Origin of the sequence: Enterobacter sp. 2VL (genome assembly GCF_005503595.1) — a bacterium.
GTDB classification, from domain to species: Bacteria; Pseudomonadota; Gammaproteobacteria; order Enterobacterales; family Enterobacteriaceae; genus Enterobacter; species Enterobacter cancerogenus.
Window position 1 is genome coordinate 342,360 of the sequence record NZ_SCNE01000004.1, and the last position, 114,497, is coordinate 456,856.

General features: G+C 55.7%; 104 protein-coding genes and 1 tRNA gene (2 of these 105 cut by a window edge). 51 read left to right on the forward strand and 54 right to left on the reverse strand.

The genetic code is table 11. The features are described 5' to 3' along the window. From FFS28_RS12450 to FFS28_RS12470, 5 genes are all read left to right on the forward strand, one after another. Positions 1-737 carry the 3' portion of a DUF6361 family protein gene (locus FFS28_RS12450; RefSeq protein WP_137849688.1) on the forward strand. 493 nt of this gene lie to the left of the window's left edge, so only the last 737 of its 1,230 coding nucleotides appear in the window; the start codon falls outside the window, past its left edge; the stop codon is at positions 735-737. Then, the gene (locus tag FFS28_RS12455; protein ID WP_137849689.1) at positions 731-2,527 is read left to right on the forward strand and encodes a phospholipase D family protein; all 1,797 of its coding nucleotides are present in this window, start codon (positions 731-733) and stop codon (positions 2,525-2,527) included. Before FFS28_RS12450 ends, FFS28_RS12455 begins: the two co-directional genes overlap by 7 nt. After that, complete coding sequence (locus tag FFS28_RS12460) at positions 2,517-5,666, forward strand: helicase-related protein (protein WP_137849690.1); 3,150 nt, start codon at positions 2,517-2,519, stop codon at positions 5,664-5,666. The genes FFS28_RS12455 and FFS28_RS12460 overlap by 11 nt, the downstream gene beginning before the upstream one ends. Before the next feature lie 157 nt (positions 5,667-5,823). Then, positions 5,824-7,632, forward strand: coding sequence for a site-specific DNA-methyltransferase (locus FFS28_RS12465; protein ID WP_137849691.1), 1,809 nt, complete (start codon positions 5,824-5,826; stop codon positions 7,630-7,632). A gap of 1 nt (position 7,633) precedes the next feature. Further along, on the forward strand, positions 7,634-10,285 hold the full coding sequence (locus FFS28_RS12470; RefSeq protein WP_137849692.1) for a DEAD/DEAH box helicase: 2,652 nt from the start codon (positions 7,634-7,636) through the stop codon (positions 10,283-10,285). Between the two features lie 480 nt (positions 10,286-10,765). Here FFS28_RS12470 and FFS28_RS12475 read toward each other — a convergent pair whose 3' ends face one another. The 7 genes from FFS28_RS12475 to rraB all read right to left on the reverse strand — a co-directional run bounded on the left by FFS28_RS12475 (position 10,766) and on the right by rraB (position 16,101). Then, positions 10,766-11,524, reverse strand: a complete 759-nt coding sequence (locus tag FFS28_RS12475) for a ComEC/Rec2 family competence protein (protein ID WP_137849693.1) — start codon at positions 11,522-11,524, stop codon at positions 10,766-10,768. 212 nt (positions 11,525-11,736) lie between these two features. Next, positions 11,737-11,973 (reverse strand): hypothetical protein, encoded by a 237-nt coding sequence (locus FFS28_RS12480; protein WP_137849694.1) that lies wholly within the window; start codon positions 11,971-11,973, stop codon positions 11,737-11,739. Positions 11,974-12,464: 491 nt separating this feature from the next. Continuing rightward, positions 12,465-13,724, reverse strand: a complete 1,260-nt coding sequence (locus tag FFS28_RS12485; RefSeq protein WP_137849695.1) for a tyrosine-type recombinase/integrase — start codon at positions 13,722-13,724, stop codon at positions 12,465-12,467. Positions 13,725-13,922: 198 nt separating this feature from the next. Further along, positions 13,923-14,007: transfer RNA gene (locus FFS28_RS12490), tRNA-Leu, on the reverse strand. A gap of 106 nt (positions 14,008-14,113) precedes the next feature. Then, a complete protein-coding gene (locus FFS28_RS12495) occupies positions 14,114-14,839 on the reverse strand; it encodes a topoisomerase II (RefSeq protein WP_137849696.1) in 726 nt (241 codons plus the stop codon). A 30-nt stretch (positions 14,840-14,869) separates the two neighbouring features. Then, entirely contained in the window at positions 14,870-15,628 is a 759-nt protein-coding gene (gene miaE / locus FFS28_RS12500; protein WP_137849697.1) for a tRNA isopentenyl-2-thiomethyl-A-37 hydroxylase MiaE, read from the reverse strand. Between the two features lie 47 nt (positions 15,629-15,675). Continuing rightward, positions 15,676-16,101, reverse strand: a complete 426-nt coding sequence (gene rraB / locus FFS28_RS12505; protein WP_137272908.1) for a ribonuclease E inhibitor RraB — start codon at positions 16,099-16,101, stop codon at positions 15,676-15,678. 99 nt (positions 16,102-16,200) lie between these two features. Between rraB and argL the strand changes: the two genes are divergently transcribed. Continuing rightward, positions 16,201-16,296 (forward strand): putative translational regulatory protein ArgL, encoded by a 96-nt coding sequence (gene argL / locus FFS28_RS21735; RefSeq protein WP_212743975.1) that lies wholly within the window; start codon positions 16,201-16,203, stop codon positions 16,294-16,296. After that, positions 16,266-17,270 (forward strand): ornithine carbamoyltransferase, encoded by a 1,005-nt coding sequence (gene argF, locus FFS28_RS12510; protein ID WP_137849698.1) that lies wholly within the window; start codon positions 16,266-16,268, stop codon positions 17,268-17,270. Before argL ends, argF (FFS28_RS12510) begins: the two co-directional genes overlap by 31 nt. Positions 17,271-17,375: 105 nt before the next feature. On the opposite strand, the gene FFS28_RS12515 is transcribed toward argF (FFS28_RS12510), so the two are convergent. Further along, on the reverse strand, positions 17,376-17,828 hold the full coding sequence (locus FFS28_RS12515; RefSeq protein ID WP_102892093.1) for a YhcH/YjgK/YiaL family protein: 453 nt from the start codon (positions 17,826-17,828) through the stop codon (positions 17,376-17,378). Between the two features lie 676 nt (positions 17,829-18,504). On the opposite strand from FFS28_RS12515, the gene arcA reads away from it, so the two are divergent. The 10 genes from arcA to gbpA all read left to right on the forward strand — a co-directional run bounded on the left by arcA (position 18,505) and on the right by gbpA (position 27,456). Then, positions 18,505-19,725, forward strand: a complete 1,221-nt coding sequence (gene arcA / locus FFS28_RS12520) for an arginine deiminase (protein ID WP_006174237.1) — start codon at positions 18,505-18,507, stop codon at positions 19,723-19,725. 10 nt (positions 19,726-19,735) lie between these two features. Beyond that, complete coding sequence (gene arcC / locus FFS28_RS12525; RefSeq protein WP_137849699.1) at positions 19,736-20,647, forward strand: carbamate kinase; 912 nt, start codon at positions 19,736-19,738, stop codon at positions 20,645-20,647. A gap of 99 nt (positions 20,648-20,746) precedes the next feature. Then, complete coding sequence (gene argF, locus FFS28_RS12530) at positions 20,747-21,751, forward strand: ornithine carbamoyltransferase (RefSeq protein WP_006179093.1); 1,005 nt, start codon at positions 20,747-20,749, stop codon at positions 21,749-21,751. 45 nt (positions 21,752-21,796) lie between these two features. Continuing rightward, positions 21,797-23,200 (forward strand): YfcC family protein, encoded by a 1,404-nt coding sequence (locus tag FFS28_RS12535; RefSeq protein ID WP_058609569.1) that lies wholly within the window; start codon positions 21,797-21,799, stop codon positions 23,198-23,200. 80 nt (positions 23,201-23,280) lie between these two features. Continuing rightward, on the forward strand, positions 23,281-23,760 hold the full coding sequence (locus FFS28_RS12540) for an arginine repressor (protein WP_042322591.1): 480 nt from the start codon (positions 23,281-23,283) through the stop codon (positions 23,758-23,760). A gap of 100 nt (positions 23,761-23,860) precedes the next feature. After that, complete coding sequence (locus FFS28_RS12545; RefSeq protein ID WP_006179090.1) at positions 23,861-23,965, forward strand: pyrBI operon leader peptide; 105 nt, start codon at positions 23,861-23,863, stop codon at positions 23,963-23,965. A gap of 34 nt (positions 23,966-23,999) precedes the next feature. Beyond that, positions 24,000-24,932, forward strand: a complete 933-nt coding sequence (pyrB, locus tag FFS28_RS12550) for an aspartate carbamoyltransferase (RefSeq protein WP_137849700.1) — start codon at positions 24,000-24,002, stop codon at positions 24,930-24,932. Between the two features lie 12 nt (positions 24,933-24,944). Beyond that, a complete protein-coding gene (gene pyrI / locus FFS28_RS12555) occupies positions 24,945-25,406 on the forward strand; it encodes an aspartate carbamoyltransferase regulatory subunit (protein ID WP_003863370.1) in 462 nt (153 codons plus the stop codon). Positions 25,407-25,479: 73 nt separating this feature from the next. Further along, the gene (ridA, locus tag FFS28_RS12560; protein ID WP_006179088.1) at positions 25,480-25,866 is read left to right on the forward strand and encodes a 2-iminobutanoate/2-iminopropanoate deaminase; all 387 of its coding nucleotides are present in this window, start codon (positions 25,480-25,482) and stop codon (positions 25,864-25,866) included. A 138-nt stretch (positions 25,867-26,004) separates the two neighbouring features. Next, the gene (gene gbpA, locus FFS28_RS12565; RefSeq protein WP_101738333.1) at positions 26,005-27,456 is read left to right on the forward strand and encodes an N-acetylglucosamine-binding protein GbpA; all 1,452 of its coding nucleotides are present in this window, start codon (positions 26,005-26,007) and stop codon (positions 27,454-27,456) included. Between the two features lie 99 nt (positions 27,457-27,555). Here gbpA and FFS28_RS12570 read toward each other — a convergent pair whose 3' ends face one another. Beyond that, a complete protein-coding gene (locus FFS28_RS12570; protein ID WP_137849701.1) occupies positions 27,556-29,940 on the reverse strand; it encodes a beta-N-acetylhexosaminidase in 2,385 nt (794 codons plus the stop codon). Positions 29,941-30,140: 200 nt separating this feature from the next. Next, positions 30,141-32,849 carry a magnesium-translocating P-type ATPase gene (gene mgtA / locus FFS28_RS12575; RefSeq protein WP_137849702.1) on the reverse strand — a complete coding sequence of 903 codons (2,709 nt, stop codon included), beginning with the start codon at positions 32,847-32,849 and terminating at the stop codon, positions 30,141-30,143. Between the two features lie 389 nt (positions 32,850-33,238). On the opposite strand from mgtA, the gene treR reads away from it, so the two are divergent. The 4 genes from treR (at position 33,239) to FFS28_RS12595 (ending at position 38,314) form a co-directional block, all read left to right on the forward strand. Next, complete coding sequence (gene treR, locus FFS28_RS12580; RefSeq protein ID WP_137849703.1) at positions 33,239-34,186, forward strand: trehalose operon repressor TreR; 948 nt, start codon at positions 33,239-33,241, stop codon at positions 34,184-34,186. Positions 34,187-34,312: 126 nt separating this feature from the next. After that, positions 34,313-35,731 carry a PTS trehalose transporter subunit IIBC gene (treB, locus tag FFS28_RS12585; RefSeq protein ID WP_088208907.1) on the forward strand — a complete coding sequence of 473 codons (1,419 nt, stop codon included), beginning with the start codon at positions 34,313-34,315 and terminating at the stop codon, positions 35,729-35,731. A gap of 52 nt (positions 35,732-35,783) precedes the next feature. Then, entirely contained in the window at positions 35,784-37,427 is a 1,644-nt protein-coding gene (gene treC, locus FFS28_RS12590) for an alpha,alpha-phosphotrehalase (RefSeq protein ID WP_137849704.1), read from the forward strand. A gap of 140 nt (positions 37,428-37,567) precedes the next feature. Further along, positions 37,568-38,314: an oligogalacturonate-specific porin KdgM family protein gene (locus tag FFS28_RS12595; protein ID WP_137849705.1), complete on the forward strand. Its 747-nt coding sequence runs from the start codon at positions 37,568-37,570 to the stop codon at positions 38,312-38,314. Between the two features lie 8 nt (positions 38,315-38,322). Here the strand turns inward: FFS28_RS12595 and FFS28_RS12600 are convergent, their stop codons facing one another. Beyond that, the gene (locus tag FFS28_RS12600; RefSeq protein WP_006179078.1) at positions 38,323-38,982 is read right to left on the reverse strand and encodes a MurR/RpiR family transcriptional regulator; all 660 of its coding nucleotides are present in this window, start codon (positions 38,980-38,982) and stop codon (positions 38,323-38,325) included. Positions 38,983-39,161: 179 nt separating this feature from the next. Here FFS28_RS12600 and FFS28_RS12605 point away from each other — a divergent pair, with 179 nt between their 5' ends. The 5 genes from FFS28_RS12605 (at position 39,162) to nrdG (ending at position 46,852) form a co-directional block, all read left to right on the forward strand. Beyond that, positions 39,162-40,559 (forward strand): PTS fructose transporter subunit IIC, encoded by a 1,398-nt coding sequence (locus tag FFS28_RS12605; RefSeq protein ID WP_137849706.1) that lies wholly within the window; start codon positions 39,162-39,164, stop codon positions 40,557-40,559. 10 nt (positions 40,560-40,569) lie between these two features. Further along, a complete protein-coding gene (locus tag FFS28_RS12610; protein WP_137849707.1) occupies positions 40,570-43,167 on the forward strand; it encodes a glycoside hydrolase family 38 N-terminal domain-containing protein in 2,598 nt (865 codons plus the stop codon). Position 43,168: 1 nt separating this feature from the next. Beyond that, positions 43,169-43,741 carry a PTS sugar transporter subunit IIA gene (locus tag FFS28_RS12615; RefSeq protein ID WP_137849708.1) on the forward strand — a complete coding sequence of 191 codons (573 nt, stop codon included), beginning with the start codon at positions 43,169-43,171 and terminating at the stop codon, positions 43,739-43,741. A gap of 367 nt (positions 43,742-44,108) precedes the next feature. After that, a complete protein-coding gene (gene nrdD, locus FFS28_RS12620) occupies positions 44,109-46,247 on the forward strand; it encodes an anaerobic ribonucleoside-triphosphate reductase (RefSeq protein ID WP_058609558.1) in 2,139 nt (712 codons plus the stop codon). A 140-nt stretch (positions 46,248-46,387) separates the two neighbouring features. Next, complete coding sequence (gene nrdG, locus FFS28_RS12625; protein ID WP_137849709.1) at positions 46,388-46,852, forward strand: anaerobic ribonucleoside-triphosphate reductase-activating protein; 465 nt, start codon at positions 46,388-46,390, stop codon at positions 46,850-46,852. 3 nt (positions 46,853-46,855) lie between these two features. On the opposite strand, the gene FFS28_RS12630 is transcribed toward nrdG, so the two are convergent. From FFS28_RS12630 to pmbA, 14 genes are all read right to left on the reverse strand, one after another. Then, complete coding sequence (locus FFS28_RS12630) at positions 46,856-47,140, reverse strand: type II toxin-antitoxin system RelE family toxin (RefSeq protein WP_137849710.1); 285 nt, start codon at positions 47,138-47,140, stop codon at positions 46,856-46,858. Further along, positions 47,130-47,372 carry a type II toxin-antitoxin system RelB/DinJ family antitoxin gene (locus tag FFS28_RS12635; protein WP_006179065.1) on the reverse strand — a complete coding sequence of 81 codons (243 nt, stop codon included), beginning with the start codon at positions 47,370-47,372 and terminating at the stop codon, positions 47,130-47,132. The genes FFS28_RS12630 and FFS28_RS12635 overlap by 11 nt, the downstream gene beginning before the upstream one ends. A gap of 77 nt (positions 47,373-47,449) precedes the next feature. Beyond that, positions 47,450-49,360, reverse strand: coding sequence for a BglG family transcription antiterminator (locus tag FFS28_RS12640; protein WP_137849711.1), 1,911 nt, complete (start codon positions 49,358-49,360; stop codon positions 47,450-47,452). Positions 49,361-49,379: 19 nt separating this feature from the next. Continuing rightward, complete coding sequence (locus FFS28_RS12645; RefSeq protein WP_137849712.1) at positions 49,380-50,516, reverse strand: lactonase family protein; 1,137 nt, start codon at positions 50,514-50,516, stop codon at positions 49,380-49,382. Positions 50,517-50,631: 115 nt separating this feature from the next. Next, positions 50,632-51,372, reverse strand: coding sequence for a 2-dehydro-3-deoxy-phosphogluconate aldolase (dagF, locus tag FFS28_RS12650; RefSeq protein ID WP_137849713.1), 741 nt, complete (start codon positions 51,370-51,372; stop codon positions 50,632-50,634). Continuing rightward, on the reverse strand, positions 51,369-52,487 hold the full coding sequence (locus tag FFS28_RS12655) for a DgaE family pyridoxal phosphate-dependent ammonia lyase (RefSeq protein WP_137849714.1): 1,119 nt from the start codon (positions 52,485-52,487) through the stop codon (positions 51,369-51,371). Before FFS28_RS12655 ends, dagF begins: the two co-directional genes overlap by 4 nt. Beyond that, entirely contained in the window at positions 52,471-53,604 is a 1,134-nt protein-coding gene (locus FFS28_RS12660; RefSeq protein ID WP_137849715.1) for an amidohydrolase/deacetylase family metallohydrolase, read from the reverse strand. The genes FFS28_RS12655 and FFS28_RS12660 overlap by 17 nt, the downstream gene beginning before the upstream one ends. A 42-nt stretch (positions 53,605-53,646) precedes the next feature. After that, entirely contained in the window at positions 53,647-54,288 is a 642-nt protein-coding gene (locus FFS28_RS12665) for a DUF4310 family protein (RefSeq protein ID WP_137849716.1), read from the reverse strand. 13 nt (positions 54,289-54,301) lie between these two features. Beyond that, positions 54,302-55,078: a DUF4311 domain-containing protein gene (locus FFS28_RS12670; protein WP_006179055.1), complete on the reverse strand. Its 777-nt coding sequence runs from the start codon at positions 55,076-55,078 to the stop codon at positions 54,302-54,304. Positions 55,079-55,100: 22 nt separating this feature from the next. Continuing rightward, positions 55,101-55,400, reverse strand: a complete 300-nt coding sequence (locus tag FFS28_RS12675; protein ID WP_006179054.1) for a DUF4312 family protein — start codon at positions 55,398-55,400, stop codon at positions 55,101-55,103. A gap of 2 nt (positions 55,401-55,402) precedes the next feature. Then, positions 55,403-55,765: an SFCGS family glycine-rich protein gene (locus tag FFS28_RS12680; RefSeq protein WP_006179053.1), complete on the reverse strand. Its 363-nt coding sequence runs from the start codon at positions 55,763-55,765 to the stop codon at positions 55,403-55,405. Positions 55,766-55,776: 11 nt separating this feature from the next. After that, the gene (locus tag FFS28_RS12685; RefSeq protein WP_088208733.1) at positions 55,777-56,115 is read right to left on the reverse strand and encodes a glycine dehydrogenase; all 339 of its coding nucleotides are present in this window, start codon (positions 56,113-56,115) and stop codon (positions 55,777-55,779) included. 316 nt (positions 56,116-56,431) lie between these two features. After that, positions 56,432-56,818 (reverse strand): cytochrome b562, encoded by a 387-nt coding sequence (gene cybC, locus FFS28_RS12690; RefSeq protein ID WP_006179050.1) that lies wholly within the window; start codon positions 56,816-56,818, stop codon positions 56,432-56,434. Between the two features lie 37 nt (positions 56,819-56,855). Further along, complete coding sequence (gene pmbA / locus FFS28_RS12695; RefSeq protein WP_006179049.1) at positions 56,856-58,208, reverse strand: metalloprotease PmbA; 1,353 nt, start codon at positions 58,206-58,208, stop codon at positions 56,856-56,858. Between the two features lie 95 nt (positions 58,209-58,303). Between pmbA and yjgA the strand changes: the two genes are divergently transcribed. Further along, a complete protein-coding gene (yjgA, locus tag FFS28_RS12700; RefSeq protein ID WP_006179048.1) occupies positions 58,304-58,855 on the forward strand; it encodes a ribosome biogenesis factor YjgA in 552 nt (183 codons plus the stop codon). A 90-nt stretch (positions 58,856-58,945) separates the two neighbouring features. Here yjgA and mpl read toward each other — a convergent pair whose 3' ends face one another. Next, positions 58,946-60,325 (reverse strand): UDP-N-acetylmuramate:L-alanyl-gamma-D-glutamyl-meso-diaminopimelate ligase, encoded by a 1,380-nt coding sequence (gene mpl / locus FFS28_RS12705; RefSeq protein ID WP_006179047.1) that lies wholly within the window; start codon positions 60,323-60,325, stop codon positions 58,946-58,948. Positions 60,326-60,523: 198 nt separating this feature from the next. Between mpl and fbp the strand changes: the two genes are divergently transcribed. Both fbp and FFS28_RS12715 read left to right on the forward strand, forming a co-directional pair. Then, a complete protein-coding gene (gene fbp / locus FFS28_RS12710) occupies positions 60,524-61,522 on the forward strand; it encodes a class 1 fructose-bisphosphatase (protein ID WP_006179046.1) in 999 nt (332 codons plus the stop codon). Between the two features lie 150 nt (positions 61,523-61,672). Continuing rightward, positions 61,673-61,966, forward strand: a complete 294-nt coding sequence (locus FFS28_RS12715; protein ID WP_137849768.1) for a helix-turn-helix domain-containing protein — start codon at positions 61,673-61,675, stop codon at positions 61,964-61,966. 34 nt (positions 61,967-62,000) lie between these two features. Here FFS28_RS12715 and FFS28_RS12720 read toward each other — a convergent pair whose 3' ends face one another. The 5 genes from FFS28_RS12720 to ytfQ all read right to left on the reverse strand — a co-directional run bounded on the left by FFS28_RS12720 (position 62,001) and on the right by ytfQ (position 68,248). After that, the gene (locus tag FFS28_RS12720) at positions 62,001-63,569 is read right to left on the reverse strand and encodes a methyl-accepting chemotaxis protein (RefSeq protein WP_137849717.1); all 1,569 of its coding nucleotides are present in this window, start codon (positions 63,567-63,569) and stop codon (positions 62,001-62,003) included. A gap of 96 nt (positions 63,570-63,665) precedes the next feature. Then, positions 63,666-64,664 (reverse strand): galactofuranose ABC transporter, permease protein YjfF, encoded by a 999-nt coding sequence (gene yjfF, locus FFS28_RS12725; protein WP_042322562.1) that lies wholly within the window; start codon positions 64,662-64,664, stop codon positions 63,666-63,668. Further along, entirely contained in the window at positions 64,651-65,676 is a 1,026-nt protein-coding gene (gene ytfT, locus FFS28_RS12730; protein WP_161975916.1) for a galactofuranose ABC transporter, ATP-binding protein YtfT, read from the reverse strand. The genes yjfF and ytfT overlap by 14 nt, the downstream gene beginning before the upstream one ends. A gap of 10 nt (positions 65,677-65,686) precedes the next feature. Then, positions 65,687-67,189 carry a galactofuranose ABC transporter, ATP-binding protein YtfR gene (ytfR, locus tag FFS28_RS12735; RefSeq protein ID WP_006179041.1) on the reverse strand — a complete coding sequence of 501 codons (1,503 nt, stop codon included), beginning with the start codon at positions 67,187-67,189 and terminating at the stop codon, positions 65,687-65,689. Between the two features lie 102 nt (positions 67,190-67,291). Continuing rightward, positions 67,292-68,248: a galactofuranose ABC transporter substrate-binding protein YtfQ gene (gene ytfQ, locus FFS28_RS12740; RefSeq protein WP_006179039.1), complete on the reverse strand. Its 957-nt coding sequence runs from the start codon at positions 68,246-68,248 to the stop codon at positions 67,292-67,294. A gap of 308 nt (positions 68,249-68,556) precedes the next feature. Between ytfQ and ppa the strand changes: the two genes are divergently transcribed. Continuing rightward, complete coding sequence (gene ppa, locus FFS28_RS12745; RefSeq protein ID WP_042322557.1) at positions 68,557-69,087, forward strand: inorganic diphosphatase; 531 nt, start codon at positions 68,557-68,559, stop codon at positions 69,085-69,087. Between the two features lie 165 nt (positions 69,088-69,252). On the opposite strand, the gene FFS28_RS12750 is transcribed toward ppa, so the two are convergent. The 3 genes from FFS28_RS12750 to tamA are packed head-to-tail and all read right to left on the reverse strand — an operon-like array spanning position 69,253 to position 75,106. Continuing rightward, on the reverse strand, positions 69,253-69,597 hold the full coding sequence (locus tag FFS28_RS12750) for a gamma-glutamylcyclotransferase family protein (RefSeq protein ID WP_137849718.1): 345 nt from the start codon (positions 69,595-69,597) through the stop codon (positions 69,253-69,255). 2 nt (positions 69,598-69,599) lie between these two features. Beyond that, on the reverse strand, positions 69,600-73,376 hold the full coding sequence (tamB, locus tag FFS28_RS12755; RefSeq protein WP_137849719.1) for an autotransporter assembly complex protein TamB: 3,777 nt from the start codon (positions 73,374-73,376) through the stop codon (positions 69,600-69,602). Continuing rightward, complete coding sequence (gene tamA, locus FFS28_RS12760) at positions 73,373-75,106, reverse strand: autotransporter assembly complex protein TamA (protein WP_137849720.1); 1,734 nt, start codon at positions 75,104-75,106, stop codon at positions 73,373-73,375. Before tamA ends, tamB begins: the two co-directional genes overlap by 4 nt. A gap of 226 nt (positions 75,107-75,332) precedes the next feature. Here tamA and msrA point away from each other — a divergent pair, with 226 nt between their 5' ends. Next, entirely contained in the window at positions 75,333-75,974 is a 642-nt protein-coding gene (gene msrA / locus FFS28_RS12765) for a peptide-methionine (S)-S-oxide reductase MsrA (protein ID WP_042322554.1), read from the forward strand. On the opposite strand, the gene FFS28_RS12770 is transcribed toward msrA, so the two are convergent. Further along, on the reverse strand, positions 75,975-77,033 hold the full coding sequence (locus tag FFS28_RS12770; protein WP_137849721.1) for a LacI family DNA-binding transcriptional regulator: 1,059 nt from the start codon (positions 77,031-77,033) through the stop codon (positions 75,975-75,977). Between the two features lie 192 nt (positions 77,034-77,225). On the opposite strand from FFS28_RS12770, the gene FFS28_RS12775 reads away from it, so the two are divergent. From FFS28_RS12775 to paeA, 6 genes are all read left to right on the forward strand, one after another. Then, on the forward strand, positions 77,226-78,377 hold the full coding sequence (locus tag FFS28_RS12775; RefSeq protein ID WP_088208728.1) for a Gfo/Idh/MocA family protein: 1,152 nt from the start codon (positions 77,226-77,228) through the stop codon (positions 78,375-78,377). Between the two features lie 16 nt (positions 78,378-78,393). Then, entirely contained in the window at positions 78,394-79,572 is a 1,179-nt protein-coding gene (locus FFS28_RS12780; RefSeq protein WP_137849722.1) for a Gfo/Idh/MocA family protein, read from the forward strand. Between the two features lie 2 nt (positions 79,573-79,574). After that, positions 79,575-80,642 carry a Gfo/Idh/MocA family protein gene (locus FFS28_RS12785; protein WP_137849723.1) on the forward strand — a complete coding sequence of 356 codons (1,068 nt, stop codon included), beginning with the start codon at positions 79,575-79,577 and terminating at the stop codon, positions 80,640-80,642. A gap of 11 nt (positions 80,643-80,653) precedes the next feature. Then, a complete protein-coding gene (locus FFS28_RS12790) occupies positions 80,654-81,676 on the forward strand; it encodes a Gfo/Idh/MocA family protein (protein WP_137849724.1) in 1,023 nt (340 codons plus the stop codon). A 78-nt stretch (positions 81,677-81,754) separates the two neighbouring features. Then, positions 81,755-83,302, forward strand: coding sequence for an MFS transporter (locus tag FFS28_RS12795; RefSeq protein WP_088208725.1), 1,548 nt, complete (start codon positions 81,755-81,757; stop codon positions 83,300-83,302). Between the two features lie 206 nt (positions 83,303-83,508). Next, entirely contained in the window at positions 83,509-84,846 is a 1,338-nt protein-coding gene (gene paeA / locus FFS28_RS12800) for a polyamine export protein PaeA (protein WP_137849725.1), read from the forward strand. A gap of 88 nt (positions 84,847-84,934) precedes the next feature. On the opposite strand, the gene FFS28_RS12805 is transcribed toward paeA, so the two are convergent. Beyond that, on the reverse strand, positions 84,935-85,141 hold the full coding sequence (locus tag FFS28_RS12805; RefSeq protein WP_006179016.1) for a DUF1107 domain-containing protein: 207 nt from the start codon (positions 85,139-85,141) through the stop codon (positions 84,935-84,937). 324 nt (positions 85,142-85,465) lie between these two features. Here FFS28_RS12805 and FFS28_RS12810 point away from each other — a divergent pair, with 324 nt between their 5' ends. Continuing rightward, complete coding sequence (locus tag FFS28_RS12810) at positions 85,466-86,020, forward strand: YtfJ family protein (protein WP_058609541.1); 555 nt, start codon at positions 85,466-85,468, stop codon at positions 86,018-86,020. On the opposite strand, the gene cysQ is transcribed toward FFS28_RS12810, so the two are convergent. Further along, positions 86,017-86,757: a 3'(2'),5'-bisphosphate nucleotidase CysQ gene (gene cysQ, locus FFS28_RS12815; RefSeq protein ID WP_088208724.1), complete on the reverse strand. Its 741-nt coding sequence runs from the start codon at positions 86,755-86,757 to the stop codon at positions 86,017-86,019. The genes FFS28_RS12810 and cysQ overlap by 4 nt on opposite strands. A 190-nt stretch (positions 86,758-86,947) precedes the next feature. Here cysQ and FFS28_RS12820 point away from each other — a divergent pair, with 190 nt between their 5' ends. Then, positions 86,948-88,891, forward strand: coding sequence for a bifunctional 2',3'-cyclic-nucleotide 2'-phosphodiesterase/3'-nucleotidase (locus tag FFS28_RS12820; RefSeq protein ID WP_137272931.1), 1,944 nt, complete (start codon positions 86,948-86,950; stop codon positions 88,889-88,891). A 73-nt stretch (positions 88,892-88,964) separates the two neighbouring features. On the opposite strand, the gene FFS28_RS12825 is transcribed toward FFS28_RS12820, so the two are convergent. After that, positions 88,965-89,351: a winged helix-turn-helix transcriptional regulator gene (locus FFS28_RS12825; protein WP_006179010.1), complete on the reverse strand. Its 387-nt coding sequence runs from the start codon at positions 89,349-89,351 to the stop codon at positions 88,965-88,967. 84 nt (positions 89,352-89,435) lie between these two features. Here FFS28_RS12825 and FFS28_RS12830 point away from each other — a divergent pair, with 84 nt between their 5' ends. The 3 genes from FFS28_RS12830 (at position 89,436) to FFS28_RS12840 (ending at position 92,230) form a co-directional block, all read left to right on the forward strand. Continuing rightward, the gene (locus tag FFS28_RS12830; RefSeq protein WP_137849726.1) at positions 89,436-90,284 is read left to right on the forward strand and encodes an SDR family oxidoreductase; all 849 of its coding nucleotides are present in this window, start codon (positions 89,436-89,438) and stop codon (positions 90,282-90,284) included. A gap of 80 nt (positions 90,285-90,364) precedes the next feature. Beyond that, positions 90,365-91,189, forward strand: coding sequence for an AraC family transcriptional regulator (locus FFS28_RS12835; RefSeq protein WP_058609539.1), 825 nt, complete (start codon positions 90,365-90,367; stop codon positions 91,187-91,189). Positions 91,190-91,264: 75 nt separating this feature from the next. Continuing rightward, the gene (locus tag FFS28_RS12840; RefSeq protein WP_006179007.1) at positions 91,265-92,230 is read left to right on the forward strand and encodes a DMT family transporter; all 966 of its coding nucleotides are present in this window, start codon (positions 91,265-91,267) and stop codon (positions 92,228-92,230) included. 75 nt (positions 92,231-92,305) lie between these two features. Here FFS28_RS12840 and FFS28_RS12845 read toward each other — a convergent pair whose 3' ends face one another. After that, on the reverse strand, positions 92,306-93,955 hold the full coding sequence (locus tag FFS28_RS12845; RefSeq protein WP_137849727.1) for a methyl-accepting chemotaxis protein: 1,650 nt from the start codon (positions 93,953-93,955) through the stop codon (positions 92,306-92,308). Positions 93,956-94,199: 244 nt separating this feature from the next. Between FFS28_RS12845 and ytfE the strand changes: the two genes are divergently transcribed. Continuing rightward, positions 94,200-94,862 (forward strand): iron-sulfur cluster repair protein YtfE, encoded by a 663-nt coding sequence (ytfE, locus tag FFS28_RS12850; RefSeq protein ID WP_006179004.1) that lies wholly within the window; start codon positions 94,200-94,202, stop codon positions 94,860-94,862. Positions 94,863-94,925: 63 nt separating this feature from the next. Here the strand turns inward: ytfE and cycA are convergent, their stop codons facing one another. Next, complete coding sequence (cycA, locus tag FFS28_RS12855; protein ID WP_006179001.1) at positions 94,926-96,338, reverse strand: D-serine/D-alanine/glycine transporter; 1,413 nt, start codon at positions 96,336-96,338, stop codon at positions 94,926-94,928. A gap of 313 nt (positions 96,339-96,651) precedes the next feature. Beyond that, positions 96,652-97,272: a BamJ family beta-barrel-assembly machinery protein gene (gene bamJ, locus FFS28_RS12860; protein WP_042322538.1), complete on the reverse strand. Its 621-nt coding sequence runs from the start codon at positions 97,270-97,272 to the stop codon at positions 96,652-96,654. 232 nt (positions 97,273-97,504) lie between these two features. Here bamJ and FFS28_RS12865 point away from each other — a divergent pair, with 232 nt between their 5' ends. Then, complete coding sequence (locus FFS28_RS12865) at positions 97,505-98,149, forward strand: OapA family protein (protein WP_137849728.1); 645 nt, start codon at positions 97,505-97,507, stop codon at positions 98,147-98,149. A gap of 45 nt (positions 98,150-98,194) precedes the next feature. On the opposite strand, the gene FFS28_RS12870 is transcribed toward FFS28_RS12865, so the two are convergent. The 5 genes from FFS28_RS12870 to rpsF form a co-directional block, all read right to left on the reverse strand. Next, a complete protein-coding gene (locus tag FFS28_RS12870; protein ID WP_006178998.1) occupies positions 98,195-99,124 on the reverse strand; it encodes a DMT family transporter in 930 nt (309 codons plus the stop codon). A gap of 151 nt (positions 99,125-99,275) precedes the next feature. Then, positions 99,276-99,725 carry a 50S ribosomal protein L9 gene (rplI, locus tag FFS28_RS12875; RefSeq protein ID WP_006178997.1) on the reverse strand — a complete coding sequence of 150 codons (450 nt, stop codon included), beginning with the start codon at positions 99,723-99,725 and terminating at the stop codon, positions 99,276-99,278. Between the two features lie 39 nt (positions 99,726-99,764). Next, a complete protein-coding gene (gene rpsR, locus FFS28_RS12880; protein WP_002210155.1) occupies positions 99,765-99,992 on the reverse strand; it encodes a 30S ribosomal protein S18 in 228 nt (75 codons plus the stop codon). A 4-nt stretch (positions 99,993-99,996) separates the two neighbouring features. Next, a complete protein-coding gene (gene priB, locus FFS28_RS12885) occupies positions 99,997-100,311 on the reverse strand; it encodes a primosomal replication protein N (RefSeq protein ID WP_006178996.1) in 315 nt (104 codons plus the stop codon). A gap of 6 nt (positions 100,312-100,317) precedes the next feature. Beyond that, positions 100,318-100,713, reverse strand: a complete 396-nt coding sequence (gene rpsF, locus FFS28_RS12890) for a 30S ribosomal protein S6 (RefSeq protein ID WP_006178995.1) — start codon at positions 100,711-100,713, stop codon at positions 100,318-100,320. Between the two features lie 342 nt (positions 100,714-101,055). Between rpsF and yjfY the strand changes: the two genes are divergently transcribed. Further along, positions 101,056-101,331, forward strand: coding sequence for a DUF1471 family protein YjfY (gene yjfY / locus FFS28_RS12895; RefSeq protein ID WP_006178994.1), 276 nt, complete (start codon positions 101,056-101,058; stop codon positions 101,329-101,331). Between the two features lie 129 nt (positions 101,332-101,460). On the opposite strand, the gene FFS28_RS12900 is transcribed toward yjfY, so the two are convergent. From FFS28_RS12900 to ulaA, 6 genes are read right to left on the reverse strand one after another with little or no spacing between them, the layout of a single operon-like run. Beyond that, positions 101,461-102,147 carry an L-ribulose-5-phosphate 4-epimerase gene (locus tag FFS28_RS12900; RefSeq protein ID WP_006178993.1) on the reverse strand — a complete coding sequence of 229 codons (687 nt, stop codon included), beginning with the start codon at positions 102,145-102,147 and terminating at the stop codon, positions 101,461-101,463. After that, positions 102,134-103,000, reverse strand: a complete 867-nt coding sequence (locus tag FFS28_RS12905; RefSeq protein ID WP_006178992.1) for an L-ribulose-5-phosphate 3-epimerase — start codon at positions 102,998-103,000, stop codon at positions 102,134-102,136. Before FFS28_RS12905 ends, FFS28_RS12900 begins: the two co-directional genes overlap by 14 nt. Positions 103,001-103,009: 9 nt before the next feature. After that, on the reverse strand, positions 103,010-103,660 hold the full coding sequence (gene ulaD, locus FFS28_RS12910) for a 3-keto-L-gulonate-6-phosphate decarboxylase UlaD (RefSeq protein ID WP_042322516.1): 651 nt from the start codon (positions 103,658-103,660) through the stop codon (positions 103,010-103,012). A gap of 12 nt (positions 103,661-103,672) precedes the next feature. Beyond that, positions 103,673-104,140: a PTS ascorbate transporter subunit IIA gene (gene ulaC / locus FFS28_RS12915; protein WP_006178990.1), complete on the reverse strand. Its 468-nt coding sequence runs from the start codon at positions 104,138-104,140 to the stop codon at positions 103,673-103,675. Between the two features lie 9 nt (positions 104,141-104,149). After that, positions 104,150-104,455: a PTS ascorbate transporter subunit IIB gene (gene ulaB, locus FFS28_RS12920; protein ID WP_006178989.1), complete on the reverse strand. Its 306-nt coding sequence runs from the start codon at positions 104,453-104,455 to the stop codon at positions 104,150-104,152. A gap of 12 nt (positions 104,456-104,467) precedes the next feature. After that, positions 104,468-105,868 (reverse strand): PTS ascorbate transporter subunit IIC, encoded by a 1,401-nt coding sequence (gene ulaA / locus FFS28_RS12925; protein ID WP_088208712.1) that lies wholly within the window; start codon positions 105,866-105,868, stop codon positions 104,468-104,470. Positions 105,869-106,227: 359 nt separating this feature from the next. On the opposite strand from ulaA, the gene ulaG reads away from it, so the two are divergent. Both ulaG and ulaR read left to right on the forward strand, forming a co-directional pair. Beyond that, the gene (gene ulaG / locus FFS28_RS12930; RefSeq protein WP_137849729.1) at positions 106,228-107,292 is read left to right on the forward strand and encodes an L-ascorbate 6-phosphate lactonase; all 1,065 of its coding nucleotides are present in this window, start codon (positions 106,228-106,230) and stop codon (positions 107,290-107,292) included. A 110-nt stretch (positions 107,293-107,402) separates the two neighbouring features. After that, positions 107,403-108,158 (forward strand): HTH-type transcriptional regulator UlaR, encoded by a 756-nt coding sequence (ulaR, locus tag FFS28_RS12935; RefSeq protein ID WP_006178986.1) that lies wholly within the window; start codon positions 107,403-107,405, stop codon positions 108,156-108,158. Here the strand turns inward: ulaR and yjfP are convergent. Continuing rightward, positions 108,155-108,877 carry an esterase gene (yjfP, locus tag FFS28_RS12940; protein ID WP_137849730.1) on the reverse strand — a complete coding sequence of 241 codons (723 nt, stop codon included), beginning with the start codon at positions 108,875-108,877 and terminating at the stop codon, positions 108,155-108,157. The two genes, ulaR and yjfP, sit on opposite strands and share 4 nt — an antisense overlap. A 137-nt stretch (positions 108,878-109,014) precedes the next feature. Between yjfP and bsmA the strand changes: the two genes are divergently transcribed. From bsmA to FFS28_RS12955, 3 genes are all read left to right on the forward strand, one after another. Then, complete coding sequence (bsmA, locus tag FFS28_RS12945) at positions 109,015-109,344, forward strand: biofilm peroxide resistance protein BsmA (RefSeq protein ID WP_006178984.1); 330 nt, start codon at positions 109,015-109,017, stop codon at positions 109,342-109,344. Between the two features lie 148 nt (positions 109,345-109,492). Next, entirely contained in the window at positions 109,493-109,768 is a 276-nt protein-coding gene (gene yjfN, locus FFS28_RS12950; RefSeq protein WP_167519818.1) for a DUF1471 family protease activator YjfN, read from the forward strand. 171 nt (positions 109,769-109,939) lie between these two features. Next, positions 109,940-111,871 carry a methyl-accepting chemotaxis protein gene (locus FFS28_RS12955; protein ID WP_137849731.1) on the forward strand — a complete coding sequence of 644 codons (1,932 nt, stop codon included), beginning with the start codon at positions 109,940-109,942 and terminating at the stop codon, positions 111,869-111,871. On the opposite strand, the gene FFS28_RS12960 is transcribed toward FFS28_RS12955, so the two are convergent. Beyond that, the gene (locus tag FFS28_RS12960; protein WP_137849732.1) at positions 111,868-113,490 is read right to left on the reverse strand and encodes an isovaleryl-CoA dehydrogenase; all 1,623 of its coding nucleotides are present in this window, start codon (positions 113,488-113,490) and stop codon (positions 111,868-111,870) included. The genes FFS28_RS12955 and FFS28_RS12960 overlap by 4 nt on opposite strands. A gap of 193 nt (positions 113,491-113,683) precedes the next feature. Between FFS28_RS12960 and FFS28_RS12965 the strand changes: the two genes are divergently transcribed. Next, positions 113,684-114,497, forward strand: the 5' portion of a protein-coding gene (locus FFS28_RS12965; RefSeq protein ID WP_137849733.1) for an MFS transporter. Its footprint extends 461 nt past the window's final position; the window shows 814 of its 1,275 coding nt (coding positions 1-814); it begins with the start codon at positions 113,684-113,686; the stop codon falls past the right edge of the window.

Genomic DNA, 114,497 nt, shown 5'->3' on the forward strand with positions numbered 1-114,497 from the left:
ATCGTGGTGATATGGGCGACACCAGCTTGTACAAACCAGCCCAGAGCTGGCACTCCAGCCTGCCTGCGCCACCGCCCAATTTTCCTGATGATGCAACGTTTGCACTAACACGCCAGGAAGCCAGCTTTCTTCGCGACCGTATTCAATTGTCCTGCAAAGGCAGTCTGTTGGCTTGGCTGACGCTGCATAGCGAACCAGCAGATGTGAGTTCACCATGGGAACATCCGGATTACGCGAGGTTCCCAGATGAACTCAAGGAACTGCTAACCCACGCGCGGCTTTTTTCTTATACGATGCACGGCGCAGCCCTGCTTTATAACTATTTGCTCGCCAAAGAGCGTTCAGATAACGACCTTCTGTCTCAACACAATGACAACTTCGTCAACTGGTTTACTGCACTCCCACGCAAAGAAATCGGTACCTGGTCGCTCGGCCGTATGTGGGAACTCGCCGCCAAACCGGGCTATAGCATTAGCCTAAAAACCCGCCGCTTTGTGGAACAGTGGATTGCTCTTATCCGACAGTCCCCTGAGACATTACTCACCAGTAAAGAAGCCTGTGCTCTAATCCGTGCCCGCGAAATGACCCTCAAAGGCCCACGTTCGCGCTTCAAAAACAGACGCGCTCTGGAGCAATGGAGTGGATATGCCGGAACCCTGCGGCTGGTCTACCGCTGGCATAACGTCCAGATAATACTTAAGGATCTGGCGCACGGTCTCAGGAGAGAAGAATGCTAAACCCCAATAATCGCAGCTTATATACTTCGGCACTAACCTCTCCGCCCGGCATGGTGTTTGACGAAGCCATCGCCACCAGCTTCTCACTCGACCCGGTATTTTTACTGCAGGCGCCGGTCTATTTGGCGTTCACAGCGACTGACAGCAATCGTGCTCAGGATCCGCTATCCATTTTTGAAGCCATTCGTCGTTATTCCGAACGTATCACGGTGTACGTCCAAAAAGGGCGTATTCAAGTCCCAGCAAAGCTCAAGCCCAACCCCTTATTCGGCCTGCTTGAAGAGATGATTGTTGAATCAAAAGCCAAAGGCCACGGAGTCTTTCACCCAAAAATCTGGGCGATTCGTTTTATCAATCCTGAAACAGACGAAGTGATGTACCGGCTGGTCGTACTGAGTCGAAATTTAACCACCGATTCATCTTGGGACCTCTCTTTGCAACTGGACGGCTACCCCGTAAAACGTAAGCAAAGTGCCAATAAAACGCTGGTGCATTTATTCTCCGTACTGCCCAAACGGGCGACGGGAAAAATGGCGAAACATCGCCGGGCGCAGGCGCAGCGCTTTGCAGATGAACTGTTGTATGTGGAATGGGAATGTCCCGCAGGCTTTGATGAGGTTGCTTTTTTCCTGCCTGGCGAAGGATACGACTGGCAGCCACCCGAAGCGGATCGTGCGGTGGTTATCTCACCGTTTTGCACCGACGAGGCACTGCAACACATCGTGAAGCATTGCCAGCAAGCCGATGCGCTGATTTCACGCCCGGACACTCTGCTTACCTTGAGTGAAGAGACGCGCAGCCTTTTCACGCGTCAGCTTCACCTTGACGATGCCGCAGAAGAGCAAGCATCCGATGAGAGTACCCCTGACGACATCATCGCTTCCGGCCTGCATGCCAAAGCGTATCTGTTTGAAAATGGCCGGGACTGTGAGCTGGTTCTGGGTTCAGCAAATGCCACCAGCGCAGCGCTACTGGGGAAAACGAACTGCGAAATTTTAGTCTCGCTCAAAGGTAAGAAAAAGCACACGGGTACCATTGATGACCTTCTGAGCAGCGATGGAATGGAAAGCTATCTGCAAGATTTCGACCCTGCCCAGCCGTTTGAACCCGATGTCCTGCGTGTAGAAGCCGAGTCCCACGCTGAACAGGCACGTGCGTTGCTCGCCGACGCAGCATTGACTCTTCACTGTCACCCCGGTGAAAACAACCAAAGTTGGGCATTGTGGCTTGTTGGTGAAATTCCTGAGCTACCGGGTATCGTGCAGGCAACTGCGTGGCCCGTGACGGTAGCTGACGGACTTGGCTGTAGCCTGCTGGACCAGGCCGATGGGAATAAAAGAGCACTCGGTGAGTTTTCAGTCCCGGCCATTACCGGGCTTACAGCGTTTTCCCTCAAAACATCGCACCCGGATGTATCGATCAGATTCGTCCTCAATCTGCCGATTGATGCCTTGCCCCCCGATCGCCACGCAATGATTTTACAAAGCAGCATGCAGAAACAGGATTTTCTGCGTTATTTGTTGATGTTGATAGGCGAGGCGGGACAGCAATCCTTCTTTGCCGAAAACGCCTTTGGCGATGGCCATTTCTTTACAGGGCTTGCCAGTGGCGAAGAATTTGCTGTACTGGAAGAGCTGACGCGTATCTATAGCCGTGAGCCTGAACGCTTAAAAGATATCGCCGCGCTGATTGGCAATATGCGCAAAGGACAAAGCGACATGATTCCGCAAGATTTTCTTGCTTTGTGGGCCGTATTTGAATCAGCCATGGGAGGCCGAAATGGCCGATAAGCACCCCAGTATTATTGCCCCGCTCACGGGATTGAAAGATTTTCAGCAACGCACCGTGAATTATGTTTTTCAGCAATTTTATGGTGATAAACAGCAAAATCGCTTTCTGGTAGCCGATGAAGTGGGTCTGGGAAAAACGATGGTTGCGCGCGGCATCATCGCCAAAACCATCGAGCATTTACAGGATAAAGTCGGCAGTATCGACATCATTTATATCTGCTCAAATTCGGCTGTTGCGGCGCAGAATATTAAGCGCCTGAATGTCAGCAATGAGGAACAATTTTCGCACTCAACGCGCCTGACATTCCTGCCAAAACAGGTACGGTCTCTGCGCAAAAACAGAATCAATTTTATCAGCCTGACGCCAAACACCGCCCTCGATCACACCCGCAGCCGTGGCGGTCATAAAGAAGAGCGCGCGATCCTGTATCGTATTTTGTACGATTTGCCGTTGGCAAAAGGCGAGCGTCGTGAACGTTTACGCTTGGGTATGCTTAACCTGCTACAGGCAGCAGCAAGCCGGTCTGGCTGGCATTCCACAGTTGATCAGCTTTCTGTCGACGACATTGACAGGGAACTGGCAAAAGATTTTCGTAGCAAGGTGTTAGACGATGCCACACTGTACGCTCTGCTCAAGGAGGGGTGCGAGTATTTCGCCGACGACGACGAGGACAGCGAGACGCACCATTCTGAACTGCGCTACACCCTGATCAGCAAACTCAGAAGCAAACTGGCCGCAGTGTGCTTATCCGCTCTGCAGCCTGATCTGGTTATCCTTGATGAATTTCAGAGGTTTAAAGCCTTACTCGATGGTGATGATGAAGCCGCATTGCTGGCAAAAGCACTCTTTGAACACCCCGGAGTACGCGTGCTCTTACTCTCTGCAACTCCGTATAAAATGTTCACCCTCGATCAAGAAAGCGAAGAGGATAACCACTACGCCGACTTTATCCGCACATTGCAGTTTTTGTACAACGACGACAGTCAAATCAAGAATATTCAGCAGCATTTGCTCAATCACCGTACCGCTTTGCACGCCTCAGTAAACGCAGCGGAGACGAAAAAAGCTCTGGAAAACGCTTTATTACAGGTTATGTGCCGTACCGAACGGGTAACGATGACAAAAAAGTTAGATGCGATGACGAAGGAAGTCTCACAACCAGCCATGATTACGCCCGCCGATCTTTATCACGCGGCGGCGGTTGAGGGCGTCGCCATGGAAGTACAAGCTCGCGATGTCCTAGAATACTGGAAATCGATGCCTTATCTTTTCAATTTCCTGAAACATTACGAATTACGTACCCGTATGGATAAGGCACTGGAATCGCCTTCAGATGCATTGCGTAAACTCGTCAAATCAGCAAAACCACAGTTGCTGACGAAGGCAAAACTGGAGCGCTACCAGCCGCTTGATGCCGCCAACCCACGTATGAGGATGCTGTTTGAAGACACGCTGGATAAAGGCATGTGGCAGCTTTTGTGGATGCCTCCTTCTCTGCCTTATATGACACCAGACGGGGTGTATGCCAACAAAGACAACCTAACCAAAACGTTGGTTTTTTCCGCCTGGAGTGCAGTACCCAATGCGATTGCCACTGTCTGCTCTTATGAAGCCGAACGACGAATGATTGGCGCTGATCCCAAGATTCTGCACAGCCAGTTCAAGAAAAAAGTAAAACCGCTGCTCAATTTTGCGAAATCATCAAAAGATGGCCGTCTCAACGGGATGCCCGTTATCGCCTGGATGTTGCCGTCACCGACTCTCGCCTGCCATATCGATCCACTTGACATTGCTCGCCAGCATGCTGGCGAGCCGTTGAGTGTAAAGGCAGTAAGGGCGATTGCAACGGCGAAATGTGAAGCGCTGCTTGAGACACTGGGTAACGGTGAGCCGGGTGCGCGTGCGGACGAACGCTGGTACTGGGCAGCCCCGGCGTTACTGGATGCCCAAACTGAAACGCCAAATTGGTGGCATGGCGAACATTACTGGCACAACGGGCCAACGAAAAATGAGCCCGCCGAAAACTTCCAGGAACATATCAACCTGTTTGCCCGGATGGCAAATGGTGAGATCACCCTCGGCCCACGCCCTAACGATTTGGCCGAAGTTATCAGTGACTTAGCTCTTGCCAGCCCCGGTACGTGTGCCCTACGGGCGCTAAGCCGTATCGACACTGGCCTGGCAACCGATTCGGCAGAGATGTTGTCCGCCGCAGCACAGATCGCTTCTGGATTTCGTTCGCTCTACAACCTGGCAGAGAGCATTTCGCTTCTACGCGGCACAGGGGATGACACTTACTGGCGGCTGACGCTGCGTTATGGCATCGATGGCAACATTCAGGCCATGCTGGATGAGTATATTCATACGCTGCTGGAGTCAATGGGGTTGCAATATGAACCCGCCGAAGCGCAACTGGCGGCTATTGCATCCCGTATTCAGGCTGTGGTTTCACTGCGAACCACACAATTGAACGTTGATGAGCTCAAGACGAAAGGCGGTAATTATACTTGGAGCGATTTGTATACGCGGTGCCGCTTTGCCTTACGCTACGGCCAACTGCGGGACGACACGGATCAGGCCGTCGCTCATGCAGAGTCGGTAAAAGATGCGTTTAACTCCCCTTTTCACCCCTTTGTATTGGCTTCCACTTCAATCGGGCAAGAGGGACTCGATTTTCACACCTGGTGCCATGCGGTGATGCACTGGAATCTTCCATCAAACCCAGTCGATATGGAGCAGCGTGAAGGACGAGTACATCGTTATAAGGGCCATGCGGTAAGGAAGAATATTGCCGAGCATTATGGTTTGAGTGCACTTCATTCGCTGGCAGAACGTGCAGATCCATGGACACAGCTCTTCGCACTTGCGACAAGTCAGCGCAAAGCGGGACAGTCGGATTTGATTCCCTACTGGATTTTTGAAGAAGGAACCTCTCGCGTCGAGCGCCGTGTTCCCATGCTGCCCTACAGCAAAGAGAGCATTAAGTTTAAGCGGCTCAAGCGAGAACTGGCACTCTACCGGATTGTCTTCGGTCAGCCGCGCCAGGAAGACTTGCTGTTCGGCCTGAAACACAATGGCGATGAGTCTTTAACGGATTTAACACAGTGGCTCATTTCTCTTGAACCACCAAAGGTGTGATCCACTGAAGGTATCCGCCTCCTTTTGTAGCCATAAGGTTAGTTGGTCGGAGAGTTACCGATAAGGCTATCCCTTTATGATAGGATGTAACCTAACAAAACCAACCAAGCTAACTAACAGAATTTCATCATTAGAATTAGTAAGTTAAGGAATATGTATGCCAACTTTGGATTTTAAAGGTAAGCAGTTTGTTTATTCCCATCATCTGAGTGTACCTTTTCGCGAGTTAAAAGTAGAAACGGATAAATCTTTACCACTAGAAGGCAACTCACCTTCACTCGATGATAACCTGATCATCCACGGTGATAATCTAGAAGCCCTTAAAGCTTTGCTGCCAACCCATGCAGGTAAGGTGGACTGTATCTTTATCGATCCGCCTTACAACACGGGTAATGAAGGCTGGTGCTATAACGACAATGTACGCTCACCGCTCATGCAAGAATGGCTTAAAAAATCAGCAAATCCCGTAGATAAAGATGACTTAGAACGGCATGACAAATGGCTCTGTATGATGTGGCCTAGACTTTTATTGCTAAAGGAATTATTAGCTGAAGATGGAAGTATCTGGATTACTCTGGATGATAATGAAGCTCAAAGAGCTAAAGTACTTTTAGATGAAATATTCGGTGAACATTGTTTCATTGCATCTATCGCATGGCAATCAAGGTATTCAGTGTCAAATGACACCTCAATCTCAATGTCACATAACTATATTTTAGTTTACTCCAAAGCTCCGGATACTTGGAAGAAAATCAGAAATGAGGTAACACGTACAGAAAAACAGGGTCTTCAATACTCAAACCCAGACAATGATCCTGAAGGCCCCTGGAGAGCTATCCCTTGGGATGCTCCTAATATTAGGGAAAATCTTTCATATCCGATTGTTACCGAAAAAGGAACAACAAGATATCCACCAAAAGGTAGATGCTGGTCTCGAGAAGAATCTCAATGGTTAGACATTGTAGAAAAAGGTCTTGCATACTTTGGAAAAAATGGGGATGGAGCACCTTCTTACAAGCGCTATCTAAAAGATGCAGGAACAGTTGTTCCTACAACATGGTGGGAGCACGAGGACTCCGGTCATACTGATGAAGCCAGTAAGGAAATAACGGCCTTCGGTTTAGATGTACAGTTTGCAACCCCTAAGCCAAAAAGACTTTTAGCAAAAATTCTTCAGATTGCTACTAGAGAAAATAGTATTGTTTTGGATAGCTTTGCAGGTTCTGGAACAACAGCTCATGCTGTTCTCGAGGCTAATAAAAATGATGGTGGTAAAAGAAAATTCATTTTAGTTGAATGTGAGGATTATGCCGATACTTTAACAGCCGAACGCATTCGCCGTGTGATTAATGGTTATCCATTCAAAGGAAAACAAAAACAAGAACTACTTTCTGAAAAAATAACTTGGTCGGTATTTGAAAAGAAACATGCTGAGTTATTGGAAAAAATCGCTCATGTTGAAGCAAAACATAACCACGAATTCGATAAGATAAAAAAAGAACTGAAAGATGGAGTGCTAACTGTTACCGGCGAGCGAAAAGTGGATAAAAATGCACCCGGTATTGGTGGAAGCTTTACCTATTGTACCTTGGGCGAGCCCATTCAAATCGAAACGCTATTGACTGGCGAAAAAATGCCCTCATTTGATGCATTGGCACGTTATGTTTTCTATACCGCGACAGGACAATCATTAGAAGCTGTTGCGAAGGCCTCTGCTGATGGTTTTATCGGTGAAACAGACCTCTTCCGTATTCACTTATTCTACCGTCCTGAAAGTGAGTGGCTGCGCTCTAATGAAGCTGCACTTAACACTGACAAGGTTGAGATCATTACAAAAAATAATGCAACGAAAAAAAGAACTATCGTTTTTGCTGTCGCTAAATTTATGAGCCAAAAAGACTTAACTGAAAAACGTATTGAGTTTTGTCAGTTACCATACGCCATCCATCGGATTATGGGGGCATAACATGGAGTTAAAAGACTATCAAAATGGTGTTCTGGATAAGCTTGATTACTACCTGAAAACTCTGTCAGAAAGTAAAGAAGAAGCGGAAGATTTTGTTGCCTTTCAAAAAATGAAGGGTAAAGACGCACGCATAAACGACTACGCCAAAGACGCCTGGGAACAGCTGGTACAGGAACGCCGAATTGATTTACTTAAAGATAAAAGTGGCCATTTTGTGCCTGCGCCATATGTATCAAGGTTCGATGGTTTAGAACAGCCTATCCCTAATGTGTGCCTTAAAGTACCGACTGGTGGTGGTAAAACTTTATTAGGTGTGGCGGCGATTGAACGACTGCAAACTGACTTATTTACACAGCAAACGGGCATGGTACTTTGGGTGGTGCCGTCGGACGCCATATATAAGCAAACATGGAAGCAATTAGCCAATCGTGAGCATCCTTATCGGCAAATGCTGGAACGTGCTTCTGGTGGACGGGTCAAAATGCTCGAAAAGAACGATGCGTTTACAAAGCGAGACATTGACGAAAATCTTTGTGTAATGCTGTTAATGCTGCAATCCAGTGCACGCCAATCTAAAGAAACACTCCGTATGTTTCGTGATAGCGGTCGATTCACCACCTTTTTCCCTATTGAGGATGATACGACGGCTAATGAAGCATTACTGACTCGAATTCGCAATCTAGACTGTAACGACCTCTCTGATTATGGCTGGCAGGAAGGCATCGCGCCAGGATCTGTATCGGTGAAGCAGAGTTTAGGCAATGTATTACGGTTAGTCCGTCCAGTGATTATCATTGACGAAGGTCATAAGGCATACAGCGACACGGCTAGAGATACACTTTGCGGCTTTAATCCGAAGTTTATTCTTGAACTATCTGCTACCCCTAACGCAAACGGCAAACACCATTCGAATGTATTGGTCAACGTATCGGGGCAAGCCCTGAAAGATGAGCAAATGATTAAGTTGCCAATCAACTTAATTAATGAAGATAAAAGTGAGTGGAAGCACACTTTATTGCTCGCACACTCTAAGCTGAGTGAACTTGATCGCGATGCTCAGCAGTTTCAGAACGAAACAGGTCGTTATATTCGCCCTATCATGCTGATCCGTGTAGAGCGCACAGGTAAAGATCAGCGTGATTCGGCTTTTGTTCATGCTGAAGATGCGCGTGAGTATCTGATGGATAAGTTGGGCGTGAATGAAAATGAAATCCGCCTGAAAACTTCAGACAAGGACGAACTAGGTGATGATGATTTGCTCAGTGATATGTGCCCTGTGAAGTACATCATTACGAAAGATGCATTGCGTGAAGGCTGGGATTGCCCCTTCGCTTATGTGTTGACAGTGTTATCTAAGATGACTGCGAGAACTGCGATTACGCAAATGATTGGTCGGATACTGCGCCAGCCGCATGCGCGTTTAACGCAAAAACCAAGCTTAGATGAATGTTATGTCTATACCTTTGATCAAGACGTAATGAATGCCGTTGCCGGTGTTAAGGAAGGTTTAGAAGAAGAAGGTATGGGAGATGTGGCAAATCAGGTCAAAGCCTCTGAAGCTAATAAACCTACCACAGCTGTGACCAAAGAAATTTTATTGCTCAGAGAGCGTTTTCGCTCTTTACCTAAAGTATTTTTGCCGAGAGTTTTACATCGTGATAATCGTTGTAAAGACGGCTACAGATTATTTGATTACGAAAGAGACGTTTTAGGTGATATAGATTGGGAGTCTTTGTTATACCTGAATGCCGATAATTTTCAGTTAGTCAATGACAAGTTACAACGTACCATTGCTCGCATCGACTACAAAATGTCAAAAGATAACCAAGGTGAATTGGATTTAGCTGACCCAGTGCAAGAAAATATAGTGTTTGATGCCAGTGTGGGATTGGATATTTCCTATATGGTTCGCCAGCTTACTGATATTATCCCCAATCCGTGGCAAGCAATGCGGGTATTAACGCACACTTTAGACATTTTGCGTGATAATGGCGTCAGTGAAGAGTCGTTGTTCACCAATCGCCTTGAATTGCTCAAGGAAATGAAGCGTGATATTAAACAACAGGTTGTTCAATTGTCGGAACAAATCTTCAGGACCAAGTTGGAAAAGGAAGATATTTCTCTTCGATTACTCGCATCCGACAATGACAAACTAAATTGGGAACTGGCGCAAACGTTAGAAGTAAATGTCACGGAGCATGAGCAAGTGCTTCGTCGCAAAGAAGGTTCAGAGCTAGAAAGAAGCTTGTTTGAGAAAGTGTACCAAAATGGACTTAATAGCCTAGAGCGAGAAACCGCCTGGTATTTGGATAAACAAGAATCAGTGTACTGGTGGCATCGTATCGCGGTAAATCAACGCGAATATAGTCTTCAGGGCTGGCAGAAGCAGAAAGTTTACCCTGACTTATTGGTGTGTGTCGAAGAGCCTAGTTCAGGCAATTACCGTTTCTCAGTACTGGAGACCAAGGGCGAGCATTTGAAAGGGAATGATGACACTGAATACAAACGTCGCTTATTTGAATTGTTAACCGAACACGCCAAAACGGCGGTGGATGCGGGAGAGTTTACTTTGGAAGCAGCATCTGGTGGTATTTCATTCCGCATGCTCATGGAAAACAGCTGGTCGCAAGAAATTGCGTATGAATTGAAATAACTATCAAACCAGTTAAGGTTGTTCGGCCTTCACCCCTCACGCTCCTCCTTAAAAGAGGAGCGAAGCTCAAATGGGGTGTCAAGTTTATGAAGAGGCAGTTGAACCTGCCAATACCTTGGTCTACGAAACTGTAGCTGTCTGTAATTAAAATTGTGTAATCGAGTGTTAATGATATGTTCATTCCAGGCTGTTTTGTGCCATCAGAAACGAAAATTCTCATGCTGAAAAAGGACTACATCTGTGATATCAGCCCAAAAGAATTATGTTGCTTCGGCTGATATCTTACCTGGCGTTAGCAAAAAATATTTTTTGGCATTCCTCGCTAATTTTAACTAACTCCGGCCCGATGAAGCTCTCAGCCATCTTGACTATGCTTACAGAATTATAATCATCATTTACTAAGCGAAAATCCTTAAGATACCCTCTGTCGGCTACGGAATATGAATATTTCGCTCAGTGTTCTCAAACATCGCTCACTAGCTACAAATTGAGCGAAACTGAATAATCAATTTGTGCATAATCATTATCAGCGATGATTTCATATTTGGCGGCAGAATGTGCATCCAGCGAAGTTTTCCGAGGATGACGATAAGTCGCGTGATTCCCTGCAGAAAAAAATGCTTTGGCAAATACATTGCTTGATTTAAAAACACCAATACTACTGGCTTCATCACCATGATGTGGCACAACTACATAACTATATGATTTACAATATAATCTTGCAATATCCAAATTTTTATCCGTAACTATTTTAGAATAGACATAATCTGCGGGCAGCAATACTGTTTCTTTATTCGAATCAATAACAGAAATCAGCGCATGATTATTTTTTGTTTTTTCCGTACACGTCGGTTCGGTGCGATAGGCTTGCAGCTTACCGTTATTGAAATAAATGGTAATTGAGATGCAAGGTTTAACGATAGGATAGATATTTACATCTTTAACAAGCTCCGCAGGCATATTTGCTGGAACATAGAGATTATCAATTTTAGCCAAAATATTGCTATCCCAGGATAGCAACCTATGATGGTCGCTATCAAAATGCGAAAGAATCATTGAAACCTTTTTTAATCCATTTAGGTCAGCAATTAATTTATTGGAAGTTAAGGAGGCATATCCCAGCCGCTTGATTGGCGTACCAGCACCGCAGTCGAGTAAAAAACCTTCGCTATCATTGTGCAACAGAGAACACATCCCCTGCCCTACATGATAGGAATGCAAAGTTACATTACCCAACAAGCTGAACTCATAATTACCCGCGGGAAGAGATGGGCATCGAAAAAGAAAATTAAAGATAGTCTGATTATTATGGATAATATTATTGTATTGATGCACAAATGCTTGAGTATCTATCTAAAAATAAATCGGAGACTGTGCCATAGCAGTGTTTTCTTCTGGTAAAACATAAGTACGGTAATAATAAGACTGAGAGCGTTTAACCTCATGGAACGTTAAAAGTATATAACATTCACCACGATAAAATTTCTTGATGTGATGGGGAATGTAGGAATTACTGACAGGCTCATATCGACAGTAAATGTCTCAATATTTTCCGTATCTTCATGAATCGCTTCTCTAAAAAAACCGGCAAGTCGAATACAGCTTTCGCCCTCAATATAATCCATATCGATGTCTTCTTTATCTATCACACAGATAAGTGATTTTACGTCGTAATGTTCCTTCACCATTTCCATTCCTCATATGATCATTGCATTAAGTTAAACATTAAAAGTGTTTTCGCTGAGATACTTTAACGCAACTGCTAGCTTTATGAAGCTAACTTTCAGAATATCATACCGTCAATATAAATTTTTATTAAGGCAATATAAAATATTACACTCACTTCTCATAGAGCTAATGAGATGGTAGATAACTAGACGCTATCGCAATTAAATCGATAGGTTTTAACACCGTATAAACCGTTGCAGCCTGAGAAATCCACACAAAATTGGGATGAAAAAAGACAGGCATAGACTTTAGTGACCAGAAAGATGTCCTATCCATATTCAGCAATATCATCGCCACGTTTACAGACTGGTTATCCCTGTGCGCCATTACAATGAACTGAAGCAGTTATCCATGTATCATTAAATCTTGAGCATGGTTTTCAACGCACCTTCCTAACCGAATCAGGGCTCACAAGCAGGCCTCTCTTACAGCCTGCTCATTTATGACAATTTTAACCAGTCGTTAGTTTCCCAAAATCAAACGGACTCACCCCCTTCTCACGGTTAGCATCCAGATAATCCGCCCACCACTGCAACATCAACCTACGCTCCCCAAGATGTTCTGCCTTATGAATGTAAGCCGCACGCACAGAGTTACGTTCCTGATGACTCATCTGCCGCTCTACCGCATCCCTCGACCATAACCCAGACTCAATCAATGAACTACAGGCCATGGTTCTGAAGCCATGCCCACAAACCTCAACCTTCGTATCATAGCCCATCACTCGCAGAGCCTTGTTAACCGTATTCTCACTCATCGGCTTACGTGGATCGTGATCGCCCAAAAAGATCAGCTCTCGGTTTCCATTCATGGTTTTAATCTTTTCCAAAATAGCTAAGGCCTGACGCGACAAAGGAACAAGATGAGGAGTCCGCATCTTCGAACCACGCTGAGAATGTTTAACACCTTCCAGCGGCTCACGCTCTCCTGGTATCGTCCACATGGCCGTTTCAAAATCCACTTCTGACCAGCGAGCAAAACGCAGCTCGCTTGAACGGATGAAAACCAACAAAGTGAGTTCAAGCGCCAGTCGGGTTAACGGCCTGCCGGAGTAATGATCAATGCGGTGAAGTAATTCAGGAATGCGGTTAAGTTCTAATGCAGCACGGTGCTGTCTTTTCGCCGTAGCAACCGCACCGGCAATCTCTTGCGCGGGGTTGTAGTCGATTAAGCCGCTCTGAACGGCAAAGCGCATAATCGCGGTAGTACGCTGCTGTAAACGGGCAGCGACTTCGAGACGCCCTGATGACTCTACGGCTTTAATGGGTACAAGCAGATCCCTTGTCTTCAATTCAGCAATGTTCCGCTTACCGATAGCAGCAAAGAGATTATCTTCGAGGCTTTTCAATACACGAGCGCTATGCGATGTCGACCATTTCTGATTACTGGCGTGCCATTCTCTGGCAACCACTTCAAACGTTATTGCCTCTTGCTCCTGCTCTACCTTAACGGCTTTCTTGTTCTCACTGGGATCGACGCCATTAGCTAACAACCTCCTGGCTTCATCCCGGCGCGCCCTGGCATCCGCAAGCGATACTTCGGGGTATTTACCAAGCGCCAGCATCTTCTCTTTTCCACCAAAGCGATAACGAAGCCGCCAGTATTTGGAACCGTTAGGGTGAACCAGCAAAACCATGCCTTCACCGTCGGTCAGCTTATAGGCTTTTGCTTCAGGCTTAGCCGAACGAACCTTCACATCACTCAGAGCCATGATGAGTATCCTTTCAAGGGTCCTGTGTGGGTACAAACATTATCGAACCGGGATATACCCGCAGTTGTACCCGCATCAGTAAGTTGATGTAAATTGAATCAGGTTGACTTAGGTTGAGTGAAAAAGCGAGTAACGCCTTGCGGATACTGGATTTCAGGCACAAAAAAAGACGTCCGTTGACGTCTATTGATGTTCCGATGGTGCCGAAGGCCGGACTCGAACCGGCACGTATTTCTACGGTTGATTTTGAATCAACTGCGTCTACCGATTTCGCCACTTCGGCACTGAAGGGGATGCGGAAACGTTGTGGATTATACCTGTCGCGCGCCGCCATGCAAGCGACGTCGCGCTAAACCCACGCTAAGTGCCCAAAAAACCAGCGCCCTTTGTTACTCCAGCTCAGACACCGCGAGGCGAATCACCCCTGCAGCCTTCTGCTCCGGCAGCTTCAGCACCTTCGCCCACATCTCCTGCACCATGTCACAGGAGAGCTTCTCTTTGCCCACCGCCTTCTCCGGCATCTGCAGCAGCTGGATGTCCTCACCGTACTTATCGGCAAGATCTTTCATAATCGGCCGCACGTCAGCGACAGCCGTTTCACGTTCTGCCTGGGTCACGGTGTGGTGATTTTTGCCGTAGGCGGCGCGCATCATGTCGGCGTCGGCCTGCATGCGTCGGGACATCATCTCTTTATCAAGCATGCGCATCGGGTTGATGCCGCCCTTCACCGCCGGATAGAGGAAGCGGAAACAGGCGTCGTCGCTCACCTTCTGGATAGCGGCGGTCTGCTCCATATTGATGGTCATATAGTTCACCACGCTGGCATCCGGCGCGTTTTGCAGACGCCTCATCTGCAGATGCAGGATCTGCGGCTGGATGGTGTCGATAATCTGCTGCTCCGGTTCACCGGCTTTTTGCAGGGCGGCAATCTGATCAAGAATGCGCTGATGCAGCACGGGTTCCTGCTCCTTGATCACCTGCCAGGCGGGCATCTCGTTCAGGGTGGCGTTTAACTGCTGTTCAGCGCTCTGCTGCTGCTTGTCGAAGAACACCCAGAACGCCACAGCGGCAGCCACGACAACAACAACGACGGTACCGATCCACGTTTTTTTCATCTCGCATCCTTATCCTTTAGCTCAGCCGGTTTACACCGGCACGCCGCTGTGGAAGCGAAACTCGTTATCCGGTGTCGTGATAAGTGTGGCTTCAATTTCACCAAAATGCTGTATGCGCGGTGAGATATCGTTATCACTCACCTGTTGGGCAAGTGCCAGATAGTCCTGATAATGCCGCGCTTCGGAGCGCAGCAGCGAGAGATAGAACTTCTGCAGATCGTCGTCGAGGAACGGGGCCAGCGCGGCAAAGCGTTCGCAGGAGCGGGCTTCAATGTAGGCCCCGCAGATAAGCTTGTCGATCAGCGTCAGCGGTTCGTGGGTGCGTACTTCTTTCAGCATCCCTTTGGCGTAGCGGCTGGCGGTAATTTTGACGTACGGAATGTTGCGGGCCAGCATCGCCTCGCGCACCTGCCAGAAGTGGTGCAGCTCCTCTTTGATCAGCAGCACCATGCTGTCGATGAGCGCCTGTCCCCACGGGTCGTCGGTTTTGGGCATTACGCTTTTGCCAATCTGCTTGTGCATGGCGATGAAATCGGGTTCCGGGCCGTCGCGGAAGGTGAACAGTTCGTAGGGTTTGAGCCAGTCGAGCAACGCGTCAGCCCCGCTTTCGTCGGCGACGTATTTGCGCACCAGCAACAACGCGGTCTGGGCGGCCTTCAGCTCGCACACCATGTGATCGGTGAGGAGCAGCGGCAGGTTTGCCGGGTCGCGGGCTTTATCAATCCATGCTTGCGGGGTCGGGCACTGGAGGAAGTTGAGTACCGGGGCGAGTATCTGCGGGTAATCCATGGTTCTGCCTTGAAAAAAGCGGTGGCACGCGCCACCGCCTGAAACGCTTAGTGACGCACGCCGTCGTCGTCTTCGTCGATGTAATCTTCGTCGTCGCCTTCTTCGCCCTCTTCACCGTTCGGATCTTCGAAGTAGGTTCCCCATCCGTCGTACTCCACCTCAAACTTCTCAGCCAGGTTCATCAGCTGTTCTACCTGGGCGTCGATCAGCTCTGCCTTCAGCGCGCCTTCGCTCAGAATATCGCAGCAGATGACGGTGTCGCCCTCTTCCACTTCCAGCTCTTCCGGCTCGGTCACTTCGTAACCCAGTTTGAAGGCTTCAACCGCCATTTTTTCCAGCGCGTCGAAATCGTCAGCAGAGAAATGGTGCTCGATGGTGTACAGCGCGTCCGGATCGCTACCGTCTTCCAGCAGTTCTTCAATAATCAGGCGCGTCTCTTCGCGTTGCTCTTCCAGGTGTTCCGGGTTTGCCATGGCTCAATCCTCTTTAAAGTGCGGCAGATACTTCTATTTTCACACACGGACGTGTTTGCCTCCACCTTTGTAAGAAAGATTTGTGAAACAGGGTTGCAAATGAATAATTACACATATAAAGTGAATTTTAATTCAATAAGTGGCATTTGCCATGCGAGGATAAAATGTCCGATTTGTACAAAAAACACTTTCTGAAATTGCTCGATTTTACCCCTGCACAGTTCACTTCTCTGCTGACCCTTGCCGCACAGCTCAAAGCCGATAAAAAAAAGGGCAAGGAAGTACAAAAGCTTACCGGTAAAAACATCGCGCTCATCTTCGAAAAAGACTCGACCCGTACACGTTGCTCTTTCGAAGTTGCCGCATTTGACCAGGGCGCACGCGTTACGTATTTAGGGCCGAGCGGCAGCCAAATTGGGCATAAAGAGTCAATTAAGGATACCGCGCGCGTGCTTGGGCGGATGTACGACGGCATTCAGTACCGCGGTCACGGTCAGGACGTGGTCGAAACGCTGGCGCAATATGCCGGCGTGCCGGTGTGGAACGGGCTGACCAACGAGTTCCACCCGACGCAGCTGCTGGCGGACCTGCTCACCATGCAGGAGCACCTGCCGGGCAAGGCATTCAACGAGATGACGCTGGTCTATGCGGGCGATGCGCGCAACAACATGGGCAACTCGATGCTGGAAGCGGCAGCGTTGACCGGGCTGGATCTGCGTCTGGTGGCCCCGAAAGCCTGCTGGCCGGAAGCGAGCCTGGTGGCGGAGTGCAGCGCGCTGGCAGAGAAGCACGGCGGGAAGATCACCCTGACGGAAGATGTGGTGGCAGGCGTGAAGGGCGCAGACTTTATCTATACCGACGTGTGGGTGTCGATGGGCGAGCCGAAAGAGAAGTGGGCGGAGCGGATTGCGCTGCTGCGCGGCTATCAGGTGAATGCGCAGATGATGGCGCTGACCGGCAACCCGGACGTGAAGTTCCTGCACTGTCTGCCCGCGTTCCATGACGACCAGACCACGCTCGGCAAGCAGATGGCGAAAGAGTTCGATCTGCACGGCGGGATGGAGGTGACGGACGAGGTGTTTGAGTCACCGGCGAGTATCGTGTTTGATCAGGCGGAAAACCGGATGCATACGATTAAGGCGGTGATGGTGGCGACGCTTGGGGAGTGATAATCCCCTCACCCCGGCCCTCTCCCCAAAGGGGCGAGGGGGTAAAGACGGCTCGGTGCAGTCCCCTCTCCCCTGTGGGGAGAGGGTTAGGGTGAGGGGTAAAGGTCACTCCACCAGCATCTTCACAACAACCTTACGCACCTGCGCAGGCGCCCCCACCGCACACAGCGGCTTGTGCACTTCGCCCGGCCAGAACACCACAAAATCCCCTTCGCTGAGCACCACGGTTTTCTCCTGCTCGCCCTCGGGCAGAAAGGCGATGTCTTTATCCGCCAGCCAGTCGGTGTCCGGCGTGCCGTGCGGCAGTGTGCTAAAGGTCATCCCCTCCTGGCCTTTGAGGACGATCTGAATATCCAGATAGCGCGCGTGATACTCGGCGCGGCGTTCGGCGTACGGCTGGGTCATGTCCTCTGAGACAAGGTAAAACAGGCTGTTGCCGTCAATATCGTGCTTGCCGGTCGGGGTTGCGTCGGTGACGTGTGCCTTAACGTGTTCGATAGCCTGACGCAGCTCTTCGGCCAGCCAGGGTTGCAGATGGTGGATGTTGCCAATAATCATGTTTAAACCCTCAATATAAAACAGTGTTTCATTTTAATCTTTTATACGAGAATTCAGACTGCCATACCACCCCTTTTTAAACGAGATTTGCGCGAACGCATGTTTATCGGGAATTGTGTTAAATATTTGTATGTCGCCCGCAGGCAATTATGCAGAGGTTATGCATAACCCCTGCCCGGCGCGATCGCACTAAAAACTTAACCAACTGAATTTAAATGATTAATAACAAAACTCCGTGTCGCCTCACACTTTACTCTTTTGGTTATGTGCTGAAAAATTCAATAATTATTTATGGATTTTCCTTAAGTCAAAAATAGATAATTGTGAATAATGCATAGCCATTCTCACCCCTGATTAAAATCCTTTTAAATCAGCATGATATCTAATTATTTCAAAAGATTGCCATCTACAAATTAATAACAACCTCGAATAAAGCCAATAGATCATGCTTAGCTATTCATCCGCAAATAATAGCCAATTAATCATTATCTGATTCGAATCATGCAATTGAATACAAACCGCGTAATATCGCTTTTCGCGTGAGCAATATCACATTAACGATTATTCAACCGCTTAGTATGAATCTCGAAATCAATTGAGCTTAGCCGCCATGGAGTTAATTACACCGCATGGCGCATGCCCTTTTTATTCTGAAAAAACGGTTTAAGGAATAATTATGGAAAAGCATTACGTCGGTTCTGAAATTGGTCAATTGCGTAGCGTTATGCTGCACCGCCCAAATTTAAGCCTGAAACGGTTAACGCCGTCGAACTGTCAGGAGCTGTTATTCGACGATGTTCTGTCGGTCGAGCGGGCGGGTGAGGAGCATGACATCTTCGCAAACACGCTGCGTGAGCAGGGTGTGGAAGTCCTGCTGTTGACCGACCTTCTTACTCAAACGCTTGATATTGCAGAAGCAAAAGCGTGGCTGCTGGAGACGCAAATCTCCGATTACCGCCTTGGGCCCACATTTGCCACCGACGTGCGCGGCTGGCTGGCAGATATGCCGCACCGCGAGCTGGCGCGTCGCTTAAGCGGCGGATTAACCTACGGCGAAATTCCTGCCGCGATTAAAAATATGGTGGTCGATACCCATACGGCGAATGATTTTATTATGAAACCGCTGCCCAACCATTTATTTACCCGCGACACCTCCTGCTGGATTTATAACGGCGTATCAATTAACCCAATGGCTAAACCGGCACGTCAGCGTGAAACCAATAACCTGCGGGCAATATATCGCTGGCACCCGGCGTTTGCCGACGGCGATTTTATTAAATACTTCGGCGACGAAAATATTAATTACGACCACGCCACCTTAGAAGGCGGTGATGTGCTGGTGATTGGCCGCGGGGCGGTATTAATCGGATTGTCTGAACGCACCACGCCGCAGGGGGTCGAGTTCCTCGCGAACAGTTTATTCCAGCATCGTCAGGCCGAGCGGGTGATCGCCGTTGAACTGCCGAAACACCGCTCCTGCATGCACCTCGACACCGTCATGACCCACATCGACGTGGACACCTTCTCCGTCTACCCGGAAGTGGTGCGCAAAGATGCCCAGTGCTGGACGCTCACCCCGGACGGACGCGGCGGCCTGCTGCGCACCCAGGAAACCGACCTGCTGCACGCCATCGAAAAAGCCCTCGGCATTAACCAGGTGCGCCTGATCACCACCGGCGGCGATGCCTTTGAAGCCGAACGCGAGCAGTGGAACGACGCCAACAACGTCCTGACCATCCGCCCGGGCGTAGTGATCGGCTACGAGCGCAACATCTGGACTAACGAGAAGTACGACAAAGCCGGGATAACCGTACTGCCTATCCCGGGCGACGAACTGGGACGCGGACGCGGCGGCGCACGCTGCATGAGCTGCCCGCTGGAACGTGACGGGATTTAAAGGAGCCACTATGGAACGTAAACCCACTCTGGTTGTGGCCCTCGGCGGCAACGCGCTGCTCAAGCGCGGCGAGCCGCTGGAAGCGGAGATCCAGCGCCAGAACATCGAACTCGCGTCCCGCACCATCGCCGGGCTGACGGCGCAGTGGCACGTGGTGCTGGTGCACGGCAACGGGCCGCAGGTCGGGCTGCTGGCGCTGCAAAACAGCGCCTACGACAAAGTTACCCCCTACCCGCTCGACATCCTCGGCGCGGAAAGCCAGGGGATGATCGGCTACATGCTCCAGCAGGCGCTGAAAAACAATCTGCCCCAGCGCGAGGTGAGCGTGCTGCTTACCCAGGTGGAGGTGGACCCCGCCGACCCGGCGTTTACCAACCCGACCAAGTACATCGGCCCGATCTACACCGACGCGCAGGCGAAGGCGCTGGCGGCAGAAAAAGGCTGGATATTCAAGGCCGACGGCAGCGCATTCCGCCGCGTGGTGCCTTCCCCGCAGCCGAAACGCATCGTTGAGAGCGATGCCATCACGGCGCTGATCCAGCGCGACCATCTGGTGATCTGCAACGGCGGCGGCGGTGTACCGGTCGTGGAAAACGCCAACGGCTACCGCGGCATTGAGGCGGTGATCGACAAAGACCTTTCCGCCGCGCTGCTGGCGCGCCAGATAGAGGCCGATGCCCTGCTGATCCTCACCGATGCTGACGCGGTTTACCTCGACTGGGGCAAACCAACACAGCGTCCGCTGGCACAGGTCACGCCGGCGTTACTGAACGATATGCAGTTCGACGCCGGATCGATGGGGCCGAAAGTGGCCGCCTGCCGCGAGTTCGTTGAAGCCTGCGGCGGCATCGCCGGGATCGGCGCCCTGGCCGACGGGGCAGAGATTCTGGCGGGCGAGAAAGGCACGTTGATTCGTAACTGAGACGTTTTCCCCCTCACCCTAACCCTCTCCCTCAGGGAGAGGGAATATAACCGCCGGGGTGAGGGCAACAGACAGCTAAATTTCAAAAAGGATTTACCCATGACCATCAACCTGAAAAACCGCAACTTTCTGAAACTGCTGGACTTCACCCCCGCCGAGATCCAGTACCTGATCGACCTTGCCATCGAGCTTAAGGCCGCCAAAAAAGCCGGACGCGAAAAGCAGACGTTAGTCGGCAAAAACATCGCCCTAATCTTTGAAAAAACCTCCACCCGCACCCGCTGCGCGTTTGAAGTGGGCGCATTTGACCAGGGCGCGCAGGTGACTTACCTCGGCCCAAGCGGATCACAGATTGGCCATAAAGAGTCGATGAAAGACACCGCCCGCGTGCTGGGACGCATGTATGACGGCATCGAATATCGCGGCTTCGGCCAGGCGATTGTGGAAGAGCTGGGCGAGTACGCGGGCGTGCCGGTGTGGAACGGCCTGACCGATGAGTTCCACCCGACGCAGATCCTCGCCGACCTGATGACCATGCTGGAGCACGCTCCGGGCAAAACCCTGCCGGAGCTGAGCTTTGCCTACCTGGGCGACGCGCGCAACAACATGGGCAACTCGCTGATGGTCGGCGCGGCCAAAATGGGGATGGATATTCGCCTGGTCGCACCGAAATCCTTCTGGCCAGAGGCCGGGCTGGTTGAGCAGTGCCGGGCCATCGCCAAAGAGACCGGGGCGCGCATCACGCTGACCGACGACGTGGAAGAAGGCGTGCAGGGCACCGATTTCCTCTACACCGACGTGTGGGTGTCGATGGGCGAGCCGAAAGAGGCCTGGGCCGAGCGCGTCAGCCTGATGACGCCGTACCAAATCAACGCCAACGTGATGAAGGCCACCGGCAACCCGAACGTGAAGTTCATGCACTGCCTGCCGGCGTTCCACAACGAGCACACCAAAGTGGGCCGCGAAATCGAGATGGCCTACGGCCTGAAGGGGCTGGAAGTGACGGAAGAGGTCTTTGAGTCCCCGAACTCCATCGTCTTCGACGAAGCAGAGAACCGCATGCACACCATTAAAGCGGTCATGGTGGCGACACTCGGCGACTAATCACCGCCCGGCGCACCGCGGGTGCGCCGGGTTGAGGAGAACATCATGGGCAAGTTCAAATTTCCCTCCGCTTACACCATTCTCTTTTTCCTGATTGCCGTGGTTGCCGTGCTGACGTGGATTGTACCGGCCGGGCAGTACCACATGGCGATGAACGAGGCGCTCGGTAAAGAGGTACCGGTGGCCGGCACCTACGCGCACGTCGCAGCGCATCCGCAGGGACTGGTCTCCGTGCTGATGGCACCGATCGCCGGGCTGTACGATCCGGAATCCGGCCAGGCCGGGGCGATCGACGTCGCGCTGTTTATCCTGATCATCGGCGGTTTTCTCGGGATCGTCACCAAAACCGGGGCGATCGACGCCGGGATCGAGCGCGTCACCACCCGCCTTCGCGGACGCGAAGAGTGGATGATCCCGATCCTGATGGCGCTGTTTGCCGCAGGCGGCACGATTTATGGCATGGCTGAAGAGTCGCTGCCATTTTACACCCTGCTGGTGCCGGTGATGCTGGCCGCCCGTTTCGATCCGGTGGTTGCGGCCTCCACCGTCCTGCTCGGCGCGGGGATCGGTACGCTCGGCTCCACCATTAACCCGTTCGCCACGGTGATCGCCGCCAACGCGGCGGGGATCCCCTTCACCAACGGTATCGCCTTACGCGTGGCGCTGCTGGTGATTGGCTGGCTCATCTGCGTGGCGTGGGTAATGCGTTACGCCCGCAAAGTGCGCAAGGATCCGTCGCTCTCCATCGTTGCGGACAAGCAGGAGGAGAACCTCGCCCACTTCCTCGGCAACAAGGGCGAGCAGTCGCTGGAATTTACCCCGGTGCGTAAACTTATCCTGCTGATCTTCGCGCTCGCCTTCGCGGTGATGATCTACGGCGTGGCGGTGCTCGGCTGGTGGATGGCGGAAATCTCGGCGGTGTTCCTTGCCAGCGCGATTATCGTGGGCCTGATCGCCCGCATGAGTGAGGAGGAGCTGACCTCCACGTTTATCAACGGCGCACGAGATTTGCTGGGCGTCGCGCTGATTATCGGCATCGCGCGCGGTATCGTAGTCATCATGGATAAGGGCATGATTACCCACACCATTTTGCACAGTGCGGAAGGTCTGGTCACCGGCTTATCAACGGTGGCGTTCATCAACGTGATGTACTGGCTGGAGGTGGTTTTGTCGTTTCTTGTGCCTTCTTCGTCCGGCCTGGCCGTACTGACGATGCCGATCATGGCGCCGCTCGCCGATTTCGCTAACGTCAACCGCGACCTGGTGGTCACGGCTTACCAGTCGGCATCCGGCATCGTTAACCTGGTCACTCCTACCTCTGCCGTCGTGATGGGCGGGCTGGCTATCGCCCGCGTGCCTTACGTGCGTTATCTCAAATGGGTGGCGCCGCTGCTGGCGATCCTGACGGTGGTGATTATGGTGGCGTTAAGCCTGGGTGCATTGTTGTAATTTGCCGGATGGCGCTGCGTCTGTCCGGCCTACGGATCGGTGCAGCGCCACCGGTTATTTCGGGAACTGATAGGGTAAATATGATGGATTACGAAGAGTACTCACCCAAAGAGCAACTACAGCTGACGGTGTGCCAGCGTCTGATCGCCGAAAAGAGCTATCTCTCCCAGGAGGAGATCCGCCGCGACCTGCAGGAACATGGTTTTGAGACCATCAGCCAGTCCACCGTTTCGCGCCTGCTGAAGTTGCTCGGAGTCATAAAAATTCGAAATGCCAAAGGGCTAAAGATTTATTCGTTGAATCCACAGCTGCGCCCTGCCCCCGACGCCGCGCGCACCGTTTCCGAAATGGTGGTCAGCGTGGAGCACAATAGCGAATTTATCCTTATCCATACCGTCGCCGGATATGGCCGCGCGGTGGCGCGTATTCTGGATTATCACCAGTTACCGGAAATTTTAGGCGTGGTTGCCGGAAGCAGTATCGTCTGGGTGGCACCGCGTGTCGTGAAGCGCACCGCACTGGTGCATAAGCAAATTAATTATTTACTCAGAACGCATTAATATTCACAAAGAACCGTTTGCATTGAGTAAAGCGTGCATTAAATCGCTTGATCCGCATAACGGGGTGCGTATAATGCCCGACAATTTGCCGGGAGGAAGCATGGTCAAGCGTGTACGACATATCGTCTTACCGCGTCTGAAATCAGACGCTGGCCTGCCGTTTTTCTTCCCGTTGCGTACCCTATTCCCAGAGCCCCTCATTTGAGGGGCTTTTTTTTGCCCGGCGTCAGGAGATAAACATGAATCCGCTTTATCAAAAACACATCATTTCCATAAACGACCTCAGCCGCGAAGAGCTGGAACTGGTTCTGGAAACCGCGGCAAAACTGAAAGCGAATCCGCAACCGGAGCTGCTGAAGCACAAGGTGATCGCGAGCTGCTTCTTTGAAGCCTCAACCCGCACGCGCCTCTCCTTTGAAACCTCCATGCACCGCCTGGGCGCGAGCGTGGTGGGCTTCTCGGACAGCAGCAACACGTCGCTGGGTAAAAAAGGCGAGACTCTGGCGGATACCATTTCGGTTATCAGTACTTACGTTGATGCGATTGTCATGCGCCATCCGCAGGAAGGGGCCGCCCGTCTGGCGACCGAATTTTCCGGCGGCATTCCGGTGCTGAACGCCGGCGACGGTGCGAACCAGCATCCCACGCAGACCCTGCTGGATCTGTTCACCATTAAGGAAACCCAGGGCACGCTGGAAAACCTGAACATCGCCATGGTCGGCGACCTGAAATATGGCCGCACCGTTCACTCCCTGACCCAGGCGCTGGCGAAATTTAACGGCAACCGCTTCTTCTTTATCGCCCCGGACGCGCTGGCGATGCCGCAGTACATTCTCGACATGCTCGATGAAAAAGGCATCGCGTGGAGCCTGCACGCCAGCATCGAAGAGGTGGTAGGCAACGTCGATATTCTGTATATGACCCGGGTGCAGAAAGAGCGCCTGGATCCGTCTGAATATGCCAACGTGAAGGCACAGTTTGTCCTGCGCGCCAGCGACCTCGAGGGGGCGCGCGGCAACATGAAGGTATTGCACCCGCTGCCACGCATCGATGAAATCAACACCGACGTGGATAAAACCCCGCATGCCTGGTACTTCCAGCAGGCCGGGAACGGCATCTTCGCTCGCCAGGCGTTACTGGCACTGGTTCTGAATCGCGATTTGGCTCTGTAAGGGGAAACGACAATGACACACGATAACAAACTCCAGGTTGAAGCCATCAAACGTGGCACCGTGATTGACCACATCCCTGCGCAGGTCGGCTTTAAGCTGTTGACCCTGTTCAAACTGACCGAAACCGACCAGCGCATCACCATCGGCCTGAACCTGCCGTCGGGCGAAATGGGCCGCAAAGACCTGATTAAAATCGAGAACACCTTCCTGACCGACGAACAGGTCAACCAGCTTTCCCTGTACGCGCCGGACGCCACGGTGAACCGCATCGACGACTATGACGTGGTGGGTAAATCCCGCCCGAGCCTGCCGGATCGTATTGAGAGCGTGCTGGTCTGCCCGAACAGCAACTGCATCAGCCATGCTGAGCCAGTTTCATCCAGTTTTGCAGTGAAAAAGCGCGCGAACGACATCGCACTCAAATGCAAATACTGTGAAAAAGAGTTTTCTCATTATGTGGTGCTGGCCAACTAATTGAGGTTGGTAATGAAAACCCGGCTGTTATAATGGCCGGGAACATTCTTAACGCTGTAATTCTGGAGAAAACATGAGCAAAGTACTCGCGACGGAAAATGCACCAGCCGCTATTGGCCCATACGTTCAGGGCGTTGATCTGGGCAGCATGATCATCACCTCCGGTCAGATCCCGGTGAACCCAAAAACCGGTGAAGTGGCGGAAGACGTAGCCGCACAGGCGCGTCAGTCACTGGAAAACGTGCAGGCGATTGTGGAATCAGCGGGCCTGAAAGTGGGCGATATCGTGAAAACGACCGTTTTCGTTAAAGACCTGAACGACTTCGCGACCGTGAACGCGACCTACGAAGCGTTCTTCACCGAGCATAACGCGACCTTCCCGGCGCGCTCCTGCGTGGAAGTGGCGCGTCTGCCAAAAGACGTGAAAATTGAAATTGAAGCGATCGCCGTACGTCGATAATATATTTCAATGAATTCAAGGCAGCTACGGCTGCCTTTTTTATTTCGACCATTTTTACTCTCTGTATAAAATGACATATAACCTTGTCCATTATTAGACTTTATTCGCCAAGTAATACTTTCTTTTAATGGACGAGTAATGAAACTTTCAAAAATCGCATTTGCAATCGCAACATTGACCGTTGCCTCTTCTGCATTTGCTCATGGATATATTGAGTCTCCAGCCAGCCGTGCTTATATGTGTAAGCTCGGTCAAAATATTGATTGCGGTACCGTTCAGTACGAACCGCAGAGCGTGGAAAAATCCTCCGGTTTCCCTACTGGCGCGATGCCGCCTGATGGTCAACTCGCCAGCGCCGGTATTTCTCAGTATTCCCAGCTCGATAAACAGAGCCTGAATGCGTGGACGAAAAGCCCTATGACGGCCGGTCCACACCAGTTCGTCTGGTATCATACTGCGCCACATAAAACGACTAACTGGCGTTATTATATTACCAAACAAAACTGGAACCCGAATAAACCTCTGACCCGCGATCAATTCGAATTAACGCCATTCTGTACCGTTAACGGTAATGGCCAGGCACCTGCCCAGCGTCAGACAATGAATTGTAATGTGCCTGAGCGTACCGGTTACCAGGTTATTTATGGCGTTTGGGAAATTGCCGATACCTCTAACAGCTTCTACCAGGCTATCGACGTTGATTTCGGTAACGGCGGCAACGTGACGCCAGACGAAACGCCAGCAGTAGTGTCCGAGTGGACTAAAACGCTGAACGGCCAGATCGCAGGTAATAACCTGAACGCAGGCGACAAAGTGATCGCGCGCTTCTTCGACGCAAACGGCGAAGTGGCCTCTATGCGCACTGAATTGACCATCGCCTCTGCTGAACAGGGTGATGCGAACCAGTGGTCTTACGACCTGGCGCAGCAGATCAACAACGCACACGGCGACGTTCGCGTTGGCGTTAAAGATGAAAGCGGTGAAATCAACCCGGTTCACGGCGCAAACAGCGTGTTCGTGAAAGATGGCAGCCAACTGAAGTCCGTTGCTATCTCCTATGAAGAGCAGCAGGCTGACGTGAGCGAAACCATCGCCGTATCTAACCTGCAGTACAGCAAAATTGAAAACGGCAACGCAACCGTCACCTTCCACGTGAATACCCACGGTGACGTGAACCTGGAAGCGCACGTCATGAACCACATGGGTGCGGAAAAAGGTTATGTGAAGCAGGACATGAATAACGCCAACCAGGACGTGACCATGAACCTGACCGACGTGACCGCAGGCCACCACATGCTGAAATACTACGCGACCAACAAAGACGGCACGATGTTCGCTCAGGACGTGCTGAACCTGATGCTGGAAGAAGATTCTGCAAGCGGTAACACCGGCAGCTACGACTTCACCTTCCCGCAGAATATCGGGTCGTACAAAGCAGGTACCGTGGTATTGCAGCCAAAAAATGGCAAGACTTACCAGTGTAAGCCTTTCCCTTACAGCGGCTACTGCGTGCAGTACAGCCCAACGGCAAACCAGTATGAGCCAGGCGTTGGCGCTCACTGGAAAGAAGCGTGGGTTCTGAAGAACTAATCTGAAGCATTCCGTTGCTTTTGCGCCCGGCGGCACTGCGTTTGCCGGGCCTACACGTTACGTAGGCCCGATAAGCGAAGCGCTACCGGGCTTCTCTTTTTACTGATTCCGCGTGGCGCGCAGCAGCGTCTCCAGCGGATACACCGCCGCAATCACCACCTCATCCTGAATCTTCGCCGCGTTATCCAGCTCGTTCTGAATCGAGGCAATCTCTTTATCGTCCAGCGTCCCCTGGCGCGCCACCAGATCGGTCAGCCGCAGACCTATCGACGCCAGTTTATCCACCTCCTGAATCACCGGCTTGATGGCCTTCAGCTGGTAGCTGTTCTCGCTTAAGGCCAGCGCATCGCTGGTGTTGTTCTGCCAGCGGTTGAAGACGTGGCGCAGCGCGTCGGCGCTTTCCGTGTCCTCGGCATCGCTGACCAGCCTGTCGACCCATTTATTCATCTGACGCACGGTCAGGCTTTCTGCATTCAGGGCATCCGCCAGGCGGTTAAGCGGCTCAAACTGATGATAATTTCCGGCCTGGAACTTGAGGTGCTGGCGGGTGTAATACTGCGCCGGTTCAATCGCCTGGGCGAGGATCTGCAGCGGTAAGGTATCGGCGCTGTTTGCCAGCCGGGTAAACTGCACCTGCTGCTGGGTGTGCTGCTGGAGGCCCACCGACACCGTCGTCCAGCTGTCCATCGCCTGCAGGCGGGTGTACATGTTATCGACGTCGTTGACATCCTGCGCCGACCACAGCCGCTCCGCCACGGCAAAGGCGCGCGGCCACAGGCGAATGTCCAGCACCGGGGCGACCACGTTTTCCGCCCACAGCGCGGCTTCACCGCCGAGCAGGTTGGCCTGGTTGCCGGGCGACGGAACGACCGGGGCGACGCCTTTCGGTATCTCATCCAGCCGTTTGCCGACGATCGGATACCGGGCGTTACCCACCAGGAAATAGCCGCCGAGGGTGTCGTTATTAACAGAAACCACCGGTCGCGTTTCCCCCATCCAGGTGTCCACGGTGAAGGTCACCTGATTGTCGTCGCGCCACTGGATATCCTGCACCGCACGGCGAGATTTGCCGGCAAAATCAATGAAACCGCGCCAGCCCGCATTGCCTTTCACCAGCGTAAAGCTCCCCTCTACCGGCTTGCCTTTCAGGCGCGGCATGGAGAAGGACCAGCTCTGCGCGCTATCGTCATCGGCAATAACATCCACCCCGTTCAGCCCCTGGGGGAGGATTTCGTTGCGATAGTGGTAGGCGGTGGACTGCGGCTGGTCGAGGTAAAAGCCCGTCGAAAGGATCCCTTTATAGCCCTTCTGCGCCACCTGCCCCAGTGCGTCCTGTCCCTGCCAGGACTGGATTAGAATGCTTTTCGGCAGATCGGGATGGAAGATCTCGTCCCAGCCAACCATCTGGCGGTGATGTTTTTCGAGGATCGTCTCCAGCCGACGGTTGAAGTGCGCCTGCAGCGCGTGGCTGTCCGCCAGTTTGTTACCGCGCATGAATGTCTGAATGGCGGCGTTTTCTTTCCACTGGGTGTCGTCCACCTCGTCACCGCCGATATGCAGATACGGATCGGGGAAGATCGCCGCCAGTTCGCTGACCATCGCGTCGGCAAAGGTATAGGTCGCCTCTTTTGTCGGATCGAGAACCGGCTTCAGCACGCCCCAGTGGCGCTCCATCTGATACGGCCCCGGGGCGCTCATCAGCTCAGGATAGGCCACGGCAATTGCCGAAGCGTGACCCGGCATGTCGATTTCCGGCACCACGCGGATGCCGCGTTCGGTGGCGTAACGCACGATCTCGCGCATCTGCTCAGGGGTATAAAACAGCCCGTCGCTGGCAAGCTGGGTCAGTTTAGGGTAGCGCGTCGAGGTGAAGCGCCAGCCCTGATCGTCGGTCAAATGCCAGTGCAGCACGTTGAGCTTTGCCGCCGCCATACCGTCAATTTGACGTTTGATATCCGGCAGGGGAATGAAATGCCGCGCCGAATCCAGCAGCAGGCCGCGCCACGGGAAGCGGGGGGAATCCTCTATCGTCACCCACGGCAGCGAGGTGTTTTCCGCGCCGTTTTGAACAAGCTGGAGCAGCGTTTCCATCCCGCGCAATGCGCCAAAACGCGTGTTGGCCGAGATCGTCACGCCGCTGGCATCCACGACGAGCCTGTAGCTTTCATCGCTGTCGGGCAGCGGCTGCGGTTTGACCTTTTTGGCTATCGCAATGCGGATGGTGGGTTTTTCAGGTTTCCCGGCCTGCGGCTGGAGCGTCCAGCCGGTTTGCAGGGCAATACGCTGACGCAGACGGTTGACCGCCTCACCGAGATCGTCGCCGCTGACGCTGACGGAGAGGTTATCGGTGAGTACCAGCGCCCCCTGCGTGGTGGGGCGTTCGACCTTTGCAGGCCAGGGCATCAACGGGAGATCGCCTGCCGGATCGGCAAATGCGGAAGCGCCGAGCATAAGCCCGGCGGTTAAGAGACTGTACCGTAACATGAATGTTCCTTATCTGACGGGCCAAATAAAGGCAAAACATTTTGTTAACATGCGTACAAATTGTCGTCAAGCGCAAGGGCCGACGCAGATCACAGGTTGTTGAATTTAGGAGGAAAGCTATCTGCCGGGTGGCGGCTTCGCCTTACCCGGCCTACGTTTGGATCGTAGGCCCGGTAAGCGCAGCGCCACCGGGCGTGGTTTTACTGCCACCCATACCGGCGCGCATAGAACCCTTTCACCATCTGCGTCAGCACCATGTAACCCGCGAGGATAGCCACCAGCCATGGGAAGTAGCTCAGCGGCAGCGCCTGCAGCTGCAGGTAGCTCGCCAGCGGCGAGAACGGCAGCGCGATACCGAGCGCCATCACGATGCCGGTCATGACGATCAGCGGCCACGCGGCACGGCTCTGGATGAACGGAATGCGGCGCGTGCGGATCATATGCACCACCAGCGTTTGCGACAGCAGCCCCACCACGAACCAGCCGGACTGGAACAGCGTCTGGTGTTCAGGCGTGTTGGCGTGGAACACAAACCACATCAGGCAGAAGGTCAGGATGTCGAAGATCGAGCTGATCGGGCCGAAGAACAGCATAAAGCGGCCAAGATCGGACGGGTTCCAGCGCTGCGGCTTCTGGATCTGCTCATCATCAACGTTATCAAACGGGATCGCCACCTGAGAGACATCGTACATCAGGTTCTGGATCAGCAGGTGCAGCGGCAGCATTGGCAGGAACGGCAGGAACGCGCTCGCCACCAGCACGCTGAAGACGTTACCAAAGTTGGAGCTGGCGGTCATCTTGATGTACTTAAGCATGTTGGCAAAGGTACGACGCCCTTCGATCACGCCCTCCTCCAGCACCATCAGGCTCTTTTCCAGCAGGATGATATCCGCCGCTTCACGGGCAATATCCACCGCGCCGTCGACGGAAATACCAATGTCCGCCGCGCGCAGTGCCGGGGCATCGTTAATGCCGTCGCCCATAAAGCCCACCACGTGGCCTTCGCGGCGTAGCAGAGTGACAATGCGCTCTTTGTGCATCGGCGTCAGGCGGGCAAACAGCGTGGTGCGCTGGGCAAGGGCCGCCAGTTCATCGTCGGACAGGGGCTCAATGTCGCTGCCCACCACCACATCGCCCGCGTCCAGCCCCACTTCGTGGCACACTTTCGCCGCCACCAGCTCACTGTCGCCGGTCAGGATTTTCACGGTAATACCGCTGGCCTTCAGCGCCTTCAGCGCCGGCGCGGTGGTCTCTTTCGGCGGATCGAGGAATGCGATGTAACCTTCGAGGATCAAATCGGATTCATCGATACGCTGATAGTCCCCTTCCCGCGCGGGCAGGAACTTGCTGGCGACCGCCACCACGCGCAGTCCCTGTCGGTTCAGGTTGTCGGTGACGCGTTTGATGCGGCGCAGCATGGTGTCGTCCAGCGGCACAATCTCGCCGTTATGGCGCACCTGGGTTGAAACGTTGAGGATCTCCTGCAGCGCCCCTTTGCAAATCAGCTGATGCACATCCTCTTGCTCGCTCACCACAACCGACATGCGGCGGCGCTCGAAGTCGAACGGGATCTCATCCACCTTCTGCCAGCGGCCAGAGAGCGTGCGGGCAGACTCTTCGTCTACGCCTTCCAGCACGGCGACGTCGAGCAGGTTTTTCAGCCCGGTCTGGTAATGGCTGTTGAGCCAGGCGCTGTGCAGCACGCGATCGCTGGTTTTACCGGCGATATCGGTGTGGTTCTCCAGCACGATTTTGTCCTGGGTCAGCGTGCCGGTTTTATCGGTGCAGAGAATGTCCATCGCGCCGAAGTTTTGAATGGCGTCGAGGTGCTTAACGATAACTTTTTGCTTAGAGAGTTTGACTGCCCCGCGTGCCAGGGTGGAGGTCACAATCATCGGCAGCATTTCCGGCGTCAGGCCGACGGCCACGGAGAGCGCGAACAGCGCCGCTTCCCACCAGTCGCCCTTGGTGTAGCCGTTGATCAGCAGCACAATTGGCGTCATCACCATCATAAAGCGGATCAGCAGCATGCTGACGCGGCCAATGCCCTTCTGGAACGCATTCGGCTCGCTCTCCTGCTCGGTGACGCGCCCGGCCAGCTGCCCAAACCAGGTGTTGCCCCCGGTCGCGGTGACAATCGCCTGCGCCGTGCCGCTCACCACCGTGGTGCCCATAAAGCACAGGGTATCGCACTCCAGCGGGTTTACCTGCTGCGGCTCGCGAGTGCGCGCCACTTTCTCAACCGGCAGGGATTCACCGGTCAGCGAGGCCTGCGCCACAAACAGATCGCGGGCCTGAATGATGCGTAAATCCGCGGGGATCATATCCCCGGCGGCGAGCTTCACCAGATCGCCCGGCACCAGCTGGTCGATAGGCAGCTCAACCCAGGCGTTTTCCCCCAGATCGTTAATCACGCGGGAGACGGTCGCCGTGTTGCTGACCATCGCTTTCAGGGCGTCCGCCGCTTTGGTGGAGCGGGCTTCCTGAATGAAATTGAGTAACGTGGAGATGCCCACCATCAGCGCAATCACCCCGGCGGCAAACAGATCTTCGGTCGCGTAGGAGATAATGCCCAGCACGGTCAGCAGCAGGTTGAACGGGTTACGGTAGCAGTGCCACAGGTGCACCCACCACGGAGACGGCTTTTGCGCCGGGATCTGGTTGTCGCCGTGCACGGCGCGGATTTTTTCCACTTCAAGCGCGTTCAGCCCTTCCGGATGTCCGCCAAAGGCGCGCCAGACTTCGTTTTCATCCATTGCCGCCACGTTCAGGCAGCGTTTGGTCAGGGATACCGGGATCGCCGCACCGGCCAGATGTTTGGCGTTCGGCAGCGGGTCGCGCTCGGTCAGGCGACGTGGCAGATGACGGCTCAGCTGGGCAAGCAGCTGGCGAGTAATATTTTTAAGCATAGTAAGCTCCCCGCATCCGCCGGGCGGATGCAGTCTTTCCTGCAGGCGCGACAAAGCCGGGCCTGAGGGGCACTTAAGATTTCAAGCAGGAGCGTTTAAAACGCGCTGCCTCACGTAACCGGTGAGCAGCGCGGAGGCTGGCTTACCGGTAAGAAATTGCTCTCCCGTTCAGGAGAGGGGCGGGATCGGGATCCATATAGCCTCCGGTAAGTAAAAAGTGGGATGTCGCCGCGCAGTATAAGGATTTATCCATACCGTTTGTGACGATTCGGGCGGTATTATAACCCCAGGCAAATAAACCTAACGTAAACCAGACTTTGCCCATAGCGAATTCGCGCTATAGCATTAGGCTCAATTGACCATTTTGTCGTTGTTACAGGGAAAACAGCATGCAGAACCGCCTTACGATTAAAGACATCGCGCGTTTAAGCGGCGTGGGGAAATCCACCGTCTCGCGCGTGCTCAACAACGAAAGCGGTGTCAGCGAACGCACGCGTGAACGCGTCGAGGCGGTGATGAATCAGCACGGTTTTTCCCCTTCCCGCTCCGCGCGCGCCATGCGTGGTCAGAGCGACAAAGTCGTCGCCATTATCGTCTCGCGTCTGGATTCTCTCTCAGAAAACCTCGCCGTACAGACCATGCTTCCCGCCTTTTATGAGCAGGGTTACGATCCCATCATGATGGAGAGCAAGTTCTCGCCGCAGATGGTGGAAGAGCACCTGGGCATGCTCCAGCGCCGCAACATTGATGGCGTGGTGCTGTTTGGCTTTTCCGGGATTCAGGACGAGATACTCAAGCCGTGGCAGCGGTCGCTGGTGCTGCTGGCGCGCGATGCCAGCGGGTTCGCCTCCGTTTGTTACGATGACGAGGGGGCGATTATCACCCTGATGCAGCGCCTGTTCGAGCAGGGCCATCGCTATATAAGCTATCTGGGCGTCCCGCATACCGACGTGACCACCGGCAAGCGCCGCCACGAGGCATACCTGACGTTCTGTAAAAAACATAACCTCCCCGCCGTCGCGTCCCTGCCGGGCCTGGGCATGAAGCAAGGGTATGAGCAGGCCGCAAGCGTCCTGACGCCCCAAACCACCGCGCTGGTCTGCGCCACGGATACTCTGGCGCTTGGCGTAAGTAAGTATTTACATGAACAGCGTATTACCGATTTGCAGGTCGCAAGCGTGGGCAGCACGCCGCTGATGAAGTTCCTGCACCCGGAGATCATCACCGTCGACCCCGGCTACGCGGAGTCTGGCCGACAGGCAGCCGCGCAGTTGATAGAGCAGATTAATGGCCGCGCGGAGCCGCGCCAGATCGTTATTCCCTCACATCTGGCTTAACCCTCCAACATCAGATTATTGTGATCCTCCCCCAATTTCGGGAACGTTCCCGTTTTCGCCGTCACGCTTAAAGAGTAGGCTTGCGCTCAGGTCATAACCCCTATCAATAGATCATGAGGTTTCATGATGAGTAAAGTCAGACAAGCAGATATCGACCAGTTGATCGTCCTGGTCGGCGGACGCGAGAACATTGCGACCGTCAGCCACTGTATTACCCGCCTGCGCTTCGTGCTGAACGATCCGGCCAAAGCCAACCCTAAAGCCATTGAAGAGCTGTCGATGGTCAAAGGCTGCTTCACCAACGCCGGTCAGTTCCAGGTCGTTATTGGTACCGAAGTGGGCGATTACTATCAGGCTCTGCTGGCGACAACCGGGCATTCCTCCGCCGATAAAGAGCAGGCGAAGAAAGCCGCGCGCCAGAATATGAAGTGGCACGAACAGCTTATCTCCCATTTCGCAGAGATTTTCTTCCCGCTGCTGCCGGCGCTGATCAGCGGGGGTTTAATCTTAGGGTTCCGCAACGTCATCGGGGACGTGCCGATGAGCGACGGCAAAACGCTGGCGCAGATGTACCCGGCCCTGCAAAGCATCTATGATTTCCTGTGGCTGATTGGCGAAGCGATCTTCTTCTATCTGCCGGTGGGGATCTGCTGGTCCGCGGTGCGCAAGATGGGCGGTACGCCGATTCTCGGCATCGTACTGGGCGTCACGCTGGTCTCTCCACAGTTAATGAACGCTTACTTACTTGGTCAGCAGGTGCCGGAAGTATGGAACTTCGGCCTGTTTACCATCGCAAAAGTCGGTTATCAGGCGCAGGTGATTCCCGCCCTGCTCGCAGGCCTGACGCTGGGCTTTATCGAGACGCGCATCAAGCGCATGGTGCCGGATTATCTCTATCTGGTGGTGGTGCCGGTCAGCTCGTTGATTATTGCGGTGTTCCTCGCGCATGCCTTTATCGGTCCGTTTGGCCGCCTGATTGGCGACGGTGTGGCCTTCGCGGTGCGTCACCTGATGACCGGCAGCTTCGCGCCGATTGGTGCCGCGCTGTTTGGCTTCCTGTATGCCCCGCTGGTGATCACCGGCGTGCATCAGACCACGCTGGCGATTGATATGCAGATGATCCAGAGCCTTGGCGGCACGCCGGTCTGGCCAATCATTGCGCTCTCTAACATCGCACAGGCTTCTGCGGTCACCGGCATTATCATCGTCAGCCGCAAGCATAACGAACGTGAAATCTCCGTTCCGGCGGCGATCTCCGCCTACCTCGGCGTGACCGAACCGGCAATGTACGGCATCAACCTGAAGTATCGCTTCCCGATGCTCTGCGCAATGATCGGCTCCGGCCTGGCGGGCCTGCTGTGTGGCCTGAACGGCGTGATAGCGAACGGGATCGGCGTCGGCGGGCTGCCGGGCATCCTCTCCATTCAGCCCGCGTTCTGGCAGGTGTTTGCTCTGGCAATGGCCATCGCAATTATTGTCCCGATGGCGCTCACCACCGTGATATACCAGCGTAAATTCCGTCAGGGCACGCTCCAGATCGTCTAACGTTATCTTTCGGGGCGCAGTTGCGCCCCCTTCGCATTTGCAGGAACGCATTATGAATACCCTTCCTCACTGGTGGCAGAACGGCGTCATCTATCAGATCTACCCGAAGAGCTTCCAGGACACGACCGGGCGCGGCACCGGCGATTTACGCGGCGTAACGCAGCGTCTTGATTACCTCAAAACGCTCGGGATCGACGCCATCTGGCTGACGCCGTTTTACATCTCCCCGCAGGTGGATAACGGTTACGATGTGGCGAATTACACCGCCATCGATCCGGCCTACGGTACGCTGGACGATTTTGATGAGTTGGTCGCCGAGGCGCACCAGCGCGGCATTCGCATTGTTCTGGATATGGTGCTGAACCACACCTCAACGCAGCACGCCTGGTTCCGCGAATCGCTGAATAAAGCCAGCCCGTATCGTCAGTTCTACATCTGGCGCGACGGCACGCCGGACCAGTTGCCTAACAACTGGCGTTCGAAATTCGGCGGCAACGCCTGGCGCTGGCATGCCGAGAGCGAGCAGTATTATCTGCACCTTTTCGCCCCGGAGCAGGCGGACCTCAACTGGGAGAATCCTGACGTACGCGCCGAGCTAAAAAGCGTGTGCGAATTCTGGGCCGATCGCGGCGTGGACGGCCTGCGTCTCGACGTGATCAACCTGATTTCAAAAGACCAGAATTTCCCGAACGACGACGTGGGCGATGGCCGCCGCTTCTATACCGACGGGCCGCGCATTCACGAGTATCTGCAGGAGCTGAGCCGCGACGTCTTTACGCCGCGCAACCTGATGACCGTAGGCGAAATGTCATCCACCTCGCTGGAGAACTGCCAGCAGTACGCATCGCTCGATGGCCGGGAGCTGTCGATGACCTTTAATTTCCATCACCTCAAGGTCGATTATCCCGGCGGCGAAAAGTGGACGAAGGCAAAACCAAACTTCGTGGCGCTGAAAACCCTGTTCAGCCACTGGCAGCAGGGGATGCATAACAAAGCCTGGAACGCGCTGTTCTGGTGTAACCACGATCAGCCGCGCATTGTGTCGCGCTTTGGTGACGAGGGGGAATACCGCGTCGCCGCCGCGAAGATGCTCGGCATGGTGTTGCACGGCATGCAGGGCACGCCTTATATCTATCAGGGCGAAGAGATTGGCATGACCAACCCGCACTTCACGCGCATCACCGACTATCGCGACGTGGAAAGTCTGAACATGTTCGCCGAACTGCGGGCAACCGGTCGCGATCCGGATGAACTGCTGGCGATCCTGGCGAGTAAATCCCGCGATAATGGCCGCACGCCAATGCAGTGGGATGCCTCGCACAACGCGGGCTTTACCGCAGGCGAACCCTGGATTAACGTCTGCGATAACTACGAAACCGTGAACGCCCGCGCGGCGCTGGATGACCCGGATTCGGTGTTTTATACCTATCAAGCGCTGATTCGTCTGCGTAAAACCCTGCCAGTGCTGACGTGGGGGGATTATGAGGATCTTCTGCCTGACCACCCTTATCTGTGGTGCTACCGCCGCCAGTGGCAGGGGCAAACTCTGATCGTGGCCGCAAACCTCAGCCCTGCGCCTCAGGAGTGGCGTCCCGATGCCCTGCACGGCGAGTGGAACGTGGTAATGAGCAACTATGCCGGTCCAGACGCGGCAGTGCTCCGGCCGTTTGAAGCCGTCTGGTGGCTGCAGGCGTAAACCTCAGGAGATACGGCGCGGGTCGTATCTCCGCTATTTCCGCGTTTAGCGATACGCTAAATGTATGACAATAACTTTTACATATTGCAACGGCAAAAATAAAAATAGCCCTGCCAATTAAATAACCCCGGCAGGATATGATGAAACAGACAATTATTAAAGCAAGTTGTATTAGCGCATTATTAATCAGCGCTCAGGGATGGTGCGGAAATACCGCCGTCGATCTGCGTTTTGGTCATAATACGCGATCTGACGTAAACGACTCCCGTATTAAGGTTATGCATCAGGCGGATAACGGTTTTTACTTTTCCGTTGAGGCTGCACAAAATCATAACGATACCTTTTTTGGCGATACCGACCGATATAACGCCGACGATAAAGGCTTAACCGAAGCCGCGCAGGAAATTGAGACGCGCTGGCGCTTCGATCTCGGCAATGGTTTCGCCGTTGCGCCCGGTATGGTGACCGTTTTCACCGCCAGCAACACGCACTACCGTCCCTTTATCCAGGGATGGAAAGCCTTCGACAATGGCCTCAATCTCTCCACACGCTATCGCTACAACACCGTAAACGACGCGCACAGTGATAAACAGCTGGACGGCAGCGGCTATACCCGCCGTGAATCCCATCAGTTCGATATCTGGTTTGCCTATAACATTGGTAAATTCGGTATGTCCTATAACCCGCGTTTCCGCTGGCAGGATAATGTCGATCAGGGGACCGGGGATGATACCTACTGGGAGCATACCGTGGCGTTCAACTATAAGCTCGACGACGGCTGGACGCCGTATGTCGAACTGGTCTCGCTGGATAAAACCTACATCGATGACGACGGCAATCATAAAAATGATTACGCCGTTCGCCTGGGCATTGTTAAACAGCTTTAACCGCGACCTTATACCGCATCGTGCTGCAAAAGCCTGCAGCCGATGCGGTCCACGGCACTTAGCAGCTCAAGCTGCCCTTCCCGCTGATAGAGCGAAACCGCGCTGATATCAATTGTTAACGGCCAGCAAAGCGTCGCCAAAGCAGCCAGCGACGATCCCTGACGGGTGATCGCCACAATCTTCAGCCCTTTTCGCAGCGCGTTACGCGCCATTTCGATAAGCGACTGGGTCTCGCCTGATTTACTGATCAGCACCAGCGTCCCTTTCGACACGCGCGTGAGCTGGTGCATGTCGTTGAGGATCAGATGCGGCAGGCTCGCCAGCGACAAAAAGCGCGACAGGTAGTTGAGGCTGGTAAGCGAGGCACCCCGCGCGTACAGGTAGATATGGCTGGCGTGCACCAGCAGCCCGGAGACCTCCGTCACAATCCCCTCTTCATTTGCCACCCCGCAGGGGGCGGCGGGTGAGGCCAGCGATTGATCGCCCAGAAAACGATACCGAAGCTCGGTATAGCTCTTATACCCCATCTTTTTACAGACGCGGTTAACCGATGTCGTGGTGGTAAATGTATCCCGGGCAATCTCTTTTGCGGAAATATTAGAAATAGAATGCGCATGGAACTGGATGTATTCAAATATTAAACGTTCACTTCCCTGAAAAGAATTCATATATCACGCCCTGTTAAAACCAGACGCTATATTAACATCTCACGGAAATAGTCTCTGGAAGGCGCTTCACACATTGCATCAAGGCGTATCGTGATACGCAATTAGTATTAGCAAACATTAAGGCTTGTTTTTGTTTCTCTTTATACTGCCGTTATTTTCACAGTCAGGAATTTATTACAATGATGAAACAAAAAATTATCGCTGTAACGGCCTGTCCGACAGGAATAGCGCACACTTTTATGGCCACCAATAAAATTATGGCCTGGGCAAAACAGCACAACATTGAGGTCAAGGTCGAAACGCAGGGAAGCGACGGCGTCAAAAACAGGCTCACCAAACAGGATATTGCCAACGCCAGCGCGATTATCCTGGCGACCGACGTGCCCATTCAGGATGTGGAACGTTTTGACGGCGTTCCGCACCTTAAAACGCGCACCCAGGAGCTTATCAAGGATACCGACCGCTACCTGCGCCAGGCTTTAGCGATGGGAAAACGCGCCGAAGCCGGGGAACAAGAGCCGGAGATTACGCGCTCCGCCTACCAGATTTTTATCGGCCACATCATGGCGGCCATCAGCTACATGTTACCCGTGGTTGTAATGGGCGGCCTGATGATGGCGACGGCCAAAATCACCGGGCAATTCATCAACATTGAGCATTCACCGTTTAGCCTGCTGGATAAGCTCGGCTTTATGACCATTAAGTTCATGTATCCGGTGTTCGCCATGTATCTGGCGTTTTCGATTGCCGGCAAGCCCGCCCTGATCCCTGGGCTTATCGGCGGCATTATGTCCGATGAGGTGTATAAGCGCTTTTTCGACATTGAGACCTTTATGCCGTCGGGCTTTTTTGGCGCCATTGGCATCGGCTTTTTCGTGGGTTATCTGGTGCGGTGGCTTAACGATACTATCCACGTCCGCCAGCAGCTCACCACCATCAAAACCATGCTGCTCGTGCCGCTGATCACCGGCATCACGCTGGTGATGGTGATGGAATATCTGATCAATCCGGTTTTCGGTTCACTCAACCAGCTGATGGTGGTGTTTTTTACCTCGGCAGGCGATACCGGACGCGGCTTCTATTCAGCGATGATCGCCGCAGGCACCGCGTTCGATCTGGGTGGGCCTGTCAATAAAGCGGCGGGTTCGGTGGCGCTCGGCCTGAACGGCGTGAGCGAAACCTTTGATTTAACCGCCCGCGAATTATCCATCGTGATCCCTTCCATCGGCGTCGGCCTTGCGGCGTTCCTGAATGGCCGCTTTGGCCTGCCGGACGTGTTTTCCCGCGAAGAGAAAACCGTTGGCAGTACCTCGCTGCTGCTGGGCCTGATTGGCATTTCAGAGGGCGCAATCCCCTTCATCCTGAAAAACCCGCGCCTGATCCCCGTGTTTATGATCGGCGCCGTCTCTGGCGCGCTGCTGGCGATTGCCCTGGAGGTGAAGCAGACGCTTCCCCTGCCCGCCATCTGGGGATGGCCGCTGGCCACAAACGTGGCAGGCTATCTTGCCAGCGTGTGCGTGGGCGCGCTGATCTGCGCGTTAGGCGTGCTCTACGTCAGCCCTAAAAACGCGGATTAAGGGAAATATCATGAGTCAAATTCACGTTATTGCCCATACGCACTGGGATCAGGAGTGGTATTTCACGCGTCAGGACAGCACGGTGCTGGCATCCTGGAACTTTGCAGACGTTATCGACACGCTGGAGCAGGACCCGACCTACCGTTGCTACCATCTTGATGGGCAGATGGCGGTGGTGGACGATTTCCTGGCCGTGAATCCGGAATACACGCCGCGCCTGAAGAAGCTGGTCAGCGAGAAACGGCTGTTTGTCGGGCCGTGGTATACCCAAACCGACAGCTGGAACGTTCACGGTGAGTCGATCGTGCGTAACCTGAAATATGGCATTGCCGCCGCGCGGGCGCTCGGGCACGCGATGCAGGTGGGCTATCTGCCGGACACCTTCGGACACAACGCGCAAATACCAACGATCCTGCGCGGCTGCAATATCGATAACATCGTCTTCTGGCGCGGGATCGACCACGATCGCATGGCCAAAAACAGTCAGTTTCTGTGGCGCGCCCCCTCTGGCGAAACGGTTATCGCCTGCGCGATGGCGCTGGGTTACGGCGCGGCCAAAAATATGCACGCCGATCCCCACCATCTTGAAAACAAAATCTTCCCGATTGTCGATCTGCTGCGCGAACGTGCGGGCATCGACAACCTGCTGCTGCCCTGCGGCGGCGATCAGGTTAGCATCGACCCGACGCTGCCGCGCACGCTGCAAACGGCGAGCGAGCGCTCCCCCGCCCGTGACCGCTATTTCCTCAGCTCGCTTGAGGAGTACGTGGAGAGCCTGCGCCCGCAGCGCGAGCGGCTTGAGGTATGGGAAGGCGAGCTGAAATCACCGCGCTACACCCGGATCCACAAAACCATCGGCTCCGTGCGCTACGACATCAAAAAGAAAAACGACGAGATTGAACAGTTCATCCTGCGCCAGCTGGAGCCTGCGATTGCGATTGCGCGCCATCAGGGAATTCCGGTCAGTCTGGGGCTGGTCGATACCCTGTGGAAAAAACTGCTGCGCTGCCATGCCCATGACTCCATGGGCGGATGTAACAGCGACGCGACGAACCGGGATATTCTTCATCGCCTGGAGCAGACCTGGCAGCTTTGCCACAGCTTGTGGAATCTGGTCGTTAAGGGGCTGGCGATAGCAAGCTGCGACGACGGCGATCTGCTTATCTTCAACGCCCTGCCAAGCCGCACCAGCCGCGTGGTCAAAACCACGTTGTACAGCCGCGCCGACAATATCGCGCTGACGCATCAGGGTAAGCCGCTCGCCTTTGAGGTGCTGTCCAGAGAAACCCTGCCCGGAGGAAGCGTTATCTCTCTCGGTTCGCAGGGGGAATGTGAAACGCCCCTGCCGCCTTATTACCGCTGGCACATTGCGCTGCTGGCGCAGGCGCTGCCTGCCGTTGGCTACCGGGCCATTACCGTTCAAGCCAACCCCGCAGCGTTTGTGCCGACGCGCCAGGAAACGGCCAGCGAGATTGAAAATGAAGTCTGTCGGCTGGCAATCGACGCCGGTACGCTTACGCTTCACGATAAGCGCAACGGCAGGTGCATCACCGGGCTGTTTAGCTTGGAAGACTGTGCGGATGCCGGAGACAGCTACGATTTTTCGCCCCTGCCGGAGGATGAACCCACCCGCTGCTGGCACTTCACCCTGATCGACTGCAAAAAGCATACTCTCATTGAGCGGATGGAGCTTGAGGCCCTGTTATACCTGCCGCGAGACCTCTCTTCCCGCACGGATAACAGCTTCATACCGCTCACGATCCACGTCGTGTGCGAGCTGCGTCAGGGCGACCCCAATCTGTATGTTGATATCTCTCTTGAAAACAGCGTCTGCGACCATCGGTTGCGCCTGCTCATTAACAGCGACATTCGTACCCGAACGTCCATTGCGTCGCAGCCGTTCGACATCGTTCACCGCCCAACGGGGTGTGACGACCTGAACTGGCAGGCGCACTATCGCGAGCGGCCGGTGGATATCGAAACCAGCGAGGGGATCATCGCCATCGCCGAGCCGGGTAAAGCGCTGGTGGTAAATAGCCGCGGCATGAAAGAGTTTCAGGTTGTCGGGACGAAACAGGCTGCTATTGCGCTGACGCTGTTTAAGTCCACTGGCGTACTGGGGCGTAGCAACCTTGAGTGGCGACCAGGGCGCGCATCGGGCATTAACAATACGGTGGTCGAAACACCGGATGCGCAGTTGCTCAAGCAGCTGCACTTTTCGTTTAGCGTTGCGCTGGCGGACAATGCCGACCATCTCACGCTGCGTCAGCTGGAAAATCAGGCCTGCGGTCAGCCCTTTACCTACCAGCGGCAATCCCTGCACACGCTGGATAATCGCCTCGAGCGCTTTCAGCTGCGCCATCCCGAGCGGCATCTTCCGGCGGAATGTTCATTGCTGTCGTTGCCGGAGCCACTCATTCTCTCTGCGCTGCCCCATGCGCGCACTCTGTCCGGAACCATCGTACGGGTATTTAACGCCGGAACGCAGCCGGTGCCGGTTCCCGAGAACCTGGCCGGGCTTTTACAGATCAACTATCTCGAAGAGCCCGTTCCGCCGGTAACCCTGATTGCCCCTTCCTGTACCTGCGACTTTTTGCTTGAGGTTTAATATGAATTTGCGTGCGTTGACGTACCCGGACCTGATTTTTATCAATCCCCCTTTATCTACGCCTGACGCGCTGATCGAACGGATGTCCGCCTCCCTGGCGGTGCGCAACCTGATCGGCGATAAAGAGGCGTTTATTCGCTGCGTGCTGCAACGCGAGAGTGAAGGCCCCACCGCGCTTGGCGAGGAGCTTGCCGTACCCCACGGTAAGTCGCCCGTGGTCCAGCGGGCGGCGTTTTGCCTGGCGCTGTTTGACGACCCCATTCTCTGGCCCGGTCTGGAGGGCGATGAAGACGTCAGAATGGTTTTCCTGCTGGCTATACCGGAAGCCGAAGCGGGCAGCACGCATATGCAGCTGCTGACTACGCTGACCTCCTCCCTCACGGATGAACGTGTGCGCAACCGCCTGCTGGCAGCGCGTACGTGCGAAGAGGCGTTATCCGCCCTTAATGCCGAAGCGCATACGGCGACTGACGATAAACCTGCCCGCTCCCTTTTACTTCCCACGATCCTTGGGGCGATCGCGGCGGCAGCCTTTCTGCATGCCGGATTACGTTGGCTTATCGGTTTGGGCTAACGCGCTGGCGCTCAGGGTCACCCACGCTGAGCGCCTGTTTTTGTTGTAAAAATAACCGGATTTTTCCTTTATTTTTTACAAAGGCTGTAGCGCCCGCCGTTTGTACTCTCGTCTTTTTACTTTGTTCTGAATCAAAAAAATCGCAAACATGTTTGATGCAAATCACTATATATAGCCATTAAAATGCAGCCCGACCCAACATCTTGTATTTATCGTCTACTATTCCAACAACAAGACGGCATCGACGCTGGCCGGAATTGTGGATAACAAGTGTCGGGAACGAGGGAAGTGACTGCCCCGGTTGATAATCCATCCGGTGAATACTTCCCCGCCTTTGTGGATAACCTGTTTTTAAAATGGAGTGATCATGACACCGCATGTGATGAAGCGTGATGGCTGTAAAGTGCCGTTTAAATCAGAGCGCATCAAAGAAGCCATTCTTCGTGCAGCTAAAGCAGCGGGAGTCGATGACGCAGATTACTGCGCCACCGTCGCAGAAATCGTTAGCAGCCAGATGAATGAACGCAGCCAGGTGGACATCAACGAGATCCAGACCGCGGTTGAAAACCAGCTGATGTCCGGGCCGTACAAGCAGCTGGCGCGTGCCTACATCGAGTACCGTCACGATCGTGACGTCCAGCGTGAGAAACGCGGTCGCCTGAACCAAGAAATTCGTGGCCTGGTGGAGCAGACCAACTCCTCGCTGCTCAATGAAAATGCCAATAAAGACAGTAAAGTGATCCCCACCCAGCGCGACCTGCTGGCCGGTATTGTCGCCAAACACTACGCCCGCCAGCACCTGTTGCCGCGTGACGTGGTCTCCGCGCACGAGCGCGGCGAGATCCACTACCACGATCTCGACTATTCACCGTTCTTCCCGATGTTCAACTGCATGCTGATCGACCTGAAAGGCATGCTGACCCAGGGCTTTAAGATGGGGAACGCCGAGATTGAGCCGCCAAAATCGATCTCCACCGCGACGGCGGTCACGGCGCAGATCATCGCCCAGGTGGCGAGCCATATTTACGGTGGCACTACCATCAACCGCATCGATGAAGTGCTGGCACCGTTTGTGACCGAGAGCTTCAATAAGCACCGTAAAACGGCGGAAGAGTGGCAGATCCCGGACGCTGACGGCTACGCCCGCTCCCGCACCGAAAAAGAGTGCTACGACGCGTTCCAGTCTCTGGAATATGAAGTCAACACGCTGCATACCGCCAACGGCCAGACGCCGTTCGTTACCTTCGGTTTTGGCCTCGGCACCAGCTGGGAGTCGCGTCTGATCCAGCAGTCGATTCTGCGTAACCGCATCTCTGGTCTGGGCAAAAACCGCAAAACCGCGGTGTTCCCGAAGCTGGTGTTCGCCATCCGCGACGGCCTGAACCACAAGTTTGGCGATCCCAACTACGATATCAAACAGCTGGCGCTGGAGTGCGCGAGCAAGCGCATGTACCCGGACATCCTCAACTATGACCAGGTGGTTAAGGTTACCGGCTCGTTCAAAACGCCAATGGGCTGCCGCAGCTTCCTCGGCGTGTATGAAGACGAAAACGGCGAGCAGATCCACGACGGGCGCAACAACCTGGGCGTGATCAGCCTTAACCTGCCGCGCATCGCGCTGGAGGCTAAAGGTAACGAAGCGGCGTTTTGGACGCTGCTGGACGAACGTCTGCAACTGGCCCGCAAGGCGCTGATGACCCGCATCGCGCGTCTTGAAGGGGTGAAAGCCCGCGTGGCGCCCATCCTTTATATGGAAGGGGCCTGCGGCGTGCGTCTGAAGGCGGACGATGACGTATCCGAGATCTTCAAAAACGGTCGCGCATCGATTTCTCTCGGTTACATCGGTATTCACGAAACCATTAACGCGCTGTTTGGTGACAAACACGTTTACGACAGCGAAGCGCTGCGTGAGAAAGGCGTTGCGATTGTTCAGCGTCTGCGCGATGCCGTTGACCAGTGGAAAGACGAAACCGGCTACGGCTTTAGCCTGTACAGCACGCCAAGCGAAAACCTGTGCGACCGCTTCTGCCGTCTGGACGCCGCCGAGTTCGGCATCGTGGAAGGTGTAACCGACAAAGGCTACTACACCAACAGCTTCCACCTGGACGTTGAGAAAAAGGTGAACCCGTACGACAAGATCGACTTTGAAGCGGCCTACCCGCCTATCGCCAGCGGCGGCTTCATCTGCTACGGCGAGTACCCGAACATCCAGCACAACCTGAAGGCGCTGGAAGACGTATGGGATTACAGCTATCAGCACGTTCCGTATTACGGCACTAACACGCCAATCGACGAGTGCTACGAGTGCGGCTTCACCGGTGAGTTTGAGTGTACCAGCAAAGGCTTCACCTGCCCGAAATGCGGTAACCACGATGCGGCCCGCGTCTCCGTTACCCGCCGCGTGTGCGGCTATCTCGGCAGCCCGGACGCGCGTCCGTTCAACGCCGGTAAGCAGGAAGAAGTGAAGCGCCGCGTGAAGCATTTGGGGAATGGGCAGATCGGTTAAGTTCTTCGCCGGGTTCCCCCCTCACCCTACCCCTCTCCCTCAAGGGAGAGGGAATAGATTGAGCACATTGTTATGCCTGCCGCCGGTTTTCTCCCTCTCCCTGTGGGAGAGGGCCGGGGTGAGGGCATCAGGTTAAACCTATGAATTATCATCAGTATTATCCCGTCGATATCGTCAACGGCCCCGGCACACGCTGCACGCTTTTTGTGGCAGGCTGCGTTCACGAATGCCCTGGCTGCTACAACAAAAGCACCTGGCGTCTGAATTCCGGTCTGCCGTTCACCGATGAGATGGCGGATCGGATCATCGCCGATCTGAACGACACGCGCATTTCCCGTCAGGGTATTTCACTCTCTGGTGGCGATCCGCTCCATCCGCAGAACGTCCCGGAGATCCTGAAGCTGGTGAAACGTATTCGCCGCGAGTGCGTCGGAAAAGATATCTGGGTCTGGACCGGCTATAAGCTGGATGAGCTGGATGCTCAACAGAGGGAAGTGGTGGACCTGATCAACGTGCTGGTCGACGGCAAGTTTGTGCAGGACCTGAAAGATCCGGCACTGATCTGGCGCGGCAGCAGCAATCAGGTTGTGCACCATTTGCGCTGAGCGCTAAAGCCGTTTGCTTGCGGCCTGATACGCAGCGGATTTCTCTCGCTTACCAATGGAAATGACAAAAACAATAACCACCGCGTCCCGCACCTGATAAACCAGGCGGTAGCCAGAGGATTTTAGCTTTATCTTGTAGCAGTCAGGCAGGTCATGCAGGCGGGCAGATTCATTCCGGGGATTCACCAGTACGCTGGCTAACTTCTTCTTAAACTGGGCTTTCACGGTATCGCCCAGTTTATGCCACTCCTTTAATGCCCTCGGGTCGAATTCCAGTTCATAAGTCATCCAGACTAACCTTAATTCCCTTTTGTGGATTAGCCAGTCGCTCCCGGACTGTCTGAATAAGCGCCTCTTCACCGTCGCTTATGGTGACGGTTTTCACCGGCATGCGTCCGGTCTCTGCAACGTACTGAAACAGTAGCCGCACCGCTTCAGTGGGGGTGATATTGAGTTTTTCCAGCACGGCATAAGCCTCGTTTTTAAGTTTGTCATCCAGACGGACGTTCAGCGTGGCCATTATGCCTCCGGTAATGAGCAATGTGTAATGCAGTTTAGCATTACATTCGCATTACATCGAATTCTGGATAGCGCCTCTCAAAACCGGCTCAAACTCTCCATCGCTACCGCCTTAAACGCCTCAAAGCTCCCGCAGCCGCAGAGTCGCGTCATGGCGCGCTCGCGCAGGAAGGTGACGAAAATGTCGTAGATCGCCATTGCCTCTTCATACTCGCGCTTGCTGATGGCGAGCAGGAAGATGACGTGTGCGGTTTCATCGCCCCACGGGATGCCCTGCGGGGCCAGCACCGTATAGACCACCGTTTTCTGCGCCAGCAGTCCCAGGGAGTGCGGCAGCGCGATACCGTCACCGAGCATGGTGCTGACGATGGCTTCACGCTCAACAACCGAATCCAGAAATTCCGCACCAACGAAGCCTTCGCTTTCAAGCTGGTCACACAGCTCCCGGAACAGCGTTTGCTGGTCAATCGGCGTATCAAGAATGCGAAAATGGGCCGCGTCGAAGTATTTATCCAGCATCCACGGACGGGTGCGGTCCACCAGCACCAGCTTGCCGATTTGCTCCAGCTGGTAGTCCGTCGGGAACGGCGCGATCATCACCACCGGTTTGGACTTTTCACTCACGCGGGCGGTGGAGATCACGAAGTCTTCGCTGATAGCGTCGGCCAGCTCGTACTCGCGCAACGTCAGCGTGCGCGTGACCTCAATCTGCGGGTATTTGCGCTGCAGCACCGCCTCAATCATTCGTACCATCGCGTTACCGGCGTCGCACACCAGAAGCACGCGCGGCTGGCGCTGGTAGCCAATATTGTAGTGACGCTCCAGCCCGACGCCGATATGCAGCACCAGGAAGCCTATTTCGTTTTCGCTGATCACATACGGGGTGTATTTGCCCCAGCTCGACACCGCCGCCAGCGTCATGTCCCAGGCCATCGGGTAGTGCTGCTTGATGTTATCCAGCAACGGGTTAGGGATCATTATCTGATAGCGCACGCGGGTGATCATGGTTTTGATGTGCGTGAGCAGGTCTGCATGCAGCTGCTCGTCGCTCAGCAGATTGTAGTTATAGTGGGTGTTGATATAGCGCAGGATATAGTTGACCAGGGCTTCGTCATCATCGGCGTTGATCGCGCTCGGCGCGATCTCCTGAATCTGCCGCGCCGCAATGTGGACGCACAGCCAGTTCTCCTCGGAAGGGGAAAGCGGCTTGCCCGCGAGCTGCTGGATGGTCACCGCAATATCTTTTGCCGCCTCGCGCACGTTCTCCTCGACATCCTCCGCGTGGAACTCCGGCAGCGGATAACCTTCGCTGATGCGACGCACCGAGACCGCACAGTACAGGCGCAGGAACAGCTCGCCTTCATCGGTCAGGCGGATATGGTGGCGGGTCAGCGCGTCGTGCAGCACCGTGACCATCTGCTCCGGCACGCCAGCGTTGAGCGCCACGTCGGTGACCAGCGGGTTCAGGCTGTCCTGCTGCGCCAGCTCCCACAGCAGGTCGGTCAGGCACGCGCGCGTCGACATCTCGCTGCCAAACAGCTTCATGCCGTGGCGTGGACGGGTCTCCAGCATCAGGTTATAGCGCTGGAAAAGCTCACGCACCTCCACCATGTCGCTTTGCAGCGTGGCGCGGCTGATAAACCACTCATCGGCCAAATCTTCCAGCTTGATTGAAAACGCTGACGTCAGAAAACGCACCACCAGATAGTGCACGCGCTCCGGCCCGGTTCGCGGTATGCGCAGCGCGCGCGGGTGAGAAGCCTGCAGCTGCTGATAACGCGCGGCGTCGTCAATTTTCAGCTGATAGCCATTGCCACGGCTCAGAATAAACTGCGCCCCGTGGCTCGCCAGCAGCGCGTTCAGGGCGGTGATATCAGCACGGACGGTTCGCGTGGAGACCGACAGCCGCTGCGCCAGCTCGTCCTGCGGCAGCGTCTCGTTTTGCAACAGATCGAAAAGTTGCGCTAAACGTTGGTTCGGAAATCGCACGTCGTTGTCCTCTTACTGCTTAGGGTGAAATGACCATCTGGGATGGACTGCCGACCGGCGTATAGTCTGGCTCTGCGCTCAGCTTGCCGTCCTGCGCCACGCGAAAGCGGGTAATGTTGTCGCTGCGCTGGTTCATTACGTACAGCCAGCGCCCTTGTTTATCGAGCGTCAGGGTGCGCGGGTAATCGCCCCGCGTCCAGACGTCGTCCCGGTGCGTCAGCGTGCCGTCCGCTGTTACGGTAAAGTGCCCGATGCTGTTATGCAAACGATTAGCCACATACAGCTGCTTGCCGTCCGCGCTCAGCGCCAGCCCGGCGGCAAAGCTGGTGCCTTTATACCCCGCGGGCAGGGCGGAGACCGTTTTGCCCTCTTTCAATCGGCCTGCGTTGTCCAGCGTATAATGGGTCAGCGTCGAAGCTTCTTCGTTAATCAGCCACAGGGCATCGCCCTTCGGCGTGAAGACGAAGTGTCGTGGCCCGGCACCTTTTGAAGAGGCGCTGATGAACGGCGGATCGTTCGGGGTAAGTTTTCCGGATCGTTCGTCAAAGCGATACTGATAGATCCGATCCAGCCCCAGATCGGTAGAAAACACGTACTTCCCGCTCAGATCGGCGGCGATCATGTGCGCATGCGGGCCGTTATGATCGCTCATCGCGAAGCTGCCTTCCGCTGCCGCCTCGGGTTTGGCCGCTCCCGGTTCCCCGCGATCCTGATGGGTATCCGTGGCCTCACCCAGGCTGCCGTCCACCTTAACCGGTAAAACAGCGATTGAGCCGCTCACGTAATTCGCCACCAGCAGATGCTGACCGTTCGGCGTCAGGGAGAGATAGACCGGCCCCGCACCGCCGGAGGTCACCTGATTTAACTCGCTCAGCTCGCCGTTCTCACCGATGCGCAGCGCCTGCACTACGCCCTGCTCCACCTCGCTTGCCAGATACAGCGTTTTACCGTCGTGTGAGACGGTCAGCTGCGCGGCGTTCGGCAGCTTGCTCACCAGCGTTTTGTTCGCGAGCGCACCGGTTTGTGGGTCGAGGGTAAAGCGGTACAGCCCTTCACCGTTCGGGTTGTAGGTTCCCACCCAGGCGTACTGCGTCTGGGCGATGGCGGTGGTAGCGAGTAACGAGAGTGAAGCGACGAGCAGGTTGCGGGTGTGCATGGTGGCTCCTTTGGTTTTGTGCGGTGTGTTTCCCCTCACCCCGGCCCTCTCCCAAAGGGAGAGGGGGGAAAAGTTCCCTCTCCCTTTGGGAGAGGGTTAGGGTGAGGGAGAGAGACTACTTAACCAGCTTCTTCGTCATCTCCAGCAGCGTGCGCACATCTTCCGGGCGCGTATCGCCGCTGGCTTTATCGATAATAGAACTGTAAATATGCGGTATGATCTTGCTCACGCCCGCGTCCAGAGCAATCTGCAGGATCTCTTCAAAGTTTTCCAGATCGATACCACCGGTTGGCTCGAGCCAGAAGTCGTGACGGGCGCAGGCTTGCGCCACCGCGGTGTACTCATCGCGGCACTTCAGCCCCCCCATCGGGAAGTATTTGATGGAGCTGCCGCCGAAATCTTTCAGCAGGGCAATGGCGGTTTCGACCGGGACGATCCCATCCGGTGCCGCGCTGCTCAGCGGGCCGGTGGAGATCTTGACCATGCCGACGGTGCCGGTTGGCGAGACCAGGCCGTTCACCACGGACTCGCTCTGCCCCAGCAGCGCACGGCTGGCGGCGACGCCGGTAAAGACCTGATTAACGTGCTGCGGCTGCACCTGACGGGAGATTTCGCTCACCATTGCAGACTGGTTCGGATCGCCCGCGCCCAGCCCCACGGAAAGCGCGTTATCGATAAGCGCGGCGTACTCGCGCATGTCGGCGACCGCGCTGTCTACGTCCGGATAATTTTTGGAGAGCACGCCCACCAGCACGTGGCCTTCCGCCGCCTCGTAGATGGCGCTGGCGTTGGCTTTGGAGCCTGCCAGCACGTTGAGGCACACGCGGTCACGGTAAAAATTGGGGGTCAGTTTCATGCGTTTTTCTCCTGTCCTAATACTTCGCTAATGCGGCGGTACACAATATTCAGCTGGTCAGCATTCACGCTGCGCACGTCCGCCTCGATAATCCCTTCGTTGGCCTTGTAACCACGGAAGTAGATGGCGTATTCACCCTGTTTGAGCTTATTCACCAGGTCACCGGTACCAACGCCGGTGGTGGCTTCGTCAAACTTAATCTCGGTGCGGGCGATATCGCGACCGGCGCTGTCCCAGACCACGCGCGCCGTGACGCCGTTCAGGGTGTTAAGCGCATCGATAAACGGCGTCATCTTCGCCGCCATCTCCGCCCCGCTCTCTTTGGTCGCCGTCAGGTAGTGTTCGATGGCGCAGGTCAGGCCGAGGATCCCCTCCTTGCCCACCTTCATGGCGCGGCCAATGCCCGCCGTCTGACGTTTCACCCACTCGACGTACTGGGTTTTGCCGATCACCAGGCCGCTGGTCGGGCCTTCAATGGCTTTCGCGCCGCTGTAGATCACCAGGTCCGCGCCGGAGCGATAGTAAGCGTGCAGATCTTCTTCCGCTGCGGCATCAACGATCAGCGGCAGATCGTGCTTACGGGCGACAACCGCCGCCTGCTCGACGCTGAGCATGCTTTTTTGCACGCAGTGGTGTGATTTGATGTAGAGGATCGCCGCAGTGCGCGGGGTGATCGCCGCCGCCAGCTGATCGGCAGAGCATTCGTTCGCGTAGCCAGCCTCCACCAGCTTGCCGCCGCCCAGCGCCACCATGGTGCCAACCGGCGCGCCAAAGTTGACGTTGTGCCCTTTCGGCAGGACGATTTCGTTGTTCTCAATCGGGGTGACGTGCAGGTTTTCCAGCAGCCAGTCGCTGTCTTTGACCAGGACCGCCGCCACGGATTGCGCAATACCCGCCGAGGCGCAGGAAACCACCGTCGCGCCTTCCACGTCCAGCAGCTTCGCGATGTACTCCCCGGTTTTGTTGACCAGATCTTTCATCTCGAAGTAGTGGTTCATGCCGTCCATTGCCGCCTGCACCACTTCCGGGCGCGGCGTGGAGACACCCAGCGCCGTCATGCGGCCAGAGGTGTTGATAACCTGCTTTAAATTGTACTTCTCATAAATCGAAGGCATGTTCCGTGCTCCCTTGTTCGGTCATGTAGCCCTTGCCCGCGCGGATGGCGGCAAGCGGCACCAGAATGTGTTCAGCCTGCAGGCTGTCGTTTTCAGCATCCACCAGCAGCGTTGGCTGGCGTTTAAGGGTGAAGAGCGTCAGATCGGCGTCGAGACCCGGCTCAATCCGCCCTTTGTGCGTCAGGCGCAGGCCGTCGGCCGCATTGGCGGTCACGCAGGCGATCACCTGCGGCAGCGACATGCCGATGGCGAGGAATTTCGACATCACGCTCGCCAGTGAGCCTACCGGGCCGTTGATGCGGTTGCGGCAGTAGATATCCGAGCTGATGGTGTGCGGCAGAATGCCCATCGCGATGGCGCGTTTCGCCACTTCAAAGCTAAAGCTCGCCGTGCCGTGGCCGACGTCGAGTCGCACGCCGCGCTTCAGGGCGGCGGTGATGGACGCGCGCAGCTCGCCGGAGGGCGTCAGAATGCGGTTCGGCTTGCCGTTGTAGCAGTGAGTAATGATGTCGCCGCTGCTCAGCAGCTCGGCAATTTCATCGAGGTTCGGCGGGTTGTTGCCGATGTGTACCATCAGCGGCAGATCGCCGTTCTCTTTCTGAATGGCTTTCGCGCGCACCAGTGGCGTAATGCCGTTTTCACCCACCACGCTGCTGCTCATGCGCGCTTTCAGACCAACGATAAAATCAGGGTAGCGCGCTACCGCCTGCTTCACCGCCTCGGCGTCGATATTCGCCATATTGGCGAGTTCATTTTGGGCGATCAGCCCAACGCGAGAGATGTTCAGTAGGGCAAAGACCTCGGTTGAGGCCTTGCGGGTAATCTCGTAGAAATCGTCAACGTCGTCGGCCCCGGTACTGCCCGCGTCTACCACGGAGGTGACGCCGGTGGCAATGCCGACGCTGTCCGGCTCGTCGTGGTAAATCGGGGAGTTCGGGTAGCAGTGAACGTGAGAATCGATCCAGCCGGCGCTGACAAACACATCGCCGTTCAGCTCGACCGTTTTACGTGCGGGAGCGTCAATTTCGCCCAGCGCCGCGATTTTCCCGTCCTGAATGGCGATATCGGTCAGGGTATCGTCGGTAAGGCGCGCACGGCGCAGGAGTAAATCAAACATAGGGATCTCCTGATAAGGCGGGCGCATCAGCGCCCGCAGGTATTAAAGGGCGACCGGGAACAGCCAGCCCAACAGCATCGCACCGAGGATGGCGCCGCCGGTAATCGGCTTCTGCCAGATGTAAAACAGCAGTGCGCCCAGCAGTGAACCCACGCCAATCGGAATGGAGGCGGTCATGGCGCTGAGGATGATCAAGGGTCCGAGGAAGCGGCCAGAGGCGTTACCCGCGCCCATCATCACGTCTGCGCCGTAGGTGGAGTTGCTCTGGTTGATGGTGAACTTACGCGCCAGAATGATGATGTAGCCAATCGCCAGGCCAATCACCAGACCGGTTATCAGCGCGGCAATAAAGTTGGTCACCGGGAACATAATTCCCGCGCCCAGCAGCAGCGCCGGTACACCAAGGCCTACGCCGGTCTGGATCGCCCCGCCGATATCCAGAATACCGACCAGCGACCCTTCAATAATGCGCGCGAACAGGAAGCTGGCGCCAAACGCGGCGACCGCGCCGTACACGCCGGTGTCCATTCCCGCTTTCAGCATCGCCACGAAGGCTACTTCGTTAAACGCGCCGATGCCGTACAGGTAGTACATGTGTGTCCCGGCGAACACGCCGGAGGAGAGCAGGCCAACGAAGATCGGGAACGACCAGTCGGCATACCAAAAACCTTTATTCTGTTCCATATCGAGGCTCCTGTTATTTACCGCTGAGCGAGTTGTGGATCATGTCGAGCCAGTTCGGCACGGTCAGATGGAAGGATTCGATCATCTTCATGTCGAAGCCGCGGAAGAAGCCGCTCAGTACGAACAGCAGAACGATAGCCGCCATCATCACTTTAGTGACGTGGTTCCAGCCGCTCTCTTCAACGCCTTTACCAATCAGGATACCCAGCACCAGACCCGGTACGGCGTTACCCATGATCAGCTGCGCCGCGCCGCCAAACACGGTAGCCCAGAAGCCGGATTTTTTACCCGCATCAATAGCCGCCAGCCAGAAGATCACCGGCATCACGGTATTCACCAGCAGGTTGGCCGCAGGGACCAGCACCTTCACGGCGGTGACCTGAAGCGCGGCGGGAACGGAAGAGGCGGTAAGGTTAAGGAAGGTCACGACGAGCATGCCGATCACGCCGCAGGCAATCGCCATTTTGCGTGGGTCGTGCAGCGTTTCGCCGACGTTACGGTTTTTGATCATCAGCGCCGCGGCACCCCAGTTAGGGATGATGCGGTGGTCAACGTCCTGTGTGAAGGCACCTGCTGCCACCGAAGAGGCCCAGGCGTTAAAGAAGAAACCTAATCCAAAGGAGAAGTGAGAAGCCGGATCCCCTTCACAGGAGTTCAGTTCCCCCAACGTACGAAACGCGCCCATACCCTGAGTGGTAGGCGCATGAAACATGCGTGCAGCCCCGGCGCCAACACCGACGCCAACCAGGCCGCCAATGATGAGCGATTTTATTAAAATAATTAAGAACATCAGTCTGCCCTTTTATCAATAATCAGCGTTGCGTGACGAAATCCACCTGGTCAAGGTTGATGGCGGTCACGTTGACGGTCACATCCAGCTCCACGCTGTAGGTGCGTCTTTCCCGGCGCAGAAAGAAGAACAGAAAGGCTTCTTTACGCACCGCTTCTTGCGCCTGAACGACCTGCACATCCTGTGGCTCAATACGCAGTAAGATATGCGGTGAGGCTTTCATCACCGCGGCCTGAACCTGGTTGAGCGCATCGGCAAAGGCGCGCGCCTTAGCGTCGCCTTTGCCCTTCACTCTCACCGTTGTCGTGAACTGTTCTTTCATGCTTACGCGCCGTGCTTCTTCTGCCACGCCTGGACCAGACGCTCGCCCAGCTCTTCTTTATCCATAAAGCCAAAGCCCAGCACGTTGCAGCCTTCGTTAATGGCGGTCACGCCCTCGTCCACGGAACGCATGCCGTATTTCGCTTTGTAGCCATATTTGGTTTGTGCGGTGATAGCCCCCGCGCCGCCGCTGCCGCAGAAGGAGATGCCGAAGGTCGCGTTTTCCGCCTTCATCACGTCACCCAGCTTCATGTCCGCTGCCATGCCTGGCACGACAACCGCGCGGCCACCCGCTTTTTCCACACCCGCAGCCACTTTCTGTCCTTTGCCCAGGCGGTCGCCAATCACAACGGTAATTTGTTCCATGGTATTTCTCCTTAAAGGTTGTCTTTCGCGACTTCAAAGTGAACGGAGAGCAGCCAGGCTTCTTCATCAGGAAGATTGCCAAACTGCGCTACCACTTCACGGGCAAGCCGCATTGAATCGGGTGAAATTTCGTCGAACAGCTCCGCTTCAACCTCCGGCAGCGGCTCGCCGGTCACGGACCGGTGCGCCATCGCGCGGACGTGGGAGGTCAGCATCTGCTCCTGTACTGCATTCGGGATGATGTCGTGCCGGGCCAGCAGGGCGTAGACCTGCTGCAGCATGGTGTTGGCGAGCTGCTCTGTTTGCACCGCCTGTTCCCCAACGTCGTTCATTACCGCTCCGTTAATCACTGGTCTTACCCCGTTAATGGCTCTGGAACCAAACTAACGCCGGGGAGGAATTGTTTGTAGCGAGTTGTTTTCCACTTCGAAGTGGAAAGGCGAGCAGCGGCAGTGATCTGTGCCACATAAATGCGGTGAATCTGAATAAACCGCTGTATTTACGTGATGAATATCACGTATTCAGGCGGTCAAATGCGGGCAGAGGAAACGAAAACGTTCAGGGGCGGTGAGGCAAAAATGTGATGGTGATAGGGTTTACTTATCACCGCGCATAAAAAACGGGGGCCATTGGCCCCCGCTGCTTGTCTGTCGGATGCGCGATCGGTTAACGGTATTTCTTGTGGTACGTGTTGCGTGTCGCCACAAACCCATCGGCTGCCGCTTTGGCTTCCTTCACTTTGCCTTCGTTCGCCAGCTTCAGCGCGCCGTCAATCTGGCCCACCAGCACGTCAAACCCGTGGCGGAAGTCCTTCATTTCGGGGCTGTCAGGGGCTTTATTTTCCAGCTTAGGCGGTGTGGCTTTTTGGGCATCCAGTGCCGCTTCACGCATGTTGGTCAGTGCGTCTTTCATCTCAGACGCATTGTCCGTTTTCTGCACGACCTTCAGGTTTTGGCTGAGGATGTCCATGTTGTCTTCAAGATCGGCGGCAAACGCAGAAGAACCAAGAACCAGCGTTGACGCGGCGACGATTGCTAACAGGTGTTTACGCATTGCTCACTTCCTTTTTTATTATTTACTCAGGCGACATCTATTGGCCCGCAATTTTCATCTCGGGCAGAAGCACTGAACCACACTGAATATTGCTACGTGTTTCAATATCGTTACCGACCGTAACGATGTTGCGCCACATCTCCTTCAGGTTGCCGGCGATGGTAATTTCGCTCACCGGATACTGAATTTCACCGTTTTCGACCCAGAAGCCCGCCGCACCGCGCGAATAGTCGCCGGTAATGCCGCTGACGCCCTGGCCCATCAACTCGGTGACCACCAGACCGGTGCCCATCTCTTTCAGCATCTGCTCAAAGTTCAGGCCCTGTCCGGCGATGCGCCAGTTATGGATGCCGCCCGCGTGACCGGTGCTTTTCAGCCCCAGCTTGCGCGCGGAGTAGTTGGTGAGCAACCACTGGGTCAGAACACCGTCTTTAATAATGTCGCGACGCTCGGTGCGCACGCCTTCGCTGTCGAACGGCGTAGAGGCCAACCCTTTCAGCAGGTGCGGATGCTCTTCAATGGTCAGCCACTCCGGCAGGATCTGCTTGCCCAGCGAGTCGAGCAGGAAAGTGGATTTACGGTAAACCGAGCCGCCGGCAATCGCGCCCACCAGATGACCAAACAGGCCGGTCGCCACTTCATTGGCAAAAATGACCGGGGCTTTCATGGTGGAGAGCTTACGAGGAGACAGACGCGACAACGTGCGCTGGGCGCACTCGGCCCCTACCCACTCAGGCGACTGCAAATCGCCCAGTGCGCGGCCAATCGTGTAGGCGTAATCCCGCTCCATATCGCCGTTTTCTTCTGCAATCACGCAGCTGGAGAGCGAGTGACGGGTCGAGCAGTAGCCCTGCAGCATGCCGTGGCTGTTGCCAAAAACTTTAATACCGTAGTGGCTGTTAAAGCTGCCGCCTTCGGTATTGGTAATGCGCTTATCGGCCTGCAGGGAGGCCTGCTCGGCGCGCGCGGCCATCTCGATCGCCTCATCAGGGGTAACGTCGGCCGGGTGGAAAAGATCGAGGTCCGGGGCGTCGAACGCCAGCAGCTCTTTATCCGCCACGCCCGCGTAAGGATCCGGCGAGGTGTAGCGCGCGATATCCAGCGCCGCCTGCACCGTACGGGCGATGGCATCCGGGCTGAGATCGGTGGATGACGCGCTGCCTTTGCGATTCTGGTGATAGACCGTGATTCCCAATGCGCCGTCGCTGTTGAATTCTACATTCTCCACTTCGCCATAGCGGGTGCTCACGCTGATGCCGGTGGTTTTGCTGACCGCCACTTCGGCGCCATCTGATTTACCTGAAGCGAGCGTCAACGCGGTGGAGACGGCTTCTTCCAGAATCTTACGCTGCGCTTCAACTTGTGAGGTTACTTTCATCGCAAATGCCATACTGTAAGAGAGAGTTAATTGAAGTCTAACAGAGAACCGTTTTTCAGTGCGCGTCTTAACTGGTAACATTAGCCTCTTTTTTTAAGGAGCCTGACATGACTAAGCAGCCCGAAGACTGGCTCGACGACGTTCCCGGTGATGACATCGAAGACGAAGATGATGAGATCATCTGGGTCAGTAAAAGTGAAATTAAACGTGACGCCGAAGAGTTAAAACAGCTTGGCGCGGAACTGGTAGAACTGGGTAAAAACGCGCTGGATAAGATCCCGCTCGACCAGGATCTGCGTGACGCCATTGAACTGGCACAGAAAATCAAAAAAGAGGGCCGTCGCCGCCAGCTTCAGCTGATTGGTAAAATGCTGCGTCAGCGCGATGTCGATCCTATTCGTCAGGCGCTGGATAAGCTCAAGAACCGTCATAACCAGCAGGTTGCGTTGTTCCATAAGCTGGAGCAAATCCGCGACCGTCTGATTGAACAGGGCGATGACGCGGTAGCCGAAGTGCTGAACCTGTGGCCGGATGCCGACCGCCAGCAGCTGCGTTCGTTGATCCGCAACGCGAAGAAAGAGAAAGAAGGGAATAAGCCGCCGAAGTCCGCGCGCCTGATTTTCCAGTATCTGCGCGAGCTGGCCGAGAACGAAGAGTAATCTGTTCCCCTCACCCCGGCCCTCTCCCAAAGGGAGAGGGAGAAGAGAAGAAACGTAGGCCCGGTAAGCGCAAGCGCCACCGGGCTTTTTTTACGCGTCGATGGCCGCTTCCGCTTTCTTAGCCAAACCATCGAGCAGCTTCTGATGGATCCCACCGAAACCGCCGTTGCTCATCACCAGAATGTGATCGCCCGGCTGTGCCGCTTTCACCACCATATCCGCCAGCACATCTACGTCCGCGCTCCAGTGCGCAGGCTGAATGCAGGCGTCGGCCACTTCCGCGACCTGCCACGGAATATGCTGCGGCTGCAACAGGAAGACCTCATCGGCGCGGCCTAACGACGGCGCGAGATCGTCTTTGCAGATCCCCATCTTCATGGTGTTAGAGCGCGGTTCCAGCACCGCCAGAATGCGCGCGGTACCGCCGACCTTGCCGCGCAGGGCTGCCAGTGTCGCCAGAATGGCGGTTGGGTGATGCGCGAAGTCATCGTATACCGTCACGCCATGCGCTTCACCGCGCAGCTCCAGACGACGGCGGGCGTTGATAAACGTGCCCAGCGCCTTCGCCGCATCCGCAGGCACAACGCCGACGTGACGCGCCGCGGCAATCGCCATCAGGCCGTTGTGCATGTTGTGCTCACCGACCAGGCCCCACTTCACTTCACCCACTTTTTCGCCGTCGAGCAGCACATCCCACTCGGAGGCATCAGCGTTACGTTTTTTCGCCTGCCAGTGGCCCTGCTCGCCCACCAGCTCCTGCTCGCTCCAGCAGCCCATCGCCATCGTCTGTTTCAGGTTAATGTCGTTCTCCGGCAGGATGATACGGCCCTGCCCCGGCACGATGCGTACCAGGTGGTGGAACTGCTTCTGAATGGCTTTCAGGTCGTCGAAAATATCGGCGTGGTCGAATTCAAGGTTGTTGAGGATCAGCGTGCGCGGGCAGTAGTGCACGAACTTGGAGCGTTTATCAAAGAACGCGCAGTCATACTCATCGGCTTCAATGACAAAGAACGGGCTGTCGCCCAGGCGCGCAGAGACGTCGAAGTTCCCCGGCACGCCGCCAATCACGAAGCCCGGCTTGTAGCCGCAGGCTTCGAGGATCCAGGTCGCCATCCCGGCGGTGGTGGTTTTACCGTGCGTCCCGGCCACGGCGACGACCCAGCGGTCGCGCAGCACAAAATCATGCAGCCACTGCGGGCCAGACATGAACGGTATATTGCGTTCCAGCACCGCTTCAACACACGGATTACCCCGGGTCATGGCATTGCCAATGATGACGAGATCCGGCTGCGGCTCTAACTGACTGGCATCATATCCCTGAATAAGGGAGATCCCCTCTTTCTCCAGAAGCGTGCTCATCGGCGGATACACATTGGCGTCCGAACCCGTCACTTCGTGGCCCTGCGCGCGCGCCAGCAATGCCAGGCCGCCCATGAAAGTGCCACAAATCCCCAAAATATGAATGCGCATACGTCACTATCCTTCTTCAATGTGGCGCACATTTTACTCACATGTCAGCGGGTGTGAAACGCATTTCAGGTAAATCCGTATTTTGCTGGCGCGATTCACCTCTGCGCTACTATTTGAATATTTGTTAAGATTGTTGGGCTTTAGTCGTTTTAGTGAACATACGATCGCTCTACTCACATAAGATGCAGGGAAAGTGTTATGAAAACGTTAGGTGAATTTATTGTCGAAAAGCAGCACGAGTTCTCTCATGCTACGGGTGAACTGACTGCTTTGCTGTCGGCAATAAAGCTGGGCGCTAAGATCATCCACCGCGATATCAACAAGGCCGGTCTGGTCGATATCCTGGGTGCCAGCGGTGCCGAGAACGTTCAGGGCGAGGTTCAGCAGAAACTTGACCTGTTCGCAAATGAAAAACTGAAAGCTGCACTGCGCGCGCGCGACATCGTTGCGGGTATCGCCTCCGAAGAAGAAGATGAAATCGTCGTTTTCGAAGGATGCGAGCACGCAAAATACGTTGTTCTGATGGACCCGCTCGATGGCTCCTCTAACATCGACGTTAACGTCTCTGTGGGTACCATTTTCTCCATTTACCGCCGCGTCACGCCTGTTGGCACGCCGGTAACGGAAGAAGACTTCCTGCAACCGGGCAGCCAGCAGGTGGCCGCGGGTTACGTGGTGTATGGCTCCTCAACCATGCTGGTGTACACCACCGGCTGTGGCGTTCATGCGTTCACCTACGATCCGTCACTGGGCGTGTTCTGCCTGTGTCAGGAGCGTATGCGCTTCCCGGAGAAAGGCAGCACCTACTCCATCAACGAAGGCAACTACATCAAGTTCCCGAACGGCGTGAAAAAGTACATCAAGTTCTGCCAGGAAGAAGATAAAGCCACCCAGCGCCCGTATACCTCACGTTATATCGGCTCTCTGGTCGCGGACTTCCACCGCAACCTGCTGAAGGGCGGGATCTATCTCTACCCAAGCACCGCCAGCCACCCCGACGGCAAACTGCGCCTGCTGTACGAATGCAACCCGATGGCGTTCCTGGCCGAGCAGGCGGGCGGCAAGGCGAGCGACGGTAAGCAACGCATTCTGGACATCGTGCCGGAAAGCCTGCACCAGCGCCGCTCGTTCTTCGTCGGCAACAACCATATGGTTGAAGACGTTGAGCGGATGATCCGCGAATACCCGGACGCATAACGCACGCAATAGGGGGAGCTGCTCTGGCTCCCCTTTTTATTTATATCGTTAACCGTATAAATGAATATAAAAATGGCGCTTTAATCCGCATCCTCGCTCCTGCATTATTTTCATAACAGTTTATGAAATATTCCCTGGAGCATACCGGTGATGAAAAACTATTCCCGAGCCTGTACCGGCATCGATTTAAATCTTATTCCTGTCTTTATTGAGGTGGTTCGCTGTAAAAGCCTGGCGAAGGCGTCTGTACGTCTGGCGATGTCGCGCCCGGCGGTGAGCCTGGCGTTAAAGCGTTTCACGCAGCTCTTTAGTGAGCCGCTCTTTATTCGTAAAGGGCTGTATCTTGAACCCACCGAAAAAGCGCTGGCGTTAACCACCACGCTGGAAATATTAATGGGCGGCATTCACGATAATATTGGCGCGATTAATTCAGCGACAATATAAACCCTGGCGCAAGCGCCAGGGTGGAGGTCTGTTTTCAGGCCGTTTGTGCCGTCAGCTTAAAGGACGCCATCGCAGCCAATAATTCGCGCGACTGTTCTTCCAGCGAGCGCGTCGCAGCAGAGGATTGCTGGACCAGCGCCGCATTTTGCTGCGCGGTTTCGTCCATCTGATTGACCGCAATATTGACCTGCTCAATACCGCGACTCTGTTCATGAGACGCTGTCGCGATTTCACGCATCAGTTTGGTCATACGCAGCACTTCGGTGGCGATCTCATCCATCGTTTCCCCCGCCTGCTGCGCCAACTCGCTCCCTTCATTCACGTGGGTTTGCGAATCGCTGATAAGCGCGCGGATCTCTTTAGCGGCATCGGCGCTTCGGCTGGCCAGATTTCGCACTTCGCCCGCGACCACCGCAAACCCCCGCCCCTGCTCGCCCGCACGCGCCGCCTCAACGGAGGCGTTTAGCGCCAGAATGTTGGTCTGGAACGCGATGCCGTCGATCACGCTCAGGATGTCAGCAATACGCGCCGAGCTGCCGGAGATGTCACGCATCTTCTCAATCACATAGCAGACCATTTCACTGCCGTGATCGGCGGTGTCGGAGACAGTTTTCGCCAGCTGGTGCGCCTGTTCCGCATTGTCTGCGTTGAGTTTCACCGTCGCGGTAATCTCCTCCATGCTGGCCGCCGTCTGCTCCAGCGACGTGGCGGTCGATTCCGTGCGCTGGGCGAGGTTGATGTTGCCCGCCGTAAGCTCGCGGCTGCCGGTATCGATCTGCGAACTGGCATCGCGCACGCGCAGCACCGAGCCCATCAACGACTGGCGCATCTCCTCGATGGCCGCATTTAAGCGGTTAAACTCCTGGCTTGCCGGGGCGTTGAGCACATGCGTCAGGTCGCCCGCCGCCACATGCTCCAGTTGAGCAATAGAGGCCGACAGCGGCTTAAGCAGCATATGGCGCAGAACCAGCCAGGCCAGCACGATAATGCCCGCCGTCAGCAGCGCCGCCACCACGATCAGGATCATCACCCGGGTTTTACTCGCCTGCACGGCGTTCACTTCGGCTTTGCCCCGCGCGTCGCTCCACGCCTGAAACGCCTGCATATCGTTATCAAACCGCTTCGCCACCGGCACCAGGGCGTTCTCCAGCAGATCGTAGTAGCCATCCGCGCTCTGGTCGTTCAGGGCTTTCAGCATCGGGTTGATCCCCTGCTGATTATAGGCCGCAAGGCTCGCCGCGACCTTGTCCAGCAGTTGTTGCCCCTGCGTATCCGCCACGCCGCCATCAATAACGGCTTTCAGCGTTTTCTGGGCCTGGATGACTTCCTGTTGAATGTTCTTCACCGCGTTTGCCGCGTCGTCGAGCATGCCGATTTCCATCATGCGTACGGCCTGGCCCGCTTCATTGCGCGCGCGCAGGATCAGCGTGTAACCCGAATTAAGCTGCACCATCTGTTCACCCTGAAGGTGGTTGATGCGCTGGAGTGAAGAAGAGCTCTGTGTTAGGGCATAAATGCCAATGCCGCTGACAATCAGCAGCAGAAGGGTCATAACGGCCAGTAAAGAAAGCAAGCCGGTACGAATCGATAGCGTTTTAAGCATGATATTATTTCCGGTAGCGAGATATTTCTGGGCATAAAATAAGGGTATCGGCCGCTACCGGAAAATGTTTAGTCTTTAAGCAAATTCAGTGTGTTATCACTTTGTTGTCGACACGTTTACGCGTGTTACCGGCGAGCTTTGGCGGTTCTCCCAAAGTACCGTCAGGCCGCGCTGCAGGGCGATAAAGATAAACAGCAGAATGCCGATGGCAATCTTCGTCCACCATGAGCTTAGCGTGCCGTCAAAGTTGATATAGGTTTGAATCAGCCCCTGGATCGCCACGCCAAACAGCGTGCCGAGCACCGTGCCCACGCCGCCGCTGAGCAGCGTACCGCCAATCACCACCGATGCGATCGCATCCAGTTCTACCCCCACCCCCGCCAGCGCGTAGCCTGCCTGGGTATAAATCGAGAATACGATCCCGGCCAGCGTCGCCAGCCCGGTAGAGAGCATGTAAATGCGGATCGTCGTGCTGCGCGTGGAGATCCCCATCAGGTTCGCCGAGGTGGCGCTACCGCCAATGGCATACACCTGATTACCAAAGCGGGTACGGTGCGCAAGGAAGATCCCAATCACCACCACGCCCAGCATCAGCAGCCCCATCGCGCTCAGCCGCCCGCCGCCGGGAATTTTCCACGCCAGGCTGGAGAGCGTGTCGTAAACAGGATGGTTAATCGGAATCGACTCCTCCGACACCAGATAGCTTACGCCGCGCAGGAAGAACATCCCGGCGAGAGTAATGATGAACGCCGGGATTTTGAGCGCGTCGATCAGCAGCCCCATAAACGCGCCGAACGCGCAGCCCATCACCAGCACCAGCGGGAAAGCCAGCAGCGGTGAGATCCCCCAGAAGCCAATCGCTTTGGCGAGGAACACGCCGGTAAAGGCGATCACCGAGCCAACGGAGAGATCGATCCCGCCGGAGAGGATCACAAAGGTCATTCCGACGGCAATAATGCCTAAAAAGGCGTTATCGGTCAGGATATTGCAGATCACCCGCGTGGAGGCGAAGCCGGGGAATTGCGTCAGGCAGTAGAGATAGCCCAGCACAAACACGCCCAGCGTAATCATCAACGGTAAATTACGTTTTATCATGGCCCCGGATCCCCTTAATGATGCTGACGAAGCGCGGCGACTGAACGATCAGCACGCAAAGCACGACCACCGCTTTCACCACCTGGTTTAGCTCAGGCTGGAAACCGGAGAGCAGGATCCCGGTATTCATCCCCTGAATAATCAGCGCGCCCGTTACCGAGAGCAGCAGGTTAAAACGCCCGCCCATCAGCGAACCGCCGCCGATAACGACCGCGAGGATCGCATCCAGCTCCAGCCATAGCCCGGCGTTGTTGGCATCGGCTCCGCGAATATCCGCCGCGACGATCACCCCGGCAATGGCGGCACACACACCGCTTAGCACGTAGGTCAGCATCACCATCAGCCGCGTATTCACCCCGGCGTTTTTCGCCGCGCGAATGTTGATTCCCACGGCTTCAATGAACATGCCGAGCGCCGTTTTGCGGGTAAAGAGCCAGAACACGATCAGCGTCACCAGGGCAATAATCACCGGCATCGGGAAGTAGAGAAAATTGCCGCTGCCGATCCACGCCAGGCTCGGCGAGTCAAAGGTGACAATCTGCCCGGAGGTAATCAGCTGCGCCACGCCGCGTCCGGCAACCATTAAAATCAGGGTGGCAACAAACGGCTGTATTTTCAGCACGGCGACCAGAATGCCGTTCCACAGCCCGGCCAGTACCCCAGCACCCAGCGCGGCAAGCAGCACCATCGGCAGGCCGTGGCCGGCAACGGTCATCGACGCGGCCGTCGCGCCGGCAATGGCCATCACGGCCCCCACGGAGAGGTCGATCCCGCCGGTGGCAATCACCAGCGTCATGCCAATCGCCAGCAGCGCCACCGGGGCGGCGCGGTTTAAAATATCAATCGGGCTGCCAAACAGGCGGCCATCCTGCACGATTATCTGGAAGAAATGCGGCGCAACCAGGCTGTCCACCAGCAGAACCAGCAGCAGCGCGATGATTTGCGGCGTGCCGGTTGGCCAGGTGAAGCGGCGCTTTGTCTCGCCGGTGTGCGAAAGTGAACGGGACATCACGATTAACTCCTTATGCCGCAATGGCGTTCATGATTGCCGGAACGGAGAGCTTATCCAGCGGGATCTCAGCGACCTGCTTGCGATCGCGCATGATAATGACCCGATCGGCATAGCCCACCAGCTCCTCCAGCTCAGACGAAATCACCAGCAGCGCCAGCCCGTCGGCGCAGAGCGTTTCAATCAGCCGGATAATTTCGGCGTGCGCGCCCACGTCGATACCGCGCGTCGGCTCGTCGAGGATCAGGAACTGCGGTTTGGTCAGCAGCCAGCGTGACAGCAGCACCTTCTGCTGGTTACCGCCCGAGAGAAATTCAATGGGCTGCTCCGCGCTCGGGGTGCGGATGCCGAGCTGGCGGATAAAGCGTTCAGCAATGGCGTTTTGCTCTCTACGCGGGATCGGCCTGAGCCAGCCGCGCTGCGCCTGCAGGGCGAGAATGATGTTTTCGCGCACCGAGGCGGCGGCAATAATGCCGTCCGTTTTGCGGTCTTCCGGGCAGAAACCGACGCCCAGACACGACGCCTGATGCGGCGATCGCAGGGTTTGCGGTTTGCCTTTGATCAGCGCGCTGCCGCTGTCGGCAGGCTTGATCCCGAAGATCACCTCGGCGGTTTCGGTGCGGCCCGATCCTAACAGCCCCGCCAGACCGACGATCTCGCCGGGGCGTACCTGCAGATCGAACGGCGCAATCACCCCTTTTTTGCCGAAACCGCTAAACGCAGCGACCGGTTTATCGCTGAGAAGCGTACGGCCCGCACGCTGCAGCGCGTTGGTCTCCAGTTCGCGGCCCAGCATCATTTTGACCAGCTCAATCTGCGGCAGCTCGCGGGTTTCGCGGCAGCCGACAAAGCTGCCGTTACGCAGAACGGTAATGCGATCGCTGACGTCATACACCTGATCGAGGAAGTGGGTGACGAAGATCAGGCTCACCCCCCGATCGCGCAGCTGGCGCATCAGGGTGAACAACATTTCCACTTCCTGGGTGTCGAGACTGGCGGTCGGCTCATCGAGGATCAGCACTTTTGCCGACAGATCGATGGCGCGGCAAATAGCCACGATCTGCTGCATCGCCACGGAAAAACGGTTCAGCGGTTCGCGAACGTCGAGCGAGAAGCCATAAGACGCCATCAGCGCCGTGGCCCGCGCTTCCATCTCTTTACGGCGCAGCAGGCCGAAGCGCCTGGGTTCCCGGCCAATAAACAGGTTGTCCGCCACCGACATATTCGGCAGCAGGTTCACTTCCTGATACACCGTGCCAATCCCCAGCTGTTGGGCATGGGCGGTATTTTTCGGCGAAATGACGTTGCCCTCCAGCCAGAGGGTGCCGCGATCGGCGTGATAGACGCCGGTCAGCGCCTTAATCAGGGTGGATTTTCCCGCGCCGTTTTCGCCGAGCAACGCCATGATTTCGCCGCGACGCAGGCTGAAATCGACGTTATCCAGCGCTTTTACGCCGGGAAAGAATTTGCTTAAGCCCTCTGTGCGGAGGATTTCCTGATGGTGTTCGGTGGTCATGGTTCCCCCTGCATCAAGCCGGATGGCGCTACGCTTATCCGGCCAACAAAAAAGCGTAGCGTAGGCCGGGTTAGCGCAGCGCCACCCGGCAATTTTACTGGCTTAGTAACCCATATTTTTCTTCTTCTCTAACTCTTCTTTCGCCGTGTCCGGCAGGTAGAGCGTCGATTTAGTAATGGTCAGCTGTTCAGGCTTAGTGCCGTCTTTTTTGAATTTCTCCAGCGCGTCGAATGCCGGGCCGGCCATGTTAGGGGTCAGCTCGACGCTGGCGTTCGCTTCGCCATCCATCATCGCTTTATAGATATCCGGCACGCCGTCGATAGAGCCAGTGAGAATATCTTTGCCCGGCTTGAGGCCCGCTTCTTTAATCGCCTGGATCGCACCGATCACCATGTCATCGTTATGGGCGTAAACCATGCAGATGTTTTTGCCGTTGTTTTCCGCCTTGATAAAGCTCTCCATCACCTCTTTACCTTTGCTGCGGGTAAAGTCGCCGGACTGGGAACGGATAATCTTAATGTTTGGCGCCTTAGCGATGGCCTCGGCAAAGCCTTTCTTACGGTCGATGGCCACGCTTGCGCCGACGGTGCCCTGCAGCTCAACGACGTTGCAGGGTTTGCCGTCAACCTGCTTCACCAGCCAGTCGCCGATCAATTTGCCTTCCAGCACGTTGTCAGCCGTCACGGTGGTCATATAGAGAGATTTGTCTTTTACATCGATGGAACGATCGAGCAGGAAGACCGGAATTTCAGCGTCTTTCGCTTCTTTCAGTACCGGCTCCCAGCCTGTCGCGACCACCGGGGCAATGAAGATGGCATCTACGCCCTGAGCGATGAAGGAGCGTACCGCTTTGATTTGGTTCTCTTGTTTTTGCTGGCCGTCGGCAATTTTCAGCGTGATACCGCGTTTTTCGGCCTCGCTTTTCGCCACGCTGGTCTCCGCGGCGCGCCAGCCGGATTCAGAGCCGACCTGCGAAAATCCTACGGTTAAGGGTGCAGCCATCGCCATAGACGACATGGCTGCCGAAACTGCTGTGACAAGAAGTAAGCGCTTCCACATATGAACGTCCTCGTAGGGTGTTTATTGTTGGTTAAAAGATGTTCTGCGAAAAAACTATAGCCAATGCGAGATGTAACGGATTGCGTTACATCACACTTCAGAAAAGTGAATAAAACGTTAATCACAACTTTGTAATCGCTTTCATTTCGGCATTTAAAATGCGGCTGAGTTTATGGATTTTCCTGTCATGGAAAGGGTCTGAAAAGTGGGCTTGCGGGGCAGAGAAGGCGAAAACAGGCGGAGACATTCAGCGCCAGTTGGCTATAATACCTGCCACTTGTTTACCATCCATTTTAAAGGACACAGACATGAGCTTACTCAACGTCCCTGCGGGTAAAGAACTGCCAGAAGACATCTACGTTGTTATCGAAATCCCGGCCAACGCAGATCCTATCAAATACGAAATCGACAAAGACACCGGTGCCCTGTTCGTAGACCGTTTCATGTCTACCGCGATGTTCTATCCGTGCAACTACGGTTACATCAACCACACCCTGTCCCTGGACGGCGACCCGGTTGACGTGCTGGTCCCAACGCCATACCCACTGCAGCCAGGCGCAGTCATTCGCTGCCGTCCAGTTGGCGTGCTGAAAATGACCGACGAAGCGGGCGAAGATGCCAAACTGGTTGCGGTCCCGCATACCAAGCTGAGCAAAGAGTACGATCACATTAAAGATGTGAACGACCTGCCAGAGCTGCTGAAAGCGCAGATCACTCACTTCTTCGAGCACTACAAAGACCTCGAAAAAGGCAAATGGGTTAAAGTTGACGGTTGGGACAACGCTGAAGCGGCTAAAGCAGAAATCGTTGCGTCCTTCGAGCGTGCGGCTAAGAAGTAATTCTTACTGCCGATTGCTGAAAGCCCCGCGAGCCGGGGCTTTTTTATGGCTGGAGAGTGTCGCCCGGCGGCGCTACGCTTGCACGGTCCTGAAATGAACATGCAGGCCGGGTCATCCGGCAAAAGGCGCAAAAAACAACGCCACCTTGCGGTGGCGTTGTTTTTCTCAGTACTGGTCTCTGTCTAACCAGTTACCGCTTTCAATCAGCGTTAACCCTTCGACCGAACGTTGGTACACGTACATCCATGCACTCCCGTACGGCGTCTGGATCAACTGGCGAGCGTATTCACCGCCCCTGGTGCGCAAGGCATCAAGTTCGGCTAACGTGGCATTATCAATACGATAAATCTCACCCTGTACCGTTCCGTTTCCCGGAACCGCGCCTGGATAGTGGCCCAGACTGTACAACTGGTAGTTCTCGATATTGTAATTTCCCAGCAGCAGGGCGTTGGTCATCCAGTGACTGTTGCCTTGCTTGGTGCGTAAACTGCCGTAAACAAATATTCGCATTGCTAAAACTCAAACTGATAGAGCAGATCAAGTGCCTGGTCTACGCCAGACACTGCTTCCAGATATAGCTTAGGCATCAGGCGATAGCGTAGCGTGAGTGTTGCCAGTGAGTCAAAGATCCCCACACCGTATTTTACCTGCAGACCCGGCAGTACGTAGCCGCTGACCACTACCTGCGAAGAGTCACCCACGCCCTGAGTATCCAGTGCCAGATTGCTTACGCCGAACGTCTCGCCGATTTTACCCACAACCTGACCACTTTGTGCAACCCCCAGACCGACTAACATTGACGTCATCGCCGCGCTGTCACTCTGACCGCTATCCAGACCTTGCCCGCGCAGCAGGTAAGACAACGCTTCCTGTTGCGACATCGCCGGGTCGGAGAAGATTTCCGCCTTCGGTTCGTCGGCAGAGCCGGTGACACGCACGCCCGCAATGACGTCGTTTTCGGTGGCCTCAGGGTTACGAATCGCTTCGATGTTCAGCAGCGGTTGATCCGGCGGGCCGGAGAACAGCAGTTCGCCTTTACGCACAATCAGATCCTGACCGTAGGCGTGGAAACGCCCTTCAGGAATATTGATTTGTCCGTTGAGGCCAAGTCCCTGCTGATCCTGCGCCACTTTCAGATCGCCCGTCAGCCTTGCCTTCAGCCCAAACGCATCCAAACGCACGTTATTCCCCACGTGCACAATAAGATTACTATTGATCGGGATGCCAGCGCTCTTCTGTTCGACAGGTTTCAGATTTTCATTGAGCATAACTTCGTCACTTGAGACGCCCACCGCGCTTTCCGGCACCTCGTGAACCACGATACGCGCCCACGGCACGTCCACGCGTCCATCAAGCGTAAAGAGGCTTGGCGTCGCCTCAAAGACGACATCCGGCGACACGTCCAGGCGCACCATCGGTGGCACCGTAATGCGTACCCGGCTGCCCTTCGCCGCGACGCGGGCGCGCCAGTTATCCAGCTGGCTCCAGTCCGCATCACCGCTCAGGTTGATTTCCCCCTGCTGCGTGCGCACAACCCCGGCCAGGGTCGAACTCCTGCCGTTAAAGTTCATTGAAAGCTGGCTCGGCTGCATATCAAACGGCATGAAGTTCCCGTCAATATCAATGCCGTTCAACTGCATCTGGCCGAACAGCTGCGGCCCCTGCGCGTCTCCCGCCAGACGCAGGTTAGCGTTCAGGGTGCCCGCCGCTTTCTCTCCGCGAGAGAAAATCGGGTTGACCATCGCCAGATTGAAGTTGCGGATATTGACGTTGCCGCCGAGATTACGCCGCCCCTGCGGATCGGTGATTTGCACCTGCCCGTCAAACTGGCCGTTGTTGGTCAGGCGGATGAGCCATCCCAGCTCTGCGCGGTTGTTACGCAGCTCCGCGTTGACGTTCAGGGTGTCGAACGCGACCGGTAGCGATGCGTCATTAACCTCCTGCGTTACCTTCACGTTGCGCCCGGAGAGCTTCACGCTGCCCTCCGGCAAGCCCTCTTTGGTGGTGTCCCACGCCACGTCGGCCTTGCCGGTGAATACGCCGCTGGCCTGCGTGGTGTCAGGCATGAAGGGTTTAAGCATCGCCAGGTCGAAGCGGTTGAGATTGACCTGCGCGCGCCCTTCTGCACCGGCATCAATGGTTTGCGGTACGCACAGTTCGGCATTCGGGTTGGTCCAGCAGTGTGGCCCAATGCTGATCTTCTGCTCGGCGTTGCGGTAGTCCAGCGCGATTGAGCGCGACAGCGCCAGCGGCCCGACCGGCGTACTGAAACGGGTGTTATCCAGCGTCCCTTTCCAGCGCGCCGCTTTGCGATCGAAGCTGCCCGCCAGATGAAGCTGCCCTGAAACCGGCTCGCCCTGCACCCGTAGCTGCAGATCGTGCTGCTTCTCGTTGCCTTTGGCGTCGAGCGTGACCAGGTTGATGTTCACGCCGGGCTGGGAGATGCGCTCCACGCGCAGGTTCAGGTTACCGCCAATCTGGTCCGTGGATTTCACATCCCCGTCCACGCGAACGCGCGCAACGGACAGCTCCTGCCAGCGCAGGTTATTGGCGGTGATATCCGCCAGCAGCTGCGGTGCATCCACCGTCCCGCGCACCTTCACCAGACCTTTTGCCGTGCCGCCAAGGCCCGGCAGGGCGTTATCGAGATTTGGCGCATCGATGGTGGCGTCCAGTTCGAGGTCTTTCACCCCCAGCTCGCCTTTGATATCCGCGGTGTTACGCCCCAGCGCCACGTGCAGGCCGGGAATCGTCCATTGCAGGTAGCTGTTGCCCTTCACCGCGCCTTCTACGTTGACCTTGTTCTGCTTCACGTTACCGGTGAGCTTGATTTCCGGCACGTCCATCTGCCACGTACCGCCGTACAGGCTGCCCCGGGTTTTGATCAGGCCATCAAGTTTCGACGGCCAGTCCGGCACCTCTTTGGCGGTGTTGATCCCCTTGAGCTTAAGCTCGCCCCGCCAGCTGATGGCCTGCTGCCAGTCCAACAGCGCGGTCAGCTCGGTGGTACCTTCCAGTGCCGCCACGGTGAGCTTGTCGAGGTTAACCTGCTGCTCGTTCCCCTTCGCATCCAGCGTAATCGTCGCGGGCGGCACGCCCTGGCCTTTCACCGCCGTGCGGAACGACAGCGTATAGTCGGTCATTTTGCCGCTCAGCTTCAGCTTCAGATCGTCGGCCTGGAACTGTTTTTCGCCGGTAAACGGCCAGTAAAGCTGCTGGCTGACAATCTCCAGGTTGATCGGTAATCCGGCCTGCGCCAGTTGCGTTTGCCCGCGCAGCACCATGTCCACCGGCCCGGAGAGGTTAACGCCAAACTCCAGCTTCTCGCGTAGCGCACCGCCAACCTTCAGCTTCACCTTCTCGCCTTTCAGCGGGTCGATGTTGAGCGCGCTGTTCAGGGTGATATCCACCGGCCAGTTATCGCGCAGCAGCGCATTGCCCGTGGCGTTGACCGAACCCTGGTTGGTGTCGATATCCAGCGCATCGAGCTTCATGTTGCCGTCGATACTGCTGACCTTGAGCAGCATGTTAAAGACGGTTAAATCGGTGTCGCCGGTCAGGCGCAACTGCTCGCCTTTAAACTCTTCGATATTAAGGTTCAGCGGCAGATGAACGTCGGTCATCTCCGGCAGGACCGGTTTCGAGAACAGATCCTTCAGCGTTTCGCCCAGCGGTTTTTCATCCGGCTGCGGGTTCTGGATCTTCGGTTCAACCACCTCTTCCTGCGCCACCTCGGCCACCTTCGGCAGGGCAATCAGCAGCCCCTGCAGGGAGGTGGGCGTCAGGGTGAGGTTTTTCTCCTGCCAGCGCAGGCCGGAGGTGAAATCCATTACCGACACGGTGGTGTCGTCAATTTTGACATTGACGTTGTCCAGCGCCACCCGGTAGAGCGCAATCGGGTACGGCGTGGAGAGGTTAAGCGGACCGCTGTCCTCTTCCTGCACCGGCTCGGACTTCGGCATTTTTTTCGAATCTATCGCCACGTTCACATCTTTTAGCGACAGATCGTTTACGCAGAGCTTGCTGTCCCGCAGGCAGCCCAGCTTCACCGCCAGATGGAATTCACCGGCGTTAACCGCCACGCCCGGCTGCTCATAACGAATGTTTTTCAGACGCAGATCGCGCCAGCCGCCGGTGACCTGGCCTATCTCCAGCCCCGGCACCCAGCGGTTAGCCGCGTTAAACAGCAGGTGTAAACCCGTGGTCGTTCCGACCAGAAACGCCACCGTACCAAGCAACAGCACGATAAATATCAGCACCCCGAGGCTTATCTTCTTCCATAAACTCATAATTCAGGCCCCAGACCGATGTAAAACTGTAAACCGTGTTCGTCTTTGTCACCCACCGGCACGGCAAAGTCGAGCTTGATAGGCCCGACGGGCGACTGCCAGCGCACGCCTACGCCCGCGCCGGTTTTGAAATCGCTTCTGCGGATGTCGTTAACTGCTTCACCGCCGTCAACGAACATCGCGCCCCACCACTTGCCGCTGACGTTGTATTGATACTCCAGCGATCCGGTTGCCAGCTTGGATGCCCCGGTGAGCTGGCCTTTGTCGTTTTCCGGCGAGATTGATTTGTACTTATAGCCACGAATGCTGCGGTCGCCCCCGGCGAAGAAGCGCAGATCCGGCGGAACGCGCTCAAAATCATCGGTTTCGATCCAGCCAAGGTTGCCGCGCATCACGAAGCGGTGTTTATCCAGCAGCGTTCGGATCCAGACGTTTTGCGCCTGCACGACCGTGAAGTCCACGTCGGACCCCCACATCGTGTTGGAGTAATCGATGGAGTAGCGCTGGGAATCACCCCAGGTTGGCATCAGGCCACCGCGCGAGCGGGTTCGGCTGATCATCACGCCCGGATAAAGCAGCATGGTGGTATTGGTGACGTTGGCCTGAGTAAAGTGGTCGAGACTCCAGCGCAGGTTGATGGCGCGCTGCCAGCCGCTGGAGAGATCCCAGAAGCGTGAGACCGCAAGCGTGGTGGAGTCCTGCTCGGTATCGTTCAAATCGGTGCGCTTGAAGCCGCCCTGCAGCAAATAGTATTGCTCAAGCGGGTTCTTCAGCAGCGGCATCTTGTAGCTGAAATCGAGCTGCTGCTCGGGCGCGGAGATACTGGCGCTGGTGGTCAGGCTGTGGCCGTAGGAGTTCATCCACGGCTTTTTCCACGTCGCCTTCACCCGCGGCCCCACATCCGTGGAATAACCTACCCCGGTTTCGATGGTGTTTTCCGTACGCGGCGAAACCACGCCGTGCAGCGGCAGAACTTTCGTTTTGCGCGATTTATCAAATTCCGGCGCAACGACCACCGAGTTAAACCAGCCGGTAGCCGACAGACGACGGTTCAGCTCGGCCAGATCGCTCGACTGGTAATAATCGCCCGTTTTGAACGGCACCAGGTTTTGCAGGTACTCTTCGCGAATTTGCGAACCTTCAAAGGTCACCGCCCCAAAGCGGTAGCGCTCGCCGCTGTCATAATCGATATCCCAGAAGGCCTGGTGTCTGTCGAGCGCCACGCCCAGATGGCTTTTATTGAACTGGCTGTCAAAGTAACCTTTGCGCAGCGACACGCTGGTTAATGACCTTTTGAAACGATCGTAGTCGCCGTGGTTAAGCACGGTGCCAACGCGCGGGCGCGTGCTCAGCAGATCGAGATAATCCCGGTCGGTACGCGCGTCGCCGCGCAGCACCACGTTGGTGCCGCCTATTTTTACCGGATCTCCGGGCGAGACGCGGGCAATGAGTACCTGCCGCCCTTTAGCCGGAGGCGGACGCAGGTCGAAATCGATGGTCGGTTCGTAATACCCCAGCGCCTTTAGCCCGTCGCGGATCGCATCATCCACGCGCGCGCGAAATCGCCGGTCCGGCGTCACTTCGTCACTCTGGATCGTTGACAGTTGCGCACGAACGTTTTTTTCCAGCGCCCCGGATAACCCTTCAACCTGCAAACGGACATTCGCCGCGCTGGCAACCCCGCTTGTCAGCAACAGGCTGACGAAACATAACTGGCGGATCTTTGTCACGTTTTCTCCTGAATATCCCTGTATCCACCCCTGGAAGCAAAATGAAGTGCCGTTCCACGGCTTCTCACGGCTTTACAGCCCAAAACCCAATTCGTGGGTTGAAAAAGGGTTTAACACCCAAATATTTCTTATGATTAAATCTAGACTCATTCAGCGCGTTTATTGTGTTCAATTAAACGCGCCGTGACAACCTTAACCGAAACATCGCTACCCCGGAGGCCCCACCGTGAGTTTATTCGACAAAAAGCATCTGGTTTCGCAAGCCGATGCATTACCGGGACGCAATACCCCCATGCCAGTGGCGACGTTACACGCCGTAAATCACCATTCAATGACAAACGTTCCTGATGGAATGGAGATCGCCCTGTTCGCGATGGGCTGCTTCTGGGGCGTGGAACGTCTGTTCTGGCAGCTTCCCGGCGTTTACAGTACCGCCGCAGGCTATACCGGGGGCTACACGCCAAACCCAACCTACCGCGAAGTGTGCTCCGGTGATACCGGCCACGCGGAAGCGGTGCGCGTGGTATATGACCCGGCCATCATCAGCTATGAACAGCTTCTGCAGGTGTTCTGGGAAAATCACGATCCGGCGCAGGGTATGCAGCAGGGTAACGACCACGGTACGCAGTATCGCTCCGCCATTTATCCGCTGACCCCCGAGCAGGATGCCGCCGCGCGCGCCAGCCTGGAACGCTTCCAGCAGGCCATGCATGACGCGGGCGATAAACGCCAGGTGACCACCGAAATCGCTACGGCGAAGCCGTTTTACTATGCAGAGGACGACCACCAGCAATATTTGCATAAAAATCCGTACGGCTACTGCGGGATCGGGGGCATCGGCGTGTGCCTGCCGCCACAGCTGGCCTGATTACTGCTTCAGCGCCACGCGAGCTGCGTGGCGCGTGGCGTTACTCACCGACCCGTAATCAACCGCTTTTCCCTGCAGCAGCAGGTTATAGACCGGCGCCTGTGGCCGGTTCAGGCGCGTCTGCAGCAGATGCACCGCTTCAATGCCAAGATCGCGACAGGGCACCGTTATCCCGGTGACTGGTTTATCCAGCCGGTGTTCAAGGTTCCACGCAAAATCGGTCGTAATAAGGGAGATATCTTCCGGTATCCGCAGCCCACGGCGCGCCAGCACCCTGAGTACGCCCTCCGTCATGCTGGTGCTGTTGGGGAAAATCACCTCCGGCCACTGCGCTCGGTCATGACCCGACAACCACTCGTCCAGCGCGCGCTCGGCCTCCTCTGCGGTAAACCACTCCGTCACCAGCAGGTCGCGCTTGGGCTCAAAGTTGACGTGAAAATGACGATACGCCTCTTTGATGCCGTCCAGCCGCGCGTAGAGCGTTTCCCGCCGCAGGCAGGTCAGGGTTAATACCCGACGATGCCCCTGCTCAAAAAGATACTGCATGGCGGTAAACCCGATGGCGCGATGGTCGGGCGAAACGGAATCGAGCAGGCGATCCCTGTCGACCGAATTAATTAACACACAGGGTTTATTCAGCGTCCCGGCCAGTTTAAAAATGGTGGAATCATCAGTTCCAATGATAATTACCGCGTTAATATTTTTATGGCTCGCCTTTTCGAGGAATAATTTTACGTCGGCATTCTGTTCTTCTAATCCGCAATAGCTCACCCAGACATTATGCGGTGCGCTGGCCTCTGCAATACCTTTGGTCACTTCCAGATAAAATATATCGCCGCGCCCCTGAAAGGTTCTTTCCGGAGCAAACACCGCAATGCCGTTAATCAGCAGACGCCCGCTGGCCATCGACTCCAGCACGCCCAGCTCCCGCGCGGTGCTGACAATGGCCTCCCGGGCCTTGTCGCTGGTATAGGATTTACCGCTTAACACCCTGGAAACGGTACTGACGGAATATCCCGTCAGGGCGGCGATCTCCTCCATTTTTAATTTTCCCGGCATTGCGTGACCTCGCTCACATTCGGTTTTTGCAAATATTTGCAGAAACAGCGCATTGATTTTAAAACCAAATTTCAATGTCGTTAGAGATTACTTAAGGAGGTTGCGAGTATTCTCACAAAAACACATTGTCGCTGCGTCATCCCTTTCTTATTTTCCGGTCATCACTCTTTTCGACTGAAATTAAGGTGTGACATGGAAAAGGTACGTTTTGGCATTATTGGAATCGGTAATATTGGTACGGTTCACGCGCGCTATTTACTGGCGGGCACCGTCAGCGACGCCTGTCTGACGGCGGTTTGCGACAATGCGCCGGAAAAGCATCCGGCGATTCGCCAGCTGACAGGCGATATTCCTCTGTTCAGCGACGCGCAGGAGATGCTCCAGAGTGGGCTTATTGACGCGGTTATCGTCGCCACTCCGCATTACGACCATCCGCGCCTGTCGATGCTGGCGATGCGCAGCGGCATTCATACCCTGTGCGAGAAACCGGCGGGGGTTTATACCGCACAGGTGCAGGAGATGAACGCCTGCGCCCGCGAGTGCGACGTGACCTTTGGCATCATGTATAACCAGCGCCCTAACCCGCTCTATCAGAAGGTTAAAGACCTGATCGACAGCGGCGAGCTGGGCGAAATCCGCCGCTCCAACTGGATAATCACCAATTGGTATCGCTCGCAGAGCTACTACAACTCCGGCGGCTGGCGCGCCACCTGGAAGGGTGAAGGCGGCGGCGTGCTGCTCAACCAGGACCCGCATCAGCTCGATCTCTGGCAGTGGCTGGTGGGCATGCCGGTGCGTCTGCGCGCGTTTTGCCAGTTCGGCAAACACCGCGATATCGAGGTTGAAGACGAAGTTACGGCCTACGCCGAATACGCCAACGGAGCCACCGGGGTGTTTATCACCACCGTCGCCGAAACGCCGGGCACCAACCGCCTGGAGATTGCAGGCGACCGCGGCAAAGTGGTCGTGGAAGAAGGCAAACTGCGCTTCTGGCGGCTGCGCGAATCCGAAACCGCATTTAACGCCCGCTGGCAGAACGGCTTCGGCGAGCCGGAGTGCTGGGAAGTCACGATCCCCGTGGCCCCGGAATACAGCGAACATCACGTCATTACCGCTAACTTCTGCGCGGCGATCCTGCGCGGCGAGCCGCTGATTGCCCCCGGTCTGGAAGGCATTCGCGGGCTGACGCTCTCCAACGCGATGCACCTTTCCACCTGGACCGACGACTGGGTGGAACTGCCGCTCAACGAAAAACAGTATCTGCGCCTGCTTCAGCAGCGCATCGCCACCTCTGCCGACAAAGAGGCCACCAGCATCACCCTGGATGCCTCTGGCACCTGGTAAAGACCGAGGAGAGAGCATGATCAATGTCGCCATCGTGGGAACAGGCAATATCTCCCATAACCATATTCAGGGCTATTTACAGTTTGGATCGCGCTGCCGGATTGTGGCGCTGGTCGATATCTACCCGGACAAGGCGCACGAGAAAAAAGTGCGCTACGGCCTGACGGACGCCCGGGTGTACGAAAGCCACCGGCAGATGCTGGAATCTGAACCCAATCTCGATATCGTTGACGTGTGTACCCCGCCCTACGTGCATGCCGGGATTAGCATTGACGCGCTTCATGCCGGTTGCAACGTGCTGTGTGAAAAACCGATGGCCGCCTCGCTGGAGGAGTGCGACGCGATGATCGCCGCCCAACAGTCGAGCGGCAAAATCCTCTCGGTAATTGCCCAGAACCGGTTTACCGACGCCTTCTGGCGGCTGAAGGCGGCGCTGGACTCGGGCCTTGCGGGGACTGTCTGCCACGCTCAGGTAGACTCCTTCTGGTGGCGCGGCCACTGCTACTACGACCTGTGGTGGCGCGGCACCTGGGAGAAAGAGGGCGGCGGCTGCACGCTTAATCACGCCGTACACCACATCGACGCCGTTCAGTGGATGCTCGGCTTCCCGTCCGAGGTGGTGGCGATGATGACCAACGTGGCGCACGACAACGCCGAGGTGGAGGATCTCAGCGCCGCCATTTTCAAATACCCCAGCGGCGCGCTCGCGCAGATCACCGCGTCGGTGGTCCATCACGGGGAAGATCAAAAAATCATTATTCAGGGCGATAAGGCGCGTATCTCCGCGCCGTGGCAGGCCTATGCCAGCGTCAGCGCCGACAACGGTTTCCCGCAGGAGGTACAGGATCGGCAGCGGGAAGCGCGGCTTAATGCCGTGTTTCAGGAGACGCCAACGCTTAAATGGACGCTGCACACCGGGCAGATCAACGACCTGCTTGATGCCATTGAGCAAGGCACGGCTCCGCTGGTCGACGGCGTGCAGGGCAAGCGTGCCCTGGAGCTGATTACGGCGATCTATAAATCGTCGATTACGCGCGCGGTGGTGTCGCTGCCAATCCTTCGCGACGATCCGTTTTACCGCACCGGCGGGACCAACGCGCTCGCCCCCCGCTTTTACGAGAAATCCGCCAGCGTCGCTAACTTCAGCGAAGTGGGCGCTATCCCTCTGGGCAAAGATCTGGATCGAGGAGTCTGACAATGAATAAAAATGACGGAATGAACTACGCGCCGGTCGGCAAGCCACAGCCGGTCGTGCAGGAAGGCGAGTTTGTCTTTGCCGCCGCCGCGCTCGATCACGGGCATATCTACGGCATGTGCAACGGGCTGATTGAGGCGGGTGCGACGCTGAAATGGGTTTACGATCCCGATCCAGTGAAGGTGGATGCGTTTGTGCAGCAGTATCCGCAGGTGCAAGTGGCCCGTTCGCTGGAGGTTATTCTCAGCGATGACGCGGTGCGCCTGGTGGCCGGGGCCGCCATTCCCTCCGGGCGCTGCGCGCTGGGGCTGAAAGCCATGGCCGCCGGTAAGGACTATTTTACCGACAAAGCGCCGCTGACCACCCTTGAACAGCTGGCCGACGCCAAAGCAATGGTGGAGAAGACCGGTAAAAAATACGCGGTTTACTACAGCGAACGCCTGCACGTAGAAAGCGCCGTGTTCGCCGGACAGTTGGTGCAGCAGGGGGCGATTGGCCGCGTGGTGCAGACGCTGGGCATGGGGCCACACCGTGAGGGACAGGGCCGCCCGGCGTGGTTCTACGATCGCCGCGACTTCGGCGGCATCCTCTGCGACATCGGCAGCCACCAGATCGAGCAGTTCCTGTTTTACACCGGCAACCACGAGGCGCACATCGTTGCCAGCCAGGTGCGCAACGTGAACCATCCGCAGTACCCGGCGTTTGAAGATTTCGGTGACGCGATGATCAAAGGTGAGAACGGCGCGAGCGGCTATTTCCGCTGCGACTGGTTCACCCCAGACGGGCTGTCGACCTGGGGCGACGGACGGCTGACGCTGCTGGGTACCGAGGGGTATATCGAGATCCGCAAGTACGTCGATTTGACCCGCGGCGAGCAGGACGTGGTGTATCTCGTCAACAAGGAGGGTGAGTTCCGCTACCCCGTTGCCGGGCAGGTCGGGTTCCCGTTCTTTGGCGAACTGATCCTCGACTGCCTGCACCGCACGGAAAACGCCATGACCCAGGCGCACGCCTTTAAGGCCGCCGAGCTGTGCGTGAAGGCGCAAATGCTCGCGAACGCGGCAGGATAAGGGAGACGCCGATGGACATCCTCAACAGCGCCATTATCGGCTGCGGGGCCATTCATAGCTGCCATGTGAACGCCCTGCGTCAGATCCCCAACGTCGCGCTGCGCGCGCTGGCCGATACCGACAGCGTGAAAGGGCTGAAGCTGGGAATGGCCTATCAGTGCCGCTTTTATCAGGATTACCGGGAGATGCTGCTCGATGACACCCTCGACGTGGTGCACATCTGCACGCCCCATTTCGAGCATAAAAACATGATCCTGGCGGCGCTTAACGCCGGTAAGCACGTATTTTGCGAAAAACCGGTGGTGATGAACAGCAGTGAACTGGCCGACATCATGGCGGCCGCCGCACAGGCGACCGGCAAGCTCGGCGTGTGCTACCAGAACCGGCTCAATCCGACCAGCCTGCGCATCCGTAAAGAGCTGGAGGACGGCGGGCTGGGGAGAATGCTGAGCATCCGGGCGGTGCTCACCTGGTCCCGGTCGGGGGCGTATTACACCGACAGTCCCTGGCGCGGTCGTCTGGCAACGGAGGGCGGCAGCCTGCTGATTAACCAGGCCATTCACACCCTCGACCTGATGCAGTGGTTCGCGGGCGGCGTCACCCGGCTAAAAGGGGTGGTCGACAGCGGCGAACTGGCCGACGTGACCGAAGGAGAGGACAGCGCGATGGCCACGCTGCACTTTGCCAACGGCGCGCGCGGGCTGTTTTACGCCAGCAACTGCAATACCACGGACTCGCCCCTGCTGCTTGAGATCCACTGCGAGCACGGCACGCTACAGCTTAACGACAACACCCTCTGGCGGATCGCGTCCGGGGAGCGCATCCGGCTGGCGAGCGACTCTGCCCCGGACGGCACGGCCAAAAGCTACTGGGGGCTGGGCCACCAGCAGGCGATCCGCCGCTTTTATCACGCCCTTCTTCACCCGGAGGTCACGGACTACACCGATATCCGCGCCGCCGGACACTCACTCAGGCTTGTGGAGGCAATTTATAGGTCATCTCAACTACGGCAATGGATAGATATCACCCACTAAATCGTAATTTGCATTCCAGAACTTAATAAAAATACGACCCGAAAACGGGTCATTCATTACCCTACACTGGACAATATTATGGTCAAACCAACTGAACGTAGAGTTGGTTATGGCGTGGCGCTTGGCTACGGCATAACCGATCTGTTTGGCGGAGGCGCTTTCGCCATTATCGGCACCTGGCTGTTATTTTTTTACACTACCTATTGCGGGTTGTCGGTCGTCGAGGCCGGCTCCATCTTTGCCATCGCCCGCGTCATTGATGCCCTCTTAAGCCCGATTATGGGCTACGTTACCGATAATTTCGGTGATACCTGGCTCGGGCGTAAATTCGGGCGGCGGCGCTTCTTTCTATTGCTGAGTTCGCCCCTGATGTTTCTCTATGCCCTGCTGTGGCTGACGGACATGGGCTACTGGTACTACCTTGGCACCTATCTGTCCATCGAGTTGCTGTCGGCGATGGTGCTGGTGCCGTGGGAAACGCTGGCGGCAGAGATGACCAACCGCTACGAGGAGCGTAGCCGCCTCTCCGGGGTACGGATGATCTGCTCGCAGCTGGGGGGCTTTTTAGCGGTCTCCGTTCCCGGCGTTATCATGCAGTTTACCGGCAAAGATAACCCGTTTACTTATACCCTCACCGGACTGATATTTTCCTGCGTCTTCTGTATCGCGGTCTTTATTACCTGGTTTACCACCTGGGAAGCCAAAGACGTACAGCAGGAGTCCAGCTTTAAGGTCGATAATCAGCGCAGCAGCGGTCTCGTCAACCATTTAAAATATCTGGTGCTCGATCTCTTCTCGTCCTTCCGTATTCGGGCGTTCCGGCTGCATATCATGATTTATATCTTCTCGTTTACCGCCATGGACGTGTTTGGCTCAGTCTTTACCTACTACGTGGTGTATTGCCTGAGTCAGGATGCCGCCGCCGTGTCCGGCTGGCTGAGTATTGCCGCCTTTGCTTCGGTGCCGGGAACCTATGGCTTTATGCTGCTGTTAAACCGGCTCAACATGACCCCTTCCGCCGCGCTGCGGTTCTCCTACGGCTGTATTTTCTGCGTGCTGGCGTTTCTTTTTACGGTCTATCTCACCAAAACGCAGGTGCCAACCCTGGTGTTCTCGGCGGTCTTTATCCTGCTGGGTGCCGCGCGTTCCGGGCTTTATTACATCCCCTGGAACATCTACAGCTTTATTCCCGATATTGATGAGATGGTCACACAGCAGCGCCGCGAAGGAATTTTTGCAGGCGTGATGGTGCTGACGCGCAAAAGTACCGTGGCGATTGCCATCATGATTATCGGCCTGGTGTTGCAGGAGTCTGGTTTCGTGAAAGGCAGCGGCGCGCAGCCGGAAAGCGCGCTGAACGCCATCATCGGGCTGATGATCTTCGCCACGGCGGCGCTGCTGGCGGTGAGTTTCTTCACCACCTACCGGTTCAAGCTCACCCGGGAAACCCACAAAACGCTGCTCAGGGAGATTGCCCGCCGCAAGCTTGGCGGTGATTACCGCGACTGCGACGACACTACCCGCGTCGTCATCAAGCAGCTCACAGGCTATGAGTATGACGAAGTGTGGGGAGGTGATGCCACGCGTCGCACGACAGGAAACGTTAGTCTGTCAGGCGCAAAATAGGCGCTCAGGGTAGACTGCCGGGCCGCCAATGGCCCGGCTCCTGCCACAGCTGCCGTGACGAAACCGTGACCTCTGGCAGATTTACAGGTCTTTACGCTATACTACCGCTGAAATAATCGGCTCAACGCTACGAGCCGTATTCTATGTGTCTTCACACAAACGTAATCAACTTCCCTTCCGAGGATCTGGCTGAAGCCGGATAAACTATGTTAAACAGTATTTTAGTAATACTTTGTCTTATCACGGTCAGTGCATTTTTCTCGATATCCGAGATCTCGCTGGCCGCCTCCCGTAAAATCAAACTCAAGCTGCTTGCCGACGAGGGCAACATCAATGCATCACGCATTCTGAAGATGCAGGAAAACCCCGGCATGTTCTTTACCGTGGTGCAGATTGGCCTGAACGCGGTCGCCATTCTGGGCGGTATCGTGGGCGATGCGGCGTTCTCGCCGGTATTCCACGGCCTGTTCTCACGCTACTTTTCACCGGAACTCTCCGAGCAGTTGAGCTTCATCCTCTCCTTCTCGCTGGTGACGGGCCTGTTCATTTTGTTTGCGGATTTAACCCCGAAACGCATCGGTATGATTGCGCCTGAAGCCGTGGCTTTGCGTATCATCAACCCGATGCGCTTCTGCCTGTTCCTGTTCCGCCCGCTGGTCTGGTTCTTCAACGGTCTGGCCAACAGCATCTTCCGCCTGTTCAAAATCCCGATGGTGCGTAAAGACGACATCACCTCTGACGATATCTACGCGGTCTTCGAAGCGGGAGCCCTGGCGGGCGTGCTGCGTAAGCAGGAGCACGAGCTTATCGAGAACGTATTTGAACTGGAATCCCGTACCGTGCCGTCGTCCATGACCGGACGTGAAAACGTGATTTGGTTCGATCTGCACGAAGACGAACAGAGCCTGAAGCAAAAAGTCGCAGAACATCCGCATTCTAAGTTCCTGGTTTGTAATGAAGACATTGACCACATCATCGGTTACGTCGACTCCAAAGACCTGCTGAACCGGGTGCTGGCGAATCAGAGCCTGGCGCTCAACAGCGGCGTGCAGATCCGCAATACCCTGATTGTGCCGGACACCCTGACGCTCTCTGAAGCGCTGGAAAGTTTTAAATCTGCCGGGGAAGACTTCGCGGTGATCATGAACGAATACGCGCTGGTGGTGGGGATTATCACCCTCAACGACGTAATGACCACGCTGATGGGCGACCTGGTCGGCCAGGGGCTGGAAGAGCAAATCGTTCAGCGTGATGACAACTCATGGCTGATTGACGGCGGTACGCCAATTGAAGACGTGATGCGCGTTCTGGATATCGACGAGTTCCCGCAGTCCGGCAATTACGAGACCATCGGCGGCTTTATGATGTTCATGCTGCGCAAAATCCCGAAACGCACCGACTCGGTGAAGTTCTCCGGGTTTAAGTTTGAAGTGGTGGATATTGATAACTACCGCATCGACCAGCTGCTGGTGACGCGCATTGACAACAAACCGACCGTGCTGGTGCCAAAGCTGCCGGATGCGGAAGAGAAGGTCTCGGCATAACGTGCCTGTCCCCACAAACATCAACGGCTCCCATCGGGAGCCGTCTTTTTATCTACTACTGCTTATTTACTACTGCATAGCACGTTGGTTAAGCCATCTCAGTTTGCAGACGCATAACCTGACGGTTGACTTCGGACATCACAGAAAAATGCTGTTTGTCCTTCACTTTTGGGATAAGGATTTTGCCCTTATCGAACTCAAAAGCGCCAACATCCTTGATGTACAACCGTCCACGGAACAGGATCTTCACGTACTTCGCCACCTGAAGCGGGTTGTAGCGTTGGAAAATTTTCATTCTTGTCTCTCCTGCGAATCATACGCTCTTGCGGCGCCACAATCGGCCCGACTGTCCGGAGCGCAAATTTTATTGCCCAATGACTATAGACCAGAACCTCGTTGTTACCCAGTGTGCATAAGTTTATTTACCGTATGATTACAATTAATCAGAATAATCTATGCAAACCGTGACTGAGCGCAGTATAAGCCGTCGTTTTTTCATGGATATGTGCGTTCACCCGCAAACTGGCATCGGGATTGCGGGAAAACCTCATTGATCGCACTTATGATTAAAAGTGCATGACCAAGTGGTCGGATCACCTGCAAATAATAAGGAAACACCATGACCCTACGTAGCATCCTGGGAGCAGCATGCCTGCTTCTGCCCCTGTGGGCTTGCGCGCACAACATTGAAAAAGGACAACGCGTACCGCCAGTCGGTATTGCAGACCGGGGAGAATTGATTCTCGACAATGATAAGTTTAGCTACAAACCCTGGAATAGCGCGCAGCTCGCAGGGAAAGTGAGAGTTGTACAACATATTGCTGGCCGTACATCGGCAAAAGAGAAAAACGCAACCCTGGTGGAAGCGATCAAGACCGCAAAACTGCCGCATGACCGCTACCAGACCACCACGATTGTGAACACCGACGATGCCATTCCCGGCTCCGGGATGTTTGTGCGCTCAAGCCTTGAGAGCAATAAAAAGCTCTACCCCTGGTCGCAGTTTATCGTCGACAGCAACGGTGTGACGCGTAAAGCCTGGGCGCTGGATGAAGAAAGCTCGGCGATTATGGTGCTGGATAAAGAGGGCCGCGTGCAGTGGGTGAAAGACGGGGCGCTGACGCAGGATGAGGTGCAGCAGGTCGTCGCCCTGCTGCATAAGCTGCTGGATTAGTACAGCGAAACGCGAAAGCCGGGATTGAGGAAAGACTCGCGCGGGGTGTAGTCCAGCGGCTTGCCCTGCCAGTCGTGGACATGTGCCCCGGCCGCCGCGGCAACCGCGTGGCCTGCCGCCGTGTCCCAGACGTTGGTTGGCCCGAAACGCGGATAAAGCTGCGCCTGCCCTTCTGCCACCAGGCAGAACTTCAGCGAAGAGCCAATCGAGGTGGTCTGGTGCTCACCCAACTGTTGCAGATATTCCTGCAGCTCGCTGTCGCTGTGCGAACGGCTGATGACCACCAGCGGCGGACGCGCATCGCGGACCTGGATCTGCTTGCGCACGCCGCACTCCTCTTTCCAGGCCTTACCTTCTGCCGCGCTGTACATCACGTTCATGACCGGCGCGTAGACCACCCCCAGCACCGCTTTGCCTTTTTCAATCAGGGCGATATTGACCGTGAATTCCCCGTTACGCTTAATAAACTCTTTGGTGCCGTCCAGCGGGTCCACCAGCCAGTAACGCTGCCAGTGCTGGCGCTCATCCCAGCTTTGCGGGGCTTCTTCTGATAACACGGGGATATCTGGCGTTAGCGCCTGCAGGCCTTTCAAAATAATGCCATGCGCCGCGATATCCGCCGCCGTCACCGGGGAGTCGTCCGCTTTGCTGACCACGTCCATCGGCGTTGTACCGTCGTAAACCTGCATGATGGCATCACCCGCATCCCGTGCGAGCTGACAAATTTTATCTAACATTCTCCACCTCTTCGTTAACGCAGTGGGCATAACTTATTGTTTTAGTTATATCGTAATGTGAACAATTCCGCTATCTGTGAAGCAATCCCGGTTAAATCATCCTCATTTCTGGCAGGATTCACACTTCTGTAAGCAACGCACTATAGATACATATTCTTTTGTGGCCTGGATCGAAAAAAGGACTCCTGTGATGATTAAGTTTAGCGCAACCCTTCTGGCAACGCTGATTGCAGCAAGCGTACAGGCGGCGACGGTGGATCTTCGGATCCTGGAAACAACCGACCTGCACAGCAACATGATGGACTTCGATTACTACAAAGATACGCCTACTGAAAAATTTGGACTGGTACGCACCGCAAGTTTGATCAACGCCGCCCGGGGCGAAGTGAAAAACAGCGTGCTGGTCGATAACGGAGATGTGATCCAGGGCAGTCCGCTCGGGGATTACATGGCGGCGAAAGGGATAAAAAAAGGGGAGATCCACCCGGTCTATAAAGCGATGAACACCCTGGATTATACCGTCGGTAACCTCGGTAACCACGAGTTCAACTACGGCCTGACGTACCTTCACGATGCGCTCGCTGGCGCGAAATTCCCGTACGTTAACGCCAATATCATCGACGTTAAGACCCAAAAGCCCCTGTTCACCCCTTACCTGATTAAAGAGACCCAGGTGGTCGATAAAGACGGTAACACCCAGACGCTGAAAATTGGCTATATCGGTTTTGTCCCGCCACAAATCATGACGTGGGATAAAGCGAACCTCGACGGGAAGGTGACGGTGAACGACATCACCGAGACCGCGCGCAAATACGTACCGGAGATGCGCGAGAAAGGGGCCGATGTGGTGGTCGTTGTCGCCCATTCTGGCCTGTCAGCCGATCCGTATCAGGTCATGGCGGAAAACTCGGTCTACTACCTGAGTGAAGTGAAAGGCGTGGATGCGATTCTGTTTGGTCACGCCCACGCGGTCTTCCCGGGGAAAGATTTCGCCAGTATCAAAGGCGCGGATATCGACAAGGGCACGCTCAACGGCGTGCCGTCGGTGATGCCGGGCATGTGGGGAGACCATCTTGGCGTGGTGGATCTGGTTCTTAATAACGACAGCGGCAGCTGGAAGGTGATTCAGTCGAAAGCCGAAGCGCGCCCGATCTACGACGCAGCTGCCAAAAAATCGCTGGCGGGTGAGGATAAAAAGCTGGTCGAGGTACTGAAGCATGACCATGACGCTACGCGTGAATTCGTCAGCAAGCCGATTGGTAAATCAGCCGATAACATGTACAGCTTCCTGGCGCTGGTGCAGGACGACCCGACCGTTCAGGTGGTTAACATGGCGCAGAAAGCCTACGCCGAACACTATATTCAGGGCGATCCGGACCTGGCAAAACTGCCGGTGCTCTCCGCTGCCGCGCCGTTCAAGGTGGGCGGGCGCAAGAACGATCCGGCCAGCTACGTTGAGGTTGAAAAAGGCCAGCTCACCTTCCGTAACGCCGCCGATCTTTATCTCTACCCGAACACGCTGGTCGTGGTGAAAGCGACGGGCAGCGAGGTGAAGGAGTGGCTGGAGTGCTCCGCCGGGCAGTTTAACCAGATTGACCCGAACAGCAGCAAGCCGCAGTCGCTGATCAACTGGGACGGGTTCCGCACCTACAACTTCGACGTGATCGACGGCGTGAAATACCAGATTGATGTCACCCAGCCCGCAAAATATGACGGCGAGTGCCAGGCCATTCATCCGCAGGCGGAGCGCATCAAGAACCTGACCTTCAACGGCAAGGCTATCGATCCGAATGCGACCTTCCTCGTCGTGACCAATAACTATCGCGCCTACGGCGGGAAGTTTGCCGGCACGGGTGACGACCACATCGCCTTTGCCTCACCGGACGAGAACCGCTCGGTGCTGGCGGCGTGGATCGGCGCAGAATCGAAGAAAACGGGCGCAATTCATCCGGCGGTCGACAACAACTGGCGTCTGGCACCGATCCACAGCGATACGCCGCTGGATATCCGCTTTGAAACCTCTCCGTCTGATAAGGCGGCCACGTTTATCAAGGACAAGGCGCAGTATCCGATGAAAAAGGTGGCGACCGATGATATCGGGTTCGCGATTTATCAGGTAGACCTGAGCAAGTAGCGGTGATTGTGTCGGGTGGCGCTTCGCTTACCCGACCGTGTAGGCCGGGTGAGGCGCAGCCGCCACCCGGCTTTTACGCCGCCCGCTCATCCCGGTTCGCCAGCACCTGCGGCGTGTTCAGTTCTATCCAGTCGGCCAGCGCGGCCACCTTCTCGCTCACCTCAATGCCTAACGGCGTGAGGCTATATTCCACGTGCGGCGGTACGACCGGATACGAAACCCGGTCGACAAACCCGTCCTGTTCCAGCGCCTGCAGCGACTGGGCCAGCATCTTTTCGCTCACCCCGCCCATCTTGCGCCGCAGATCGCTGAAGCGATGCGTCCCCTGGCGTAGCGCCACGAGGATCAGCACGCCCCAGCGGCTGGTGACATGCTTGAGCACGTCACGGGAAGGGCACTGCTCGGCAAAGAGATTTCCGTCGCGCATTTGCTCGCTGAGCGTCGGTATCGTCATTTTCATACTTACCTTTTTGTACGTACTTACTAAAAGTTAGTGATGATGCTAGTGTGCCATAACACCAGACAAACACGAAGGAGAATGATCATGATCGCGATTACCGGCGCAACCGGCCAGCTTGGCCACCTCGTTATTGAACAGCTGTTAAAAACCGTTCCGGCGAACCAGATTGTCGCCATTGTGCGTAACCCGGCGAAAGCCGACGCGCTGAGCCAGCAGGGAGTGGTGGTTCGCCAGGCGGATTACGCTGACGAAGCCGCGTTCACCGCCGCGCTGGGCGGCGTGGATAAACTGCTTTTAATCTCCTCCAGCGAAGTGGGCCAGCGCGCCACGCAGCATCAGAACGTGATTAACGCCGCCAAAGCCGCCGGAGTGAAATTTATTGCCTACACCAGCCTGCTGCATGCGGATACCTCGCCGCTGGGCCTGCACGTTGAGCACGTACAAACCGAAAAAGCGCTGGCAGAGTCCGGCGTGCCTTACGCTCTGCTGCGCAACGGCTGGTATACCGAAAACTATCTGGCAAGCGCGCCACCGGCCCTTGAGCACGGCGTGTTTATCGGCGCGGCGGGTGAAGGCAAAATTGCCTCTGCGACCCGTGCGGATTACGCCGCGGCCGCCGCAAAAGTGATTTCAGAAGAGGGCCACGCTGGCAAGGTTTATGAGCTGGCGGGCGATAACGCCTGGACGCTGAGCGAGCTGGCGGCTGAGCTGAGCAAACAGAGCGGGAAAAAGGTGGCCTATCAAAACCTGAGCGAAGCAGATTTTGCCGCCGCACTGAAGGGCGCAGGCCTGCCTGCCGGTCTCGCGGATATGCTGGCTGACTCCGACACTGGCGCATCGAAAGGCGGTCTGTTCGACGACAGCCGTACGCTCAGTAACCTGATTGGTCGCCCGACGACGCCGCTGGCGCAGAGCATCAGCGCCATCCTGTAACTGTTACGGCCTGGTTATTTTTGTGGCATCCCCACGGGTCATCTCTGATAATAACGAGATGACCCACAAGGAGGCTCACCGTGCAAGGCGTACCCGATCAGTTCACCGATGAGAGAGACAGCGCGCGCTTTCGCCATCTGCCGCAGCTGCCGGGCCTCGAGCTTTATCACGCGCATATCTCCGGCTACGCCTTTGAGCCTCACACCCACGAAGCCTTCGGCATCGGCACTATCGAGACCGGTGCCGAGCGCTTTCGCTACCGCGGCACGCAGCACCTTGCGCCGGAAAAATCCGTTGTCACCATGAACCCGGACGAGATCCACACCGGCGAGTCCGCTACGGAAGATGGCTGGCGCTACCGGATGGTCTATATCGAACCCGGGCTACTGGAAGAGGTGACCGGCCTGCGCCACTGGTGGTTTAGCGACGTGACCCGCTACGACCCCGTGCGCTCGCAGCGAATTGGCCAGCTGATCTACGGCCTGTGGCATACGCAGGATCCGCTGGCGCAAAAAGGCCTGCTGCTGACGTTGATTGAGAGCTTCCAGCCCCTCGCCCGCCACGCGCCGGTGGTTCAGGAAGGCGCGCACCGCTTCGAACGCGTGCGCGAGTATCTGCACGACAACTACATGCACTCCCTGACGCTCGACGAGCTGGCAAACGTGGTCTCGCTTAGCCCTTACCATTTTCAGCGCCAGTTCAAAGCCCATTTTCACGTGACGCCGCACCAGATGCTGATGGCTATCCGCCTGTGGCGCGCCAAGGCATTTCTCACCCAGGGCATGCCCGCCGCCGATGTGGCTGCCGCAACCGGGCTGACCGATCAGTCGCATTTAACCCGCGCCTTTACCCACCGCTACGGCATTACGCCCGTGCGTTACCAGAAGCAGGTTACGTCGCGTTAATGCGCAACCTCATACAATACGTACACATTTTCCCCTCCTACACTGGATGTTGAACAATTCAATGTGGATGGAAAAATGATTAGCGGCGTGTTGTATGCCCTGCTTGCAGGTCTGATGTGGGGGCTGATTTTTGTCGGCCCTCTGATCGTGCCGGAGTACCCGGCCATTTTACAGTCCACTGGACGCTACCTGGCGCTGGGGCTGATCGCTATCCCGCTGGCGTGGCTGGGCCGTGCGCGGCTCCGGCAGTTGAGCCGCCGGGACTGGTGGACGGCGCTGGGGTTAACCATGATGGGTAACCTTATCTATTACGCCTGCCTGGCAAGCGCCATTCAGCGCACCGGCGCGCCCGTTTCGACCATGATTATCGGCACGCTGCCGGTCGTTATTCCTGTGTTCGCAAATCTGCTTTACAGCCAGCGGGATGGCAAACTGGCGTGGTCGAAGATGCTGCCCGCTCTGGTGTGCATTGCCGTGGGGCTGATATGCGTGAATGTTGCCGAGCTGCGTCACGGGCTGGCCGACTTCAGCTTATGGCGCTACGGTTCGGGAATTTTTTTAGCCTTCATTTCTGTCGTGTGCTGGGCGTGGTATGCCCTGCGCAACGCGCGCTGGCTGCGGGAAAATCCCGACAAACATCCGATGATGTGGGCGACAGCGCAGGCGCTGGTGACGCTCCCTGTCTCGTTGGTGGGCTATGCCGGGGCGTGTCTCTGGCTGGGGAGCCAGCAGTCGGCATTCGCTCTGCCGTTGGGGCCGCGCCCGTGGGTATTCGTCGGGCTGATGATTGCCATTGCGGTGCTGTGTTCATGGGTGGGTGCGCTGTGCTGGAATATCGCCAGCCAGAAGTTGCCGACGGTGATCTTAGGGCCGCTGATTGTCTTTGAAACCCTCGCCGGGCTGCTCTACACCTTCCTGATGCGCCAGAGCGTGCCGCCGCTGTTAACGGCCTGCGGGATCGCGTTGCTGGTGATTGGGGTGGTGATAGCGGTGAGGGCGAAGCCGGAAAAACCGAGGGTTGTTCCGGCGTCGGAGGTGTGAGCTTTTCGCCGGGTGGCGGCTGGCCTTACCCGGCCTGGAATGTTCTCGAACGTAGGCCGGGTAAGCAGCATGATGTTAAAACGTTTCCCAGTTCGCTTCAGATGCCGTCGCGACGGGCTGCGCTTTTGGTGCGTAGGTTTTCACCGGGGCCGCTTTCACCGCCTGGCTGCGGGTAATCTTAAACACCGCCACCGCGTCGTTCAGGCGAGCGGCCTGATCTTCCAGCGCCGCCGCTGCTGCCGCAGACTCCTCCACCAGCGAGGCGTTCTGCTGCGTCACGCGGTCCATCTCGGCTACCGCCTGGCCGACCTGATCAATGCCGCGGCTCTGCTCGTCAGACGCCGAGGCGATTTCACCCATGATGTCGGTGACGCGGGTTACCGCGCTGACGATCTCCGCCATGGTCGCACCGGCCTCATTGACCAGCTGTGAACCTGCGCTGACGCGCTCGCCGGAATCATCGATCAATCCTTTGATCTCTTTTGCCGCCTGCGCGCTGCGCTGGGCAAGCGTACGAACTTCGCCCGCAACGACCGCAAAGCCGCGGCCCTGCTCGCCCGCACGTGCCGCTTCAACTGCTGCGTTCAGCGCCAGAATGTTGGTCTGGAAGGCAATACCGTCAATCACGTTGGTAATCTGCGCGATTTTGCTGGAACTGGTGGCGATCTCATCCATCGTGCGCACCACACCCTCTACCACGTTGCCGCCCTTCTTCGCGGTGGAAGACGCATCCAGCGCCAGACGGGACGCCTGACGGGCGTTATCGGCGTTTTGCTTCACGGTCGCGGTGAGCTGTTCCATGCTGGCGGCGGTTTCTTCCAGCGACGCGGCCTGCTGCTCGGTACGGGAAGAGAGATCGTTGCTGCCCGCAGAGATTTCACCCGCGCCGGTATAGATTGTGTCTGCGCCTTCACGCACCACCCCGACCGTGTTCGCCAGCGACGTTTGCATCTCCTGAACGTTGCGCGCCAGTACGGCCATCTCATTCTTACCCTGCGCCTGAATCGGCTGGGTTAAATCCCCTGCGGCGATAGCGCGGATATGCTGAATCACCTCGTCCAGCGGCAGCAGCAGCACACGACGCATCGCTATCCAGCTGGAGATAATCACTGCAATCACCAGAAGCATCACCGCCGAGAGGATCCACAGAATGCGCTTATAGTCGCTTTCATTATCCTGGATACCTTTACTGGTCAGCGCAGCCTGCGCTTCACGCCACTCGCGATACACCTTTTGCATCGCCGTCTGCTTCTGTTCAGCATTTTGCTTGAACATATCTTCCAGATTGCCCTGGCCCAGCAGAACGTTCATTTGCGTCAGCGTGGCGGAGTAAATGCGATACTGCTCTTCCAGCCGGTCGGCCAGTTTTTCATCCATACCCGGCGTTTCAGGCAGCGCGTAATATTTGTCGTAATGCGCCTGCGCATCGGCCAGCAGGTTTTTCGCGGTGTTCACCAGCTCGTTCAGCTGCCCGCCGTTAATTTGATTCGCCATGCTGCTTTGCAGACGCAGCATGCCTCGGTTCAGGGTCACGCGTGCCTGGTTCAGGCTGATCCACGCGTCGGTAAACTCCGCCACGTTCTGGCTGGAAAGCTGAGAAACGGTGAAGTTTTCTTTATCGTTATTCAGCGCATTAATGAAAATGCCCGCAGAGATCAGTTGCATGATGCCGAGCACCAGCAGCACCGAAATCAGAAGGGTTATGACTTTTATACGTTTAAACATGCGTTGCCTTTTTATATGCAGGTATTGTCCGACGTGTATCTATCGGCAGGCGCGGCAGGTTGTTTACTGTTTCTCCACCTTTAAAAACTTTCGAAAGCCATTTCCTGCATTCATTCAGCAAGTTAACTAAGAGGATTTTTTTGTGATCGCCGTCGTGTTTTGCCCTTGCCCCTAAAGGGTTATAGCTTCGGCTTAAAGATGCATTTAAAATGCATCTTATATTATTGATGATGAGGTAACTGCTATGGCCTTCCGCGACCAACCCCTCGGCGAGCTGGCGCTCTCCATCCCGCGCGCTTCTGCGCTGTTTCGTAAATACGACATGGATTACTGCTGCGGCGGTAAGCAAACGCTGGCGCGTGCCGCAGCGCGCAAAGAGCTGGATGTCGGGGTTATCGAAGCCGAGCTGGCAAAACTGGCCGAGCAGCCTGTCGAAAAAGACTGGCGCACAACCGCGCTGGCCGACATCATCGACCACATCATCGTGCGTTACCACGACCGTCACCGCGAACAGCTGCCAGAGCTGATCCTGCAGGCGACCAAGGTTGAGCGTGTACATGCCGACAAACCGTCCGTCCCGCGCGGGCTGGCGAAATACCTCTCCATGCTGCACGAAGAGTTATCCAGCCATATGATGAAAGAAGAGCAGATCCTCTTCCCGATGATCAAACAGGGAATGGGCAGCCAGGCCATGGGGCCCATCAGCGTGATGGAAAGCGAACACGACGATGCGGGCGAGCTTCTGGAAGTGATCAAACACACCACCAACAACGTCACCCCGCCGCCGGAAGCCTGTACGACGTGGAAAGCGATGTACAACGGCATTAACGAAATGATCGACGACCTGATGGAACACATCAGCCTTGAGAACAACGTTCTGTTCCCGCGTGCCCTCGCAGGCGAATAAAAAAAGGCGCCCGAGAGCGCCTTCATGAAGTCCGAATTCGGCCACACCTGGTGTGGCCTTTTTTTACTTACGCATGCCAGCCATACGTTTTTTGCCGATAAACAGCCAGCCCAGCCCCAGCGCGATAAACCACAGCGGCGTGACGATCAACGCCTGACGGGTATCATCTTCCAGCGTCAGCAGCACCAGCACGAACACGAAGAAGGCCATGCATACCCAACACATCAGCTTGCCCAGCGGCATCTTGTAGATTGATTTCTCATGCAGATGAGGACGCTGTTTGCGGTACACCAGATAGGAGCACAGGATGATGGTCCAGACGAACATGAACAGGATCGCCGAGACCGTGGTGATCATCGTGAACGCCCCGATCACGCTTGGGTTAACATAGAGCATCACCACGCCGCCCAGCAGGCAGATACAGGAGAAGGTCAGCCCTTTCGCCGGTACCGCGCGCTTAGAGAGTTTGGCAAACGCGCTCGGCGCGACGCCTTCCTGCGCCAGACCAAACAGCATACGGCTGGTCGAGAACACGCCGCTGTTGGCAGACGAGGCCGCTGAGGTCAGTACCACAAAGTTGATCAGGCTCGCTGCCGCAGGCAGCCCCACCAGCACGAACAGCTCTACGAACGGGCTCTTGGTTGGCACCACCGAGCTCCACGGCGTGACGGACATGATAATAATCAGCGCGAACACGTAGAACATGATGATACGAATCGGAATCGAGTTGATGGCGCGCGGCAGGGATTTCTCCGGATCTTTAGTTTCCGCCGCCGTGGTCCCGACCAGCTCAATCCCCACGAACGCGAATACCGCAATCTGGAAACCAGCAAAGAAGCCGCTGATGCCTTTCGGGAACCAGCCGCCGTCATTCCACAGGTGAGCAAATGACGCCTGAACGCCGGTTGGTGACTGGAAGTGTGTCAGTACCATCACCAGGCCGACCACGATCAGCGCGACGATAGCGACGATTTTGATCATCGCGAACCAGAACTCCATCTCACCGAACATTTTTACGGTGGCCAGGTTCAGGCTCAGCAGCAGGACAATCACCGCCAGCGAGGCCACCCAGTCCGACAGACCGGGGAACCAAAATTGTGCATACGCCGTGATGGCAACGACGTCCGCCATGCCGGTCACTACCCAGCAGAACCAGTAGGTCCAGCCGGTGAAATAGCCTGCCCAGGGGCCGAGCAGATCGGAAGCAAAGTCGCTAAAGGATTTGTATTCGAGGTTCGAGAGCAGCAATTCACCCATTGCACGCATCACGAAAAAGAGCATAAAACCGATGATCATATAAACGAAGATGATCGACGGCCCGGCAAGGCTAATGGTTTTGCCCGACCCCATAAACAGCCCGGTACCGATGGCACCCCCAATGGCAATAAGCTGGATATGACGGTTTGTGAGATTTCGCCGTAGCGACTGTTCAGACGCCGCCTCTTCAGCGGCGGCGACTTTAACCTGATCTACCATGTGATATTTTCCTGTATATGCCTGTCTGTGTTGTTAAGGCTCTTCTGGCCTTTAAATACGTCAAAAAATGACGGTCCCTGCGTAAGGACTCATCGATATTAGGTAAGAATCGGCGGGATGAATACTATGATTTGGATATTATGTTAATAATATGTTTAAAGTGAGTGTCATATCACTCATACAACGCGAAACAGCTCACAAAAATACACGCAACTGTTTTGTTTGCAAGATAAAATGTTGATTCCGGCGTAACTATAGGTTTTCTCGCTATTTTCCTCTCCCCGGGCGGAGAGAGGAAAATAAGAAAAGCCGATTACAGGATTTCCAGCAGCTCGACTTCAAAGACCAGGGTGCTGAATGGCGGGATGGATGCGCCTGCACCACGTTCACCATAGGCCAGGTTCTGAGGGATAGTCAGTTCCCATTTAGAACCCACTGGCATCAGGGTCAGCGCTTCGATCCAGCCTGCGATAACGCCGTTGACCGGGAATTCAGCCGGTTCACCGCGCTGTACGGAGCTGTCGAACACGGTGCCGTCGATAAGCTTACCGGTATAATGTACGCGAACGTGGTCGGTACGCGCCGGGATAGCGCCGTCGCCCTGCTTGATCACGCGGAACTGCAGGCCAGACTCGGTGCTGTTCACGCCTTCACGCTCACGGTTTTCTTCCAGATATTTCACGCCATCTGCTGCCATCTCTTCGAAGCGCGCGCGACGCACGGCGTCAGCACGTTCATGAATTTCACGCAGCGCGCGGTGAACAACGTCAACCGGAACGGCCGGGTGATTGCCTTCCAGCGCGTCAGCGATACCCGCCACCAGCGCTTCCGGTAACAGACCTTCCAGGCCGGATTCGCTCAGCTGCTGTCCTACCTGCAAGCCGATGCCGTAGCTTGCCTGCGCTTCGATAGTGTCAAAAGTCGGGGTGGTCATGGGTTTTCCTTCCATCACATTTAAAGTAGCGGGCAGCATATCAGCCATGCTCTTATGGGTAAAACTTTGTCTTAAGTAAAGGTGACAAACCGCAGCGAAACAGAAACAATAGAGGGGACCAGGATTAATCCCGAACTGATGTCACGGATGTCGGGTTTGCCACGCCGTTCAGGCAGTTAGCGAACTATACTTCGGAGCACAGGATAAAAAGACGCGGAGCAGGAGGAGAGCCATGCCCGGGCGATTTGAACTGAAACCTACCCTGGCGAAAATCTGGCATGCGCCGGACAATTTTCGCCTCATGGACCCGCTGCCTCCTCTGCACCGCAGAGGGATCATTATTGGCGCGCTGCTGGTCATCATTGGCTTCCTGCTTCCTTCGGGGGGCGACGACGCCGACACGGCACCCGTTACCCGCAATGCGCAGCTGGATATCCAGTCCCAGACCCGGCCGCAGCCAGACTCGCAGCCGATGCAAACTCAGCTTGTTACGCCGTCCAACGATCCGGGTCAGATGGCACCGGTCGAACCTGAACCTGTTCAGGAAGAGCAGCCCCAGGATCAGGCCGCTGCGCCCGTTGAACCTCAGGCTCAGCAGCCAACCGGCATTGAGCAGCAGTGGCGCTCTTATCGCGTAGAGCCGGGTAAAACGCTGGCCCAACTGTTCCGCGACCACAACCTGCCAGCGACAGACGTTTACGCCATGGCGCAGGTAGAAGGCGCGGGTAAACCGCTCAGCAACCTGCAAAACGGCCAGATGGTGCAGATCCGCCAGAACGCCAGCGGGGTGGTCACCGGCTTAACGATTGATACAGGAAATGGTCAGCAGGTGCTGTTTACCCGCCAGACGGACGGCAGTTTTATCAGAGCACGTTAATTCCGCAGGCCGGGTAAGGCGAAGCCGCCGCCCGGCATTCTGTTCTCAGGCACGCCGCTTATTCACCCACCAAATCCCCGAACAGACCAGCACCAGCGCAATCGCATATTTGATATCAAGAATGTTTTCACCGAGGAAGATAGCGGACAGCACAGTGCCCGCCACCGGCACCACAAAGTTGAACGGGGCAATCATGCTCACGCGGTTCACCTTAAGCAGCACGCTCCACAGGGCAAATGCCACGGATGACAGCAACGTCAAATACCCCAGCACCGCCGCGGCGGTGAAGCTGTGCACCTCCAGCGTGCCGCCCGTTACATATCCGCCGATTACCAGCACAAGGCCGCCAATCGCCAACTGCCAGCCCGTCATCACCGTGGGGTCGACGGTCTGGGAGATGCGTTTCCCGTAGAGCGTCGCCGCCGACAGAATAAAGGCGGCCAGCACCACGAACCCGTCGCCGTTCCAGACAAAGTGGAACTCACTTAGCCCGCTGTGAAAATTCACCAGCATTACGCCGGCAAACCCGAGAATACAGCCAAGCGTTTTGTTATAGCTCAGCTTGTCGTTGTGGTAGATAAAGTGCGCCAGAAGCACGCTGAAAAACGTCCCGGTCGCATTCATGATCGAACCGTTAACGCCCGTGGTATAAGCCAGGCCGATATAAAAGAAGGTGTACTGAATCGAGGTCTGGGTCAGGCCAAGGATCGTAAGCTGACCAAACTGTGCAGGCGTAAGCCTGGCAATGGGCTTTCGCTGTGCCAGCGCAAAGAGCAGCAGCAACGCACCGGCAAACAGGAAACGGTATCCGGCAAAGACCACTTTTGACGGGATATCATCTGTCGCAATCTGGAAAAGTTCGTAGCCGCTTTTAATCGCCGGGTAGGAGCTCCCCCAAAGCAGACAGCAGAGCGTGGCGCAGGCATAGGCTACGTGTCGACGGGCAAAGACGGGCACAGGCAGAGCGGTATCCATGGCAAATCTCAAAGATAAAATGGCGTTTCAATTTATTATCAAGAATGCGCCAGGAATGGCTGCCCTACAAGGATAAAAGCGAAATTCTGAGAGGTCTGAAAAGCAAAACGCCGGCACAAGGCCGGCGATTTGACGTGAGCAGAGTAAAAAATTACTCAGCTACAACGTTAACAACCAGTTTAGCGAACACTTCGCTGTGAACCTGGAAGTCAACTTCGTGCTCACCAGTGGTACGCAGAACGCCGTTCGGCATACGAACTTCGCTCTTAGCCACTTTCACGCCTGCTGCAGTTACTGCATCAGCGATGTCGCGGGTACCGATGGAACCGAACAGTTTACCTTCGTCGCCAGCTTTAGACGCGATGGTAACGGTGCCCAGTGCGTTGATTGACTCAGCGCGAGCGTTAGCAGCCGCCAGAACGTCAGCCAGTTTGGCTTCCAGTTCAGCACGACGTGCTTCGAAAAACTCTACGTTTTTCTTGGTAGCTGGAACAGCTTTACCCTGTGGTACCAGGAAGTTACGAGCGTAGCCCGCTTTAACGTTAACCTGATCACCCAGGCTACCCAGGTTTGCTACTTTATCAAGCAGAATAACTTGCATTACCTTATCCTCTTAAAGTCGTTAATAGACAGCGGCCGATTACTGATGACGATCGGTATACGGCAGCAGGGACAGGTAGCGAGCGCGCTTGATGCAGCGAGCCAGCTGACGCTGGTATTTTGCACGAGTACCGGTGATACGGCTCGGGACAATTTTACCGCTTTCGGTAATGTAGTTTTTCAACGTTGCGATGTCTTTGTAATCAATCTCAACAACGCCTTCCGCGGTGAAACGGCAGAACTTGCGACGACGGAAATAACGTGCCATTTGGCTAGTCTCCAGAATCTATCAAATCAATCTGCTCGGCATGCAGAACCATTTTGCTCAGGCCGTTCTTTGCCTTGTGGCATGAAATGAACCCCTGAACCGTTACTGCGCTACCGACCGTTATACTGTGAGTAATGGCCTGGTTTTCGTGTCCGCTAATGATAACGGGCATTTGGCACCACGCCTGCCGGTGAAACCCGGCTTCCTCTTGCACAGAACGATGCTCAAGCACGAACTGGCAATGCGGAATTCCTGATGGGCTGACCTTTCGAAGGGGGGTCCTGCACACGGTACCGGACAACACCAGACGGTTGGTCATCAGAAATTACTCTTCAGAATCCCCAGCATCAGAATCATCTGCGGTTTCGTTTGCGAAATCATCGCGACGCTCACGGCGCTCGTCTTTCGCTTTAACCATCGGAGATGCTTCGGTCACTGCGTGTTTGGTACGCATAACCATGCTGCGGATAACGGCATCGTTGAAGCGGAAGTTAGTTTCCAGCTCATCGATCGCTTCCTGCGGCGCTTCAACGTTCATCAGAACGTAGTGAGCTTTGTGCAGTTTGTTGATCGGATAAGCCAGCTGACGGCGGCCCCAGTCTTCCAGACGGTGGATCGTGCCTTCTGCTGCAGTGATTGCACCAGTGTAGCGCTCGATCATGCCCGGAACCTGTTCGCTCTGGTCAGGATGGACCATAAAAACGATTTCGTAATGACGCATCGAATTGCTCCTTACGGATTATTCAGCCTCCTGTCTGGGTCAGCCGAGGCCCGGGGAGGCAAGGAACGTGTTAAAGGTCGGCTGAAAAATTGACGCGTCATAATACTTGCGTGCCCCGGGAAACTCAAGCGAGTTGCACAAATAATTCGCACTAAGCGTAAAGCGGGGTTAAGTGGATGATTTAAAATTAATCACATTCATAAGCGCTGTTTTTTTGAACAAGTGCATCAGAAATGGTCACGCATCCCCGTCACAGAAGCGATTACACTTTAATCAACGCCAATCCAAAGACAAAAGGAGAGCACTCACCGTCACACAGCACGCAGTCGTGGAGCGCATATCATGAAAAAGATCGCAATTGCCGTAATGGCTGCGCTTTTGCTCAGTGCAAACGCGATGGCAGCCATCAAGATAGATGGCCGACAGGCCAAAAACATGGATGATGTGCAGAGCTTAGGCGTAATCTACATCAATCATAATTTCGCCACAGAAAGCGAAGCAGATCAGGCACTTAATCAAGAGACCGATGCACAGGGGGCCACCTACTATCACGTCATACTGACGCGTGAGCCCGGCAGCAACGGCAATATGCACGCCAGTGCAGATATCTACCGATAACGCTAGCACCAGGAAAGCCAACAACGAGACATAGCCATGCTTTTATTTGCCCCCTGCCCGGGGGCTTTTTTTGTGAATGGCTCCGGAATACCGCCGGTTACAACTGTTTTGGTATTCCAGAGCACTTATTTACTTCTGCCCGTAATAGGCATTCGGGCCGTGCTTGCGCATGAAATGCTTATTCATCAGGTAATCATCGATGTCGCGCAGCTGCGGGTTAATGCCGCGGGCAATCCACGCCATCTTTGCGACCTCTTCCATCACCACCGCGTTATGCACTGCGTCGTGGGCGTCTTTACCCCATGCGAACGGGCCGTGCTGATAGACCACAATCCCCGGCGTATGCAGGGGCTCACACTCGCCCAACGTGTCGATAATCACCTTCCCGGTATTGAGCTCGTACTCGCCTTCCACTTCGGCCTGCGTTAATGCACGCGTGCACGGAATGTCGCCAAAAAAGTAGTCGGCATGCGTCGTGCCCAGCGCCGGGATCGCCAGCCCCGCCTGTGCCCATGCGGTGGCGTGCGTGGAGTGGGTATGCACCACACCGCCCAGGGAGGGATAACGCCGGTACAGCGCCAGGTGCGTGGCCGTATCCGACGAGGGACGCCAGCTGCCGTCGACGACGTTTCCGTCGAGATCCACCACCACCATGTCGTCAGCCTTCATGACCTCATACGCTACGCCGCTGGGCTTAATCACTATCAGCCCCCGCTCGCGATCGATGGCGCTGACGTTACCCCAGGTGAACGTCACCAGGCCATAGCGCGGGAGATCCATATTGGCTTCAAACACCTGCTGCTTAAGCCTCTGCATGTTCAGCCTCCAGCAACCCTGCCCGGGCCATGCGCTCGCGCACCCAGTCGCGCGCTTTCGCCACTTCAGCCGCCGGGTCTTCCGACGTTTCGCTCCACATCTCAATCAGGTAGGGTCCGCAATAGCCGGTCTGTTTGAGCGTTTCGAAGCAGCGCTCGAAATCCACCACCCCGGTGCCGAACGGCACGTTTTTGAACACACCAGGGCGGGTGTCTTTAACATGCACCGCCACGATATGCCCGATGCCCGCCTGCAGCTCCATCTGTACGTCGTTATCCCACGCCGATAAATTGCCGATGTCCGGGTAGAGCTGGAACCATGGATTGTTCAGATAATGGGCGTAACCAAGCGCTTTGCTGATGGAGTTCATGAGCGGGTAGTCCATGATCTCCATAGCCAGCGTCACCTGCGCGCGGCTTGCCATCTCAACGCTCTCTTTCAGGCCGTCCCGAAAGCGTCGGCGCGTTTCGTCGTTGGCTTCCTGATAGTAAACATCGTAACCCGCCAGCTGGATCACGCGGATACCGACATCCTGCGCGAAACGAATGGCTTTCCGCATAATCGCCAGACCTTCAGCGCGTACCGCATCATCTTCGCTGCCAAGCGGAAAACGGCGGTGGGCGCTAAGGCACATGGACGGCACGCGTACGCCGGTTTCCGCAACCGCGTTCACCAGCGCCAGGCGCTGCTCGCGGCTCCAGTCGAGGCGTGCCAGACGCGCGTCCGTCTCGTCCACAGACATTTCGACAAAATCAAATCCCAGCTGTTTTGCCAGCTGCAGCCGCTCCAGCCAGCACTCCCCCGCAGGGAGTGCCTTTTCATAAATGCCAAGCGGGACCTGTTTAGACAACATATCCGCTCCTTAGCCCCAAAGCTGAGCGATTGAACGTTTGAACTGGCGCGCGGCTTCTACCGGAGACGCCGCATCACGGATGCTACGGCCCGCAATAAAGACGTGAATCGGAATGCCCTTGAACAGCGGCAGATCTTCCAGCGCCAGGCCACCGGTCACGGTGACTTTAAAGCCCATGTCCGCCAGTCGTTTAATCGCGCTGATGTCGGCCTCGCCCCAGGCAACGCCCGCAGCCTGCGCATCGCGGCTGCGGTGATACACCACCTGTTGAATACCGGCATCGCGCCACTCCTGCGCCTGTTCCCAGGTCCAGAAGCCGGTTAGCTCAATCTGCACGTCGCCATTAAACTCTTTCGCCACGTCCAGCGCCCCTTTGGCGGTGTTGATATCCGCACAGCAGATCACGGTGACCCAGTCCGCGTTGGCTTCAAAACACATACGGGAGAGAATTTTGCCCGCATCGGCAATTTTGGCATCGGCCAGCACGATTTTGTGCGGATAAAGCGCTTTCAGGTCACGAACGGCGCGGACACCTTCGCCCACGCACAAAATGGTGCCCACTTCGATAATGTCCACTTCTTCCGCAATCAGGCGGGTCGTTTCATAAGCGTGAGAGAGCGTCTGGTTGTCCAGCGCAACCTGCAACATCGGTAATGCCATGATAAATTCCTCTTAAACGGCCGCCGCAGTGGCGTGATCAATTAAATCCAGGACGTCCTGCGCGGTACGGCAGGCACGTAAACGGTCAAAATTCGCTTCGTCATCAAACAGGTTGACGATCTGCATGATGCCGACCTCCTGATGGGTGTTGGCATCGACAGCCGCCATGGTGATCAGGATGTCGACCGGGTCGTTATCTTCATGGTTGAACGCCAGCGGCGTTTTCAGTGTTACCAGCGCAAAACCGGTTTTTTTGACGCCCTCTTCCGGACGTCCATGCGGCATCGCCAGCCCTGGCGCAATGACGAAATAGGGACCATGCTGCTCAACCCCGTCGAGGATCGCCTGGTAGTACCGCGGTTCGACAACGTCGGCGTTAACCAACAGATCCACACCAAGCTTCACCGCCTCTTGCCATGTGCTGGCCTCGGCCTGTAAAAGAATGGAATTATTCTCTGCCAGCGAATCACGTAGTTTCATGTGGCGTCCTTACTTCACGTCTTGAGGGAAGTGTTCTTTGATTACGTCCAGCAGCTTTGGACCGAAATCAGCCGGCGAGAGCATGTTGCGCACGCCCACCACATGCTTGTTGCCCGTCACGGTGATTTCACCGGCGATATGGGTAGAGGCGATGATGATGTCCGCGCCGTTCAGTTCACTTTTGTATTCACCCACCGCGCAGCTGTTCACCGTGTGGTCAATGTTTGACTGGGTTAAAAACTGATCCACTTTCATCTTCATGATCATGGAGCTACCTTGCCCATTGCCACACACAGCCAGGATACGTACGGTCATAATCGAAACTCCTTAGTGAGCAGAAACTTCTGCTGTTTGTTTTTCCGCATCTTCTTCAGCTCGCAGCGTACGGCCAGCGAAGAACATATAAACCAGTGCAATCAGGATGATGACGGCCATAAAGACCAGCCCAACGGAGGCGAAGCCCTGCATCATTGGCGGCGCCAGAATTGACCAGTCGGCCATACCCATCCAGGCGCTCATGCCGGTGAGCTTGACCGCCCACACGCAGCCGAAGATCTCAACCATGCCCATCACCAGACAGATCTTGAGCGCCGCGCGCCAGCCGCCGAAGTGGTTCGCAAAGACGCCGATCGTGGCGTTGGAGAAGAACATCGGGATAAAGCCAGGAATGATCAGAATGGACGAGCCGCAACCCACCAGGATACCCACCGCAATCAACTGACCGATGGTGCCCCACATAAAGCCCCAGACCACGGCGTTTGGCGCGAAGCTATAGATAGCTGCACAGTCAATTGCCAGCACTGCGCCAGGGATCAGCCGCTGAGAGATACCGTTAAAGGCCTCTGACAGTTCAGCGACGAACATGCGCACGCCCTGGGTGATGATGAAAATGGCGACGGCGAAGGAGAAACCGGTCTGCAGGATATAGACCGTCCAGTGGGTTTTGCCCGCCATCGCCTGCACCACGTCAATGCCAAAGGAGAGCAGAATGGCACCGAAGAAGATCGTCATTACAATCGCCGTCGAGACGATGTTGTCGTGGAAAATATTCAGCCAGCCGGGCAGCTTGAGGTCTTCGACGCTCTCCTCTTTTTTGCCCAGGTACGGCGCAACTTTATAGGCGATCCATGAGGCAAACTGCTGCTGGTGGCCGATGGAGAAGCCGCAGCCGTCGGTCACTTCCTGGGTCGGCTTGTACATCATGTTGGAGGTGATGCCCCAGTAGAGTGACACCATCACCGCCGTGAAGATGATGGTGGTCCACATTGGGTAGCCGAAAATATAGAGGGAAACCGCAATCAGCCCCGCCTGCTGAAACATGATGTGGCCCGTCAGCATGATGGTGCGAATGCCCGTTATCCGGCGTAGCAGCACATAAATGATGTTCAGCGCCAGCGCGAGCAGAACCGCATAGCCCACCCAACTGTAGGCATCACCCATACGATCAATGGTGGCCATCATGGAAGCGTAAGTATCTGAGATCGCACCGTTAATGCCGTACACTTCCGACATTTTGGCCACCACCGGTTTAAAGGTGCCGGTCAAAATGCCCGACCCTGCCTGCAGCAGCATGAAACCGATAATGGTTTTGATGGTGCCTTTGATGATGACGCTAACGCTTTTACGCAGAAGGATGTAGCCCAGGCACGTCACGATACCCAGCAGCAGCGGGGCGTTGGTCATTACCTGATTAAAGAACACGGTAAAGACGTTGTAGAGGATCTCCATAACTCTCTCCAGAAAAGGGTAACACGAGGGGCAAACCCCGGGTGGTTGGTGCCATCACTCTATTAATCACAAATAATCACCACAAGATTGCATTTGATTATTTGTGACGCATCACGCAATTTATTTCCACATCAGCAGTAATGATTTTCACTTCCAATTCTCAAGAATAATTTTATTCTTATATTTCATTGAATTAACCATAAATACTTGATGCTTTAACAACTCAAAAACGGATGTGCAGTGGAATTCACCGGAAAAATAGCTGCAATTTAGCCATTGCAAACCGAATCAAAGAGTGCCAGCATTAATCATATCAAATCACAATATGATTACTTTTGATTGAACGCAGGAGTCGAACGATGAGTAAAGTGAACACCATCACCCGTGAATCATGGATTCTGAGCACCTTCCCGGAATGGGGTTGCTGGCTGAATGAAGAGATTGAGCAGGAACAGGTTGCGCCTGGCACCTTTGCAATGTGGTGGCTCGGCTGCACGGGGATTTGGCTGAAATCTGAAGGCGGCGCCAACATTTGCGTCGATTTCTGGTGTGGGACGGGCAAACAGAGCCACGGCAACCCGCTGATGAAAAAGGGCCATCAGATGCAGCGCATGGCAGGCGTCGAAAAACTTCAGCCGAACCTGCGCACCACGCCGTTTGTGCTTGATCCTTTCGCCATTCGCCAGATCGACGCCGTGCTCTCCACCCACGATCATAACGATCACATCGACGTCAACGTCGCTGCCGCAGTGATGCAAAACTGTGCCGATGATGTTCCTTTCATCGGGCCACAGACCTGCGTCGATTTATGGATCGGCTGGGGCGTGCCAAAAGAGCGCTGCATCGTCATGAAACCGGGCGACGTGGTGAAAATCAAAGATACGGAGATCCACGCGCTGGATGCCTTTGACCGCACGGCGCTTATCACGCTGCCTGCCGACCAGAAAGCCGAAGGCGTGCTGCCGGACGGCATGGACGAACGTGCGGTGAACTACCTGTTCAAAACACCGGGCGGTTCGCTGTACCACAGCGGCGATTCACACTACTCCAACTACTACGCGAAGCACGGTAACGAGCATCAGATTGACGTTGCGCTCGGCTCCTACGGCGAAAACCCGCGCGGCATTACCGATAAAATGACCAGCGCCGATATGCTGCGCATGGCGGAAGCGCTGAATACCAAAGTGGTGATCCCGTTCCACCACGATATCTGGTCAAACTTCCAGGCCGATCCGCAGGAGATCCGCGTGCTGTGGGAGATGAAAAAAGATCGTCTGAAGTACGGCTTTAAGCCGTTCATCTGGCAGGTTGGCGGCAAGTTCACCTGGCCGCTGGATAAAGACAATCTTGAATATCACTATCCGCGCGGATTCGATGATTGCTTCACCATTGAACCAGACCTGCCGTTCAAATCATTCCTTTGATTGATGCGCCCCGTCGCCAGGCCCAAAGCCTGGCGATTTTCCATTTATCTTAGTAATTTCATGCTATTTCAAATATCATCTTTTCAAATCAATACTTATCGGAATAGCTCATGACGGAAGCGCAACGACATCAAATATTACTGGAACTCCTGGCGCAAACGGGGTTTATCACCGTCGAAAAAGTGATTGAACGTTTAGGGATTTCCCCCGCAACGGCACGGCGAGATATCAACAAGCTGGATGAGAGCGGCAAGCTCAAGAAAGTCCGTAACGGTGCAGAAGCCATCAGCCAACAGCGCCCGCGCTGGACGCCGATGAATATTCATCAGGCGTTGAATCATGATGAGAAAGTGCGTATCGCCAGAGCGGCGTCGCAGCTGGTTAACCCGGGCGAAAGCGTGGTGATTAACTGCGGTTCAACGGCGTTTCTGCTGGGCAGGGAAATGTGCGGTAAGCCGGTGCAGATCATCACCAACTATCTGCCGCTGGCCAACTACCTTATCGATCAGGAGCACGAAAGCGTGGTGATCATGGGCGGCCAGTATAATAAGAGCCAGTCGATCACGCTGAGCCCGCAGGACAGTGAAAACAGCCTCTACGCCGGGCACTGGATGTTTACCAGCGGTAAAGGGCTAACCACCGACGGCTTGTATAAAACCGATATGCTGACCGCCATGGCAGAACAGAACATGCTTAACGTGGTCGGTAAGCTCGTTGTTCTGGTCGACAGCAGCAAAGTGGGCGAGCGCGCAGGTATGCTGTTCAGCCGGGCTGAGCAGATTGACATGGTGATCACCGGAAAAAGCGCTAACCCTGAGATCCTCCAGAAGCTGGAAGACCAGGGCGTAACGGTGCTGCGCGTTTAAAGATGCTGGCGGAAAAATGCCACGGTCGCGTCCAGCGCCGTCGGCGTAATGCGGTGCCGCACACCGGCTTCCCACAAACAGGTGAGATTGCTGTCCAGCCCTTCACGCTGTAACGCCTGCTGCAGACGGAACGTTTCGCCGGGCGGCACGACGTCGTCCGCATCGCCATGCCATAACAGCAGCGGACGATCGGCCAGCTGCGCCAGCGCATGGCTGACGTCCCATTCCGCCAGCAACCCTTCAATTTCCTTGGGTGCCTGCGGCGGGAAAAGCGTTTTCGCCAGCGTGGTAAAGTAACCCGATCCCATCAGGCAGGCCACGGCCCTCACCTCCGGATGGTGGGCCATAATGCCCAACGCCGTCATCCCGCCCATGGAGGCTCCCGCGACCGCCAGGCGGTCATCCGCCACCAGCCCTGACTGACGAAGCGCATCACGCAGCCCGGCGAATTCCGTGAGATTGCCGTGCAGGATGTGCCAGAACTGACCAAGCCGGGCCGCCTCGTTACCTGTGAATCGCGCGCCGTGGTCGGGGGCATCCGGCATCACGACGCGAAAACCCGCCTGCGCCAGCGCCACGGCAAAATAGCTGTATACCAGCTTCGATGAGGTAAACCCATGGTAAAAAACCACGGTGGGCAGCGGGTGTTCACCTTTTCCGGCGGGAAAAGCGTGTAATATTTCATTATCGCCGAGGCGTCGTGTTTCAAGTTCAATCATTGTCACTCCTGGGCTACCGGATGATTCATAATGTTGAGAACTGGGTTACGGTTTCACGATATTTTCATTCGAAAATTACGCCCCAGCTAACACTTCGGGAACATTCCCCCAAAACTAAATTTACAGACAACTACACTATGGCTATCAGGAAACGAGATATGGTTATGCGCAGGTTTGCTGCTTTATTGCTGGTCTCTCTGCTTGGCGGCTGTAGCGCGCTGCAGGGCACACCACAACCCGCTCCGCCGGTCACCGATCGCCCGCAGGAAATTCGTCGTAATCAGACGGAAGGATTACAACGAATGGGCACCGTCTCTGCGATGGTGCGCGGTTCCCCGGACGACGCGGAGGAGGCAATCAGAGCACAAGCCGTCGCCGCCAAAGCAGATTATTACGTCATCATTATGGTCGACGAAACCATTATTACGGGACAGTGGTACTCGCAGGCCATTTTATACCGTAAATAACGGCGATCATTTGAACGACATTTACACTGCTTTGCGTCCATAGACATTTTCCTGTCCACAATAAACTCCATGCCAGCAACAATGGAAGTGAGTTTATTCGCGAAGGATTGCCCGGCGGATACCGGAGACATGTGAAATGGAGCTGACAATGAAACGAACTCTTGCTTTAACCTCTCTGTTGCTCTCAGCGGGCCTTGTAAGCACGACCGCGCAGTCGGCGGAATTCGCCAGCGCAGATTGCGTAACGGGTCTGAATGAGATTGGTCATATCTCCGTAAATAATATTTCGGGAAGTCCACAAGACGTTGAACGTGTCGTTGCATTAAAAGCCGATGAGCAGGGTGCGTCGTGGTATCGCATTATCCAGATGCAGGAAGACCATCATGTCGATCACTGGCGAGTACAGGCCATTCTCTATGCATAATCCCTCCCAGTAAAAGCCACTTACTTTTAGTGGCTTTTCATTTTTGCAAATCTTTCATCACCTTATAAGCCGTTAATAAAACAAATAAATAACATCCAGTTACATTTATAGAGTAAATGTTAGCCCTGCTCTGCCGTTGAAAAGCCATACCTTTTTAATAATGAGCAATTTATGATCAGTTTTTTCCGCCGTGCAGGCCTGGGCACTAAGCTATCGCTGCTGACCGGCGTGAGCGTCGCCATTCTGTTTCTGCTGTTCACTTTTCTTCTCAGCCATAAGGCCAGCCAGCAGCTGGAATCACTGGCCGTTGAGGATCTGCATAATCAGTCCACCGGCATGGTGGATATGGTCGAGATGTTCAACACCAGCCTGAGCGAAGAGGTCGAAAGTTATACCCGGCTTTTCACCACCTTTCTTCCGCAACCGTTACATGTCGATTCCGCCGAGAGCAGGACGATCAATGGTTTAACCGTTCCCCTGCTGAAAGGCGGCGAGACCGGGCTGCATGATAACAATGCCCTTTCCGACGACTTCCTCAATCGAACCGGTGCGATTTCGACGCTGTTTGTCCGCAGCGGTAATGACTTTATCCGTGTCGCCACGTCCCTGCGCAAAGAGAATGGCGAACGCGCAATGGGTACCGTGCTGGATACCACCAGCCCGGCGTTTGCCGCCGTCACCAAAGGGGAAGTGTACCGTGGGCTGGCGCTGCTTTTCGGCAAGCGTTATATCACCCAGTATCAGCCCGTCAAAAGCAGTGACGGCCAGGTGATCGGCATTATTTTTGTCGGGGTGGATATCACCCACTCCTGGAACGTCATGCGCGAGAAAATCCTTAACCGTCGCCTCGGTGAAAGTGGACACTTTTTCGTTCTCGATCGCAGCACCGGGAAGACCCGCGGGCACTACCTGTTCCACAACAGCGAAGAGGGACAATTGCCCAAATGGGATAGCGCCACGCAACAGCAGTTGCTGAGCGATACCGCCGGTACGCTGGAGCGGATCAGTGATGATGGCCGCACGCTCAAAATGGCCTACACCCCGCTTCCGGGCTGGAACTGGACCATCGTGGGCGAGGTGGATAAAGCAGTACTGCTCTCAAACGTGAATCACCTGCGCGATCGCTTCTTGCTGGCGGGCGTGGCGTTATCGGTGCTGTTTGCAGGGCTGTTCGTCATGATTATCCGTCGCATGCTTACGCGCCCGTTACGTAATGTGATCCACCTTGCCCGCCTGTACGCAGCAGGCGATCTGCGGGCAAACCTGCCGGTGACGCGCCAGGATGAGGTCGGGCAGCTGATCGCGGCGATCAACGGTATCGGGGATGGCCTGCAAAAGATCGTTATTCAGGTCCGTGAGGCTGCAGGCGACATTCGGACCGGAACCAACGCGCTGGCCAACGATAGCGGCGAAATTTCAGAGCAGATCAACAAGCAGGCCAGCAGCGTAGAAGAGACCTCCGCCAGCATGGAGCAGCTGGCCGCGACGGTGCAGCAAAATGCGGCCAACATGGAGCAAACGCAGCAGCTCGTCGGAGAGACGTCACGCGCGGTGTATCAGGGCGGTGAAACGGTCACCCACGCCGTCGCCACTATGGATGATATTCGTGATGCGTCGAAACGCATTGAAGATATCACGCGTGTGATCGAGTCAATCGCTTTCCAGACCAACATCCTGGCCCTCAATGCGGCAGTCGAAGCGGCGAGGGCGGGCGAGCATGGCAAAGGTTTCGCGGTGGTCGCGCAGGAGGTCCGCGCCCTGGCAGCACGCAGCGCCAACGCGGTGAAAGAGATTGAGCAGCTGATTGGCGACACGCTGAAAAAAGTGGGCGAGGGGCACGCGCTTTCCGAGCAGACGCGCCTGGCGATGGATGCCATCATCGTTCACATCGATAACATCAGCCAGCTGGTGACTGAAATTAACCAAGCCTCCCGCGAACAGTCCGCCGGGATTGGCCAGGTTAACCTGGCCATGACCCACATTGGCGAAGCGTCGCACATCAACGCCGATCGCGTTTCACGCAGCGAGCAAACCGCACACGCGCTGCGCGAGCAAGGGTCGCACCTCACCCGGCTGGTAAGCCTGTTCCAGCTGAAAGATTAACCCACCCTGCCCGTGGCGCGCAGCAGCAGGTCATTTTGCACCTGTTCGCTCATCAGCGTTCCGCCACGGGTATCCAGCATCATGCGACACCACGCCTGCGCCATCGGCGGCGAGGCGTGCCGCAGCATCTGGCTTCCCGCGCCCAGCAAACTGAGCTGGCGGGCAATCTCCCTGCCCTGCGCCTCCTGAGGCTTACGCAGCTTCTGCTGTAGCTGCCGCCAGCTGCGATCGAAGTGGCGATCCTGCCCTTTTACCTGGGCGAAGTCGTCGCTGAGCAGGTCGAGCATTCCCGGCTGCTTCGTCAGGACCCGCAGCACGTCCAGGCACATAATGTTCCCGGAGCCTTCCCAGATGCTGTTCACCGGCATTTCCCGGTACAGGCGTGGCAGTTCGTTATCTTCGCAGTAGCCTGTCCCCCCCAGCACTTCCATCGCTTCCGCCACAAAGGGAATGCCTGCCTTGCATACGCTGAATTTCGCGGCCGGAGTGAAAAGCCGCGCCCAGGCCATCTCCTGCGGATCGGCGCGCTTATCCCATGCGCGGGCAAGACGAAACAGCAGCGCGGTTTGCCCCTCCAGCACCAGCGCCATCCGGCTAAGCACCTCGCGCATCAGAGGCTGGTCGATCAGGTTTTTTCCAAACGTCTGCCGCTGATGGGCATGATACAGCGCCACCGAAAGCGCCCTGCGCATAAGCCCGTGGCTGCCGAGCGCGCAGTCGAAGCGCGTGAGCCCGCCCATTTTGAGGATTTGCCGAACCCCTTCCCCCTCCTCGCCCAGCAGCCAGCCGGAGGCATCCAGAAACTCGGCCTCGCTGCTGGCGTTAGAGCGGTTACCCAGCTTGTCCTTCAGGCGCTCCAGGCGCACGGCGTTGCGCTGTCCGTCAGGCAAGAAACGCGGAACAAAAAAGCAGGATAAACCGCCCTTCGCCTGCGCCAGCACCAGATGAGCATCGCTTTGTGGGACGGAGAAAAACCATTTGTGACCCACCAGACGGTAGCTGCCGTCACTGCATTTTTCCGCCTTCGTGGTATTGCTCAGCACGTCGGAGCCGCCCTGTTTTTCCGTCATCCCCATACCAATAAGCAGCCCTCGTTTCTGCCCACCGGGGGCCAGATGCGGATCGTAGCGGTCACCGAGCAGCGGGTTTCGCCAGCTTTCGAAGGGCTTGGGCAGCGCCTGCAGCAGCAGCGGCATGGCGGCAAAGGTCATGGTGATGGGGCAAAGCGTGCCCGCTTCCACCTGCGCATGCAGCACAAAGCGCGCAGCCCGGGCGACGAAAGAGCCTTTACGCGCCTCCTCTTCCCACGCCAGGTTATGCACCCGGTTGGCGCACAGCCCCTGCATCAGCAGGTGCCACGCGGGGTGGAAACGGACGTCGTCAAGCCGCTCGCCCATCGCATCATAACGCAGCAGTTCGGGCGGGTTCACGTTGGCCAGCCTGCCCAGCTCCAGCGATTCCGCCGTGCCCAGCTGCTGCCCAATGCTGGCGAGAAGATCCATGTCCCATTCGGCACCTTCGCGCGCCACCGCGTCGCGCAGGGCGCAGTCCGAGAGGAAAAGATTGCTGTTAGAGAGCGGGGAAGGTTGATTGAAAACGGTGTGAGTCTGCCAGTGCATACTGTCTCCCTCCTTCAGTGGCAATGAAGATAAGTATGGACAGAGCGCCTGCGGGCTGCATGGGAGTCGGGTCACATGCTGGCGATCGCATTGAAAGGCTTCGTGAAATAGCTCACAGAACATAAGAATAAACTATTTCATGTTAGCGATTTTGTTGAATAATTTATTCTTACTCTTTTCTGCGAGGATCGTTATGCAACCGGATGCGCACAAGCGTGCATTAATTGCAGGCTCCATTGGTAACTTCATCGAGTGGTACGAGTTTGCGGTCTACGGTTTCCTGGCGACCGTGATTGCGAAGAATTTTTTCCAGCTCGACGGTGAAACGGGGCTAACCAGCCTGATCCTCACCTACGCCTCGTTTGCCATCGCCTTCTTCTTTCGCCCGCTGGGCGCGGTGGTGTTTGGCCGTATTGGCGACAAGATTGGCCGTAAACCGACGCTGATTATCGTGCTGGTCCTGATGACGCTCGCCACCGCCGCCATCGGTATTGTGCCGGACTATGCCAGCATCGGGATTGCCGCACCGCTGATCATCACCCTGCTTCGCATCCTGCAGGGGCTGTTTGCCGGAGGGGAATATGGCGGGGCCGTGTCACTGATGACCGAGTTCGCACCACGCGGCAAGCGCGGCCTGTACGGCGCGTGGCAGTCCTTCACCGTGGCGCTGGGGCTGTTAGCGGGTGCGGGCATTGTGGCGCTGCTCTCCGTACTGCTCACTCCCGAGGCGCTCCACGACTGGGGATGGCGCATTCCGTTCTTCCTCGCGCTGCCTATGGGCGCGGTCGCGCTGTGGCTGCGGGTCAGCATGGAAGAGACGCCAAGTTTTGTGCAGCAAAAAGAGAAACCGGCTGTCGCTCAGGCCGACACTGCGGCTACGCTTCGGGCCATCGTGACGGGCATTGGCCGGGTCATGGTGTGGTCCGCAGCGGGCTATACCTACCTGGTGATCATGCCAACCTATCTGCAGTCGGCCCTGCATACCGGATTCAACCAGGCGCTGCTGA

What these genes read in the sequence shown, in the direction of transcription:
- FFS28_RS12770 (WP_137849721.1), bottom strand. Translation starts at nt 77,033, where the DNA reads ATGCCGGGAAAATTAAAAATGGAGGAGATCGCCGCCCTGACGGGATAT.
- FFS28_RS12610 (WP_137849707.1), top strand. Translation starts at nt 40,570, where the DNA reads ATGAGTCAAATTCACGTTATTGCCCATACGCACTGGGATCAGGAGTGG.
- ytfQ (WP_006179039.1), bottom strand. Translation starts at nt 68,248, where the DNA reads ATGTGGAAGCGCTTACTTCTTGTCACAGCAGTTTCGGCAGCCATGTCG.
- rplI (WP_006178997.1), bottom strand. Translation starts at nt 99,725, where the DNA reads ATGCAAGTTATTCTGCTTGATAAAGTAGCAAACCTGGGTAGCCTGGGT.
- yjfF (WP_042322562.1), bottom strand. Translation starts at nt 64,664, where the DNA reads ATGATAAAACGTAATTTACCGTTGATGATTACGCTGGGCGTGTTTGTG.
- FFS28_RS12545 (WP_006179090.1), top strand. Translation starts at nt 23,861, where the DNA reads ATGGTCAAGCGTGTACGACATATCGTCTTACCGCGTCTGAAATCAGAC.
- FFS28_RS12465 (WP_137849691.1), top strand. Translation starts at nt 5,824, where the DNA reads ATGCCAACTTTGGATTTTAAAGGTAAGCAGTTTGTTTATTCCCATCAT.
- ulaB (WP_006178989.1), bottom strand. Translation starts at nt 104,455, where the DNA reads ATGACCGTACGTATCCTGGCTGTGTGTGGCAATGGGCAAGGTAGCTCC.
- arcC (WP_137849699.1), top strand. Translation starts at nt 19,736, where the DNA reads ATGGAACGTAAACCCACTCTGGTTGTGGCCCTCGGCGGCAACGCGCTG.
- FFS28_RS12455 (WP_137849689.1), top strand. Translation starts at nt 731, where the DNA reads ATGCTAAACCCCAATAATCGCAGCTTATATACTTCGGCACTAACCTCT.
- gbpA (WP_101738333.1), top strand. Translation starts at nt 26,005, where the DNA reads ATGAAACTTTCAAAAATCGCATTTGCAATCGCAACATTGACCGTTGCC.
- FFS28_RS12775 (WP_088208728.1), top strand. Translation starts at nt 77,226, where the DNA reads ATGGAAAAGGTACGTTTTGGCATTATTGGAATCGGTAATATTGGTACG.
- FFS28_RS12795 (WP_088208725.1), top strand. Translation starts at nt 81,755, where the DNA reads ATGGTCAAACCAACTGAACGTAGAGTTGGTTATGGCGTGGCGCTTGGC.
- pmbA (WP_006179049.1), bottom strand. Translation starts at nt 58,208, where the DNA reads ATGGCATTTGCGATGAAAGTAACCTCACAAGTTGAAGCGCAGCGTAAG.
- mgtA (WP_137849702.1), bottom strand. Translation starts at nt 32,849, where the DNA reads ATGCTTAAAAATATTACTCGCCAGCTGCTTGCCCAGCTGAGCCGTCAT.
- arcA (WP_006174237.1), top strand. Translation starts at nt 18,505, where the DNA reads ATGGAAAAGCATTACGTCGGTTCTGAAATTGGTCAATTGCGTAGCGTT.
- miaE (WP_137849697.1), bottom strand. Translation starts at nt 15,628, where the DNA reads ATGGATTACCCGCAGATACTCGCCCCGGTACTCAACTTCCTCCAGTGC.
- FFS28_RS12810 (WP_058609541.1), top strand. Translation starts at nt 85,466, where the DNA reads ATGACCCTACGTAGCATCCTGGGAGCAGCATGCCTGCTTCTGCCCCTG.
- FFS28_RS12570 (WP_137849701.1), bottom strand. Translation starts at nt 29,940, where the DNA reads ATGTTACGGTACAGTCTCTTAACCGCCGGGCTTATGCTCGGCGCTTCC.
- FFS28_RS12905 (WP_006178992.1), bottom strand. Translation starts at nt 103,000, where the DNA reads ATGTTGTCTAAACAGGTCCCGCTTGGCATTTATGAAAAGGCACTCCCT.
- FFS28_RS12960 (WP_137849732.1), bottom strand. Translation starts at nt 113,490, where the DNA reads ATGCACTGGCAGACTCACACCGTTTTCAATCAACCTTCCCCGCTCTCT.
- FFS28_RS12840 (WP_006179007.1), top strand. Translation starts at nt 91,265, where the DNA reads ATGATTAGCGGCGTGTTGTATGCCCTGCTTGCAGGTCTGATGTGGGGG.
- rraB (WP_137272908.1), bottom strand. Translation starts at nt 16,101, where the DNA reads ATGGCAAACCCGGAACACCTGGAAGAGCAACGCGAAGAGACGCGCCTG.
- FFS28_RS12780 (WP_137849722.1), top strand. Translation starts at nt 78,394, where the DNA reads ATGATCAATGTCGCCATCGTGGGAACAGGCAATATCTCCCATAACCAT.
- FFS28_RS12865 (WP_137849728.1), top strand. Translation starts at nt 97,505, where the DNA reads ATGCCCGGGCGATTTGAACTGAAACCTACCCTGGCGAAAATCTGGCAT.
- FFS28_RS12615 (WP_137849708.1), top strand. Translation starts at nt 43,169, where the DNA reads ATGAATTTGCGTGCGTTGACGTACCCGGACCTGATTTTTATCAATCCC.
- argL (WP_212743975.1), top strand. Translation starts at nt 16,201, where the DNA reads ATGAATAATTACACATATAAAGTGAATTTTAATTCAATAAGTGGCATT.
- FFS28_RS12660 (WP_137849715.1), bottom strand. Translation starts at nt 53,604, where the DNA reads ATGTTTGATTTACTCCTGCGCCGTGCGCGCCTTACCGACGATACCCTG.
- dagF (WP_137849713.1), bottom strand. Translation starts at nt 51,372, where the DNA reads ATGAAACTGACCCCCAATTTTTACCGTGACCGCGTGTGCCTCAACGTG.
- FFS28_RS12955 (WP_137849731.1), top strand. Translation starts at nt 109,940, where the DNA reads ATGATCAGTTTTTTCCGCCGTGCAGGCCTGGGCACTAAGCTATCGCTG.
- FFS28_RS12635 (WP_006179065.1), bottom strand. Translation starts at nt 47,372, where the DNA reads ATGGCCACGCTGAACGTCCGTCTGGATGACAAACTTAAAAACGAGGCT.
- FFS28_RS12655 (WP_137849714.1), bottom strand. Translation starts at nt 52,487, where the DNA reads ATGCCTTCGATTTATGAGAAGTACAATTTAAAGCAGGTTATCAACACC.
- pyrI (WP_003863370.1), top strand. Translation starts at nt 24,945, where the DNA reads ATGACACACGATAACAAACTCCAGGTTGAAGCCATCAAACGTGGCACC.
- FFS28_RS12670 (WP_006179055.1), bottom strand. Translation starts at nt 55,078, where the DNA reads ATGTTCTTAATTATTTTAATAAAATCGCTCATCATTGGCGGCCTGGTT.
- FFS28_RS12645 (WP_137849712.1), bottom strand. Translation starts at nt 50,516, where the DNA reads ATGCACACCCGCAACCTGCTCGTCGCTTCACTCTCGTTACTCGCTACC.
- FFS28_RS12820 (WP_137272931.1), top strand. Translation starts at nt 86,948, where the DNA reads ATGATTAAGTTTAGCGCAACCCTTCTGGCAACGCTGATTGCAGCAAGC.
- FFS28_RS12900 (WP_006178993.1), bottom strand. Translation starts at nt 102,147, where the DNA reads ATGCAGAGGCTTAAGCAGCAGGTGTTTGAAGCCAATATGGATCTCCCG.
- cycA (WP_006179001.1), bottom strand. Translation starts at nt 96,338, where the DNA reads ATGGTAGATCAGGTTAAAGTCGCCGCCGCTGAAGAGGCGGCGTCTGAA.
- FFS28_RS12480 (WP_137849694.1), bottom strand. Translation starts at nt 11,973, where the DNA reads ATGGTGAAGGAACATTACGACGTAAAATCACTTATCTGTGTGATAGAT.
- yjfY (WP_006178994.1), top strand. Translation starts at nt 101,056, where the DNA reads ATGAAAAAGATCGCAATTGCCGTAATGGCTGCGCTTTTGCTCAGTGCA.
- bsmA (WP_006178984.1), top strand. Translation starts at nt 109,015, where the DNA reads ATGGCTATCAGGAAACGAGATATGGTTATGCGCAGGTTTGCTGCTTTA.
- mpl (WP_006179047.1), bottom strand. Translation starts at nt 60,325, where the DNA reads ATGCGCATTCATATTTTGGGGATTTGTGGCACTTTCATGGGCGGCCTG.
- nrdD (WP_058609558.1), top strand. Translation starts at nt 44,109, where the DNA reads ATGACACCGCATGTGATGAAGCGTGATGGCTGTAAAGTGCCGTTTAAA.
- FFS28_RS12515 (WP_102892093.1), bottom strand. Translation starts at nt 17,828, where the DNA reads ATGATTATTGGCAACATCCACCATCTGCAACCCTGGCTGGCCGAAGAG.
- ulaG (WP_137849729.1), top strand. Translation starts at nt 106,228, where the DNA reads ATGAGTAAAGTGAACACCATCACCCGTGAATCATGGATTCTGAGCACC.
- ulaD (WP_042322516.1), bottom strand. Translation starts at nt 103,660, where the DNA reads ATGGCATTACCGATGTTGCAGGTTGCGCTGGACAACCAGACGCTCTCT.
- treC (WP_137849704.1), top strand. Translation starts at nt 35,784, where the DNA reads ATGAATACCCTTCCTCACTGGTGGCAGAACGGCGTCATCTATCAGATC.
- FFS28_RS12715 (WP_137849768.1), top strand. Translation starts at nt 61,673, where the DNA reads ATGAAAAACTATTCCCGAGCCTGTACCGGCATCGATTTAAATCTTATT.
- FFS28_RS12805 (WP_006179016.1), bottom strand. Translation starts at nt 85,141, where the DNA reads ATGAAAATTTTCCAACGCTACAACCCGCTTCAGGTGGCGAAGTACGTG.
- FFS28_RS12825 (WP_006179010.1), bottom strand. Translation starts at nt 89,351, where the DNA reads ATGAAAATGACGATACCGACGCTCAGCGAGCAAATGCGCGACGGAAAT.
- pyrB (WP_137849700.1), top strand. Translation starts at nt 24,000, where the DNA reads ATGAATCCGCTTTATCAAAAACACATCATTTCCATAAACGACCTCAGC.
- rpsF (WP_006178995.1), bottom strand. Translation starts at nt 100,713, where the DNA reads ATGCGTCATTACGAAATCGTTTTTATGGTCCATCCTGACCAGAGCGAA.
- ytfE (WP_006179004.1), top strand. Translation starts at nt 94,200, where the DNA reads ATGGCCTTCCGCGACCAACCCCTCGGCGAGCTGGCGCTCTCCATCCCG.
- FFS28_RS12605 (WP_137849706.1), top strand. Translation starts at nt 39,162, where the DNA reads ATGATGAAACAAAAAATTATCGCTGTAACGGCCTGTCCGACAGGAATA.
- rpsR (WP_002210155.1), bottom strand. Translation starts at nt 99,992, where the DNA reads ATGGCACGTTATTTCCGTCGTCGCAAGTTCTGCCGTTTCACCGCGGAA.
- FFS28_RS12785 (WP_137849723.1), top strand. Translation starts at nt 79,575, where the DNA reads ATGAATAAAAATGACGGAATGAACTACGCGCCGGTCGGCAAGCCACAG.
- ridA (WP_006179088.1), top strand. Translation starts at nt 25,480, where the DNA reads ATGAGCAAAGTACTCGCGACGGAAAATGCACCAGCCGCTATTGGCCCA.
- FFS28_RS12830 (WP_137849726.1), top strand. Translation starts at nt 89,436, where the DNA reads ATGATCGCGATTACCGGCGCAACCGGCCAGCTTGGCCACCTCGTTATT.
- FFS28_RS12870 (WP_006178998.1), bottom strand. Translation starts at nt 99,124, where the DNA reads ATGGATACCGCTCTGCCTGTGCCCGTCTTTGCCCGTCGACACGTAGCC.
- yjgA (WP_006179048.1), top strand. Translation starts at nt 58,304, where the DNA reads ATGACTAAGCAGCCCGAAGACTGGCTCGACGACGTTCCCGGTGATGAC.
- FFS28_RS12460 (WP_137849690.1), top strand. Translation starts at nt 2,517, where the DNA reads ATGGCCGATAAGCACCCCAGTATTATTGCCCCGCTCACGGGATTGAAA.
- FFS28_RS12750 (WP_137849718.1), bottom strand. Translation starts at nt 69,597, where the DNA reads ATGCGAATATTTGTTTACGGCAGTTTACGCACCAAGCAAGGCAACAGT.
- cybC (WP_006179050.1), bottom strand. Translation starts at nt 56,818, where the DNA reads ATGCGTAAACACCTGTTAGCAATCGTCGCCGCGTCAACGCTGGTTCTT.
- priB (WP_006178996.1), bottom strand. Translation starts at nt 100,311, where the DNA reads ATGACCAACCGTCTGGTGTTGTCCGGTACCGTGTGCAGGACCCCCCTT.
- treB (WP_088208907.1), top strand. Translation starts at nt 34,313, where the DNA reads ATGAGTAAAGTCAGACAAGCAGATATCGACCAGTTGATCGTCCTGGTC.
- bamJ (WP_042322538.1), bottom strand. Translation starts at nt 97,272, where the DNA reads ATGACCACCCCGACTTTTGACACTATCGAAGCGCAGGCAAGCTACGGC.
- tamB (WP_137849719.1), bottom strand. Translation starts at nt 73,376, where the DNA reads ATGAGTTTATGGAAGAAGATAAGCCTCGGGGTGCTGATATTTATCGTG.
- ulaA (WP_088208712.1), bottom strand. Translation starts at nt 105,868, where the DNA reads ATGGAGATCCTCTACAACGTCTTTACCGTGTTCTTTAATCAGGTAATG.
- ppa (WP_042322557.1), top strand. Translation starts at nt 68,557, where the DNA reads ATGAGCTTACTCAACGTCCCTGCGGGTAAAGAACTGCCAGAAGACATC.
- FFS28_RS12720 (WP_137849717.1), bottom strand. Translation starts at nt 63,569, where the DNA reads ATGCTTAAAACGCTATCGATTCGTACCGGCTTGCTTTCTTTACTGGCC.
- FFS28_RS12495 (WP_137849696.1), bottom strand. Translation starts at nt 14,839, where the DNA reads ATGAAAAAAACGTGGATCGGTACCGTCGTTGTTGTTGTCGTGGCTGCC.
- ulaR (WP_006178986.1), top strand. Translation starts at nt 107,403, where the DNA reads ATGACGGAAGCGCAACGACATCAAATATTACTGGAACTCCTGGCGCAA.
- FFS28_RS12485 (WP_137849695.1), bottom strand. Translation starts at nt 13,724, where the DNA reads ATGGCTCTGAGTGATGTGAAGGTTCGTTCGGCTAAGCCTGAAGCAAAA.
- argF (WP_006179093.1), top strand. Translation starts at nt 20,747, where the DNA reads ATGACCATCAACCTGAAAAACCGCAACTTTCTGAAACTGCTGGACTTC.
- yjfP (WP_137849730.1), bottom strand. Translation starts at nt 108,877, where the DNA reads ATGATTGAACTTGAAACACGACGCCTCGGCGATAATGAAATATTACAC.
- argF (WP_137849698.1), top strand. Translation starts at nt 16,266, where the DNA reads ATGTCCGATTTGTACAAAAAACACTTTCTGAAATTGCTCGATTTTACC.
- paeA (WP_137849725.1), top strand. Translation starts at nt 83,509, where the DNA reads ATGTTAAACAGTATTTTAGTAATACTTTGTCTTATCACGGTCAGTGCA.
- fbp (WP_006179046.1), top strand. Translation starts at nt 60,524, where the DNA reads ATGAAAACGTTAGGTGAATTTATTGTCGAAAAGCAGCACGAGTTCTCT.
- FFS28_RS12600 (WP_006179078.1), bottom strand. Translation starts at nt 38,982, where the DNA reads ATGAATTCTTTTCAGGGAAGTGAACGTTTAATATTTGAATACATCCAG.
- nrdG (WP_137849709.1), top strand. Translation starts at nt 46,388, where the DNA reads ATGAATTATCATCAGTATTATCCCGTCGATATCGTCAACGGCCCCGGC.
- ytfR (WP_006179041.1), bottom strand. Translation starts at nt 67,189, where the DNA reads ATGACCACCGAACACCATCAGGAAATCCTCCGCACAGAGGGCTTAAGC.
- FFS28_RS12665 (WP_137849716.1), bottom strand. Translation starts at nt 54,288, where the DNA reads ATGGAACAGAATAAAGGTTTTTGGTATGCCGACTGGTCGTTCCCGATC.
- FFS28_RS12790 (WP_137849724.1), top strand. Translation starts at nt 80,654, where the DNA reads ATGGACATCCTCAACAGCGCCATTATCGGCTGCGGGGCCATTCATAGC.
- FFS28_RS12540 (WP_042322591.1), top strand. Translation starts at nt 23,281, where the DNA reads ATGATGGATTACGAAGAGTACTCACCCAAAGAGCAACTACAGCTGACG.
- FFS28_RS12680 (WP_006179053.1), bottom strand. Translation starts at nt 55,765, where the DNA reads ATGGAACAAATTACCGTTGTGATTGGCGACCGCCTGGGCAAAGGACAG.
- FFS28_RS12470 (WP_137849692.1), top strand. Translation starts at nt 7,634, where the DNA reads ATGGAGTTAAAAGACTATCAAAATGGTGTTCTGGATAAGCTTGATTAC.
- cysQ (WP_088208724.1), bottom strand. Translation starts at nt 86,757, where the DNA reads ATGTTAGATAAAATTTGTCAGCTCGCACGGGATGCGGGTGATGCCATC.
- FFS28_RS12845 (WP_137849727.1), bottom strand. Translation starts at nt 93,955, where the DNA reads ATGTTTAAACGTATAAAAGTCATAACCCTTCTGATTTCGGTGCTGCTG.
- FFS28_RS12630 (WP_137849710.1), bottom strand. Translation starts at nt 47,140, where the DNA reads ATGACTTATGAACTGGAATTCGACCCGAGGGCATTAAAGGAGTGGCAT.
- ulaC (WP_006178990.1), bottom strand. Translation starts at nt 104,140, where the DNA reads ATGAAACTACGTGATTCGCTGGCAGAGAATAATTCCATTCTTTTACAG.
- FFS28_RS12535 (WP_058609569.1), top strand. Translation starts at nt 21,797, where the DNA reads ATGGGCAAGTTCAAATTTCCCTCCGCTTACACCATTCTCTTTTTCCTG.
- FFS28_RS12595 (WP_137849705.1), top strand. Translation starts at nt 37,568, where the DNA reads ATGAAACAGACAATTATTAAAGCAAGTTGTATTAGCGCATTATTAATC.
- treR (WP_137849703.1), top strand. Translation starts at nt 33,239, where the DNA reads ATGCAGAACCGCCTTACGATTAAAGACATCGCGCGTTTAAGCGGCGTG.
- FFS28_RS12675 (WP_006179054.1), bottom strand. Translation starts at nt 55,400, where the DNA reads ATGAAAGAACAGTTCACGACAACGGTGAGAGTGAAGGGCAAAGGCGAC.
- yjfN (WP_167519818.1), top strand. Translation starts at nt 109,493, where the DNA reads ATGAAACGAACTCTTGCTTTAACCTCTCTGTTGCTCTCAGCGGGCCTT.